This window comes from Poseidonibacter parvus (assembly GCF_001956695.1).
Taxonomy (GTDB): Bacteria; Campylobacterota; Campylobacteria; order Campylobacterales; family Arcobacteraceae; genus Poseidonibacter; species Poseidonibacter parvus.
Map to the genome: position 1 here is coordinate 2,768,229 of NZ_CP019070.1, position 98,201 is coordinate 2,866,429.

Here is a 98,201-nt window from a genome sequence, read left to right on the forward strand (position 1 = left end):
ATATCTTTTATTTGTGATAAGGACAGATAAACAAAAAGCATTTCATCTTCTTTCAGAGATGCTTTATTTAAAGAAAAACCTTCTTCAAATTTCAATCTTTTTAAACTATCTTCATCAATTGGGAAAAAATGAAGTCTTTGTTTTATATCTCTTTGAATTGTTTTTGCACTAACATTAAACTCTTCCATAAGCTCTTGTCTTGTTGGTAGTTCATTGTTTGATAACATTTGAAGAGTTTTAATAAGTCTTGTTAAAACTTTATCACTATTGGTAACTTTAGTACTTTTCTTTGGTAAATTCTCAAACATTTTTGTCCTAATTTTAATATGGACAGAATGTTGTCCATATATATTTTTATAATTTTATTATAAATTTTATTAAAGGAAAGAAGATGAAATATTTTTTAATTATGTGTTTATGCATAGCAACAAGTTATCTTTTATCAAGTACATTTATAGCTAAAGAAAAGAAGATTGAAATAAAAAAACAGATAATTGTAGATGAATGATTTTATGACATATGAAAATGCAAAGATATTAATGATTACTATTTTTTTAATATCTTTATTTATATTTACTTATATATTTTAATATAAGTGATTATGTTATTATATTATAATGATTAAAACTAATGGAGAAGTAAAAAATGGAATGTCCTTTTTGTAAAGAAGATATAAAAGATGGTGCAATAAAATGTAAACACTGTGGTAGTATGCTAGAAGAGATTAATAGTCAACCCGTAGTAAAAAATACTCAAAATAGTAATGAAGAGAAAATATTCTACGATGAAGGATATATAAAAGTTACAAATACAAGATTTATTAGTGGGGAGCAAACATTTTCATTAAATAATATAAGTTCTGTAACAGTTGGTAAAAGTGAGGGCGGTATTTCAGCTATGGGATGGATTATTGCATTAGTAGGTTTAATATTAGTTTTTGTTCTACCTGATTGGTGGAAACTTGCTGGAGTTTTCTTAATAATGGGAGGACTTGGTTCAAAAGAGGATTTACATACTGTTCGTATTACAACAAATGGTGGAGACCAAGATGCACTAATAAGTAAAGATAAGCCTTATATCTCTAAAATTGTAAACAGTCTTAACGACGCTATTGTTCATAGAGGTTAATATTAAATAAAGCCAAGATTCTAGAGTTTAATAAAACTACTGAATTTACAGATTAAAAGGATACAATTTATTAGTTGTATCCTTTTAGGTAACTATATAGTTATAAGATTTCTCTTAAAACCTCTTGATACATTCTTTCTTGTGCACTGTTTGCAATAAATCTTAAAGTTCTATTCATTTGTTGTAAAATCATCTGTGCCTTACTATCAGTTTCTTTAAGAGTTTGAATTACTTCCTTTGAATCTAACTTTGAAATAGTCATAACATTATTTTCAAAAAGTATTTTACTATTAGAAGGTTTTGCTTCTAATAGTAAATAATATGGGTTTTTAGAATCTTCTGTATATTTTACTGAAGCTTTAGATTGAGCATCAATATTATATACTTCTTTAGGCATACCATCATCAAAAAATTTACTTTTACTTGATTCCCCAGCTACCAAAGATGTTAATATCTTATTTTTAAAAGTTAAATCTATACTATTATCTCCTCTTTTTGCATTTGAAGAAACGATTAAGCCATCCTTAATCACTATTGATATTTTTTCTTTTTTATTACTCTTATTATAAGTACCATTTGCTTGCATTTTTCCATCTTGTTCATAAACAATTTGTTTACTAATATCGACTTTCAAAGAACCTTGTGTATAGACTTTGTCTTCACTATTACAGCCAACTAGAAATACCATTGTAAATGATAAAAGTAGTACTATCTTTTTTAAAGTTTTCATTTTCTTCCTCATCTTAATTTTGATTTAATGATTGTATACAATATCTAAGACAACATTATGTCCTTTATTTATTTTTTAAACTTATCTTTTCTGATAAAAAATCTAAGGCTTCATCAAAATAAGATTCTTCTTTAACTTTTTCTTTACTTTTTAAAGTAGCTTCATCATTTTTAATATTGACTTTTTTTTGACCTAAATAAAGAAAAGCATCATCAAGATATGCATCATTATTTGTTCCTTCTTTTCTTATTCCCATAAACCCATACTTAATGAATCTTGTCTCTTCAGGAACAGCTACAACATTTGCTCTTTTTGTCCACCAATGATTTGAATAAAAAGGTTGTGTTGATGTATGACTGATTTTAGACGGTTTATCATCATAAAAAACTAATACGCTATATCCATAATCCTTCTGTTTTTTCCAACCACTTTGAAAACCTCCAAATGAAGCAATAACATTTCCTTTGTCTATATTTTCTTGATATGCATTAACGTCTATTACTTGTGAGGTAATAGCTTTTTCCTTATTTGTAGAACTCATTAAGTAATATTTACCAGAATTAGCTCTAGGATCTGTAGATCGAACTACTCCTTCACTTTCCCAGTAAGCAATCTTATTATTCTTAATTATTTCAAAACCAGGATTTTTAAGCATGTTTTCTTTATCCCATGTATAATTAGAATAACCTTTTGTTGAACAACCTGTAAGTATTATTAAGCTTATAAAACTCCCAATTAAAATATAAATACTTTTCATTTCTTTTCCTTTATTAAATTATTTGTGTTATTTTTTCTGGGCGAATATTATGTTTAGAAGCATATTTATATGCTTCTTTTTCAGTATAAAAATAATAGTTACTAAACGCACTTGTACTGATTTTCCATTTTTTATTACTCTTTATTTTTATATCTAATTCATCATTTATTTGATTCTTTAAATTCTCTTCTTTAACTATATTTTCATAAACTTCATCTTTGACAAATAACTCTTTAATATTTAAAAGTAATGCAATTACAGCAAATGGATAAAAAACCATTCCTATTAGTGAATGAAACATAACTTTTATTAATTGTAAAGTTGAACTTTTCTTATCTTCATTAAAAACAGCTATTCGTATAGAATACTTCTCTTTGTTACTATCATATGGAGTATTATATAACATTGAAGCACCTAATGCTGCAAAAATATTATTTGCAATTATTATTACAATAATCATTGAAATAAATACCACCATTTGACCTGTTTCTTTCCCATAACTTGAAAGAACTATGGCATATATACCAAAAGCAATTACACACAATATTAATAAAATAAAACTATCTTTTACTGAATTTAGCATTGCTGTTTTCTTCATTCTTAATTCTCCTTTTTTTATAATTGTTATCTTACATTTACATTAGGACAAGCTAGTGTCCAATAAAAAAGTTAAGACCATCTTTCCAATACCTGTATCTCTGATGTTACTTCTCTTAATCTATTTGATAAGTGGGCACAAAAAGAGTACATAAGTTTTCTGCCTAAAATTGGATGTTCTTTACTTAGCAAATCTAAGTTATATCTACTTAAAATATAAACACTTACATCTTCATTTGCAAGTGCATCAACACTATGTAAGTTATCCTCAAAAAATGCCATTTCGCCTATTACAACACCAGTTGAAAAAGTAATTCTTCTTATTTTTGATAACTTATCTTTTACACCTTTAACAAAGCTCTGTTCAAGCATAATAGAGACCGTACCCTTACGTAGGAAAAATAATTCATCTGATTTCATTCCTTTTGTAAAAAGTTCATCTTTTTCTTTATACTCTTTACTTATCATATAAATTAGTAAAATATCTTGTTCTTCTTTACTTAAGTTTTTCGTAAAGTTTAAACTATCAATATTTAAAGTTTTTCCTTTTTCTTCTTCAACTTCTGTAAACTGCTCTAAAAGTTTATTCTCAACTTTTTCTAAAGTTAAATCTGTATTTTCAAACCAAGGTAAACCATCAACACCAATTAGCCCAACAGCACAAAGGGCTTGATAAGTATCATCACCTTTTCGTATATGAGAAAAAGAAAACTCTATGTTACTATTCTCTTTTGTACAAAGTTTAATCTTTTCAGCACCCGTAATATCAACTTCACTAACTTTCCTAAAATCTAAAATAATATAAGACGTGTCTTTGTTTATATCGCTTACTAGTGTTCTTAAAAAATCAGCTGTTCCAAAAAAGATTGCTCCTTCTAATTCAATAATCTTTACACATGAACCTTTATTTTTTAGAAAAGTCATTACTTTTTTAGTTCGTACTCTTCTTGAATGATGTTTATTTCCTAGAATAATATTATAATTTGTATTACTCATCATTTCATAAATAAAAAGTAAAGAGGCCATCGCAAAACCTGTAATAATTGCAATTGTTAAGTTTGCCATTTCTTCTGCAATCAACATTACAATCACAACAAGTACGGTTTGGAAAATATCTTTTAAACATTCATTCATATTTTTAGTTTTAGTTCGAAGACAAGTAATACTCATGTTGCTTGATAATTTTATCAAAGGTAAAATCATTACAATTCCAGTGTGAACTAACAAAGAAGATAAAACTATTTGTGGAATTAATGCAATATATTCATCAAGAAAGAAAACAAAAACTATTAAAAATAAAGCATGAAAAATTACTGAAATAAAAGTTCTACCACCAGAGTTATAATTACTAAGTCCTCTAGCTTCAGAACCAGCACTTGGCATTCCTGCAAAAAATGCTGAAATGATATTTCCAAATGCTTGACCTTTTAATTCAATTGAAGGATTAGTACTTCTTACTTTTTGTTTATCTTCTAATACACTAATACTAAGAAGCGATGATAAAGAACCCATCAAAGCTAAAACAAAAGCTGCAATTATAATTTCTAAAATATTTTCATTTACAATAGAAAAGTTTTGAGTAAAAGTATTAAAATACAATTCAAAAGAAGGTAGAGTTATATTTATTTTTCCAATTATAAAATCACTTGGGTTTTTATTTATAAATAAATAAAAAACTACTCCACCCAAAATTGGAGCTAGAAGAGGAACAATCATTCTAATTTTACTAGTAACAATATTTTTTTTAAAAAGAAGCAAAACAATAAAAATACAAATAGCAATAAAAAGTAAAGTAGTCTGATTTGTAATTATTGTTAAAGGATTTGTTATAAACTCTTGAAATAAATCATCTCCTTGATAATTAAAAATGATAGGAAATTGCTTAAAAATGATTATTAAACCAATAGTTGTACTAACACCCATTTTTACAGAAGATGGCAAAAATTTAATTAATTTACCAAGATTAAAATAAGCAAATATAAGCTGAAATACTCCCATTAATAAAACTGTTAAAATCATAAAAACAATTAATAATTCATTTAAATTATATATATTTTCATAGCTTTGTAGTCTTGTAAAAATTTCTAATAAAAAACTAGACAAAATCAAAGTAGTAGCAACTCTAGGACCACTTATTTGCAACTGATGATTTCCAATAAATGCAGAAATAAATGTTCCAATAATTGCTGTATAAATAGCTGCATTAATTCCATACATTTCTAAGTCGTGAAGACCTTTAAATAATAAAACTCCACAAGCTAAAGTTAAAGGCAATGCAACAAGTGAAGAGATTAGACCACCAAAGAAGTCATTTTTTAAATTCTTTGTATTCAATTCCATCTCTCTAAAACCTGAACTTCATATGTAATTTCTTTTAATCTTCTTGATAAATGTTTACAAAATTGCAACATTAATTCTTCAGCAACTAAAGGATGCTCTCTTCTAAGTTTCTCAAAATTACTTTTTGATAAAGAATAAGTACTAATATCTAAATCAGCAAGAGCTTCGACAGTATGAATCTCACTATCAAAAAATGCCATTTGACCAATAACAACACCTGCTGAATAAGTAACTCTTCTAGTTTTAGAAATTATAGATTTATTATAAAGTTCATCATCATGTTCATCCCAAATAGTTACACTTCCTTCTCTTAGAAAGAAAACTTCATTAGATAATTCACCTTCTTTATATAAGTATTCCCCTTGCTTAAAAGACTTAATGTCCAAGTATCTCATTAAAATCTTTTGTTCTGTAGAATTTAAATTTTTTGTAACATTTAACTCTTCTAAATCATAAACTTTTTTATCTAAATATATTGAGATATTAAAACTTTTTAATAATAAGTTCTCAACATTTTCAAGTGCAAAATCAGTATATTCAAACCATTTCAAACCATCTTTTCCAATTAATCCAACAGAACAGAAGGCTTGGTAAGTATCATCACCTTCTCTGATATGACTTAGACTAAAGTTTAGATTTTTATTTTCTTCAATACAAAGTTTTATTATTTCAGAACCAGTAATATCAATCTCATTAATTTTTTTAAAGTCTAAAATCACCCATTTTACTTTACCTTTTATAGAGGATATAGTATTTCTAAGGCTATCTGCCGTTCCGAAAAATATAGCTCCATCAAGTTCGATTATATTTATTAATTCACCATTGTTTTGAATACACTCTTTTGCTTGAAATGTTCTTTCTCTTTTTGAATGAAGCGCTCTTGCATCTATAATCGTATAATTTGAGTTTCTCATCATCTCATAAATGAAAAATAAAGAAGCAACAGCAAACCCAAAAACAATTGCAATTGTAATATCACTTAAAAATGCAGTTGTGAGCATTATAAAAATAATAGAAAAAGTATATACAATATCTTTTATACAATTCTTTGTATGATTCTTATTTAAGCAAATTCCACATAAGTTTTTTGCTAACTTAATACTCGGCAAGGACATAATAAGTCCAGTATAAACTAGTATTACAGATAGAATAATTTCTGGTATTAAAGGTAAATAATTGTTAAAAATAAAGATTACTAAAAATATTGTTAGCGCATTAATCAATACACTTACTTTAGTTCTAGCTCCTGCGTAATAGTTAACTAATGATCTAGCTTCAGTTCCTGCACTTGGCATTCCACCAAGAAAACCTGATAAAATATTTCCTAAAGCTTGCCCTTTTAATTCTATAGATGTATCATGACTTCTATTTTTTATCTTTCTCTCAAGTAAACTTACACTTAATAAAGAGCTCAATGAAGACATTAGTGCAATTGCAAAGGAAGTTAAAAGAAGTTCAGGTAGAAACTGAAATATATAATTATATGAAGATAAGAAACCTTCATAATTTTGTATTAAAGTGGGTACTTCCACATTAACATTTCCAAGTAGTAAATTTTCATTATTGTTAAAGAGAAAAAAGATAATCGTTGCTAAAATAGGTACAACAATAGGAAAAAGAAGAAAAGGATTAAATTTTAGTTTTTTTATCAACTCTTCTTTATTTGGTATAAAATCTCTTGAAAACATTAAAATCAAAATAAATAATGTAATGAAGATAAGAAGTAAAGTTTCACTTGTATTAGTACTATTTGAATTAAAAATAATAGGTAATTGTTTTACGATAATTATCATACCAATTGTAGTACTAATACCCATAGTAACTGAAAGTGGCAAAAACTTTATTAATTTCCCAGCTTTTAAATAAGCAAATATAAACTGTATTAGCCCAGTAATAATTACGCAAGTAAACATTAATACAATTAAAGTCATATTTACATCAATATTATCAAATTTGATTTCTTCATATACCTTGATTAAAAAATCTGATAATATTAATGTTGTAACAACAAGTGGACCTCCTATTTGCAAAGAATGATTACCAACAAATGCTGAAATAATAGCTCCAACAATTGCAGTATAAAATGCAGCATTTATTCCATATTGTTGTAAGCCATCTATTCCTTTAAATAAAAGTATTCCACACGCTAGTGCTAAAGGAAGTGCTACAAGAGCAGATATTACACCACCTACTAAATCGCCTTTTAGGTTTTGCATATTCTTTAATCTCTTTTTATTTTAATTAAAATATTATTCTTTTTATCTCTATGAACTATTTGTTTTTCATTTCTTTGAAATAATTCTTTTATAAAATCATCAGAATAAGAGCTACTTAAATTCTCTTTATTAAATGTTTTTAAATCTTGACATTCAAAAGTGCTTTTGCAAACTCTATCTTCATAGATTTTCATATCAAGTACAACAGTACCAGCAGAAAATATTTGAACTTGTGTATAGTCATCATAATTATAAATAAAACCTTTATCATAAAACTTCATTTGAGGTGTTTTTATTAGTATCGTGGCACTTGAACTTAGAGTTGGTTTTTTGCTAATACATGCTGTAAAAATAAATATTGTGATAATTGAAAGTATAAGATTTTGAATGTTTAATCCTTTTTATTTATGTACATGATATGGAATAATTTTTTCTACACATTTTTGAGAAAATTTAGAATAAATAGAAAAAAACTCATTTAAAGAGTAAACATCTTTGTCAAAATGTATATTAAAAGAAATATTATCTTTTGACTTCGCAGCAATTATCCAAAGAGCTTCTGTTACTTTTTTAAGATTATCCGGAACTACAACTTCTAATTCAAATTTATCTTTATTCTCTCGTGGAAATTCTATCTTTTTATTTTTAGTTATACTTACTTTTTGATTTAAATCTGGAAGTAGTTTATAAATTTTATCATCATATCCTAAAAAGAATATGGCAATATCTGAGTTTTCAGATGCTAGCGTTTGAATAGCCATTTTTTCATTATTATTATATATATTCTTATTTATAGTAGTTTTTAATACTAGATCTGTTTCCTTTTCTTTTATTAATACATCAGCTTTAATTTTTACATTATATTCAGGAATAGGTGCAGTATTTTTGTCTTTTTGATATTGAGTAAGAGGTAACCATTCTATCTTTTCATTTAAAATAATACCACTAGAATAACTCTTTATAAACTCAGCTGCTAAACTTCCATCTTTTACTAAAGTATTGGAACTTATACTAGTACCATTTGCTTGTTCAATTAGCAAAGACCTAGCTCTTCTTAATGCTAAATTCTTTGCTTCTTCTGCTGTTGAATTTAGAATAGCACTTGATGCTTCAACTTCAAGGTCATTTAACTGTTTTGCATCAAGGTATAAAATAATTGAAATTAAAATAATTAAATATTTCATTATATTCCTAAATTAAAATTTTAATCATTATATATACATTTAATTTAAAAATAACTATAATTTATTTCTTAGGAGAATAATAATGAAACATTTACTACTGCTTTTGATTACATTTAGTTTATATGCAAACAATACATGTAACAATTTACTTAAAAAACTTGATAATTATACAGATGAGGGGAAAAAAGTATTCAAAGTCTTAAAAGAATATAAAACCAAAGGATGTAATTTTGATTTTAATGGGGAACCCATTCTTTATGAAATTGCTCGCTTTCATCGTAATTTTCGTGATGATGTTTTTTTTGAAAAAGTTGTACATTTTATCGTAGAAAATGGTGCTGATATTAATAACCATGAGAAAGATGGTCACGAAACAATACTACATAGAATTAAATATATGGAGAATAAGAAAATTCGATATAGATTATTTAGATATCTAATTGAAAAAGGATTAGATATTGATAAAGTTAAAGAGGACCAAATCACATATGCAAGTATCTTAAGTGACTATTCTGAATATGTCTATCAAGAAGACTCAATACAAAGAGAAGAATATACACAAAATGGTTCTTACCTTGGAAGCTATAATACTGATGAATATTGGCATGATCTAGATATATTAGAATTGTTAATTAAAAATTCAAAGAATTTAGATATAAAGGCATATGCTTTAACAAAATTTCCTATATCTCCTAGTAATAATGATAAAAATTCTGTAAAGAGTAGCCAGAATATAGAGAGAATTCAAAATCTTTTTTTTAAAGAAGGATTCAATCCGAATCTAAAAGAAGAATCAGGTACAACTATATTTAGTAATTTATTCTATAAAGATATAAATAAAACTAAAGAAGGCTTTATAAAAAGGTTAATCAAGTATGGATTTGATATAAACACTCCAATATTTTACAATAAAGAAACACTCTTAACATTTATAATTAGAGAAAAGAAAAAAACATGGTTTAATTTTATAAAAAGTTTAAAAATAGATGTAAATACACAAAATAGATGGAAGCAAACAGCATTAATGCTTGCATCTAAATACAACAATGAAGAACTTTTTAATTATATATTAACACAGAGTCCAGATGTAAATATGAAAGATCATAATGGCGATTCATGTCTAATGTATGCCGTAAATAATAATAGATATTACATGACAAAAAAACTAATTGAATTAGGAGCAGATACCAAACCAATTAATAACAAAGGTTTTAATGCACTTGATATGGCTACTAATCATAACAATAAAAATATACAAAAATTAATAAAAAGTGGAGTATCTGGTAAACAAACAGGTATTGATAAACTTTTAGCTAAAAAAGCTACAACTCCTAACTATAATTCTTTTGCATTAATAATTGGAGTAAATAAATATTTAAATGAAACAGCAGTTGAATATGCAGATAATTCAGCTAAATCTTTCGCCCTTCTATCCCAAAATGTTCTTGGGATTCCTAAAGAAAACATTATTATGCTTACCAATGAAAGAGCTACAAGTGGACAGATTAAAAGTAACATTCAATTAATTAGTCAATTAGTTGAAGAGGGGAATAAATTATACTTCTTCTATGCAGGGCATGGTGTACCAGGAAAATCTGGTGAAACATACATCTTACCCTCAGATATGAAAGCTGATAATATAGAACTTGAAAGTCAACTTTCAATTAAAAATATTTATAAAACATTTGTTTCATCACCTGCGAAAGAAGTTTTAGTATTTATGGATAGTTGTTTTAGTGGAAAAGACGATTCTGGTAGTTTACTTTATAAAGGTGTTGCTCCTATTCTTAAAACAAAGAAGAATATTATTGATAAAAACAAACTATCAGTTTTTAGTGCTGGTTCATCTTCTGATTTTGCAAATCAATATGTTGATGAAGAGCAAAGATTGTTTAGTTATTACTTGATGAAAGGGATGTTAGAAGGTAAAAGTAACTCTAGTGAATTATCAAACTATATAAAAATAAATGTTAAAAGAAAGTCTCTTAGACTTGGACTAAGTTACAAACAAATACCTCAATATGAGGGAAAAGAAAATTTAATTATATATTAAGAACAAAGGAACAAAAAAGATTACCTATGAAAAAAATTAAAAATATTCTACTTATAATTCTAATTGCTTTATTTATGTCAAATTGTTCAGAACAAGCTATGACACTAGAACAAAAAAATGCATATTTAAAAAAACATGCTAAAAAATATAATGAAAATGAAGCAAAAAAACTTAATATAACTCTTGATGAACTAGAAATATATAGAGAAGAATCTAAGAAGCTAGGATTAACCCTCTATCAATATCAAGATAAGTTAAAGACAGAAGAAAGAGATAAATTACTTATGGAAACATTAAATAATATTAAATCTAATAACACAAAACAGTATACAAATATAAACCAAAATGATTTAATAAAAGAACAATATAATGCATCTATAAAATCTAAATATACATTTAAAAATAGATCTAAAAAAAGCTATGATTCTTTTGCTTTAGTTATTGGAATTAATGACTATAAACAAAATACTTCAGTTGAATTTGCAGATTTATCAGCCTTAGCATTTCAAGATTTAGCAACGCAAACTTTTGGTGTTCCTAAAGAAAATGTAATAACTTTACTAAATGATGAAGCGACATCAGGACAATTAAAATCAAAAATAGAGTTAATCAAAGAATTAGCAGATTCAAATGGTAATTTATATATCTATTTTGCAGGGCATGGTGTTCCTGGAAAAGATGGTAATACATATGTTTTACCAAATGATATGAGTGCAGATAGTATTCATTTAGAACCTAATTTACAATTAAATAAAATCTATTCAAAGTTATCTAAATCAAATGCTAAAAACGTATTTGTTTTTATGGATAGTTGTTTTAGTGGAAAAGATGATAAAGGTGAATTACTTTATAAAGGAGTTGCACCTATTCTAAAAAGAAATAAAGAAAACTCTATAAATCAGAAATTAACTATTATCACTGCTGGTGGAGCGAATGACTTTGCAAATGATTATAAAGATGAACAGCAAAGACTCTTCTCATACTACTTGATTAAAGAACTTGCTCAAGGTGAAATAGATTTAGAGAAGGTTTATGCAACTATAAAAAACAAGGTTAAAAGAACTTCTTTAATGAAGGGAATTGGATATAAACAAGTTCCTCAAATACATGGGAATAAACAAATATCTTTATATTAGAATAACGATGACTATGTACAATAAGAATTTAATAGATTAAGAGCTTAAAAGAAAAATCTATAAATATATAAACCTTTGTTTTAAAATATTTAACTATAATATCAATAAATTATAAAACAAAGGTCGTTTTTTGTTAGTTCATATTTGTTGTGCAGTCGATAGTCACTATTTTTTAGAAAGAGTTCAAGAAGAGTATCCAGATGAAACTCTAGTAGGTTTTTTTTATGACCCTAATATTCATCCTTATAGCGAGTATCGTTTAAGATACTTAGATGTAGAGTACTCATGCCAAAAGCTTGGTATTGAGCTTATTGAAGGTCCTTATAATCTAGAAGAGTGGCTTAAAAAAGTAAAAGGTATGGAGCATCTTCCTGAAAAAGGTGATAGATGTACAGTTTGTTATGATGATAGACTTGATAATACAGTTGCTAAAGCAAAAGAGTTAGGTCACGATAAATTTACTACAACTCTTCTAATCTCTCCTAAAAAATCTCAAGAAAAGCTTGATATTATAGGTCATAACTTAGAAAAACTTCATGGAATTGAGTTTATTTACAGAGATTATAAAGCTGGTAATGGTGCAGAAATTCAAGGTAAAAAGGTAAAAGAAAACTCTTTGTATAGACAAAACTATTGTGGTTGTTTATTTGGTTTATCAGCACAAAGAGAAGCACAAGATAAAATAATGGATGAAATGTTTAATCCAATTTCAAATCAAATATTACCTGAATCAATTGAAGAGCGATTAGAACTTTATAAAAAGAGAAATACTCTTGAAACAAGTGGTGAAAAGTACAAAATAGTTAAACATAGATTTTTAAACTATAGACTTTTAAGTGCCCGAGTTAAAGTAGCTAAACAAACTGTTCCATCGTATATTTTACCATACTCAATGATAAATAGAAACAAAACAAATGGAAGAATTGAGTATGAAAAAGATGGAATAAACTATTTAAATAGAGATGAATTAAAAATTATTTCTCTTGAAAAGTTTAATGCACTTGCAAATAGTAGCTATAAAAATGTAAAAGAATTAATGTACCTACCTCCATCATTTGATGAAGAATTACAAGTGCGTTCAAAGATTTTAAAAAGTGCTTTTAATCTAAGTTCCATCATAGTTTTAGATGAAATTATAGACGCAAAATATGAGATTGAACTAAATGCTGAAACTTACGATGACGTAAGAGAGGAAATCGTATGAAACTTTTAGTTTGTGCAATGGAGACATCTTCTAATATTCATTTAAAAGAGTTAAAAAAACATTTTAATGATGATATTGAAATGGTAGGTGTTTTTGATAAAGAACTTGGAAATCCTTTATATGATTTAACAGCACTTGCTATTATGGGAATAGTTGATGCATTAAAAAAACTAAGATTTTTCTTTAAACTTCGAGATGAATTAGTAGAACTAGCAAGTGATTGTGATAAAGTTTTATTAATGGATTCATCAGGCTTTAATTTACCTCTTGCAAAAAAACTAAAAGCAACTTATCCAAATAAAGAAATAATTTATTATATTCTACCTCAAGCTTGGGCTTGGAAGCAAGGAAGAGTTAAAAAACTAGAAGAATATTGTTCTAAACTTTGTTCAATTATTCCTTTTGAAAGTTCAATTTATAATGATAAAGAAAAAATTACTTATGTAGGTCATCCTTTGCTTGATGAAATTCATAACTTTAAAAAAGAACTAACAAAAAGTGGAAAAATTGCTTTCATGCCAGGAAGTAGAAAAACTGAAATAAAAAATCATATGCCAATTTTTAGAGAACTTGCTAAAAAAATTCCAAATAAAGAACATATCTTAATTATTCCCCAAAAATTTGACAAAGAATATATTACAAAAACTTATGGAGATATAAGTGATTTTACAATCTCAACTAAAGCGCATGAAACACTTCAAGAAGCTGAGTATGGTTTTATTTGTTCAGGAACAGCAACACTTGAAGCAGCTTTAATTGGAACTCCTTTCACACTTTCTTATATTGCAAAGAAAATTGACTATTTTATTGGTTCACGATTTGTTAAACTTTCTCATGTAGGATTAGCGAATATTTTCTTTGAAAAAATGGGAAAAGAAGAAATTCATAAAGAATTCTTACAAGAAAACGTAAGTGTAGAAAATCTTTTACATGACTATAATACTATGGATAAAAAATTATTTTTTGAAAACTCTCAAATATTGCGAGAATACTTACAAAATGGAAGTTCCAAAAATGTTGCAAGCATAATTCAAAACTAATTTTTTTTTAGATATAATATCTACCATTAATAAAAAATTTAGGATAATAAATGTTCGATATTACACAAATTCAAGAAATACTTCCTCACAGATATCCACTACTACTTGTGGATAGAATCACAGATATGGAATTAAAAAAATCAATCAAAGGTTTTAAAAATATTTCTATTTCAGAACCAGCATTTCAAGGTCACTTCCCAGGTCATCCAATTTACCCTGGTGTATTAATCTTAGAAGGTATGGCTCAAGCTGGTGGAATCTTAGCTTTAAAAAGCTCTGATTTAAGCGAAGAAGAAATGAAAAATAAAGTAATTTACTTCATGAGTATTGATAAAGCAAAATTTAGAAATCCTGTTAAACCAGGTGATAGATTAGATTACGAACTTGAAGTAATCAAAATGAAAAGTACTTTAATGATGTTAAGTGGAAAAGCCTATGTTGATGGTAAGCTAACTGCTGAAGCTGAATTTAAAGCAATGATAGTAGATAAATAAGACCTATCATGAATACTATTCATAAAACTGCAATAATTGAGCAAGGAGCAACTTTAGGTGATAATATCACTATTGGTGCTTATACAATTATTGGAAAAGATGTAAAAATTGGTGATGGAACGATTGTTGATTCTCATACAGTAATTGAAGGAAAAACAACAATTGGAGAAAATAATCATATTTTCTCACATGCAGCAATTGGAACAATACCTCAAGATTTAAAATTTAATGGTGAAGATGTAGAACTAATTATTGGAAATAACAATAAAATTAGAGAATTTACACTATTTAATCCAGGAACAATAGGTGGTGGATCAATTACTAAAATTGGTGACAACAACTTATTTATGGGTTACACTCATGTTGCACATGATGTAATTATTGGGAATAACTGTGTATTTGCAAATGGTGCAACGCTTGCAGGTCATGTTGAAGTTGATGACTTTGTAGTAGTTGGTGGATTAACACCAATTCATCAATTTTGTAAAATAGGAACACATGTAATGGTTGGAGGTGCTTCAGCAGTTGCTCAAGATATTCCTCCATATTGTTTAGTTGAAGGTAATAAAGCAGTATTAAGAGGTCTTAACTTAAATGGATTAAGAAGAAGATTTAAAGATAGATCTGATATTAATGCAATCAAAAGTGCTTACAAAGCACTATTTGAAGCAGGTAATCCTCTAGCAGATGTTGCAAAAGAACTACTTGAAACAAGTGAAAATGAACATGTAAAAGAATTAGCAAGTTTTGTAGTAAATACAAAACGTGGTATTCCTTACAATAGAAAATAAGAAATAGGCAGACAATGAGTAAAATTATATGTGACTTTTGTGGAACAACAGACTCTAAAGATAATCCAGTAATAGCAGGTGATAACGCTTGTATTTGTAAAGCTTGTGTAACAGCAGCAAATGATATTATGAGTGGAAGTGTTCCAGCACAAGAAAATATTGAAAAAAAAGATGAGCTTCCAAGTAAAGAAGCACTTTTAAGAACACCTGCACAATTAAAAGCAATTTTAGATGAGTATGTAATTGGTCAAGATACAGCTAAAAAAGTTTTATCAGTTGCAGTTTATAACCACTATAAAAGAATTTTTAGACATCATGAAATTGATGATGATACGGAGTTAAATAAATCGAATGTTTTATTAATTGGACCAACAGGTTCAGGTAAAACTTTATTAGCTCAAACAATTTCTAAATATCTTGATGTTCCTTTAGCAATTGCTGATGCAACTTCTTTAACAGAAGCAGGATACGTTGGTGATGATGTTGAAAATGTTGTAACAAGACTTGTTCAAGCAGCAGGTGGAGATATTGAAAAAGCTCAAAGAGGTATTATCTTTATTGATGAAGTTGATAAAGTAGCAAGAATGAGTGAAAATAGATCAATCACTAGAGATGTTTCAGGTGAAGGAGTACAGCAAGCCTTACTTAAAATAGTTGAAGGTGCAACAATTAATGTTCCTGCAAAAGGTGGAAGAAAACACCCAGGTCAAGAAGCATTACAAGTTGATACTACAAATATTTTATTTGTTTGTGGGGGAGCATTTGACGGTCTTGAAGATATAATCAAGAAAAAAGAAGGTGCAAATGTACTTGGTTTTAACCATGAAGCAAAAAGTAAGAAAAAAGATAAAGATATTGTTTCAAAAGTAGAAGCTGATGATTTAGTTAAATATGGTTTAATTCCAGAATTAATTGGTCGACTTCATATGATAGCAACTTTAAATGAAATTACAGAAGATGATATGGTTCATATTTTAACTGAACCTAAAAATGCATTAATCAAACAATATATTAAATTATTCGAAATGGATGATGTAACTTTAAAATTTGAAAAAGCAGCTTTAAAGGAACTTGCAAGACTTGCAATTGAAAGAAAAACAGGTGCAAGAGGATTACGTTCTATTTTAGAAGACATCATGCTTGATATTATGTTTGATCTTCCAAATTATAAAAATAAAACTATTACAATTACGAAAGATGTGGTTCTTAAAACAAAAGAACCAAAAGTTGCATAAAAAGGATGATATGTGTTTTTAGATAAATTAATTGGTCTATTTTCAAGTGATATGGCTATTGACTTAGGGACTGCAAATACAATTGTTTCAGTAAAAGGAAAAGGTATCATTATAAATGAACCTTCTGTTGTTGCTGTACAAAATGATAAATATGGTCGTGATAAAATTTTAGCAGTTGGACAAGAAGCTAAACAAATGATTGGAAAAACTCCTTTGAATATTCAAGCAGTTCGTCCTATGCAAGATGGTGTTATTGCTGATTTTGAAATGACTGAAAGAATGATTAGATATTTCATTGAAAAAGCACATTCAAGAAAATCATTTATTCGTCCAAGAATCATCATTTGTATCCCTTATGGAATTACTCAAGTTGAAAGAAAAGCAGTTGAAGAATCAGCTATGAGTGCAGGTGCAAGAGAAGTATTCTTAGTAGAAGAACCAATGGCAGCTGCAATTGGTGCAGGAATTCCTGTATCAGATCCTTCTGGTTATGTAGTTGTTGATATTGGTGGAGGTACAACTGAAATTGGTGTAACTTCACTTGGTGGGCTTGTATTATCAAAGTCTATTAAAGTTGCTGGTGATAAATTTGATAAGTCAATTATCGAACATGTAAGACAAAACTTTAATCTTTATATTGGGGAGAGAACAGCTGAAAATATCAAAATTGAAATTGGAACTGCTGTAAAACTTGATACTGAATTAAAAATTAAAGTAAAAGGTAGAGATAATTCTGGCTTACTTTCAACTGTTGAACTTGGAAGTGAAGGTGTTAGGTCTGCAATTAAAGAACCTCTTAAAGAAATTGTTTCTGCTGTTCGTTCAGTATTAGAAGAGATGCCACCTGATTTAGCAGGTGATGTTGTTGATAATGGAGTAATCCTTACAGGTGGTGGTGCTTTAATTAGAGGTATTGATGTATATCTTGCTGATATTATTAAACTTCCTGTAAAAGTTGCAGAAGATCCATTATTAGCAGTTGCTTATGGTACAAGCAATGTATTAGATGAGGATGCTTTACTTAAACTAATAACTAATGCGTAAATTCTTATTTATTATCCTTTTTCTTATAATTAGTTTGTTATATCTCTTTGAGATTGACAATCTAATTATTAAAAAATTCACATTTTTTAATGACCTTAAACTTTCTTATATAAATAAAGTAATAGGCATATCAACAACAGTTGAAAAATACTTTAATCAAGCAAGTACTATTGAAGAACTTCGAATTCAAAATAATGAATTAAAAGAGTATAAAATACTTTACACTGCAACACAAAAACAACTTGATACAATTAAAGAGTTTGTTATCACAATGGATGCAGATGAATCAAAACCAAATATTTCTTTGGCGAAAGTATTATCTTATATAAATTTTAATGATTTTACAAAAGTATGGCTTGATCAAAAAAAAGATGATAATTCTATTTTAGGATTAATAACAGAAGAGTATGCAGCAGGAATTGTAGTAAATCAAAATGGGAAATCAGTAGCACTTTTAAATGGTAATAAAGAGTGCTCTTATGCAGTTTTCATTGGAGAAGATAAGATTCCAGGAATTATCACTTCTTCAAGTGATGGTAAAAATCTACTTATTAAATATATTCCAATTTGGTCTGAAATTAAAATCGGTGATGAAGTTATAACTTCAGGCATGGATAATATATTTTTTGAAGGTTTAAAAGTAGGTAGAATTGTGGAAGAAAACACACTTCCTGATATGAGAACAGCTGTAATTAAACCTTATGCAAATGTATTAAAAAAGAAATACTTTTATACATACAAACACTATTCACATAATAAAAAAGATATAGAAAAACCTATAGAAAAAGATACAAAAGCTACTAATAAGTAGCCATTATCTTATCTACTTGATCCCAAGTCATCTTATCTTTTTTATCATCTTTTTTGAACATATTAAAAATATATCTTGCGAACATATCTGTTTCTAAATTTACTTTTGTTCCAACTTTATATCCTTTGAAAAGAGTATTTTCAATTGTATGAGGGATTACTGTAAGTCTAAAAGAATCTTCCATAACTTCATTAACAGTTAAAGAAACACCATCAATTGTAATTGAACCTTTTGGAATAATATATTTTGAATATTCACAAGGAAGGTCGATAAAAAAATCTGTAGAATTACCATTATTTTTAATAGCACTTATTGTTCCTAAGCAGTCAACATGACCTTGAACAATATGACCTTCAAATCTATCACCCATCATCATAGCAGGTTCAATATGAACTTTATTTTTGTAGTTTTCCATTGCCAAAATCTTTTGAGATTCAGGAGATAATTCAACTGTAAAAGTATCTTTTAAAATTTTTACAACTGTTAAACACGCTCCATTAATTGCAATTGAATCACCAATTTTAGGTGAGTATTTTGCTTTTAATGTTAGGTAATTATTATTAAAACTTTCAACTTTTGCCATCTCGCGAATAAGACCTGTAAACACTTAAAAAACCTTTTGATAAAATTAAGGTATAATATCGAAAATATGTTAAGAAGCTAATTTTATCACTTATCCAAAAGCTTTATTTGCTTTTTAATAAAACCTATATTTGAAAATTCAAACATAAATAAAATACTATAAAATATAAAAGAATACATGATTTAAGGAAGAAAATGAAATATGATGTAATTGTTGTTGGTGGTGGCCACGCAGGTATTGAAGCATCACTAGCAAGTGCTAGAATGGGAAAACAAACTCTATTAATTACTATGTTAGTTGAGCAAATTGGAGCAGCTTCATGTAATCCAGCTGTTGGTGGTCTTGCAAAAGGTCACTTAGTAAGAGAGCTTGATGCAATTGGTGGAGAAATGGGTCTTTGTACAGATGCAACTGGAATTCAATTTAGAATTTTAAATGCTTCAAAAGGTGCAGCAGTTCAAGGAAGCCGTGCTCAAATTGATATGGATAAATACAGAGAATATATGAGAAAAGTTTGTCATAATACTCCTAACTTAGAAATATATCAAGATGAAGTATCAAACTTACTTGTTAAAAATGAAAATGAAGTTTATGGGGTAAAAACAAAACTTGGTGAAGAGTTTGAAGCTAAAAAAGTAATCATCACAACTGGAACTTTTATGAAAGGTTTAATCCATATTGGCCAAAGCCAATACGAAGCTGGACGAGCTTGGGAATTACCCTCTTCAACTCTTTCAACACAATTAAAAGAACTAGGGTTAAATGTTGGACGACTTAAAACAGGAACACCTGCAAGAATTGATGGAAACTCTATAAATTTTGAAAATATGGATGCACATGGTGGAGATGTACAACCTGCACCATTTTCTTTTAGAACAAATAAAAGTGAGTTTAAACCAACACAATACCCTTGTTATATCACATATACAAATCTTGATACACACGGCACTATTACTTCAAACTTTGATAGAGCACCACTTTTTACAGGTCAAATTCAAGGAAGTGGTCCAAGATATTGTCCAAGTATTGAAGATAAAGTAAATAGATTCTCTGAACGTGATAGACATCAGTTATTTTTAGAACCACAAACTTCAATGTGTACAGAATACTATATAAATGGTTTAAGTACCTCACTTCCTATTGATGTTCAAAAAGAGATGATTCATTCTATCTCAGGACTTGAAAATGCAAAAATTATCAGATATGGATATGCAATTGAATATGATTATGTAGACCCAACTGAATTAAAACATACACTAGAAACAAAGAAAGTTAAAAACCTTTATAATGCAGGACAAATTAATGCAACAACAGGTTATGAAGAAGCTGCATCACAAGGTCTAATGGCAGGTATTAATGCATGTTTAGCAATTGATGGAAAAGAGCCATTTATCTTAAGACGAGATGAGGGATATATTGGAGTTTTAATTGATGATTTAGTTACAAAAGGTACTAATGAACCATATAGAATGTTTACTTCACGTGCTGAGTATAGACTTCTTTTAAGAGAAGAAAATGCAGACCTTAGACTTTCTAAATATGGTCATGACTTAGGTCTAATCGATGATGAAACATACGCAAAAGTTGAAAACAAAAGAAAAGTCTTAAATGATGCAGTTGAGTTTATGTCAAATGAATGGTTTACATCAAAAAAAGAAAACCTTGAATTACTTGAAGAAATTGGTGAAGATAAAATCAAAGATAGAGCACTTTTAATTGATATTGTAGGAAGAAACACAGTTAATAATGAAAAGTTTGATAAATTAGTTCCAAGTTTAGCAAATACAGACTCATATTTAAAAGAGCAAATTATTATTGAAGCTAAATATTATAGATATATTTTAAAGCAGCAAAAACAAATTGATAAAATGAAAAAGATGCTAAAACTAAAAATTCCTGAAAACTTTGATTTTAGAGGAGTTGCGGGACTTTCAAATGAAGCTGTAGAAAAACTAGAAAAATTTAAGCCACCTACACTATTTAATGCAAGCGAAATATCAGGTATTACGCCTGCTGCTATTGATATTATTCACTTAAATATAAACTTAAATAATAAAAAATAAAGGTACCACTTAGGTATCTTTATTAAAACTCAAACTTCTTTATTAAACAAAAATGATATAATAATTACTATTTAACTTTAAATTACCCTAGAAGGTTATTTTATGAATTATAAATTTAAAAAATTCTATTTATTACTACTTGTTATAGGAATTTTAAGCAGCCTAACTTTAGGTTATTTTTCATATAAAAACTTCTTAGAAAAAGAACAAATACAATTTGATTTTCACTCAAAAAATATTATTAAACAAATTGAAAATAGAATGGATACCTATAGAGAAATTCTTCATAGTGGTGAAGGTTTTTTTGAAGCTTCAAATGATGTTAATAGAAAAGAATGGAATATATTTGTAAATAAATTACAAATTCAAAAATATTTTCCAGGTATTCAAGGTTTAGGATATAGTGTTGTTTTAAAAGAAGATGAATTACAAACAAATATAAAAAATATTAGAGATGAAGGATTTCCTTATTACGATATTCATCCAAAAGGTAAAAGAGAGGTATACACTTCAATAATTTATATTGAGCCTTTTGACTCAAGAAATAAAAGAGCCTTTGGTTACGATATGTATTCTCAAGAACAACGACGAGAAGCTATGAATAGAACTATTGAAACAGGTTTACCTGCTCTATCTACAAAGGTTACACTAGTTCAAGAAAATGGAACTGATGTACAAACTGGATTTCTTCTATATACACCTCATTACAAAAATACTGATTTAAATACTAAAGAACAAAGATATAAAGCAATTAAAGGTTTTGTATATGCAGTATTTAGAACAAAAGATTTTTTAAATGCAGCAATTGGTAATTCATTAGAGATTATAAATATAAAAATGTATGATGGCAATATAAAAAATGCACAGACACTTTTTTATGACTCAAGTACGAAAGAAAATAAAGACAACACCTTTGTTAATACTATAACGATGAAACTTGATTGGAGTGGTAACATGAATTCATACTCGGAATTTAACAATTCTGAGATAAAATAAAATGAATAAAGGTTACAAATGAGAAAGAGTAAATACAGTAAAGAGTTCAAAGATTCCACAGTACAATTAATTTTAAATGATGGTGAAAGCGTTGTAAAAGTAGCAAAAGATTTAGGTTTAAATACAAAGACATTATATCATTGGGTTACTATATATAAAAAAGCTCATAATATACCAATACGAGATATAAATTCTTCTTCTAAAGAAAGTGATAATGAAGAACTAAAACGACTGAGACGTGAGAATAAAATACTAAAACAAGAAAGAGACATTTTAAAAAAGGCAGCAGCATACTTCGCAAAAGAAACTCTATAAGGTATGCTTGGATATTTGAGAATAAAAAGAGTTTTAGCATTAAGCTTATGTGTAAAGTTGTTAAAGTAGATTTATCTTCTTATTACCATTGGATAAAAACAGGGTCTGTTGTAAAAAAAGTAGATAAAAAACTTAATGAATTAATTGAGATTATTTTTCTTCAAGGTAGGAATAACTACGGTACTCGTAGGATTAGAGATAAACTAAAAGAATTATATGGATTAATTATTTCAAGAAGACGTATTTCAAATATCATGAAAGATTTAAATCTAAAAGTTAAAATGAAAAGAAGATATAAAAATACAACTGATTCTAATCATAATCTGCCAATTGCACCTAATATCTTAAATAGAGACTTTTATGCTTCAAGTCCAGATCAAAAATATGTAGGGGATATTACTTACATTCCAACAGGTGAAGGCTGGTTATATTTAGCAACGGTAATTGACCTATACTCAAGAAAAGTAGTTGGCTGGAGCATGGATGATACGATGAAAGTATCATTGGTAAATGATGCATTAAGTATGGCAATACTTCATAGGAATCCACCTTCTGGACTCATTTGGCACACAGATAGAGGCTCACAATATGCTTCTTATAGCCATAAAGATTTATTATTAAAAAACAATATTACACAAAGTATGAGTCGAAAAGGCAATTGCTGGGACAATTCTGTTGCTGAGAGTTTTTTTAAATCATTGAAACAAGAATTAGTTTATAACACATATTTTTATACAAAGAAACAAGCTAAAAAAGAGATATTTGAATATATTGAATTTTATTATAATAGAGTTAGAAGTCATAGTTATGTAGGAAATTTATCTCCTGTTAAATTTGAAGAAAAACAAAATGCGTTACAAAGTGAAATGGTGGCTTAGGGATAAGCAAAAAAGTGTATGAATTTTAGTTACCTCTCCATTGATATTATTGATTCAGGAATAGGAATTTCAAAAGATAAGCAAAACAAACTATTTAAAGGTTTTTCTCAAATTGATACTTCTAATACAAGAGAATATGGAGGAAGTGGATTAGGACTTGTTATTTCTCAAAACTTAGCTAAGTTAATGAAAGGGAATATCACGGTTAATAGTAATGAAGGAAAAGGAAGTACTTTTAGTTTTACAACTACTCTTTCACACATAAAAGAAGATGATAATTCATCATCTCAAAAGTTAAAAAAAGATGAAATTCCTAAAAAGCTTTTGGCAAAAGGAAAAGCTCTATTAGTTGAAGATAATGAAATAAATCAAATTGTTGCAAAACAAAATCTAGAAAACTTTGGATTAGAAGTCATTACTGCAATAAACGGAAAAATAGCAGTTCAAAAAGTACAAGAAGAAAATTTTGATATTATTTTCATGGATTTACAAATGCCAATTATGGATGGTTATGAAGCTAGCATGCAAATAAGAAAAATCTCTTCTACTGTTCCTATAGTAGCATTAAGTGCTGCTGTATTAGTAGAAGACTTAGCTAAGACTAAACAAGCGGGAATGAATGAGCATTTAAGTAAACCCATTGATGTAAAGAAATTGAAAGAAGTTATTATAAAATATTTAGAAACTTCATATGAAGAAAAAGGAATTAAAAAAGAAATGTCTAATTATCAGAATATTGAAGGGATAAATATTGAAGAGCTTATTACAAGATTAAATGATAATAAAGAACTTGCATATAAAATGTTAGTAAGCTTTGCAACAGAAAAGAAAGATATTGTTAATAAACTTAATAATCTGAGTATAGACTGTGATGAATTTAATTTTTTAATTCATAGTATAAAAGGTTTAAGTGGCAATTTATCTCTAAATGATGTTTACGAATATAGTAGCAAACTATATTCAAGTGATGATTTAGAAAACAAAAAAGTACTTTTAGATAAACTAAAAAGTAGTTTAACATTTATAATAAATGAAATAAATGAAAAAATAGTTAATAATTTTGATAAGCATAAAACCGTTGATTCTTTATCGGAAAATGAGATACTAAATGAACTTAAAAAGTTCAATTCTGAAATAGCAGAGGGAACATTTATTTCTAGTGAAAAAAGAAACTTCATAATAAGTCAACTTAATAAAATATCAAATGAAGAACTTGCAAAAGAATTAGAAAACTATTTATCTAATTTTGATTATAAAAATGCACAAATATTACTTAAAAAAGTTATTGGAGATTTATCTTGAAAAAAAAACATGTTCTTATAGTTGACGATGAACCTACTAATATAAATATTGTTGCTGAAATTCTACATCCATATTATGATATACGAGTTGCAACTAGTGGTAAAGATGCTTTAGAAATGATAACTAGTGAAAAACCTGATCTAATATTACTAGATATTAATATGCCTGAAATGAGTGGATATGAAGTTGCAAATGAATTAAAAAATTCCAAAAAGAATTCCAATATTCCTTTTATATTTCTAACTGCTAAAAATGATTCAAAAAGTATAGAAAAAGGTTTTAATAATGGCGCTGTTGATTATATATCAAAACCTTTCTCTAAAGAAGAACTACAAGCTAGAGTAGCAACTCATTTAAAAATATTTGAACTTAATAACTCTCTTGAAGAAACAGTAAATACCTTAGAAATAAAAATGCAAGAAATAGATCAAAGAAAAAAAGAGTTTGAAACTATTTTTGATAAATCTTTAAATGGAATTGCAATTACTAACTTAGATACTAAATTCATTACAGTAAACAACTCTTTTTGTGAAATATTAGGACTTGAAAAAGATGAATTAAAAGATAGTTATTTTTCTAGTCTTGAAGAAATTGATGAAAACATAGAGTCACAAAAAATAGTTAATTTAGTAATAAAAAATGGTTACATAGAAAATATCAATAGAAACTTTAAAATAAACAATAAAATAATTTCTATTAATATCTCTATTTCACTAATGCCAGATAGAAAAACACTTTTATATAATATTGCAGATATTACAAAATTAAAGCAAGCTCAAATTAAAATAGAACATTATATAGAAATAATGGATGAAAATATAATATATTCTACTACTGATTTAAAAGGAATAATTAAAGAAGCTTCTAATGCTTTTTGTGAAACTAGTGGTTATAAAAAAGAAGAACTTATCTCTTTTAGACATTCTATTGTAAGACATGAAGATACACCAAATGAAGTTTTTGATGATTTATGGAATACAATTGAAAAAGGCAATGTTTGGAAAGGTGAATTAAAAAATAAGAAAAAAGATGGAAGTGATTATTGGGTTGAAGCAACAATCTATCCCAATTATGACATTATAACTGGTAAAAAAACTGGATACACATCAATTAGACAAAATATTACAGATAAAAAGAGAATTGAAGAAATTTCAATTCATGATGAACTAACAAAACTATATAATAGACGTCATTTTAATAGTGTACTTTCAAATGAACTTAATAGGGCAAAAAGGGATAATAGAACTCTTTCTTTTATGATGATAGACGTTGATCATTTTAAACTTTATAATGACACTTATGGACATCAAGAAGGAGATAGAGTATTATTTGCAATTGCAAAAATATTACAATCTTTTTGTAAAAGAGCAGGAGATTTCGCTTTTAGATTAGGTGGTGAAGAGTTTGGAATTTTATTTTCAGAGCAAACAGAAGAAGAATCAGAACCATTTGCAAATTTAATAAGAGAGTCTATTCAAAACTTACAAATACCTCATATACAAAACCTTCCTTCAAAAGTAGTAACAATTTCTGCTGGATTATTAATGATATCACCAAAACAAACAATAACAGAAGATGATATTTATAAAAATGCAGACATTTTATTGTATAAAGCAAAAGAATCGGGTAGAAATAAAGTTTCTGTCTAATTAAGAAGAAAATAAAGGATTTATGTGAAAGTTTATTTATATGCAAAAAGTGGCCATGCAATAGGACTAGAAGCTACAAAAAGATGTGCTGCCATTGCAAATGAATTAAAAGAATTTGATCCTATTTTATGTACAAGTGATTTTAGAGCTGGTGCATTTGCAAAAGATTTATTAGGAATAAAAAAGTATGTAAATATTGATGTTCTAAGAAACCTATATAATATTATGGAAAAAAGAGATATTTTAATTTATGATACAGATGAAACAAATGAGTTCATGAAAAATGATATGAAACAGTTTTGTACACTTTTATATTCAGTAAATAGTGACTTATCAGATATAGTTATAGATGCATCTATTTATAACAAGAATGAAAATCCTTCTATTGAAAAGACTCTTTTTTTTGGAGATGATGACTATAATAATCTATTTTTAAATCTAGTAGAAGCATCTACAAAATATGATATCGAATTATTGATGGGACACTATTTCTTTTTAGGAAATGAAAAAATATTTAAAAATCATTTTTCTAAAATAATTGATGAAGAAGAGTATGTAGAAACTATTCAAAATAGTAAATATCTTTTAACAGCATCGTTACAAACTGCTTTAGAATCAATTGCCTGTGGAAATAAAGCAGTTTTATTTAAAAGAGAAGATAAAACTTATAATGAAAAATTAATCTCTAAAATAAATTTACCAATAATAGAAGAAAGTAACTTAGAAAAAATTATCGAAAATTTTGAAACTATTATAAAAAGCTATCCACAAATAGAAAATTTCAATAATACAAATTTAAAAAATATTCAATTAAATATTAAAGAAAAACTCGAAGAATACAACCGGCTTGTAGGACAATAATAAAAAACATATCAAACTATTATAAGTTATAATTATAATAGTTTATGCTTATTATAAGCTAGGTTTATATAAAATTACAAAAGAATTATAATAAAGGCTTTTTAATGAAAGAAAAAAATAAATTTTTAGACAAAATACCTTACAGAATAAAAAGATATTATGGATATGCATTAGCAACTATAATTTCACTTGCATTACCATTTATAACAATTGGTGGGAATCATATCTTTTTATTATCGTTTGACAAGAAACAATTACATTTATTAGGTACTGCATTTGATATGCAAGAATTATACTTAATGCCATTTTTACTAATGCTTCTATTCCTAGGAATATTTGCTGCAACTTCACTAGGTGGTCGTGCTTGGTGTGGATGGGCATGTCCACAGACTATTTTTAGAGTTATATACAGAGATTTAATTGAGTCTAAATTACTAGGCTTACGAAGAATTAAGAATAAACAAAAAGACCCAGATTATTCAAAACCTAAAAATGCTTCAAAAAGAGTTATTGCTATGTTAATTTGGTCGTTTTTATCATTATTAGCAGCTTCTAACTTTATGTGGTTTTTTATTCCACCAGAAGATTTCTTCGCTTATATACAAAACCCAACTGAGCATATGGTTTTAATTGGTTTTGTACTTGGAATCGCTGCATTTATTATATATGATGGAATTTTCTTGAAAGAAGATTTCTGTATTTATATCTGTCCTTACTCAAGAGTTCAATCTGTTTTATATGATGAAGATACATATCAAGCTATTTACTCAACTAAAAGAGGTGGAGATATTTATAATGATGATAAAGAAAAAATCATCTTTAAAGCAAAAGATTTACCTGTAGATACAAATGAATGTACAACATGTGAAGCATGTGTTACTGTTTGTCCTACACATATTGATATTAGAAAAGGGACACAACTTGAATGTATTAACTGTCTAGAATGTGTTGATGCATGTACTACTGTTATGGGAAAACTTGGTAAACCTTCACTTGTTCAATGGTCAAGTACAAATACAATAAAAAGAGATATTCCAACAAAAATCATCAGAAAACAAACTATTATGTATGCAGTTGCTTTATTAATTGTTATTGCTTTATTATTTGTAATGGGTGGTAAAAAAGAGTACATGTTATTAAATGTAAATAAAACTACTCAATTATATAAAGTAAAAGAAAATAATGTAGTTACTAATAACTTCTTATTATTATTCCAAAATACTGAATCTAAACCTTTAACATACAATCTTGAGGTTTTAGACCATGATGAAATTAAAATAAAAAGATTTAAACCTTTTACTTTAAGTCCAGGTAAAATGGCAAAAAAAGTTGTAATACTTGAAACAAATAAAGTTCTAGTTGAAAATTCAACAAAAGATACTCCTATTGCAGTAACTTTAAAAGCTTATGCACAAGAAGATCCAGAAAAAGTAGTGGTATTTAGAAAAGCTGTATTTATGTACCCTAGGTTTGACAAACTAAAATAACTTCATAAAAGACAAGTTTATATTTTATAAACTTGTCTATACTCTAAAAAAAACATAAGTTATTTAACTTATTTATCAACAAAAACTAGCTACAATCGCGAATATAATTATTAACAAAATTCATTGGAGTATTTTAAATGACTAAATTCATCTTCGTAACAGGTGGGGTTCTAAGTTCACTAGGAAAAGGAATCACCGCAGCATCAATTGCAACAATCTTAAAACAATCAGGATTTAAAGTATCTATGCTTAAAATCGACCCATACTTAAATGTAGATCCAGGAACTATGAGTCCATTAGAGCATGGAGAAGTTTTCGTAACAGCAGATGGTGCTGAAACTGATTTAGATTTAGGAAATTACGAAAGATTTATTGATACTACTTTAACTGCACAAAATAACTTTACTACAGGTCAAGTTTACCAAAGTGTAATTAAAAGAGAAAGAGAGGGAGGTTATCTAGGAAAAACTATTCAAGTAATCCCTCACGTAGTAGATGAAATTAAAGATAGAATTTATGCAGCTGCCGAAGGTTATGAATTTTTAATTGTTGAATTAGGTGGAACAGTTGGAGATATCGAAGGTTTACCTTTTATGGAATCTATTCGTGCAATAAGACATGAACTTCCAAAAACAAATACTATGAATATTCATGTTACATTAATTCCATACATAGCAGCAGCAGGTGAGCTTAAAACAAAACCAACACAACATTCTGTTCAAGAATTAAGAAGAATTGGTATTACTCCACATATGTTAGTTTGTAGAACAGAAAGAAGTCTTCCAAAGAATTTAAAAGCAAAATTAGCAATGTCTTGTGATATTGACAATAATGCAGTAATTGAAGCAGGTGATGCACAATCTATTTATCAAGTTCCATTACACTTTATTAAAGAAGGAATCATTAATCCTTTATCAGACCACTTCAACATTAAAATCAAACCAAATATGGAAAAATGGGATACTTTAGTTAAAAATATTTTAGTACCAAAAGATGAACTTACAATTGCTTTTGTTGGTAAATACTTAGAATTAAAAGAATCTTACAAATCATTAACAGAAGCACTAATTCATAGTGGTGCACACTTAAATACAAAAGTAAATATACACTGGTGTGATTCTGAAAAAATTGAAGTTCACGGAGCTTACGATATTATTGGAAATTCAGATGCAGTATTAGTTGCAGGTGGATTTGGAGAAAGAGGAGTTGAAGGTAAACTTCAAGCTATTCAATATGCAAGAGAAAATAAAATACCATATTTAGGTATTTGTTTAGGAATGCAATTAGCAGTAATTGAGTATGCTAGAAATGTACTTGAAATTGAAGATGCAAACTCTATTGAATTTGATGCAAATACAGCTAATCCTTTAATTTATTTAATTGATGAATTTATGGATCAAAGTGGACAAAAACAACTAAGAACACATAAATCACCAATGGGTGGAACTATGAGATTAGGTGAATATCCATTTGAGCCATTAAAAGGTACAAAACTTCAAAAAGCTTATGGAAATGAAGAAATCTATCATGAAAGACATAGACATAGATATGAAGCAAATCCAAAATATAAAGATGCACTTGAAGAAGCTGGAATGATTATTTCAGGACAATCAAATGGCTTAATTGAAGCAGTTGAGATTAAAGATCATCCATGGTTTGTAGGTGTTCAATTCCACCCTGAATTTACATCACATTTAGAAACTCCGAACCCAATTATTTTTGAGTTTGTAAAACAAGCTAATAAAAAAGCTTAATGTCAAAAGTCACTAAAAATAGACTTTTTGAACTCCTTTCTGCTAGACATTCGAATAACCCATATTCGCGTCTAGCAGATATTCCCCCACCTGATAATTTTAAAGATATAAAAAAAGCAACTTCTAGAATTAAGACTGCAATTTTAAATCAAGAAACAATTACTATTGTTGGAGATTACGATGTTGATGGCGTTGTTTCAACTACAATTATGGTTGACTTTTTTAAAAAGATTAATGTAAAAATAGACTATATAATCCCAAATAGATTTGAGCATGGGTATGGATTATCTCCTAAGATTGTTGATATGATTAACGATGGTCTTGTAATAACAGTTGATAATGGAATATCAGCCATGCCAGCTGCACTAAAGCTAAAAGAAAAAGGTATTGATTTAATAATAACTGATCATCATACAGTTGGAGAGCAAATACCTTATGCTTATGCAATTGTAAATCCAAAACAAGAAGATTGTACTTTTGAGTTTAAAGATATCTGTGGAGCTCAAGTTGCTTGGTATTTATGTGCATCAATTAAAAAAGAGCTAAACCTTGATGTAAAAATGACAGACTTTTTAGACCTTCTTTGTGTTGCTATTATTGCAGATATTATGCCAATGACAGCACTTAATCATACTCTTGTTAAACAAGGTCTTAAAAAAATTAAAACCTCTCCTAGAGAAGCATTTAAGAAATTAAATGAAGTTATGAGTAAGCAAGCTTTTGTATCAGATGATATTGGTTTTTTTATAGCTCCTAAGATAAATAGCGCTGGAAGAATGGAAGATGCAAGTATTGCCCTAGAGTTTCTTCTTTCAAAAACTTCATATCAAGCAAATGAATCTTTACAAATGTTAGAAGAGCTGAATAATTTTAGAAAAACACTACAAGAAGAAATCACAAAAAAAGCAGAAGCAAAAACAGATAAAAATGACAATGCCGTAATTGTTTGGGGAGAAGATTGGCATGAAGGTGTTATAGGAATTGTTGCTTCAAAATTATCAAACTCTTTTAAAAAACCTGCTTTTATTTTTTCATTGAATAATGCAATTGCAAAAGGAAGTGCAAGAGCAAATGCAAATATAAATCTTCATACAATAATAACAAAAGCATCACACTTACTTATAGGCTATGGTGGGCATAAAAATGCAGCTGGTCTTTCAATGAAAGAAGAAAACCTAGAAGAGTTTAAAGCTATTATAAACAAAGAACTAGAAGAACATAAAAATGATTTACATATAGAACCAACAACTTTAGGTGAACTTGATGTTTCCTCTGTAGATTTACAATTTATAGATATTATTGACCAATTTGAACCATACGGTTTAGAAAACCTAAAACCTATTTTTAAAATATCAAATGTCTCACTTGTAAAATGCACTTTATTAGGAAAAGATAAAAATCATATGAAGCTAATGCTAAATTGTGATGGAGTTATTTTTGAAGCATTAAAATTTAATGATTCTAATAGTGACTTACCAAGTAGTTTTGATTTAATAGTATCTGTTAGTAAAAATGAGTTTAGAGGAGAAGTTACTCCTCAATTTTTAATACAAGAAATTATTTTATAGTAGTTCTATAACACTACATGAGGACGGATAACAGGAGTTATATTATCTGTACCCTCAAGCTGTATAATCTCTTCATCAATACCTGTTCTTTCATATGATGAAGCTAATATATTTCCAGTTCTTATATCAATTAATTTAATAAATAAATTTAAACTTCTACTAGTAATTGAATAAGTTCCAACTACAGCATATCTTTCTTTATCTACTTTAGTAGAAACAATTTCACTTTGTTTTCTAGTTAATAAATTAAATCCAGTAGGACCTAGTTCAAACTCTTTACTAAATTCAACTTCTCTAACTATAATATTTAAAGATACTAGTCTATCTTTTAAAATATCAGCTAATAAAAAACCTAACTCTGATCTATTTTTTAACTTATCTAAATTAACAAAATCTGAAACTAATACAATATCATCAATCATAGTATGACTTTTGATTTTTTTAGCTGATTCATCAACTAATTGGGAAACTAAAGAATGAAAATCATTTGTTCCATTAATTAAATTTTTATGGGTACATGAACTTAAAAATAAAGCTAAAAAGCTAGATAAAAATACTAGCTTTACTACTTTACTAAATCTAAAAAGCATTTACTTATCGTTCTTTTATTATATTTATTGTTCTTGCTGGTTTACAATCTTTAAACAACATACAATCATTCATTCTTTTATGATTATAAGTAGCTCTTGAGCTTGAAATAATTTTTCCTGTAATATTATCAATTACTCTTGCATTTAACATTACTTTTCCATATTGTCTAGAATAAGTTCCAACAACTACATAAGTATTTGGTATTTTATTTTTAAGCTTATTAGTTTTTCTAGTAATGAAATATTCACCTTCATCGTTTACAGAAACTGCTAATTGACCTCTAAATTCAATAATATTAAAACCTCTAATTGATAATTCATCAATTAAACTTTCACTTACAACTCTACCAAATTCAGTAGTTTTTTTGAATTCATCAAGTCTTACAAATGAAGTTATAAGCACAGGTTTATGTGTATTCATTTTTTGATTTCTCATCATTTGAGTAGCTAAAGAGGAGATTGTACCTTCTAATGTATCTTGAGTAGTTACATATCTTTGTTTATCTTGTGCGATTTCAAGATGTTGTTTTGTAGTTTGAACTTTGTTATACTCTTTTAAAACTTCACCATCAACAGACGTACTTGTAATCTCATTTTTGTATGTACATCCAGATATAACAAATGCCATTAAAGTAGCTATTACACCTACTTTAGAAATACTTTTAAACATTAAAAACCCCTTTTACTAATTCTTTAAATTTTATTTAAACTTTGCTTATATACTCTTGAAAAGATTATTTTTTATTACTATTAAGTACTATTTTAATGCATATTTATTCACCTTTAATTATAATTAGAAAAACAAAAGGATTTTTATGCCAAAAGTTGTATTACCTATTTCAAATGGTTTTGAAGAAATTGAAGCAATAACAGTTATTGATGTGTGTAGAAGAGCAAATATTGAAGTTACAATTGCAGCACTTGAAAATATTCAAACAACAGGTGCATCAAATATAAAAATCGAAGCTAATTGTATGATTGAAGATATAAATTCAATTGATTATGACATGATTGTTTTACCAGGTGGACTTCCAAATGCTTTTACTTTAGCAGAAAATAAAAAAGTACAATCACTTTTAAAAGAGTTTAAAAATCAAAATAAAGATATTGGTGCAATTTGTGCAGCACCTTATGCCTTACATAAAGCAGAAGTTTTAAATAAAAACTATACTTGTTATCCAAGTTTTGAAGAAAAAATAAAAGAAGATGGTTACCATTTAGAAGATGCAGTTGTAATTGATGGAAAAGTAATTACATCAAGAGGTCCAGGAACTGCCATGAGTTTTGCACTTGAAATAGTAAATATTCTTTGTGGAAATGAAGTTTATGAAAATGTGAAAAAAGGCTTACTTTTTAAATAGTTCTTTTAGATTATTTCTATGTCATTCAAATGTAATCATAACTTAATATGCTTTTTGTATGAAATACAAAAGCATATTTATATCAGATATACATCTTGGGACAAAATTCTCAAAAGCAAAACAGCTATTAAACTTTTTAAAACATAATGAAAGTGAAAACTTAATCTTAGTAGGAGATATTATTGATGGATGGGCAATTAAAAGAAAATTTATATGGCCTCAAACACACTCAGATGTAATCCAAAAAATATTGAAGAAAGCTAGAAAAGGAACAAAAGTAACCTTTATAACGGGTAATCATGATGAGTTTATAAGACCTTTTGTTCCTTTAATTCTTGGCGATTCTTTAGAAATAACAAACGAACTTGATTATTTTGGAATTAATGGAAAAAAATATTATGTAACTCATGGTGATTTTTTTGATTCAATTACCATGACTAAAAAATGGTTAGCAATACTTGGTGATTATGGATATGATTTACTACTTCATTTAAATTCACTCTTAAATTTTTTAAGAAGAAAAATAGGTATTCAAAAATATTGGTCACTCTCAAAATACGTAAAAGATAGTGTTAAATCTTCTGTCTCTTTTATCAATGATTTTGAAACTGTACTTTCAAATCACGCAAAAAATAAAGGATATGATGGTATTATTTGTGGACATATTCACAAAGCAGAGATTAGAGATATTGATTCAATACAATATCTAAATTGTGGTGATTGGGTTGAATCTTGTACAGCAGTAGTAGAAACATATGATGGAGAATTTAAAATTATAAATTGGTTAGATAAATGAATTTAGCACTAGTATTAGGTGGTGGAGCTGCAAGAGGAGCTTTTCACTTAGGAGTTTTACATTATTGCGAGCAAAATAATATCGAAATTCATGCTTTCAGTGGCTCATCTATTGGAAGTATTATTTCATGTTCACATGCAAGTGGTGTAAGTGCTAAAGAGCAATTAAAGATATTTTCTTCAAATGATATAAGACAAGCTTTAAAATTTAACTATTTTAAAAATGGTCTTTTAAAAATTGATAATTCAAATAAAATCATTAAAGAACTCTTACCTATTTCTAAAATTGAAGATATTCCAAAACCAGTTTTTGTAAATGCTTATGATTTAAGAAAAAGAGAATTACACTATTTTAATAGTGGAGATACAATTACTTTATGTATGGCTTCAAGTGCAATTGTTCCATTATTTAAACCAGTTAAATACAAAGATATGTACTTAATTGATGGTGGATTATTTGATAATATTCCCATTAAACCTTTAGAAAACAAAAACTACGACATCTTTGCAATTGATTTATTTCCAAAAAAATATGCAAATCCATTACTTAGATTAAATCCAGTAAAAATTATAAAAAGAAAACTTTTTACACAACTTTATACAAACTATAAATACTCCCTTGAAAACACCAACTATTACCTTGGAAGCAGTCATATAAGAGATTTTGCCTTATATAGTTTTAAAGAAATTGAAGATTGTTTTAATCTTGGAGTTAAAGAAGCTAAAAAACATTTTTTAGATATACTCTCTTAATAAAATACAAATAAATATTAAAGATTATATTATGTCAACTACACCACAATTTACACATTTACATTTACATACAGAATACTCACTACTTGATGGGGCAAACAAAATAAAACCACTTGCAAAAAAAGTAAAAGAGATGGGAATGACTTCTGTTGCAATGACAGATCATGGAAATCTTTTTGGAGCAATTGATTTTTATAATGCCATGAAAAAAGAAGGTATTAAACCTATTATTGGAATGGAAGCATATATTCATAATAATGAAGAATTAGGCGATAAAACAACCAGACAAAGATTTCACTTATGTCTATATGCAAAAAACCAAGAAGGTTATAAAAACTTAATGTTTTTAAGCTCACAAGCTTATATGCATGGGTTTTATTACTATCCAAGAATTAATAAAAAACTTTTAGCAGAAAACTCAGGCGGACTTGTATGTTCTGCTGCTTGTTTACAAGGTGAAATTAACTGGAATTTAAATACTCAAAATGAAAGAAATGTAAAAAACGGTGCAAAAGGATATGAAGGTGCTAGAAAAGCAGCACTAGAATATAAAGAAATTTTTGGAGATGACTTTTATTTAGAAATCATGCGTCATGGAATTGGTGACCAACATTTTGTTGATGACCAGATTTTAAAACTTGGACGAGAACTTGATATTAAAGTAGTTGCAACTAATGATACACATTATTTAAACCAAAAAGATGCAGATGCACATGAAGCATTTATGTGTATTGCTATGAATAAACTTTATGATGATCCAAATAGATTAAGACATTCTGTACACGAATTTTATTTGAAAACACCAGAACAAATTGCAAAACTATATGCTGATATTCCTGAAGCAATAACAGCAACGCAAGAAATTGCTGATAAATGTAATTTAGAAATAAAACTAGGAGATCCAACTCCTCCAAACTTCAAGTTTACAAGACAAAAAGCGGAAGTAAATAATTTAACTCTTCCAGAACCAGAGCTTGAATATTCTCTTGAAAATGATAAAATTTTATTTATTGATGAGTGCTGGAGAGGACTCGATAAAAGACTTCAAATTGTAGATCCTTCAAAACATCAAGAATATAAAGACAGACTACAAGTAGAAATTGACATTATCAATGGAATGAAATTCCCAGGGTATATGCTTATTGTTTGGGATTTCGTAATCGTTGCAAAACAAATGAAAATTCCAGTAGGTCCAGGAAGGGGTTCAGCAGCAGGAAGCTTAGTGGCTTTTTCACTAGAGATTACCGATATTGACCCAATGCCTTATGGTTTACTTTTTGAGAGATTCTTAAATCCTGAAAGAATATCTATGCCAGATATTGATATGGATTTTTGTCAAGCAAGACGTGGTGAAATTATTGATTATGTAGTTGAACAATATGGACGAGCAAACGTTGCTCAAATTATTACCTTTGGTAAACTTCTTGCAAAAGGTGTAATTAGAGATGTCGCTCGTGTTTTAGACATGCCATATTCAAAAGCAGATGCAATGGCAAAACTAATTCCTGATGAATTAGGAATTGACCTTACAAATTCATGGGAAAAAGAACCAAAAATAAAAGAACTATGTGATGCTGATCCACAAGCAGGAAGAGTTTGGGAATATGCACTAGCCTTAGAAGGTCTTAATAGAAATGCAGGAACACACGCAGCTGGTGTTGTTATTTCAAATGAGCCTTTATGGAATAAAACTCCCTTATTTAAACCCTCAGGACTTGATACACTAGCAACTCAATATAATGGTAAATATGTTGAAGATGTTGATTTAATTAAATTCGATTTCCTTGGATTAAAAACTTTAACAGTAATTGAAGAAGCTTTACAACTTATTGAAAAAAGACACGGAAAAAGAATTGACTTCTTAACAGCAGATGTAAATGATAAAGGTGTTTATGACCTTATTCAAACAGGAAATACAATTGGGCTATTCCAAATAGAATCAGATGGTATGCAAGATTTATGTAAAAGATTAAAACCTGATAATTTTGAAGATATTATTGCCGTTCTAGCACTTTATCGTCCAGGTCCAATGGAGTCAGGAATGCTTGATGACTTTATTGATAGAAAACATGGTCGTGCTAAAATTGACTATTTCTATGATGAGTTTGATGCACCTTTAAGACCAATTCTAGAGCCAACTTATGGAGTTATTGTATATCAAGAGCAAGTTATGCAAATTGTACAAACTATTGGTGGATTCAGTCTTGGTGGTGCAGACCTTGTAAGACGAGCCATGGGTAAAAAGATTGTTGAAGAAATGGACAGATTAAAAGGTGAGTTTGCAGATGGTGGAGTTAAAAAAGGTTATGTAAGAAGTCACTGTGAAGAGTTATTCGACCTTATTGTAAAGTTTGCTGGATATGGATTTAATAAATCTCACTCAGCAGCGTATGCCCTTGTAACATTTTATACTTCTTATTTAAAAAACTATTATCCATCAGAATTTATGGCAGCACTTCTAACATTAGAAAAAGATAACACAGACAAAGTTGTAAAATATGTTGATGAAGTAAAAAGATTAGACTTAGAACTTTTCCCACCTGATATTAATAAATCAGATTTAGTATTTTCTGCAACTAAACTTGAGGGGAATGAAGTTGTAATGTTTGGAATGGGTGCTGTAAAAGGTGCTGGAGATGTTGCTATTAAGTCTATTATTGCTGCACGTGATGAAGGTGGAGATTTTACAGATTTAGCTGATTTTATTTCAAGAATTGACGGAAGTAAAGTAAATAAAAGAGTAATAGAATCTTTAACAAAAACAGGAGCTTTTGATAGCTTTGGTTATTCAAGAAGAGCCATGCTTGAGCAAATTGAGAAGATTTCTGAGTGTGTTGCAAACTCTATGAAAGCCAAGAAAATGGCGACAGGTTCACTCTTTGGAGATTCACAAGAGCTTACAAAAATTGATATTGTTTTAGATGAACTTGAAGAGTTTGAAGCAAAAGAGATACTAGAGTTTGAAAAAGCTTCATTAGGATTTTATGTATCAGGGCATCCACTTGATGAATATAGAGAACAATTAGATCAAATTAAATATACCCTTTCTTCTCAAATTGAAGATTTAGCAGATGGTTCACAAGCTTTGTTTGTAGGGAAGATTGAAAATATAGTTACAAAAATATCAAAAAAAGGTAATAAATTTGGAATTGCTTCTATTATAGATTTACACGGAAGTATTGAGCTTTTATTATTTGAAGATAGAATTAAAGAGCTTGAAGATGATTTTGATTTAGAAAAACCAATTGCATTTAAAGTAAAAATCTCAAAAGATGAAAACTTCACAAGAATGAACATCATGAAAATTGAAAGTTTAAAAGATGCAAAAAAAGAGAAAATTAAAACAAAACAAAAAGTAGAAGAAGAGCCACCTTTAACAATTGCTATTCCATTTACAAACAATGAAAATAGTATCTACCAACTCTTTGATTTAGTGGCAAATAATCAAGGGAAAAGAGACCTAAAAATATTAGTAAAATCAAAACTTGCAGATATTGAACTTGAAAGTGGTTTTAAGATAAATACTAATTTAGAAAAATTAATTCATAATATAGAAGGAGCTTTTGTAGTTTCATGATTAAACATATTTTATTATCAAATGACGATGGTTTTGATGCAATTGGGTTAGAAGCATTAATTCAAGCACTTAAACCAATTGCTAAAATAACAGTAGTAGCACCTGCAAAAAACAAATCAGCTTGCGGACACTCTTTAACACTTGATAGACCTTTAAGACTTGATAGAGTTGATGATGATTTTTATAAAGTTGATGATGGAAGTCCTACAGATTGTATTTTTATTTCATTAAACAATTTATTTAAAGATGGTTATAAACCTGATTTAGTAATAAGTGGTATTAATATTGGTGCAAATATGGGTGAAGATATAACTTATAGTGGAACAGCTGCAGCAGCTATGGAAGCAGTGCTTCAAGGAGTACCAGCAATAGCAATTTCACAAGTTTGCAAAGATAAGTGTAATGATATAAAAAATGGATGGGATTTTGCACTAGCAAAGCAAACAATTGCTACTTTAGCAAAGAAAATACTTGATGAAAGCTTTCCATTAGAGGAAAGAAAGTTTTTAAATGTTAATATCCCAGCAATAAAACCAGAACAGTGTAATGGAATTAAAATCACAAAAGCTGGATATAGAGAGTATGGGAATGATACTCATAGGCATCATAATCCAAGAGGTGAAGAGTTTTATTGGATTGGTCTACATCCATTAATTTGGAAAGAATCCAAAGATAAAAATTGTGATTTTGAAGCTATAAAAGCAAATTACGTATCAATAACACCTATTATGCTAGATTTAACATCATATAATGATATTGAAAAAACACAAAATTGGTTAAACAATTAAAAAGGAAATAAATGAATTTTACAGAAGCAATTGAGCTAAATATAGACAAACTAGTTGGTACATTAAAACATGAAGAAGAACTAGAAGAAGTTTTAAAGAAAAAATTCACAAAAAAAGAATTTAAAGTATTTGTAGCATTTAGTGAAGGTAAATCTATAGATGAAGTAAAAACAATAATTAACGATGATGATGAAAGAATTAATGAAATTTACAAAACAGCTTGTAAAAAATTAAATCAAGAAAAAATCAAAAAAGAGTTAGTGTTTTTTAAATAGAGTATAAAAATACTCTATTTCTCAAATCCTAGAAGAATCATACCTGCAAAGTTATTACCTTTGTAAAACTCAATTCTAAAAAGATTACCATCTTGATCAATTGAAAATCTTTTTGCAAGCTCTTTTCTTTTTATATTAATACCAACTTCTTTTTTACTCTTATTTACATATCCAATAACATTTACTCTTAAATCAGCAATTGGCTTGATGTTAAAACTATTTTTTGCATAAATAATATCACCAAATTTTATATTTTGTGAAACTCCATCAATAGTTATATTAATATCTCTTTCATCCTCAATAAATTTTATATAATCAGGATGAAGCTTAGCAAGTTTTCTATTTCCATAATGAATAATATACTCTTTTCCTTTTTTAACAATTGTCATAAGAGGATTTGACGGAGTAAAATCTAATGTTCCATCTTTATTAATAGGGAAATATTTTAAAAGTTTTCGAACCTTAGAAAGTGGTAGCTTAATTTTCTCATCATAAAAAGATATAAAAATATCATGGTCAATTACTTTTTTGATATCAACAGTTGAAATATCAAATTTTCTTTCAAATTCAATACCCATAATATTCATATACTCTTCAATAGCTAATAAATGATAGTAAACTCTTTCTTGTAAGTTTAACTCTTTACTAGCTTCATTTGCAAAAGCTGCTTTACCATTATTAATAGCAAAATATGTAAGAGTTTTTTCCATCTCTTTATCACCAAGTCTAGTTTTAGTATTTTTAACATGGTACTTATCTCTATCTCTAATAAGTTTAGTATTAATTGATTTTACTACTTGAGTTGAGATTTCTTCAAGATTTCCATATTTATCGATATCTAAATTAGATTGATCAACAATAGCACAGTTTCCCCATCTTCTAGGAGACATTTTACTATTTATGTACTTTTTTCTATAAAAACCACTTCCATCATGTAAATTCAAAATTAATTTTATTTCATCTGATTTTATATACTTTTTAATTCTCTCAACAGTATTATAATCAGGATCATCTTTTGATAAGGCTGCAAATTTTCTATTCATATCACCATAAGGGCCACGTGATCTTTTAATAATTGAATAAAAGTTTAAATTAGGAATTACCCAAACAGAACCTTTTTTAATATCATAATGCGTTGCAATTAAAGAAGCTGCCATAAAAGCACCTGGTTCATCACCTTGAATCCCACCAATTATTAACAATGTATTATCGTCTTGTTGACCTTTTTTTATAAAATCAAAATCGAAACTTTTTACATCTGCATTTAAATATTGCAAACATAAAAATATTAATGAGATTTTAAATAGTCGTAATATGCCAAGGTTCATACCTTACACCGTCCTTATTATTTATTGTATACCGAACATCAACATACTTTAATTTTTGTATTTCTTGAAATTCATGAGTATTTGCAAACTTTGAAGTAAAATTTGCATATCCAAAACCTTTTTTACCAACATCAAAATCACCTACTAAATGATATGTAAAAGCTGGAGGTGCAATAGATTTTGCAGCAACTGAGATATTTCCATCAACTCTATGTATTTTATCTAGAAAAAGTTTTGTTTGTTTTACAATACTTCGAATTCCTGAAGTTAATGTAAGAGAACTTCCTACATCCTTTTTCATTTCATTGTATGTATTTTCTGCTTTACCTTTAAATAAATAATGTCCAGTATAAGGAATTTTTTTTACTTGTTTTTTATCAATTACATCACTTATATTACTACTGATTCTATTTCCAAAAAAACCATGGGAACTAGGATTGTAATAAAAAATAAATTCTAAAAAATCTAATTCTTCTTTTGTAAAAGCTTCAATATTTGGAGCTCTTCTTGCAATACTTAGCATTGAATCAAAACTAATAATATTAAAATTTCCATATCCAACATAACTTTGAACAAGTTTTAATTTTTTTCTAATTGATTGAAAAGTTTTGTAGTCTTTTTTTTCAATAAATAAATCATTTCTTTTTATTTCACGACTACTAGCAAATAAGTCCATACTAGATATAGAAACAAGAGTAAATATAGTACTTTTTTTAATAAAATCTCTTCTAATATTTATCATTAATACTAAATAACCATCTTAATATCATCATGTTTACCTAAAATTTCAAAAAGTAATTTTCTATCATCTTCATTATGAACAAGTAATTCTAAATTATAACTCTCAAATTTACCTTTTTTGCTAGATTTAGATTTAACAATTTTATGTTCTCTTTTTTGAACTATTTCTTTAACCGTAGTATGAACACAAGTAGTTTGTAATACGACTAGTTTGTAACTCCAATTACATGGATAATCTAATTCTAATTTCTCTTTACTTAAATCAATCATATTTAATTCCTTTTAAAATCACCACTTTTACCACCAGATTTTGTTTCTAGTTGTACATTTGATATCACCATAGACTTGTCAATTGCTTTTACCATATCATATATAGTTAATAAACCAACAGATACACCTGTTAAAGCTTCCATTTCAACACCAGTTTGTCCATTTAACTTTGCTGTAACTTTAAGTTTAAATCCTGGAAGCTCAGGTAATTCTTCAACATCACAATTAATTCCACTTAATAACAAAGGATGGCACATAGGTATTAATTCACTTGTTTTTTTAACACCCATAATAGCTGCAATTACTGCTGTTTGAATCACAGGACCTTTTTTAGAAGTATTATCTACAATAGTATTGTATGCATCAATAGACATGCTTATTTGTCCAGTAGCAACTGCTATTCTATGTGTTTCATTTTTATTTGATACATCCACCATTTTTGGTCTATTATTATCATCTAAATGCGTTAAAGTCATGATATTTCCTTTATTTTGTTATATTTATTATATTCTAAATTTAGTTAAATAAGAATTAAGTAAAGTTTAAATATAATGCAACCCTAAAATTTAAAAAGAAAGTGGGTGATTTTAGTGCCAGGCATTAAAGTTAAAGATAGTGAATCATTTGACGAAGCATACAGAAGGTTTAAGAAGCAATGTGATAGAAATCTTATTGTAACTGAAACAAGAGCTAGAAGATTTTTTGAACCAATGACAGAGATCAGAAAAAAACAAAAAATTAACGCTAGAAAGAAAATGCTTAAGAGATTATACATGCTTAGACGATATGAGTCTAGACTGTAGATTTTACTTTTCTTCCAATAAAAAAGGTCAATCGAAAGATTGGCCTTTTTTTATGTCTATTTATTTTTGAAATTTGCTTTTCTTTTTTCAATAAAAGCTGACATACCTTCATCTTTATCTTCCAAATTAAATGTAGCATAAAAATATTTTCTTTCATTTTGTAAACCTGAACTAAGTGACATTTCATAAGCATTATCAATTGATTCTTTTATAAGCTTTACAACTGGTTGAGACATAGAAGCTATTTTAGTAGCTATATTTACAGCTTCATCAATTACAGTACCTTCTTTAAATACTTCTGAAACTAAACCAAAGTCTTTAGCTTCAAATGCTGATATCATATCTCCTGTTAGACACATCTGCATTGCTTTTGATTTTCCAACACTTCTAATTAATCTTTGAGTACCTCCAATTCCAGGCATTGTTCCCAATTTAACCTCAGGTTGACCAAATTTTGCAGTTTCATCACAAACTGTTATATCAGATAACAAGCTTAACTCACATCCTCCACCAAGTGCAACTCCAGATACTGCTGCAATTATTGGCTTCTTATGATTTTCTAAACCATTCCATTGCTTTGTTATAAACTCGCTATTATAAGCACTTGCAAAATCTAATTGAGATAATTCTTTTATGTCTGCACCTGCTGCGAAGACTTTATTTCCTCCAGTAATAACAACTGCTCCAATACTTTTGTCTTCATCAAAACTCTTAACAGCATTAGATACTTCACTAATCAATTCTGAGGATAAAGCATTATAAGAGTTTGGCCTATTTAATGTAATCAATCCAACACAATTATTTCTTACTTCAACTAATATATATTTATATGACATTTTATTACCTTTTAACTATTAATAAAGAAGTTTACCTTATCCTTATTTCAAAGACAAGAGCTTACTATAAATATATATACTAATAGAATAGATACTATGGATTAATTTAAAAGAATAAAAATTAAGAAAAAAAGAAAAAGATAAGAAATAAGATTTAAATAAAAGTAAAACGAAGGAAAAACCCGAAAAAAAAGGCTAAAAAAAAAGCTTTCAGCTAAAAGAACAAAGTTCAAATAGCTAAAAGCTTAGTAAATACTCAAGAGCTGGCAGCGGCCTACGTTTCCACAAGGGGACCCTGCAGTATTATCAGCGATGAAGAGCTTGACTTCCAGGTTCGAAATGGAGCTGGGTATTTCCTCTTCTCTATAACCACCAGCAAAACTGAGTAATCAATATACGATATACGTATACTCATTACTCAACTTAATCTGTGAGTAAAGATATTAATAATGTTAAAGTCAACACATTTTATTTTTTATTCATACATTGCGTACACTTAATAAGATAGTAAACCAAAGAATACTAAAAATAAGCCAAACGATCTATTAGTACTAGTCAGCTAAACGTCTTACAACGCTTACACATCTAGCCTATCAACCAGCTAGTCTTGCTGGGATCTTCAGGGAAAGTTAATCTTGGAGTTGGCTTCGTGCTTAGATGCTTTCAGCGCTTATCTCATCCGTACGTAGCTACCCAACGATGCTCTTGGCAGAACAATTGGTACACTAGTGGTACGTTCATCCCGGTCCTCTCGTACTAGGGACAAATCTCCTCAACTTTCCTACGCCCACGGAAGATAGGGACCGAACTGTCTCACGACGTTCTGAACCCAGCTCGCGTACCGCTTTAAATGGCGAACAGCCATACCCTTGGGACCTGCTTCAGCCCCAGGATGCGATGAGCCGACATCGAGGTGCCAAACCTCCCCGTCGATGTGAGCTCTTGGGGGAGATCAGCCTGTTATCCCCGGCGTACCTTTTATCCTTTGAGCGATGGCCCTTCCACACAGAACCACCGGATCACTATGACCGACTTTCGTCTCTGTTCGACTTGTATGTCTCACAGTCAAGCTAGTTTATGCCATTATACTCAACTGGCGATTTCCATCCGCCATGAACTAACCTTTGTAAGCCTCCGTTACTTTTTAGGAGGCGACCGCCCCAGTCAAACTACCCACCAGACATTGTCCTGAAAGAGGATAACTCTTCCCAGTTAGTAACTCAAATATTCAAGGGTGGTATCTCAAGGATGGCTCCACTAGAATTGGCATCCTAGTTTCATAGCCTCCCACCTATCCTGCACATGAATATCCAAGCTACAGTGTCAAGCTGTAGTAAAGGTGCACGGGGTCTTTCCGTCTTTCCGCGGGTAGGAGGAATTTTCACCTCCACTACAATTTCACTGGATCCCTGGTTGAGACAGCTCCCATCTCGTTACGCCATTCATGCAGGTCGGTATTTAACCGACAAGGAATTTCGCTACCTTAGGACCGTTATAGTTACGGCCGCCGTTTACTCGGGCTTCAATCAAATGCTTCGATAAATCTAACATCATCAGTTAACCTTCGAGCACCGGGCAGGCGTCACACCTTATACATCCTCTTACGAGTTAGCAAAGTGCTGTGTTTTTGGTAAACAGTCGGGAGGGACTCTTTGTTGCAACCTCTCTAGCTTTCGGAAGTAAATTCCTATACCAAAGTAGGCACACCTTATACCGAAGATACGGTGCTAGTTTGCAGAGTTCCTTAACCAGGGTTCTTCCACGCGCCTTAGAATACTCATCCCACCCACCTGTGTCGGTTTACGGTACGGGCAACAAACAATATGCTTAGTGGCTTTTCTTGGCACGACAGTATCATCGATTCTCCATCTCCTCCGAAGAGTGTCAGGAGCCTGTAAGATCTCGGTCTCATGTAATCCGGATTTGCCTAAATTACGACCTACGTCCTTCGACCCACTATTCCATCAGTGAGCTCGATTAACTCTATGCGTCCCCACATCACGCTTGTTTGTTGGTATTGAAATATTAATCAATTTGCCATCGTCTACCCCTTTCGGACTCGACTTAGGACCCGACTAACCCTACGATGACGAGCATCGCGTAGGAAACCTTGGGTTTTCGGCGTTGAGGATTCTCACCTCAATTATCGCTACTCATGCCTGCATGCTCACTTCTATCCGCTCCAACGCTCCTTACCGGTACATCTTCAACGCTGAATAGAACGCTCTCCTACCACTCAATATAAATATTGAATCTAAAGCTTCGGTGCATATCTTAGCCCCGTTATATTTTCCGCGCAGAATCACTAGACCAGTGAGCTGTTACGCTTTCTTTAAAGGATGGCTGCTTCTAAGCCAACCTCCTGGTTGTCACAGTAACTCCACATCGTTTTCCACTTAGATATGACTTTGGGACCTTAGCTGTTAGTCTGGGTTGTTCCCCTCTCGACATAGGATTTTATCACCCTACGCCTGACTCCTGCGATTACACATATAGTATTCATAGTTTGATAGGGTTTGGTACCGCGGTAAGCAGCCCTAGCCCATTCAGTGCTCTACCCCTATATGCTACTACGCAAGGCTATACCTAAATATATTTCGGAGAGAACCAGCTATCACGAAGTTTGATTGGCCTTTCACCCCTATCCACAAGTCATCCGAGCACTTTTCAACGCACACCGGTTCGGTCCTCCACTGGCTCTTACACCAGCTTCAACCTGCTCATGGATAGATCACTTCGTTTCGGGTCTGCAGCATCTGACTAAGTCGCCCTATTAAGACTCGCTTTCGCTACGGCTTCGCACTTGGCTTAACCTTGCCAGACACCACAACTCGCAGGCTCATTATGCAAAAGGCAGTCCGTCACCCTGATAAATCATAGGGCTCCGAATGATTGTAAGCTAATGGTTTCAGGTTCTATTTCACTCTCCTCGCTGGAGTACTTTTCACCTTTCCCTCACGGTACTTGTTCACTATCGATCTGTAAGTAGTATTTAGGATTAGAGGGTGGTCCCCCTAGATTCAGACAAAATATCACGTGTTCCGTCCTACTCAGGATACCAATAGAGCTATTGAACATTTCGATTACAGGAGTATCACCTTCTACGCTTAACCTTTCCAGGTTATTCATCTATATTCTCTAGTCTCACATCTTGGTCCTACAACCCCCTATGCAAGCATAGGGTTTGTCCTAATCCCATTTCGCTCGCCGCTACTTTGGGAATCTCTTTTGATTTCTCTTCCTCTGGTTACTGAGATGTTTCACTTCACCAGGTTTGCCCACTTTCGTGTAACTAATATCTCTATTAGCTGGGTTGTCCCATTCGGAGATCTACGGATCAAAACTTCTTGACAGTTCCCCGTAGCTTTTCGCAGTCTAGTACGTCCTTCATCGCCTCTTACAGTCTAGGCATCCACCATTAGCCCTTAATAGCTTATAATAAACAGAATTTAATCTGTCGCATTTGATAATTATTCTTTGGCTACTATCTTATTAAACATACATTTCTGTACATTACATAAAATAATAAATTGTGTTCTATCTAATCTCTTAGATAGTTTTTAAAATTGTTTATTAATCTTTACTAATAAATTAGTATTAATTAATGAAAAAATTAAAAGACTTTAACATTATATTTTTAAATATCTTGCTAGCTTAAAAAAACAAGTTTTTTCAAGGTAACGCGTTTTGGTAATTAAACCAAATATAAATACTTTATATTAAGTACTTATATTTAGTTTGAATAACTAAACTCTAATATGTAAGGTTTTTAATAATCTTTATAAACCGAACATAATACTCTTTATTGTTTTTCTTGATGAGACTTAAAACGAATTAAGTCTCTTTCTCTGAAAGGAGGTGATCCAACCGCAGGTTCTCCTACGGTTACCTTGTTACGACTTCACCCCAGTTACTGAATCCACTGTGGAGGGTAGCTACTTTAGCATTCCCGCTTCGAATGAGTTCAATTCCCATGGTGTGACGGGCGGTGAGTACAAGACCCGGGAACGTATTCACCGTAGCATTGCTGATCTACGATTACTAGCGATTCCAACTTCAAGCAGTCGAGTTGCAGACTGCTATCCGAACTGGGAGATATTTTTGAGATTTGCTCCACCTCACGGTATTGCTGCTCTTTGTATACCCCATTGTAGCACGTGTGTAGCCCTGGACGTAAGGGCCATGATGACTTGACGTCGTCCTCACCTTCCTCCTGGTTACCCAGGCAGTCTCATTAGAGTTCTCAGCCGAACTGTTAGCAACTAATGACGAGGGTTGCGCTCGTTGCGGGACTTAACCCAACATCTCACGACACGAGCTGACGACAGCCGTGCAGCACCTGTATGATAGTTCTAGCAAGCTAGCACTATTACATCTCTGTTATATTCTATCTATGTCAAGTCCAGGTAAGGTTCTTCGCGTATCGTCGAATTAAACCACATGCTCCACCGCTTGTGCGGGTCCCCGTCTATTCCTTTGAGTTTTAATCTTGCGACCGTACTCCCCAGGCGGCACACTTAATGTGTTAACTGCATTACTGCAAGGTCTAGCCTCACAACAACTAGTGTGCATCGTTTAGGGCGTGGACTACCAGGGTATCTAATCCTGTTTGCTCCCCACGCTTTCGAATCTCAGCGTCAATAATGTTCCAGTAGATCGCCTTCGCAATCGGTATTCCTTCTGATCTCTACGGATTTTACCCCTACACCAGAAATTCCATCTACCTCTCCCATATTCTAGATAGAAAGTTTCAAAAGCAGTTCAATAGTTGAGCTATTGGATTTCACTTCTGACTTTTCTATCCGCCTACATTCTCTTTACGCCCAGTGATTCCGAGTAACGCTTGCACCCTCCGTATTACCGCGGCTGCTGGCACGGAGTTAGCCGGTGCTTATTCATATAGTACCGTCATTATCTTCCTATATAAAAGGAGTTTACGCACCGAAATGTGTCATCCTCCACGCGGCGTTGCTGCATCAGACTTTCGTCCATTGTGCAATATTCCCCACTGCTGCCTCCCGTAGGAGTCTGGACCGTGTCTCAGTTCCAGTGTGACTGATCATCCTCTCAAACCAGTTAAGCGTCATTGTCTTGGTGAGCCATTACCTCACCAACTAACTGATACTGTACAGGCCGATCTTCAAGCTATAAATATTTCCCTTGCTCCCTTATGGGATAAAGGCATATAGGGTATTAGCAATCGTTTCCAATTGTTATCCCCTTCTTGAAGGCACGTTACCTATATATTACTCACCCGTGCGCCACTTAGCTGACAATTAAAGCAAGCTTTAATCCGTTCTCGTTCGACTTGCATGTGTTAAGCACGCCGCCAGCGTTCACTCTGAGCCAGGATCAAACTCTCCATAAAGAAGTGCGATACAAAGTTGACTTAATGTCAAGTTTTATAAACGCGTCTAGTTTGATACTGACAAATTTGTATTGTTATACAAAATTATCACTCAAATTTATAGACAAGAATTAATTCTTGTTATAATTTTTTTATTTTTTTTAAATCTATTTCTTTTAGATTATATATTAGAGTATTATATTCAGTTTATAAAGATTACTTTACAAACTTCATTACATTGTTAAAGATCATCCATCGTATCGGCTGTTCATCAAATGTTTTTGATGTCGTTCCTCTGTTTTTGGACGGGAATTATAGGGTATAATTTTCTTCTTGTCAAGGGGTTTTTCTTAGATGTGGCTTAAATTTTGGAATTCCTTTCAATAGTATTATTAATACTATATTTATATTGTAAAAAACAATTAAATATCATTTTTAATAAGTAAAAACCTTATCTTTATTAATTATTCATTTACTTTTATAATATAATATATCTAAAGTGGTAAACGATAACATACTTAATTAAAGATGTTATTAAGACTAACATAATAAAATTACGCACTTAAACTATAATATTAAAAGGATATACATATGTATAATAGAGATTATTTATCAAATAATTCTAATGAACATGCACAAGAGTCATCGCAATCACAATTGATGAGCTTCTTAAAAGCTACTTATCAATTATTTGCAGGTTCTTTATTAGCAGCTACTGCTGGTGCATATATTGGGTTAGAAATTGTTTCAATGTTAATGGGACCTGTTAAATGGGTTTTATTTGCTGTTGAATTAGCATTAATCTTCTTCGTAATACCAAGAACTAAACATATTCCAGGTGTTAACTTAGCTGTATTATTTGGATTCACATTTATTTCTGGATTAACAATTGCTCCATTATTAGCTTCAATCTTTGCAATGCCAGCTGGTGCTGCTATTGTTGGACAAGCTTTCTTAATGACTTCAGTTGCTTTTGCTGGAATTTCAATGTTTGCAATGACAACTAAAAGAGATTTCTCTTCAATGGGAAAAATGTTATTCATTGCTTTAATTATTATGATTGTTGCAGGTATTTCTAATATCTTTATTCAATCATCATTATTACAATTAGGAATTGCTAGTGCTGGTGCATTATTATTTTCTGCGTTCATTTTATATGATACACAACAAATAATCAAAGGGAATTATGATTCTCCAATTGATGCTGCACTATCTTTATACTTAGATTTCTTTAACTTGTTTATTTCATTATTACAAATTTTAGGAATTATGAATAGTAACGACGACTAAATAGTTAAACTAACTCCTTTGGGAGTTAGTTTACAGTTTAGTAAATGTCTTAATAAAAATCACTTCAAACTCTAAATAATTTAAACCATACTCTTTATATAGTTTCTTAGCATCTTTAAAATCTAAAGCATTTGACCCACCACTTACACCTGAATTTTTAATGTAATTAAATAAATCTTTTTTATTGTCAAACTCTAATTTATACATTATTGTTTCAAATTCACAATTAAAATATTGAGAAAATGCCTTTTTTATTTCATCTTCGCTTAAAATTGGAGATTTTGAATTTGTTATATTTTGAATTGTTTTAAATGTATTTGAAGTGAATAAAACTGCATTTATTTCTTTTGTGACATAAGACAAGTTTCTTATGATTTTCCCTAAATCTTTTGACCATTGTAATGCAGATGAAGAAAGAACTATATCATAGCTATCATTTTTGATTTCATTTAAAAATTCATCACTATCAAAATCATGGCATTTAACTTCAACCTTACTGTTTTTAGGATGTAGTTTACACATTTGGGCAGAAAAGTCTATTGCCTTGTAAAAATCTATTTCCCAATTAATATGATTGAAAACTTGCCCTGAACCACAGCCTAATTCTAATATCTTTTTAGGTTTACTTTTTAATTCACGTACAAGTGATTTTGCAATAATTTGTTGAATAATATTGTTATCATTATATTTATTTGCATGCTTTGAAAATTCATTTTTGATTGACAATTTTGCTCTTTATTATAGTAGATATTTTTTAGTAAGATTCATTTTAACTTTTTCTTAATAAGTTTTAGATAAAATATACCCCATTTTTCAAAAAGGAAATAAATTATGACATCTACACTTTTAGTAGTTCAATTTGTTTTAGCGATTTTATTAACTATAGTAGTATTACTTCAAAAAAGTTCAAGCATCGGTCTTGGAGCTTATAGTGGAAGTAACGAGTCTTTATTTGGTGCTAAAGGACCAGGTAATTTTTTAACTAAAGCAACAATGGCATTAGGTTTAATCTTTGTAATTAATACAGTGACTTTAGGTTACATGTACAATGAAAAAAGAAACGAAAGTGCAATTGATAATGTAAAAACAGAATCATTAATACCATCAGTTCCAGTTCCAGTAACTGAACAAGCTGCTCCTGCAGCTCCTTCATCAGCACCAGTACCAACAGTACCTGCTGCAGAATAATTTAAAGAAATAGTAAGAAATATTTATATTTCTTACACTCTTTACTTTTTCTTTTCTCACATCTTTTACTAATCTACATTAAAAACATAAAATTATAAATTTACAACTCTATTATAGAAAGATATCAAAGTTAAAAATGGTATAATGCCGCTTAAATTAAATAAAAAAGTTAAACCTTGCAAGGAGAATTAATGTTAGAAGAATTAAATGCTGAAACAAAAGATCATATGGAAAAGTCTATTGAGGCTTTAAAAAGAGATTATAAAACACTAAGAACAGGTAAAGTTACTACTTCTGTTTTAGATGGTGTAAAAGTTGATTATTATGGAACTCCTACAGATTTAAATCAAGTAGGTTCTGTTTTAGCAGCAGATGCTACAACTATTGTAGTAAACCCATGGGAAAAAAATCTTTTAGGTGATATTGAAAAAGCTATTCAAAATGCTAACATTGGTGTTAATCCAAATAATGATGGTGAAGTAATCAAATTATTCTTCCCACCTATGACAGTTGACCAAAGAAAAGAAAGTGCTAAGGGTGCAAAAGTTATGACTGATAATGCAAAAGTTGCAATTAGAAATATCAGAAAAACTGCAAATGACAAAATTAAAGCTCTTCACAAAGATAAAGAAATTACTGATGATGAGAGTAAAAAAGCACAAGATGAAATTCAAAAGATTACTGATGGGTTCGTAGCAAAAGCTGATGATACTTTAAAAGCAAAAGAACAAGAAATTTTAACGGTATAATTATGAACGTAGAACAAATTTATAAAGATGCAAATGCCTTATTAGAAGGACATTTTAAATTAAGCTCTGGTAATTACTCAAACTTTTATTTACAATCTGCAAAGGTTTTAGAAGATCCTAAAACTGCTAAATTATTAGCCGAAGCTTTAGCTGCGCAAATAAAAGAGTCTGGTATTAAAGTTGATGCTGTATGTTCACCTGCACTTGGTGGAATTATTTCAGGATTTGCATTAGCAACTGCTTTAGATGTAAGATTTATTTTTGCGGAAAGAGTTGATGGACAAATGACAGTAAGACGTGGTTTTGAAGTTAGTGAAGGTGAAAACTACATCATATGTGAAGATATTATCACAACTGGTGGATCTGCACTTGAAGCTGCTAAACAAGTTGAAGCTGCTGGTGGAAATATTGTTGCATATGCAGCACTTGCAAACAGAGGTTTTTGTTCAAGAGTTGGAAGTGATTTACAAGCTCAAGATAATTGTAAATTACCACTTGATAAACCATTATTTGCATTAGAAGACTTTACTTTCAAAATGTATACTCCTGATGAGTGTGATTTTAAAGATATTGCTTATAAACCAGGTTCAAGAGGTAACTAAACTTAATGGCTAGATGGAGAGATACAAAACAAAATAGAAAAACTCAAGAAAATGAGAATACTTCTATTAAGGAAGAAAAGACTCAAGTAGACTCTTCTTCTGTATCTTCGAGACTTCGAGCTTTTTTAACTGACACTTTTTTAATCACTACTCCTATTTTTTATGTAGTAATATATTTTATAATGGGTAGTGGTGAGGCTTTTTCAGAAGATAGAATCCAAGGATGGTCAATAATCCTTATAATTCATCTTTTAATAATTATATTTTTCTGGTTTGTAAAAAACCAAACTCCAGGACTTAAAGCCTATGCACTAAAAGTTGTAGATGCTACAAGTAAAGGTAAAATATCATTAATTCAATCACTTATAAGATATGTAGCTACATTATTTGCAGTAGTATCATTTTTCTTAATATTTTTACCTTTTATTAGAAAAGATAAAAAAACATTTCAGGATTTAATTTCAAACACTATTATTGTTCCTGAATAATGCTATTTTTTAATCTCTCTGCATTTTACTTTTTTTACTTTGCAGCTGTTGGTGTATATGTAATATTTATGCCAAAAGTACTTCATGATATAGGTTATAATGCTTTTGATATTGGTATTATTTTCGCTCTTGCACCTTTAATGAGATTTGCAACTCCTTTTTTATTTTTAAAACATGTTGAATTAAATTTAACTGTTTTTAAAAGTGCTTTATTTTTATCTATATTAACATCATCGTTATTTTATTTTACAATTGATAATTTTTATGCTTTTATGATAAATAATGCAATACTTGGAGTTTGTCTATCCTTGATACTTCCTTATTTAGAAGTTACAGCTATTAAAAATCTAGGAAGTAGCAAATACGGTAAATCAAGACTATTTGGCTCAATTGGATTCATGCTTATATCTTTAGTGCTTGCAAAATTTCTAAGTGAACCAAAAATCGCACTTGATTACTATTTAGCAATGAATATACTAACAGTAATTTTTGCACTTTTACTTGTAAAAAATGATGTAGCCCATGTAAAAAAAGAGGAAGATGAAAGTTTTTCATTTTTAAAGTATTGGCCATTTTGGTTAAGTCTTTTCTTTATGCAAATGAGTTTTGGAGGCTTTTATAACTTCTTTACTATTTATGAAACTGAACATGGTATAAGTTTAGAAATGACCTCATATCTTTGGTCTTTTGGAGTTATTTGTGAAATATTAATTCTTTATTTTCAAGGACCTTTATTAAAAAAGAACTTATTAACTATTATAAAAATATGTGTTGGTATTACTGTATTTAGATGGCTTTTATTATATGCCTATCCTGATTCATTAACTATTACTTTTTTATCTCAAAGCTTACATGCTTTTTCTTTTGGTTTATATCATAGTACTGTAATTATGTTTTTATATACACTTTATGATAATAAAAAACTAGCACAACAGTTTATGTATGGAGTAGCTTATGGATTAGGTGGCTTTGTAGGTGCTTTTGCTGCTGGTTGGTCTTATGGTGAGTATTTATTTGTGTATAGTGCTATATTTGCTTTAGTTTCTCTTATAACACTATTTTTTATTTAGCTCTCATAATCTCTAATTTTCTTTTCTAAGTCCTGAACAATATCAGATAAGTCTCTGATTCTTTTTCTCTGATCTTCATCTTTTAATTTTGAATTTAAAATAGTTTTCTTAAGCTCATCTAGTTTTGATTCTAAATCATTGTTTTTCTTAACTAGCATATCTTTATCTCGTCTTAAATCATGGATATTGCCAACTCTTCCTTCTGCTTCTTTCTTTTTATTTTCCATCTTTTTTAAGTAACTTTCATCCACATTATGCATTTGCAGTTCATAATGGTTTAATTGTCTTTCTTTACTTAAATTTTTTGATTCTAAATCTTTTATTGAAGATTGAAGACTTCCAATATAATTTTCTAATTCAAAGACTCTACAGTTGGATTTATCTAATTGTGTTTCTAGTTTACTATTTTCATTAGCTAATTGTAATTGTTTTTTTCTACTATCTTGTAAATTCTCAATTACTTTTTTCTTGAACTCTCTTTTTTCATTTTCATCATCTGTTGTTAAAAATCTAATGGCAATATATCCAATAATGTCTTTTCCTGCTTCATCATATTGAGGAAATATTGTTGCATTTACAAAATAAGGACTTCCATCTTTTGCTTTATTTTTTACTTTTCCCTGCCATTTTTGTCCAGCTTGTATTGTTTCCCACATTTCTTTAAATGCTGCTTTTGGCATATCAGGATGACGTATTATATTATGAGGTTTACCTAGTAACTCGGATTCCTTATATTGAGCAACTTCACAAAATATTTCATTTACATAAGTAATAATACCTTTTAGATCTGTTTTAGAGACAATTGCAACTTTATTTAAAGCATCAAGATATCTTGTCATTTCTATTTCTTGTGCTGCCATTTTCATATATGAAAATCTCTCATGATGTCTTTCTGCAATTTTTACAAGTAAATCTTTTATAGTAATAGATTTTGAAACATATTCAGTAACATCATACTCAATAGCTTCAAGTAATAATTCTGATTCTAGATACATCGTGTTAATCATAAAAGGTATTTTTTTATGAATTTTTCTTACTTCTTTTAAAAGTTCTATTCCATTAATTCCTGGAATATTTACAGTTGAAATTATAATATCAATTGAATCTTCATATTTTTTATAAAGAGAAAGCGCTTCAATTCCATTATTACATACGTAAACTTTTTTTATAACTGCTTTTAAATTATTAACTAATCTAATTCTTAATGATTCTTCTTCTTCAACATATAAAATTGTTATATTTTCTAAAATATTTGGCATCACATACCTTTATGAATATCTTTAAACTATATTATAAATAATCTCTTTTTTATTTTTACTCTCTTTTATTTCACTAATAACTAAATTATTTATTTTTAGTTTCATCAATTCTTCGATTGAATTTATATTATTTTTTGATATTGTATTTAATATTATACCTCTATATGCCTTAGCCCAATGACTTACTACTTTTCCATCTTTAATAAATTTCATTGTTGTATAAGGTTTACTCAACTTATAAAACTTTTCATAAAAACCTGCTCTTAAATCTAAAACATCTTCGTTTTCTAAATAAGCATCAATAGCAGAAGTAAAATGTTCTTTATAAAAAACTTCTACAGCTTGTCCATCAAGTTTTTCTCCTTGTTTTAGTTTATAATCAGGAAGGCCAGAATCACCTGCTAGAATAGGTCCAAAAAGGTTTGAGAAAATCATCACATTTTCATCAATATATTGTTGCTCATTTTTAGTAAGTTCTTCATATTTTAAATAATCATATGCTACGCCATCATATCTTTGAATAACTTTTTTTGTATTTCTTTCAAAAATATCATTAGAATAATAATCAACAACATCTTGTTTTTTTGTACCAAATAGTTTTATTATTTCATCATTACTAGCTTTATTTATAAATTCTTGATACTTTGTAATTATCTCTAGCCTAGCATCAAATAACTCTGGAAATACAAAACTATTTTTATTAAAACTCTCATCTATTCCATCTTTAAACTTTGCCTCACTAGGCGAAAACAATATTTTCATTTATATCCTTATTAAAAAAAAGTTCCATCTACATAAACCCATCTATTTTCTACTTTTAAAAATCTACTCTTTTCTTTAAAAGAAGCATCTTGTCCATTTTGTAATAATGTTGCTTTAAAAGATACAAATGATTCATCAAGACCATTTATCTCTTCTAAAATATCTAGTGATATAAACTTTGTATTATCACAGAATAATTCTATATCTTCTCTCCATGCTTTTAAATCATCTGTAAAATCACTATTTGATTTATGCGTAGTATTAATAATATATTCAGCTTTTTTTAATGCAAATGCACAAAACCTTGAACGCATTAATTCAACAGCAAGAGTTGGTAATACACCATCATGAAATGGCTTACAGCATTTTTTGTATTTTTTATCAGAGTTGCATAAACATTTAGAGTTTGTAGATATTTTCAAGTAGTGAACCTCTTATTTTTAAGAGATTTTAGCATATTTATGTAAAAAGTTTAGTAGGAAAATCCTACTAAGACTATTTACCTTTATATTCTTTTAAAAGTTTGATTTCAGTTTTTGTAAGTTTTTTACCAGCTTTTTCTTTCATTCTTGCTTTTTTTAATTTTGCAGCAGTTTTTTTAGAAATCTTTTCTTTTTTTGCTTTTGTTTTTTCTTTCACATCAGTTTTTTTAGCTTTTGCTTTTTTATTAATCTTTTCTTTTTTTGCTTTTAATTCATCTTTAGACATATTAGATTTTTTTGCTTTAGAGATTTTATCTTTTCTCTTATCTTCAATCTTCGCTATTTTCTTTTTTTCTGACATTTTTGCTTTTGAAACAGTTTTATTTCCAGTTATGTTTGAAATAACTCCTGGTCCAAAACCTTTTATATTTTGTAAATCAGAAGGACTTTTAATCTTATTTGATTTTCTATATTTAATAATTTGATCAGCTTTAACTGGCCCAATACCTTTAATACTCATTAACTCATCTTTAGATGCTGTTTGTAAATTTATGGCAGCTAACATAAATGAAACACCTAACATTAATAGTAAAACAATTTTTTTCATTTTTTCTCCTTGAAATAATTTAAATTATTATATCTAATTTAATTAAATATTCATAATATTAGAAATTAATTATGTATAAATTGTGAATTAAATTACTTTTTTATATTTTCCAATCCCTGCTTTTCTTTTTATTTCACGTTCAATTATATATTGTGAGTATTTATAATTCCCACCACGAATAATCATTTCTTGATTATCACAACTTGGACAATAAAAAAATACTCTATTATTGCAATAGTTTTCATCGTAGACTAATAGTTCATCGCATTTTGAACATTTAGAATGTAGGGTTTTAATATTTTCTTTATCCCATTCCCAATACCATGGATTTTGAGTATTTAATAAGTTATCTTTTGTATAATGAGTATAATCTTTTTTCGAAAAGAATATGTAGCAAATATAAAGTGTAAAAGATGTACATATTAGTAAAGTATAAAGTATAAATGAATCAGAAATTTTTAATCCTAAGGTAATTTTTGAAATTATACAATACACTTGTATACATACAATATTAAAGGAAGTTAATGTTAAACCAAATACCACTGCAATTAATCTCAAACTTTGCATCTATCGTACTGCTTGGAATATTATTATATAGATACTTTCAATACAAAAAAAATATGGATGTTATTGAAGGTCTTGTTAAATTAAAAGATTCTAATGAATTAAGCGAACAAGATAAAGAATTTATAGACACAAATGAAAATGAGTATAAACTACAAATTATAAAAGCAGAAGGACTTATAAAACTCTCAAAGCCTTTTTTTATTCTAATAGTTGGAGTTATTTTTATATTTTTCCCATTTCAAGATGCCGTGATACATTTAAATGTAGTTGTTGTAGCTTTTATTTTTATGCAAGTTGATAAAACACATAAAAACAATATATATAAGCTATTATTTGATTTAAAGAAAGAAGACTAAACTCTTTCTTTATTCATTTACTAAATATTTTAAACTTTCATGATCTAAGATTGTTATAAAACCCTTCTCATTTTGAATAATTCCATCTTTTTTTAATTTAGAAATTTTTCTTGAAAATGTTTCTGGCGTGATATTTAATATTTGAGCAATTTTTACTTGTTTTAAATTTATTAAAATAGATTCATTATCTAATAAAAATTTTGCAATCTTTTCACTACTGTTTGAACTAATGTTATATGATATAAAACTCTCTAGAGCTTTTATTTTTCTTGTTAATGATTTAATAAAAAAGATTGATATTTCAGGTTTTAATAAAAACTCTTCTTTAAACTTATCATAGTCAATTAAAAGCACTTCTGCATTTGTTTCAAAAGCACAATTTGCTGGAAACTTTACTTCTTCATAATTCGCAATTTCTGCAATAAATGAAGGTGCCATTAAATTATGAATTATTACTTCATTATCTTTATGGTCATGTGTGTATAGTTTAACAACACCTTTTATTAATAAATGTAAATATTTAGAACTATCACCTTTATAAAAAAGTATTTCATTTTTGTTATAACGTTTTTTTATAGATATCTCTTTTAATCTAACCAATTCATCTTTTTCTAAAAAACTGAAAAAATAAAAATCTTCTAATCCTGTTACTTCCATGTTTTCTTCTCTCTTTTTATTGACTAAAATCAATGTTTGCTAATGTATTTTATGGAAAAATATTAAATATAGGTTTAAATAAAGGATTTTTTTATGACAACTGAAAAATTTGAAATAGAAATCAATACATTAAAGAAGTTTTTTGAACTTTATTGTAAAGATAAACATGAAAATCTAGTAGATAAAGAAATTACTTTAGAATATAAAGATAAAAAATTTACTATGAATTTATGTCTTTGTCCTACTTGTCATGATGCAATTAGCTATTCGCATCAACGTTTAATCGAATGTCAGCATGATATAAAACCAAGATGCAGAACATGTCCAACTCCTTGTTATGAAAAACCTAGATGGAAAAATATCGCAAAAGTGATGAAATATGCAGCGATAAAACTAAGTCTTACAAAAGTAAAAAAACGAATTAAGAGTTTATTTTCCTAAACTGTTTAAATTTTACTTTTACCACCTAAGCTCATCTTTTCCTAATTTTTTTAAAATATCATTTGTCTTTGAAAAATGCTTACACCCAAAAAATCCTCTATAAGCTGATAATGGACTTGGATGAACACCTTTTAAAATATGATGTTTACTTGTATCTATAATTTTTTCTTTTTTTATAGCCGAACTACCCCATAATATGAAAATTATATCCTTGCAATTTAAAGATATAAACTTTATAAGATTATCAGTAAATATTTCCCAACCTAATTTATGATGTGACTTTGGTTTTGCTTGCTCAACTGTTAAAATAGCATTTATAAGCAATACCCCATCTTTTGCCCAGGAGTTTAAATCTCCATGTTCGCATACAGACTTTAACTTCAAATCATCTTCTATTTCTTTTAATATATTTCTCATTGAAGGTGGATTTTTAATATCACTTGGAGTTGAAAATGCCAAGCCTTGAGCTTGTCCAACTCCATGATAAGGATCTTGCCCTAGAATTACTACTTTTAAATTTGAAATGGGAGTTAGACTAAAAGCATTAAAGATTTTATCTTTAGACGGAAAAACAACACTTGTACTATATGCCTTTTCTATACTTTTCATTAAATCTTTATAATAATCTTTTTGCTCTTCTTGTTTAAAAAAGTCTTCCCACTTCATATTTATCCTCTTATAGTACGTTTGATTTAATAACCATTAATTTTTCATTACTCATCTCTTCCATTGAATGAAGAATTCCACCCATTCCAAGTCCTGAAGCTTTAGCACCACCAAATGGCATCCAATCAACTCTAAATGCAGTATGATCATTTACCATAACAGCAGTTCCATTTAATCTTTTTACAGCTAATAGAGCAGTATCTATATTTTTTGTAAACACTGCTGCTTGAAATGATACTTCAAGTGAATTTGCACGTGTAAATGCTTCTTCAATATCATCATAAGAGTATAAGCATACTACTGGTCCAAATACTTCTTTTGTAGAAACTAAAGCATCATCTGCTGGATTTAAAATTACAGTTGGTTCATATAAAGAATCAGATATTCTTTTTCCACCTGTTAAAATCTTTGCACCTTTTTCTACTGCTTCATCTACCCATTGCTCAACTCTATTTACTTCATCATTATTAATTAATGGACCTACTTCAGTTTTTGGATCCATTTGATCGCCAACTACTAAAGCTTGAGCTGCACTTGATAATTTATTAGCTACTTCATCTATTATATCTTTATGAACATAAACTCTTTGAACAGATACACAAACTTGACCTGCATGATAGAATCCACCTTTTGATAAAGAAGGAATTAACTCATCTAAACAAGCATCTTTTTCAACAATAACAGGTGCTACTCCACCATGCTCTAATGCAACTCTTGTTCCATTAGCTACTTTTGAATTTAAATACCAACCAACTTTAGCAGAACCAATAAACGTTAAGAAATTCACTTTCTTAGACGTTGCTAATAATTCTCCAGCTTCTCTTCCACAAACTACTACTTGTGCCCAACCTTTTGGTAATCCTGCTTCTTCTAATATCTCTATTAATTTTACAGCAGACATAGGCGTTTGAGTTGCTGGTTTAATAATAACAGAACAACCAACAGCAAGTGCTGGAATTACTTGATGAACTGCAAGATTAAAAGGATGATTAAAAGCAGAAACTGCTGCAACTACTCCAATTGGTTCTTTAAAAGTATATGCCATTCTATTAGCAGAACTTGCTGTATGTCCCATTGCAATTTCTTTACCTTCAAATGCACCTAAATGCTCAATTGCTAATTTAACACCATTTATTGCTCTTTGAATTTCCACTTTTGAATCTATATAAGGTTTCCCACCTTCACTTGCACAAAGATTTGTTAGTTCTTCAATTTGAGAGCTCATGATATTCATTACATTTTCTAGAATTTCTACTCTTTTATACTTTGGTAAGTGATTTTTTGTATCCAAAAAAGTATCTTGTGCTAAATCTATTGCTTGTGTTACTTCTTCTACTGAACTAAAGGGTACAGTTCCAACTACTTTACCGTCAAATGGTGATGTTACTTCAATTGTATTCATTTTTATTTCCTTATAATTTTATACTAAACATTGTTTTTTTGCTAAAAGATCATTTAAAATCGCATGATTTAATGAGTAATCAACTGCTAAATCTATTAAATGAACACCTTTAGAATTAACACATTTTTCTAATATTTCTTCAAAATCTTCACAAGATTCAGGTCTATAACCATTTGCTCCATAAGATTGCGCATATTTTACAAAATCTGGGTTTTCTAAGTCAAGTCCATAAGACTCAAATCCCATTCCTGTTTGTTTCCATTTTATCATTCCATATGCATTATCATTTAAAATTATGATTGTAAGATCAATTCCTAATCTTACTGCTGTTTCAATCTCTTGTGAATTCATCATAAATCCACCATCACCACAAACAGCAACAACTTTTTTATCTGGATTTACCATTTTAGCAGCCATTCCTGAAGGAAGCCCTGCTCCCATAGTTGCCAATGCATTATCTAATAATAAAGTATTAGGTTGTGCACATCTATAGTTTCTTGCAAACCATATTTTATATACTCCATTATCTAAAGTAACAATATCCTCATCATCTAAAATACTTCTAATACTTCTTACTGCTCTTTGAGGAAGAATAGGGAATCTTGTATCTGCAAAGTATTTATTTAAATGTGTTTTAATTTCAACAATCATTTTTTTGAAATATTCAAAATCCCAATGGTCTTGTGGTGAAATTGCTGTACTTAAACTTTCAATATTTGTTGCAATATCTCCTAAAACATCTAATTGTGGGAAATAAGTATCATCTACTTCTGAAGGTAAAAAATTAACATGAATTACTTTTGTAGCACCTTCATGGTTATCCATAAAAAATGGTGGTTTTTCAATAACATCATGTCCAACATTGATAATTAAATCAGCTCGTTCAATTGCACAATGAATAAAATCATCTTTTGATAATGCTGCTGTACTTAAACAAAGTTTATGGTTTTCATCAATAACACCTTTTCCCATTTGTGTAGAAAAGAAAGGTATTCCTGTTTCATTTACAAAGTTTGTAAGTGCATTTCCAATTCTTGTTCTATTAGCCCCTGCTCCTATTAATAATAGTGGCATTTTAGCTTTTTCAATCATCTTTACAGCTTCTAAAATTGAATCTTTTTCTGCTTTTGGATATTTGAAATTTTGAACAGGGTAAATATTTAGTTCAACTTCTTCAGCTGCAATGTCTTCAGGCAATTCAATATGAACAGCACCTGGTCGCTCTGTTGTTGCAATTTTAAATGCTTCTCTAACCATTGAAGGTATATTATCACCATTTACGACTTGTTTTGCATATTTTGTCATAGGTTTCATCATATTAACAATGTCAATAATTTGAAATCTACCTTGCTTTGATTTTTTAATAGGCTTTTGACCTGTTATCATCATCATAGGCATTCCACCTAATTGTGCATATGCTGCACTTGTTGCAAAATTTGTAGCCCCTGGGCCTAAAGTTGAAAGACAAACTCCAACTTTTCCTGTTAGTCTTCCATAAGTAGCTGCCATAAAACCAGCTGCTTGCTCATGTCTTGTTAAAATAAGTTTAATATTTGATTCTCTAAGTGCATCTAAGAAGTCTAGGTTTTCTTCACCTGGGATTCCAAAGATGTACTCAACATTTTCGTTTTCTAATGCTTTTATAAATAATTCTGATGCGTTCATTTAATACTCCTTTAAAAATTTAATGATAATCATACTCAATATCTCTTGAAAAGTTCTTAATTTTTTAATTTTTTTATAGATTATTGAATATTATATCTGTATTTAATAATTATTCATATAATTTTAATGATAATTCATATACTATTCGCGTATATAATCAAAAGGCTAAACATGAAAAAAATCGCTATGATACTTGTTCTTGTAATTGTATTACCACTTGTATATTTAATCATTACAAACTATAACAATGTACCAAAACTAGACGAAGACGTAAAAGAAAAATGGTCACAAGTTCAAAACCAATATAAAAGAAGAGCAGATTTAATTCCAAATCTTGTATCAACTGTAAAAGGTTATGCAGCTCATGAAAAAGATACTTTTATAGAAGTAACAGAAGCTAGAAGTAAAGTTTCTCAAATGAATATAAATGCTGATACTTTAAATAATCCAGCTGCAATGCAACAATTTACTCAAGCACAAGCAGGACTATCTGGTGCTTTATCAAAATTAATGCTAGTTGTTGAAAAATATCCTGACTTAAAAGCAAATGCTAACTTTATGGCTTTACAATCACAACTTGAAGGAACTGAAAATAGAATTACAGTTGCTAGAAAAGATTTTATAGCATCTGTTAAAAAATATAATATTGAATTAAGAACAATGCCAGGGAAACTTGTAGCTGCAATTGCTCACCCAAGTGCAAGTGTAAAAGAAACATTTAAAGCAACACAAGCAGAACAAGAAGCTCCAAAAGTTCAGTTTTAGTCATGTATATCAAGGAAGAGCATAAACAAGCCATTTCTAAATCAATTGAACTTTTAGAGTCTAAAAGTTCAGCTGAATTAGTTGCAGTTGTAGCAAAAAGAAGTGCAACTTATAAGTATGCATCTTCTGTAATAAGTATAATTATAGTTTGTCTACTCTCTTTACTTTGTTTATTCTTTGATATTTCTACACTACTTTTAATACAAACACAAATACTTACATTTTTAATATTACATTTTATCTTTAATAGATTTGAAAATATCATATTATTCCTACTTCCAAGTTTTTATAAAAAAAATATAGCAAGTAAATATGCAAATACACAATTTGAAAATCTTCGATTAAATAGAACAAAAACAAAACAAGCTTTAATGTTCTTTGTAAGTATTGATGAAAAATATGTTGAAATTATTACAGATGAAAAGATATCTGAAAAAATTTCTAATGATTATTGGCAAGTAATCGTAGATGAATTTATAAAAGATGTTAAGAATAATGAGTTATCAAAGGGTTACTTAAAAGCTATTGATTCATGTAGCACATATTTAATCAAAGAGTTTCCAATAAAAGACGATGATGAAAATGAACTTCCTAATGATGTAATAGAGTTGGTTTAAAATATGAAAAAGATATTACTAATAATTCTTATACTTTCAGGTTTTGTTTTTTCTTCTTTTGCAAATATTACTGATTCTTTTCCCAATCTTTCTGGAAGAGTTGTAGATAATGCAAAACTTTTAACAAAAGACCAAAGAGAGACTTTATCTTCTATTTTAAAAGCACATGAAGAAAAAACTTCTAATCAAATCGTAATTGTTAGTCTTAATTCTTTAGAAGGATATGATATTGCTGATTATTCTTATCAACTTGGAAGATATTGGGGAATTGGTCAAAAAGATAAAGACAATGGAGTATTACTCGTAATATCTCTAAATGATAGAAAACTTCGTATTGAAGTTGGCTATGGATTAGAGGGTGCGTTAACAGATAAAATTTCTCATGAAATTATTGAATATACTTTAAAATCAGCTTTTAAAAAACAGCAATATTACATAGGTATAAACAATGCAACAGAAAAAATTATTGAAGCTATTAATGGAGAGTATACAAATCATCCACAAGCCCAAATAAATGATAATACAAATGAGTTTATACCTTTAGTATTTTTTGCAATTATATTTTTATCAGTTTTTGGAAATTCATTTTCAAGAGCTTTGAGAAAACAGACTTTATATAAAGTTACAAAATCTTCAATACCTTCATCTTTTTTTGCTTTTTTTGTATATGCAATGGGTTCTGCATTTACAGCATATAGTTTAATTCTTGCACTTATTATTTTTATAGTTGTATTTGTATTTAATTTTATAAATACAAAAGATGTAGATTTTGATAAATTAAAAAGTATAAAAAGTAACTCTTCAAATAACTATACTTCAGGATATGGTGGTAGTTTTGGAAGAGGAGGTTTTAGTTCATCTTCTGGTGGTTTTGGTGGTGGCGGTGGCGGCTTTGGTGGTGGTGGTGCAAGTGGAGGCTGGTAGCCTTACTTGCAGTCATTTCTATTAAGTAAAATAAATAAAATATTTTCTTCTTCTTGATTATAGTAATCTATTCTAACTTTTCCATTTTTATTTAAAAATACTCTAATCAAATTTGATTTACACATATTTGTAACTTCACTTCTTTTCATATATTCATAGAAACTTTGTTTCGCATAGAGTTTTGCAACTAAATAAGGTTTAAAATCTTCGGCAACTTTTTTATTCTCAGGAATTAAATACTTTTTCATGCCATAAGTTTTACCTTCGAAAAAAGTCTCTTTAGCAACTGTAATTTCATCTAATCTTCTTGGTAATTGTTTACCAATCATTTGAGCTAATACTTCTGCCATTTGTTCTGTACTTAACTTATCAAAACCTTTTTCTAAATTATTAGCATTTAGAAAACTAAGTAATATAAATATATAAACTAAAATTTTCATCAATTGTTCCTTTATTAATCCTATTATAAAATGAATCTATTAAAATGTCAACAAAGGATTTTTATGTCACAAAAAGCAGTAATATTTGACCTTGATGGTACACTAATTGACTCATTAGAAGATTTAGCAAATTCAGTTAATCAAACACTAAAAGAGTTTGGTTTTAATACTCATGAAATAAATGCATATAAATATTTTATAGGTGATGGAGTAAAAGTTTTACTAAAAAGAGCTACAAATGAGAAAGAAAATGAGGAAACTATTGAAAAACTTCACAAAAGATTTAAAGTGATTTACAAAAAAGAAATAGATTCAAAAACAAAAGTATATGAAGGTATTCATCAACTTTTAGGTAAATTAGAAAATCAAGCTTATCCTAAAGCAATATTATCAAACAAACCACATAACTTTACGCTAGATTGCATGAACAAGTTTTTTAGTAATTACTCATTTGTAAATATTTCAGGACAAAAAGATAGTATTGCAAAAAAACCTGATGCAAGTGCTGCTTTATTAATTGCAAAAGACTTAGAAAAAGATGTTGAAAATATATACTTTGTAGGTGATACAAAAATTGATATGCAAACAGCTAAAAATGCAGGGATGATTGCTATTGGAGTTCTATGGGGATTTAGAGATGAAAAAGAGCTAAGAGATAATGGTGCAGATTTCATCGTATCAAATACAGATGAACTCTACGATATTTTAATCTCTTAGTATTTTAATCTATACTTCTAATTCAAAAAAAGTTTCATCAACTTTTTCATATTTAGCCACAGAACAAGTGATTTTTGAAGCATTATCATAATCACTAAATTCTGTTATAAATAGTTTTTTTAATTTCTCTACATCTGATGTTCTAAAAATAAAATATCCTAAGATATCATTGCTTCTTGAACCTGGTTTTTCAATACCAAAACTATCAAACTTCCAGTCTACACCTTTTGAAAAGAAAAATACTTCTTTTATTCTTTCTTTTAATTCTTTTCGTACATTATCATTAAATGATTTTAAATGAATATAAAATGCAACATTAACGTTGAATTCATCTTGAACTAGTTTTTCTATAATTGTTTTACTCATTTTTTTCCTTCTTTATTTATCTAAATTAAAAATATTACGATAATTCTCTTCTAATGGAGTTTTATCTTTATAATCAATAATATCTCCAATTTCAATATCAATTGTTAAATCTTTATCTCTTTTATTTATTGCTTCTTTTAAAATCTCATTTGCATTTGTTTTAATAAAAATAGGCAAAATAGCTAGTCTATTTTTTAAAGCAATAATTCTAGCACCCTCTTTAAAAGATGATATTGGTGTATTTTCTTTATTTCTAGTACCTTCAGGAAAGATATATATAGAGTCTCCATTTGAAGAGACCTCTTTTAATCTTTTAAAAAATGAAGACATGTTTTTAGATTCTCTATCTAAAAGAATAGAGCCAGCATTTCTTGTAAACATCCCAAAGAAAAAAGAGTTATATAACTCTTTTTTAGCAACCCAATAACCTCTAATTTTTGTATTAACTAAAGCACTTTCAATTATCAAAGGATCAATAATACTTTTATGATTTGAAATCAATAAATATTTACCATCTTGTGGTAATTTTTCTTTATTTATAACATTTACATTTATTCTTAATTTTGAAAATAAAGTACTTGAATACTCTTCCCTAAGAAGCATTTGCTTTTCTTTTGTTTTCGCATTTTTAAGAAGAAAACCAAACTTATTCGTTAAGTAAGTTGCGTAAATTGCCATTGTTATAAGTTTGAAATTCAAATATTGTCCTAATAATTTTTAAAGTGGCATTTTATCTAAATAATATATAGATATACTTATACTCTATTTTAAAAATAAAAGGTAAGTATATGAAAAATCTAAGTTTAGAATATATAGATATTTTTGATGATAATAAAACAAAAAATTTAACTTTTTCAAAACACTTGATTAATCAAAAGTTTAATGAAAATTCATTATTCGTAACTATTGTAAATGGAAAGTCAATGCAAGCTGTAATAAATCATAAAGCCCTTATAGTTTCAGATCTTTCAAATAAGACTTTAGAAGATAATGGAATATATTTACTATATTATGAAAATGAAATGTGGGTAAAACAATATGATTTAAAAAATAAAAACTTTATTTCAATAAATCCAGATTTTTCTCATTTAGTTTATAAAGAAAATGATATCAAGCTAGTTGCTAAGGTATTAATTACCTTTACAAACTTATAAAGAGTCTAAATGAATATTCAAGAAAGATTTTTACTAAAAGCAATTGAAGATAAAAACTATATTTCATTTATGTATAAAAACAAAAAATATACAAAAGTTAAAGCTCTTAAGTTAATAACAGAAGATAAACACATCCTAAAAACGCAAGAAGGTAATTTTGAATTTGATTTAATAACTAAAATTATAATTTTAAAAGAAAGGTTTTAAGTCTTTAAGAGTATAATCCGAAAAAATTAAAGGAAAAAAATGAAAAAAATTATATTAGCATCAGCACTTACAATTACTACAATCTTTGCATTTGATATTGCAAGTACGGCAAAAACTGTTGGTGGTGCAATGGGAATTACAGCAGAAAGTATTGGAACAAAGTTAGCAGCAATGGTAAAAGAAAAAGCTCCAGCTACTGCTGCTCAAGCAAAAACATATTGTACGCAAGCATCTACTTATAAGTCATTTGTAGGAATTGCAGATGATGGTATGATGGCAAAAGCTATTGATATTTGTGCTGAAAAATCAAGTGAAGGTTTAGAAGGTGCAGTTAATGATGCAAAAGACGCAGCAACAACAGAAGCTGCAAAAGCTGCAACTTCAAACTCATCTTTAATGGGTACTGCTACAAAATTATTAGGAAACTAATCACTTTTTGTCAAACTCTTTTTTAGAGTTTGACACATAAGACTATTCACTCTATTATAATTCAAAGTACAAGCATATCGTACAAAATATACTAATAATCTATTTACAAATGAAGATAATAATGATAATATCCTTTTTACAAAGCAAAAAAAGGTTTTATCATGAAAAATAATTTTTATTTTATTTTTATTTTCTTAGCAACACAATTTACACTAAATGCACAAGATTTAAGAATAAGTGTCGAACAATTATCAAAAAATATTACAGACTACAAAATTGTTGATGTGAGAAACTATGAAGATTTTTCAATTAGTCATATAAAAAACTCTCTAAACTTTCCTGTTTCAAAAAGTTATGAAAATAAAAGAGTCGATGGTAAAATTGTTAATCCAAATAAAATGCAAAAAATAGTGCGAGAACTAGGCTTAAATATTGAGGATAATATTGTTATATATGATGATGGTGTTTTTTATGATGCTTCAAGAATATTTTGGACTTTAGAAGTTTATGGATTTAAAAATGTAAAATTACTTAATGGTGGTTTTGATACATGGGAAAAGAAAAAACTTCCTATTTCTTCTGAAATACTTAAAGTTAAACCTAGTAAATATATAGCTTCAATTAATAACAATAGATTATCTACAAAATTTACAACTCAAATTGCGACAAAGAATCCAAACCAAACTGTTATTGATGCAAGAGATTATAACTCTTATATAGGTAAAAAATCAGTAGCAAAAAGATTTGGTCATATACTAAATGCCATTCATATACCAGCATATTCAAATTTAAAAAAAGAAAATAAATTATCAAAATTAAAAGAAACTACTACATTAAAAGAGTTATACAAAGATATTAACAAAGATAAGAAAATTATAATATACTGTAAAATAGGAAGAGTTGCTTCTACTAACTATTTTGCATTAAGAGAACTAGGATATAACGTTTCTAATTATGATGCTTCATGGAGAGAATGGGGTAATGATATAAATTTACCTATTACAAATAAATCAAAAGCATTAAACTAAATATGTGGACTAAATTTAGAATAAAAACACAATTAATTGTGTTTATGACTTTAATTGTAATTGTTGTGGAAGCTAGTACCTTATTTTTTATATTAAGCGTTCAAAAAAAAGAGAATCAACAAAACGCAATTACCCAAACTGACGCAATTACTCAATCTTTAAATAATGACCTTCTAAATTTTATATTAAACCCAAATGCTGATGTTTTATCTGATATAACATTTAGATTATCTGCATTTAAAGAAATAAGAGGAGTTATTCTTTATAATGAAAATAAAAAAGCAATTTTTCAATATGGAGATACGAAAGAATTAACAAAAAAACAATTATCTATTTTTGAAGAAGAGACAATATTTATAGATGAACACCTTTTTGTCAAAAAAGATATAACTGCTGATAATTATACTTTAGGTTTTGAATTGATTGATGTAGACTTATCATCTTTTAAACAAAAAGAAGAACAAATTACATATACAATACTTATAATATTTCCTTTTGCCCTACTTTTTGGATTTTTAATTAGTCTTTTTTTAAGTAAAAACTATACTAAACCTTTTATAGAACTATTAGATGCAATGAGAAAAAGTGACCCTACTAATAATAAGATTACTGCAGTCAGCACTAATGCAAATAATGAAATCAAAGAGCTATTTGATGGTTTTAATTTACAAATGAAACAAATAGAAAAGTCATCTAAAGAATTAAAATTTCAAGCTAATCATGACCAACTAACAAATATTTATAATCGTTTTTTTATGAAAGAGGAGCTTCTAAATGCTTTAAAAAATGATAATCCAAATATTAAAGGATACAACTACTTACTTATAAATCTAGATCAATTTAAATTAGTAAATGATTCAGCTGGATATCAAGCTGGGGATGAACTACTAAAAATGATAGTGACTCATTATCAAGCAATCCTACCAAAAGATACTCCTTTTGCTAGAATCGATGGAGATACTTTTTCGGTACTTTTAAAAGATTCAAATGAAAAGTTTGGAAAAAACTTTTTAGAAGAAAGTCTAAAAAGACTCCATGATTTTAGATTTTCATATAAAGATGAAACATTTAGTGTATCGGCTTGTATCTCACTTGTATTTTTTAAACCTTTTGAATTTACTCTAAAAGAGCTTTTAAAAGCAAGTACAACTTCTCTTTATACAGCTAAACAAAAAGGACGAGGTAAATCACAAATCTTTGACCCAAGTGATGAAATTGCAAAAAGAGTATCCATGGAAATTGATACTGCAAAACTTATAAAAGAAGCGTTAGTAGATGGTCCAGCTAGATTTGAACTTTTTGCACAAGATATAGTTCCACTACAATATGACACAGATAAGATAAGTTATGAAATACTTATACGTATGTGGGATAAAGACAATAACTTCATACCACCTGATAGTTTTCTGCCAACAGCTGAGAGATATCAACTTATGGCAGATATTGATATGCATGTTCTATGGACATATCTTGAGACTGTTACAAAAGATAAAAACCATATAGAAAAGCTACACTCTGCACATATAAACTTAGCAGGTTCAAGTCTAAACAACCCAGACTTTCAAGCAAAAGTAAAAGAAGCTATTGAACATTTTGATTTTCCTTGGGATAAACTAGAATTAGAGATTACGGAGAGTTCAGCAATTGGTAATTTTAATATGGCAAATGAGTTTATAATATGGCTTAAAAAACAAAATATTGGACTTGCGTTAGATGATTTTGGAACAGGTATGGCTTCTTTTGAATATCTTAAAAGTTTACCATTTGATGTAGTAAAAATTGATGGAAGTTTTGTAAAAGATATGCATACAGATCCTATAGATAAAGCAGTAATAAAATACATTCAAGAAATTGCACAACTTAAGGGACAAGAAACTGTTGCTGAATATGTTGAGACAAAAGAAGATGTTGAAGAACTAAAAGCTATAGGAGTAACTTATGGACAAGGTTACTTCTTAGGAAAACCACGAGCTTTAAGCTCATGGCTTAATTAGAATAGGAAATATATATGACAACAACAAACTTAATGAATACCGCACTAAAACTTGCAAAACTAGATGCTATGCCTTATGATACAAATATTATAGTTGAAGGTAAAGATATAAAAAAAGTACTTATTGGTATTGATATGGAGACACCTGAATTACTTTTAGCACAACAAATGGGATATGATTGTGTAGTATCTCATCATCCAAAAGCAGACTCTTGTATAGTTGATTTTTCAAAAGTAATGGATGTGCAAATAGATAGAATGGTAAAATCAGGTGTTCCTATAAATAAAGCTCAAAAAGCACTAAAAAAGAAACAACAAAGCGTTGATTTAGGAAGTCATGCTTCTAATTATGACCGAGTTAGTTCTGCTGCAAGACTTATGAAAATGCCTTATTTAAATATTCATATTCCAGCTGATTTTATAACTGAAGAAATTGTTCAAACAAGACTTGATAAAGCTTTTGAAACTAAAGCAAAAACAAAACTAAAAGATATTATTGAAGAGTTAAATTCATGGGAATATTATGTAGGTAAAACTGCACAACCTGTTATTAGAGTTGGAAGTCCTAGTGATTATGCAGGAAAAATAGAAGTTCTAATGGCAGGTGGAACAAACGGTGGCGTTGATGTTTATAAATCATATTTTGAAGCAGGAGTTGGAACTATAATAGCTATGCACGTTCCAGAAGATGTAAAAAAAGCAGTACAAGAACAAAATATAGGAAATATAATAATAGCTCCTCATATGCCAAGTGATAGTATAGGTTTACTTGAAATTGTAAAAGCTTGGAGAAAAGAAGGTGTTGAAGTTACTTGTATCAGTGGGATTGTTGAGTAATAATCTTAAGATATTTTAATTTACTCCTCATCTAAAAAATAGCGAATAGATGCAAAACCAGCAGCTTTAGTATGCTTTATTTTCTCTATTTGCTCCTTAGTAATAATTCCTCCAAGTGCAATAATTTTAACATCATATTTACAAACTATTTGTTCTAAATTCTTTATACCTTTTGGCTTACCTTTATTTGGTGTTTCAAAAATAGGTGAATATGTAATAAAGTCTACTTTTTCTTCAATTGCTTTTTTTATTTCTTCTTCATTATGACAAGAAATAATTACTTTTAAGCCTAATTTCTTTGCACTAGATATAAAGTTTTGTTGCTTTGATGTTAAATGTACTCCTGTAACTTTTAGTTTTGAAGCTAATAAGTAGTCTGTATTTAAAAAAATATTTTCAATACCTTCTTTTTTTGCTTTTTTTATAAAAGCTTTTGCTTCTTCTTCAAAATTAACTGCATTTTTGTTTCTATAACAAACAAAATTAGCATCTTTAAAGCTTTTATAATTATAAGAAGGCTCACTAATTAAATATCTAATCAAATTGATGCCAAAAAGGTGTTCCTACTACTGGAGTAGATGGAGTTGCAAATTCTCTTTCTTGCATAACACCAGCTTCATACCCTAAACGTCCTGCACTTATTGCATGTTTAAAAGCTTCTGCCATCTTAACAGGGTCGTGTGCTAGTGCTATTGCAGAGTTTAATAAAACTGCATCATAACCTAATTGCATTGCTTCAACTGCATCAGATGGCTTTCCAATACCTGCATCAATAATTAGTTGTAAATTTGGAAACTTCTTTCTTATAGCTTTTAAATTACTAGGATTCATCAATCCTTGACCTGAACCAATAGGAGAGCCCCAAGGCATTAAAATATTACATCCAACATCTGCTAGTTTTGTTGCAACTACTAAATCATCTGTTGTATAGGGAAATACTTCAAAACCTTCTTTTATTAAAACCTCAGCAGCTTTTACAGTTTCAAAAGGGTCTGGTTGCAGATTATATTGATCTCCAATTACTTCTAGTTTTATCCAGTTTGTACCAAAAACTTCACGTGCCATTTGTGCAGTAGTAATTGCTTCTTTTGCGCAGTGTGAACCTGCCGTATTTGGTAAAATTTCTAAGTTCATTTCTTTAATAATATTCCAAAAACTTTCACCTGCTTTATCACCTGCATTTTGTCGACGAAGCGATACAGTAACTATTTGTGCTTGGGAGATTTTAATAGACTCTTCCATATTTGAAGGTGAGGGATAAAGTGCTGAACCTATTAATAATCTACTATCAAGTTTTTTACCACCTATTTCCCACATATCAACCTCCAACCATTGGCGCTAGAATTTCTATTTTATCAGCATCGTTTATTTTTGTTTCGTTATAGTTTTTTAAAGCTACAAATGTACCATTTAAAGCAACTGCAAAAGATTTGTCTTTATATTCTAAAACTTCTATCATTTCACTTACATTTATATCTTCTTTTACTTTTTGCTTTTCACCATTTACTATAATTTCTATCATTTATATATTCCTTCCTTTAATGCCTTTTCCACAATTGCAGGGGCTAATAAATATCCATGTCTATAAAGACCATTGATTCTTGTAAGTTTATGACTATTTTCTATTCTAGGTAAATTATCTTTAAATGCAGGACGACAATTAGTTTCTGTATTAACAACACGTGCTTCTCCAAAACTTGGATGAACTGTAAAAACAGCTGATAAAAGCTCTAAAGAAGAACGTACTGAAATAGGACTAGTATCTTCACTTTCAATTTCTGTTGCACCTACTATATAACGTATTGAACCCTTAGATTGTGTGATTTTACAATCACTACAATATTCTAAATCAATTCCTTCACAGCCTTTTTGCCTTGGTACTATATAGATTTTATATCTTGGGTGAAGTAATCTTGTTGGTCTTGTGATATTAATATCATTTGATTCTAACCATAAAACCTCACCTCTTACTCCTCTTAAATCTTTAAAATGTTCTTTAGCTCCTAAACCTCTTGAATCAAAAACCCAATCAAACTCTTCTTTTTTATTCTCAATATAGACACTACCTTCTTCAATTTTATCAACTTCAGTAAAATCTTTCCATATTACATTAGGATGATTTTGCAAATAGTTAGTAGAAAATGAGATAAAACGTTGTGAATCTACTTGACCTTCATTTTTAATATAAAAGGATTTATTATAGTTATTTAATTCAGGCTCAAGCTCTTTTAACTCTTCTTTATTTATAAAATCAATCTCTTTGGCTTCTTTTACTTTATTTTTAAGAGTAGCTATAAAATGTTCAAGTTCATTTAAATCTTGTGGATGTGAGGTTATAATTGTTCCTGCTAATTGAAAACCATCATATACTCCTACTTTTTTTAGTAAGTCTGGCCATAAAGCAATAGAACGAACTCCTAAATCAAAAATTATTGATTCAGCAGTTTCAAGTTCAGCAAAAGGTGCTAACATTCCAGCTGCTGTAAAACCAGCTGCTTTAACACCATCTTTACCATGTTTATCAAATAAAGTTAAGTTATGACCATCTTTTAATAGATTAAGTGCTAAAACTCTACCTACTAAACCTGTACCTACTATTGCTATATTCATATTTTCATTTTTTAATTTATTATTCTTTCGCTTCAACATAAACTTCACTTCCACTTTCTTTAAAGACTTGAGACATTTTATTCATACCTTCTTTTTTGGCATCTTCAACGCTTAATTCTTTATCATCAGCATAATCTCTAACTTCTTGTGAAATTTTCATAGAACAAAACTTTGGTCCACACATAGAACAAAAATGTGCTACTTTTGCAGATTCAGCAGGTAGTTCTACATCATGATATTCTCGTGCACGTTCTGGATCAAGTCCAATATTAAACTGGTCAACCCATCTAAACTCGAATCGTGCTAATGACATTGCATCATCACGTGCTCTTGCACCTGGATGTCCTTTTGCAATATCTGCGGCGTGGGCTGCTATTTTATAAGTAATTAATCCTTCTTTTACGTCATCACGATTTGGAAGTCCTAAGTGCTCTTTTGGTGTTACATAACATAACATTGCACAACCATACCAACCAATCATAGCAGCTCCAATACCTGATGTAATGTGGTCATAACCTGGAGCAATATCAGTTGTTAGTGGGCCTAAAGTATAAAAAGGTGCTTCATCACACCATTCAAGTTGTTTTTCCATATTTTCTTTAATCATGTGCATTGGTACATGACCAGGTCCCTCTATAAGTGTTTGAACATCATGTTTCCAAGCAATTTTTGTTAATCTTCCTAACTCTTTAAGTTCTGCAAACTGTGCTTCATCATTAGCATCAGCAGTAGAACCTGGACGTAAACCATCACCTAGTGAAAATGTAACATCATAAGTTTTCATAATTTCACAAATATCTTCAAAGTGTGTATTTAAAAAGTTTTCTTCATGATGAGCAATCATCCATTTTGCCATAATAGCACCACCACGACTTACTATTCCTGTAACTCGTTTTGCAGTCATTGGTACATGATGTAATAATAATCCTGCGTGAATTGTAAAGTAATCTACACCTTGTTCTGCTTGCTCAATTAATGTATCTCTAAATACTTCCCATGTAAGGTCTTCTGCAACACCATTTACTTTTTCAAGAGCTTGATAAATTGGTACCGTTCCAATAGGCACAGGAGAGTTTCGTAAAATCCAATCTCTAGTAGTATGAATATTTTTACCAGTAGATAAATCCATAACCGTATCGCCACCCCATCTAGTTGACCATACCATTTTCTCTACTTCTTCTGCAATAGATGAAGAGGTAGCTGAGTTACCAATATTTGCATTTACTTTTACTAAAAAGTTTCTTCCTATAATCATAGGTTCAACTTCGGGGTGGTTAATATTACAAGGAATTACAGCTCGTCCACGTGCTACTTCATCTCTTACGAATTCGGCTGTAATTTCATTTGGTAAATTTGCACCAAAATTATTACCTTTTAATCTTTCTTCTCTTTCAGGGTCACTTAAATAATTTTCACTCATTGCTCTGTCTTGATTTTCTCTAATTGCAATAAATTCCATTTCTGGTGTAATAATACCTTGACGTGCATAATGTAATTGAGAAACATTTTGCCCTTTTTTAGCACGTAATGGTGTTCGTACAAGTCCTAGTGAACCAGCTGTTGCTTTTTCTAATTGTTCATCTGATTTATAACCATTATCCTTAGGTGCAACAATACGACCTTCGTATTCTTCAACTTCTCTCTTTGTTATCCAATCTTTTCTAATTGGAGAAATTCCTTTTGTTACATCAATATCAACTGTTGTATCTGTATATACACCTGATGTATCATAAACACGAAGTTTGTGTTCATTTGCTAGAAGAATCTCTCTCATTGGAACTTTAATTTCAGGATGTATTGTCCCTGAAAGATAAACTTTTGTTGAAGCGGGTAATGGCTCTGTAGTAATTATATCGTTTGAGTTTTCTATAGTGTTAGTTTTAATAGTCATTTGTTTTCCTTTATTTTTTTAAATAAAGAGAAAATGTATAAAAAATGGTACGACAGCGAGAGCTATCATGATAATTTGTACTTTTCTCTTCCTTACGCTGGCATTATCCAGTTCAAGTTCAGCGGGATAAGTATAAAACTATCTCAGCCTTGCGGCACCCCGAGAGTGTTGACGCAATGATTGTATATTAAATAGGATAAATTTAATCTTAATTTTAATACAATAATTTTAATGATTAAAAGTGAGGACAAAGAATGAAAGAAAAGTTAAATGCACTCGGTGGACCTCTAGAACCTTGTAGTGTAAATCCATTAACAGGATTTTATCGTGACGGCTGTTGTTTTTCAGGAAAAGAAAATGATGGTATTCATGCTGTTTGTATTTATGCAACCGAAGAGTTTTTAGAGTATTCTAAAAAAGCAGGTAATGATTTATCAACTCCTATTCCAGAGTATAATTTTCCAGGTGTAAAACCAGGTGAGAGCTGGTGTTTAGGTGGATATAGTTTTGTAAAAGCTCATATGGAAGGGAAAGCTCCTAAAATATTTATTCACTCTACTCATGAACGTATTTTAGAGCTTATTGATTTAGAGACTTTGAAGTCTTATGCAGTAGATTTATAAAAGGAATGAAAATGAACAATAAAAAAAGATTACATATGCATATAACAGTGGATAACTTAGAAGAAAGTATACATTTTTATAATACACAGTTTGATGCAAAACCTACAAAAATAAAAAAAGATTATGCACAATGGTTACTAGAAGATATGGCAGTAAACTTTGCAATCTCTACAAAAGGTGAGCAAAAAGGTCTTAATCACTTAGGAGTTCAGTACGAAAGCGATGAAGCACTAGCTACTGCTCAAAAAAGTTTTGAAGATGCTGGAATAAAAGGTAAAGAAGAAGCTGGAGCAATCTGCTGTTATAAAGAATCAAATAAATACTGGGTAAATGACCCAAGTGGACTAATCTGGGAAAACTACCACTCAATGTCTGATGTAGAAGTTTATGGAGACAATGAACATAGCGAGTGCTGTACTCCAACTTTTAATGATGATAAAAAGAAAGCAGCTTTTTCTATTGCTAATCCTAACAACGGTTGTTGTTAGGATAAAGTCGAAATTTGACAAAAAAATATAAATATCTTATAATACTTTTAAAAGTACTATTAAGGATACTATAATGGTAATAAATGCAAATGAAATAAAAACAAAAGGTGTTTCAATATTTTCAACACTTCTTGATAAATTTGATGAACTTATTATAAATGTTAGAGGAAAAAATAAATTTGTTGTTATTGATATTGAAAGATACAAAGAACTAAGAGCAAATGAACTTGATTTAGCATACTTAAAAACTATGCAAGATATAGAAAAAGGTAATTATAAAACTCAAAGTGCAAAAGAGCATATTGAAGAATTAAAAAATGAGTTATAAACTACTAATAAGTGATGAGTACAAAAAGAAACTAAAGAAGTTTTTCAAGAAACATCCTGATATGTTAGATAGATATGCAAAATGTATATTTATACTAGAACAAGATCCTTACCATCCAAGTCTAAGACTTCATAAACTAAAAGGTAAACTATCTGATTTTCATTCTATTTCAATAAATATGGAATATAGAGTTATTATAGATTTTATTATTAGAGATGATGAGATAATTCCAGTGGATATTCGGACACATGATGATGTTTACTAACTCATTTGTTCATTTAAAATTTTAATTAGAACTTCTTCTTTTATATTTGGCGTTTCGGTTTTAGAGTATATTTTTAATAAATATAGATTTTCATCTTTATCTATGTAATAATAGATAATTCTAAAAACACCACTCTTTCCAACTTTTGAAGATGAGTTCTCTAATCTAATTTTATATAAATCTGACGTAAGTTCAATACCAGCTTTTGGGTTTTCATTTAAAACTTCATTTAGTGTTTTTAAATCACTAGGAAGCTTTTTATTCTTTTTATATAATTTTTTAACATCTTTTTTAAAAGATTCTAAACTAATTATTTTCAAGTTCATTTATCAAATCTTCTAAAGTATCTTCTTTTTTATTATTAGAAATACTTGTCTTTAACTCTTTTACCGAAGTTTCAAATTCATTATAAAAAATATTTTCTTTTTGAATCTCAACGTAAGACTTGATAGCTTCAATGATAACTTCACTTCTATTAACAGAATAAGTTTTTGTAAACTCATCTATCTCATCAAGTAAATACTTAGGAACTCTTAATCCTACTTGTTGTTTTTCTAAAGATGATAAAGTATTCATATCTATCCTTTTGTTTTACTATATTATATATAATAGTTTTACAATTGTCAAATATATTATAATTTAGTACTGTGTCCTGAAATTTTAATTTCATAAAGTGGCAGTTCATGACCTGACCCCTACTTCTTTATCGTACCAACAACTTTGAATGAATTATCATCTTCTTTTTTTACTACAACTATTTCTCCTGAACTTGGATAATAACCTGTAAGAGTAGTGATATTAACTTGATGAGTAACTAAAAGCAAAGGTTTATTTATCTTTTTGTTTTTCAACCACAAGTTCAAATATCCTACAGTTTCTTTTTCATTTACATGATTTTCAAAAAAAGAATTTAAGCCTTTATTTATTGTAACATTACCTAGATTGATATTTTTTGCTGTATCTTGACATCTAAACCATTGACTTGTATATACTTCAGCTTTATTTATACCATTTTTTCTAAACATATCTCCAATACTTTTAGCTTGAGAAATACCTTTTTTTGATAAATTTCTTTGTGTGCTTTTAACATCTATTTTAAAGTTTGAGGGATCACCAAAACCAGGAGCTAAAGCATGACGGATTATGGCAAAATGATTATCACTTTTTAAAGCTTTCCATAAATTCTTTTTGTCACTATTCTCATTTGCATTTGCAAATAAAACAGAAAAAATTAAAATTAAACATATATTTTTAAACATCATTATTCCTTTAAGTTATGTACTTTAGGAAATATTTTAGCACTTATATTTTTATTTAGTATACTTTTCCTGTAATTCTAAAGTTTTCAAACTCTAGTTTATAATATTTATCTGAAATACGATAATCAAATACTCTTAGTCAAATTAAATTGTTTACAATTCAGAATTTACAAATTTTTGTTTAAAAGTGGCAAGTCATGACCTGACCCCTACTTCTTATTTCTAATCTGGTAACTATCTCCTGAATTTTATTTTATTTAACATTCTTCTTGCTCTTTATTGATTCTTCATAATTCCATATCTATTTCTTGTTTCTTTTCCTCTAAGTTCTCTTTTGAGAATGAAAATATAAATAAAATGAACAATATAAGAATTAGTGTAGTAATTGTATTTTTTATCCATCCATCAAAAGCAAAAGCTACATTTATATATGTAAAAAATATTGGTATTAAATTTATTGTAGTTTTACTAAAAATTATTTTAATTATTCTTACAATGAAATTAAGGGCAAGTTGCTTATATTTATTCTTATTTTTTAATATATCATTTAGTAAGCTACCATTCTTTGTATTTCCATAACTTTCATAAAAAAGTGCAGAGATATATCTAATAAGGAAATAAAGAAGTAAAATTCCTAATAGATCATTAAAATCATTAATAAAACCTATTTTATCTTTTAATGTAAATGTGATATCTAGAATCTTAAATTCATTTACTTTTGTCTCTGTTATATATAAAAGAAATACTACAACATTAGTTAACATTAAATTTCTTCTTTGGGAATTTAATCCATTGATATCTTCCAATTTTATATTTCCTTATCATTCAATTTTATTTTTGCCATAATTAGTGCTTTCCTAACGCCTTCCCAACCAAATACCCACTCGCCCACGCAAACTGCAGATTAAACCCACCCCTATTTCCAACGATATCTAAAACCTCTCCTGCAAAGTACAAGTTTTTACACTTCTTACTTTCATAAGTTTTATTATCTACCTCATCAGTACGAACTCCACCACCACTAGCTTCTGCATGTCCAAAGCCTTGTGTATCTGTGATTTTTAGTTTCCATTGGTTTAATTGATATGAAATTGCTTTGATTTGTTTTGCGTTTACTTGCCCTGCTTTTGCTTCACTATCTACTTTACATATTTCTAGTAAAACTGGTGCTATTTTATTTGATATCATTCCGGTTAGGATATCTAAGGCTTTTTGATTTGGTGTTGTTTTAAACAAGCTTTGAATTTGGTCGCTTAAGTCATTTCTATTGATTTTTGGGAAGAAATTAACTGCTATTTTTACATCTTGATAAAGACTTAGATTATATGCAGCTACTTGAGAGATATCTAATATTGCAAAACCTGAAACACCATATTTTGTAAATAGCACATCTCCAAATATTTCTTGTTCAAGCTGTCCGTTTATATATAGTGATACATTACACTCTTTTTTAACTCCTTGCATACGAGAGTGATAATTTACATCTGTATGAAGTCCTACAAGTGAGGGATATGTTGGGTTGAAGCTGTGTTCAAATTTTGAAGCAAAGTCTAAACCTGATTCATTTGCATTAAGTTGTGGTGCTGCTCCTAGACCATTTGAGATTAAAACTTTATCATAATCTTTATATTCTTGTGTCTGTGTTTTTATATTAAATTTGTTTTCAATTTTTTCAATATCTGAAATTAAAGATTCTAAATAAATATTAACACCTAAAGAATCAAGTGCTAAGTCTAAAAGCTTTGTAACAGATTTGGCTTCATTTGATAAAGGATATACTTTATTTGTCTCTTTTATATCAAGAAGTAATCCTATACTTTTACAAAACTTTTCAAAATCTTTAAATGTAAACTCTTTTAAAGCATAAGAAGTAAAATCAGGATTCTCTCCCAAATAGTTTTTGTGCGTTACTTGACTATTTGAGATATTACATCTTCCATTTCCACTTGCAAGTATTTTTTTTCCAATACCTTTATTTGCATCAAATAAATCAATTTGTATGTTTTTGTTTAATCTTTTAGCTGTTATTGCTGCTATTATTCCAGCAGCACCAGCTCCAATTATTGCTATTTTCAATTTATGCCTTAGTAAAATACTGCAAGCCATATAGTTGGCTGCGTTTGATTTGTGTATTTTACCCTATGTTTTGTAAAAGCTTTTATATTTACGTAATCACCTTCATTTAAAATAAGCTCACTATTTTCATATTCTAAAACTGCATTACCTTTTAATATTAAGACAAACTCGTTTTCTTCTTGTTCGTACCAAAAGTTTACTGGTGAGCTTTGTCCATTTGAGACAATTTTTTCTATTTTGATATTATCACTTTTAAGTAATTCAAAAAACTGCTCTTGTTTTTTATCTATTATAATATTTTCAAATACGTTTTTTTTCATATTTTTTAACCTTTTATTCTTTTGAAGTATAACCTTTTTATACAAAAAAGTTAATTATTAATCTATACTATTTTAATCAACTATTAATATTTTAAACTTTTTTTCACAAATTTTAAAATTCTTTGTTTTTTAATCATGATTAATATAAAAAGTTTATATATTATCAAAAAGTACCATATATTAGAGCTTATATAGACTTTATAAAATAATAAAATTCTTCTTTTATTTAAATAATTTAATAAATACAAGTATTTTAATAGGCTTTATTTAATTAAATATGATTAAATCACTTGACATTAAAATAAAAAAATTCTATAATTTCACCATAAATAAAAAACAAAAAAGGAATTACACAATGCAAAACGAAACAATTGCAGTTCACGGGAGCTATAATAAAAAAGAAGGTTATGGTTCAATGGCTGTACCAATTACTCAAACTACTGCATATGCCTTTAGAGATTCAGAACATGCAGCAAATTTATTTGCTTTAAAAGAATTAGGACCAATTTACACAAGATTAAATAATCCTACAACAGATGTATTAGAGCAAAGATTTGCACAACTTGAAGGTGGAGCTGCTGCTTTATGTGTATCAAGTGGACAATCTGCAATTTTCTATGCAATTGCAAATGTTGCAAGTGCTGGAGATAATATTTTAATTTCAGACAAATTATATGGTGGAGCTGTTACTTTGTTAACTCATACTATAAAAAGATTTGGTATTGAAGCAAAAATATTTAGAAGTGAAGATGCAAGCGATTTAGAAGAGCAAATCGATGAAGATACAAAAGCAATTTTCTTTGAATCATTATCAAACCCACAAATCGCAATTGCTGATGTAGAAAAGATTGTTGAAGTTGGACAAAGAAATGGTGTATTAACAATTTGTGATAATACAGTTGCAAGTGCTGCACTGTTTAATCCAATTAAATGGGGAGTTGATGTTGTAGTTCATTCAACTTCAAAATATACAAATGGTCAAGGTACAGCAATTGGTGGAATTATTGTTGAAAGAGATGGCTTGAGCGAATTCTTTAAAGCAAATGAAAATAGATATTCAGATTTTACAACTCCTGATGCTTCTTATCATGGTTTAGTTTATACAGATGTTCCTCTTCCAAACTTTTGTTTAAGAGCTAGATTATCGTTATTAAGAGATATTGGAGCAGTTCAATCACCTCATAATTCATGGTTACTAATTCAAACATTAGAAACACTTGCTTTAAGAGTTGATAAACATTCTGATAATGCTTTAGAAATTGCAGAGTTTTTAGAAGCACATCCAAAAGTAAAAGCAGTGAATTATCCAGGTTTAAAATCTGATAAATATTATGATAAAGCTCAAAAATACTTCAAAGGTGGAAAAGCTTCAGGATTAATTTCATTTGATGTTGAAAGTTTTGAAGAAGCAAGAAGAGTAATTGATAGTGCTAAGTTATTTTCAGTTGTTGTAAATATTGGAGATAGTAAATCACTAATTGTTCATCCAGCATCTACAACTCATTCACAAATGAGCCCTGAAGAACTTGAGAAAGCAGGAGTTAATCCTGTAACAATCAGACTTTCTATTGGTTTAGAAAATACAGAAGATTTAAAAGCTGATTTAGAGCAAGCGTTAAATTAAGGTTTAATGATATGCCATTAATTTCAACAAAAGGTGTATATGGTTTAACAGCCATGTACGAACTTGGTAAACATGATAGACAATCTCCTATGCAAATTAAAGAGATTTCATCAAATGCCAATATTCCTCAAAATTACTTAGAACAACTTTTAAGTAAATTAAGACGAGCACAACTTGTAAAAAGTATAAGAGGTGCAAAGGGAGGATATATTCTTGCGCGAGAACCTGAAGAAATCAAGGTTGTTGACATTTTAATTGCACTTGAGGGTGATATTAAAATAGTTGATGTAAAAGCGAAGAATCCGATTTTGAACATTTTCTTTGATGAATCAAAGGAACAAATGAAAAAGATTTTTGATTTGAATCTATCTAATTTAGATGATTATCAAGACAAATACAACGAATTTTTACATTACAGTATATAAAGGAATTTAAAATGAAATATGCAGCAAATATAACAGAATTAATAGGTAACACACCTCTTGTAAAATTACAAAGAGCAAGTGAAGAAAGTCAAGCAACAGTTTTAGGAAAGTGTGAGTTTATGAACCCATCACATTCTGTAAAAGATAGAATTGGAACAAATATGATTAATACTGCTTTAGAGCAAGGTTTAATCAATAAAGAAACAACAGTAATTGAACCAACATCTGGAAATACAGGTATTGCATTAGCAAGCGTTTGTGCAGCTTTAGGAATTAAATTAATTCTTACTATGCCTTCATCTATGAGTATTGAAAGAAGAAGATTATTAAAAGCATTAGGTGCTGATTTAGTATTAACAGAGCCTGAAAAAGGAATGAAAGGTGCTATTGATAAAGCAGTTGAATTAAGTGAAAAAACAGAAAATTCATTTATTCCTCAACAATTTGGAAACTTAGCAAACCCAGAAATTCATAGAAAAACAACTGCACAAGAAATTCTTGCAGATACAGATGGAAAAATTGATATTTTCATTGCAGCAATTGGTACAGGTGGAACAATTACAGGTGTTGGTGAAATTTTAAAGCAAAATAATCCTAATGTTCAAATTATTGCAGTTGAACCTGAAGCATCACCTGTATTAAGTGGTGGAAAACCAGGTCCTCATAAAATTCAAGGTATTGGTGCTGGATTTGTTCCTGATGTTTTAAATACTGAAGTTTATGATGAAGTTATTCAAGTATCAAATGAAGACGCAATAGCTAGTTCTAGAAGTATTGCAAAAGAAGAAGGACTATTAATTGGTATTTCTGCTGGTGCAAACGCACATATTGCAAAACAAGTAGCTGCAAGACCTGAAAATAAAGGTAAAACAATTGTAACTATTTTATGTGATACAGGTGAAAGATATTTAAGTTCAGGATTATATGATTATGACGAAGAGTAAAACTCTTCGTTCTCATATAATAAATAATATATGAGGAAAAAATAGATGCAAGAAAAAGCTTACAGATCAGTTGTTAAGACAATATCATGGCGAACAATTGGAACACTAGATACAATAATCATCTCATATTTTATTACTGGTAACTTAGCAATGGCAGCCTCAATTGGTTCAATTGAATTATTTACGAAAATGGCTTTATACTATTTTCACGAACGTGCATGGAATAAAATTGATTTAGGTAGAGTAAAACCAACAGCAAATGATTATCAAATATAAGGTAAAGAATGAGTAAAGAATTAGCGGAACAATTAAATGAAGAATTAAAAAATAAATCTACACAAGAAATAGTAGGGTATTTTTTAGAACATTATAAATATAGCAGTGCTTTAAGTTCAAGTTTAGCAGCAGAAGACCAAGTCTTGACAGATATCATTTTAAAAAAATATAAAGACGCTAAAATTTTCACTTTAGATACAGGTAGACTTCATCCAGAAACTTATGATGTAATGGATGCGACGAACCTAAAATATAACATTAAAATGGATGTCTATTTTCCAAATGAAACAGATGTTCAAGAACTTTATAAAACACAAGGTGTAAATGGTCAATATGAAAGTATTGAAAAAAGAAAAACATGCTGTGGTATAAGAAAAGTTGAACCTCTTAAACGTGCTTTAAAAGATCTTGATATTTGGTTTACTGGAGTTAGAGCAGCTCAAAGTGTAACAAGAACAGATATGAAACTTGTTGAGTATGATGAGGCTTTTGGATTAATTAAAGTAAATGCAATAATACATTGGAGTGAAGAAGATGTGTGGAATTATATAAAAGAAAATAAAGTTCCATACAATAAACTTCATGACAAAGGATTCCCAAGTATCGGATGTGCTCCATGTACAAGAGCTGTAAAAGAAGGTGAAGATATTAGAGCTGGACGATGGTGGTGGGAAAACCCAGAACACAAAGAGTGTGGACTACACAAAAAATAAACCTTATTTAAATAAGATATAAAAAGATGATTTCAAACTTTTAATTTGAGTGATTCGTAAATTAATGGAGAAGAATAAAGATGGAAATAAGTCAAGAACGATTAACGCATTTAAAACAGCTAGAAGCTGAATCAATGCATATAATGAAAGAGGTAGTAGCAGAGTTTTCAAACCCTGGTATGCTTTATAGTGTAGGGAAAGATTCTTCTGTAATGTTACACATTTTACAAAAAGCTTTCTACCCAGCACCGCCACCATTACCTTTAATGCATGTAGATACTAAATGGAAATTTAAAGAGATGATTGAATTTAGAGATAGACGTGCTAAAGAAGTAGGAATGGAACTTATTACATATTCAAATCCTAAAGGAATTGAAATGGGTATCTCTCCTTTTGAACATGGTTCTTCTGTTCATACAGATATTATGAAAACAGAAGGATTAAAAAATGCTTTAAATATACAGAAGTTTGATGCTGTATTTGGAGGAGCAAGAAGAGATGAAGAAAAGTCTCGTGCAAAAGAGAGAATCTATTCATTTAGAGATAAAAACCATAGATGGGATCCAAAAAACCAAAGACCAGAACTTTGGAATGTTTACAACGGACGTCATACTAAAGGTGAATCAATTAGAGTATTCCCAATTTCAAACTGGACAGAATTAGATATTTGGCAATATATTTATTTAGAGAATATTGATATTCCTGATTTATATTTCTCTAAAGAGAGAGAAGTAGTTGAATATATGGGTACAAAAATCATGGTAGATGATGACAGAATGCCTGAAGAATTACGAAAAACTGCTAAAAAAGAAATGGTTAGATTTAGAACTCTTGGATGTTATCCTTTAACAGGTGCAGTTGAGAGTGAAGCTACAACATTACCTGAGATTATTCAAGAAATGCTTGTATGTACAACAAGTGAAAGACAAGGTAGACTAATTGACTCTGATAGTGATGCGTCAATGGAGAAAAAGAAACAAGAAGGGTATTTTTAAGATGGCACATCAATCAGATTTAATTAGTGAGAATATAGAACAATATTTAAAAGAGCATGAGAATAAAGAGATTTGTAGGTTTATTACTTGTGGTAGTGTAGATGATGGTAAAAGTACTTTAATAGGACGTCTTCTTTATGATTCAAAAATGATTTTTGAAGACCAATTAGCAGCTATTGAAAAAGATTCTAAAAAATCAGGTACTACTGGTGATAAAATAGATTTAGCACTTTTAGTTGATGGCTTAGCAAGTGAACGTGAACAAGGTATTACTATTGATGTTGCTTATAGATTCTTCTCAACTGAAAGAAGAAAGTTTATTATTGCAGATACTCCAGGTCATGAACAATATACTAGAAATATGGCAACTGGTGCTAGTACTGCTGATATTGCAATTATTTTAATAGATGCAAGACAAGGTATTTTAACTCAAACGAAAAGACACTCTTATATTGCTTCATTATTAGGTATTAAAAACCTTGTTGTTGCTATTAATAAAATGGATTTAGTTGATTTCTCTGAAGAAGTATTTGAAAGTATTAAAAAAGATTATAAAGAAATTATTCCAAATCTTCCTCATAATGAAGATTTAAATATTGAATATATTCCTATTTCTGCTTTAGATGGAGATAATATCTTAACTAACTCAGAAAAATCACCTTGGTATAAAGATAAGCCTTTAATGGAATTACTTGATACTATTTCAATTCATGAAAAAGAGAATAACTCGTTTAGATTACCAGTTCAATATGTAGTACGTCCTCACTTAAACTTTAGAGGATTCTCTGGAACAATTGCAAGTGGAAGTGTTAGTGTTGGTGATGAGATTACTGTATTACCATCAGGAAAAACATCTAAAGTAAAATCAATAGTATCAAATGAAATTAAAGATTTAAGACCAATTGGTAAAGATGAAACAGTAGAAACAATTCCTAAAGCATTTGCTCCAATGGCTACAACTATTACACTTGAAGATGAAATTGATATTAGTAGAGGTGATATGATTGTTAAATCAACAGATATTCCAGAAGTATCAAATCATTTATCAGCAATGGTAGTATGGATGGATGAAGCACCTTTAGAGTTAAACCAAAATTATATAATTAAAAGAGCAACATCAGTATTAAATGGTGCTTTTAATTCAATTGAGTTTAAAAAGAATATTAATACATTTGAAGAAATAGATGCCAAAAAACTAGAGTTAAATGATATTGCACAAGTTACAGTATCACTAGATAGAGAAATAGCAGTAGATCCATATCATGAAAACAGATATACAGGAAGTTTTATAATTATTGATAAATATACTAACTCAACTGTAGGTGCTGGTATGATTGTAAGCTCATGTGAAGGTGCTGCAAAACTTGAAGATGAAAAAGTTTACACTCAAGCAGAGATTGAGTTAAATGCATTTATTAGAAAAAATTATCCTCAGTGGGATTGTAAGGCAATATAATGTCAAATAATTTAGCTTTAAATATAGAACATATCAAAAAAGAAAAGGATGGATTAGATGTCTTAAGTGACATCTATATCTATGCTGTTCTAGGTGAAAAAGTTTCGCAAAAAGATTTAATTAGATTTCAATGGTATGGAATTTATCAACAAACAGATGATTCAAACTATTTTAGAATTGTAATTCCTCTTCCTTTAGGAGAATTGAATGTTGAACAATTAAAAACTTTAGCATCAATTTCAAAAGAGTATGCAAGAAATTCATTAGATATAAATCATGGCCAAAAAATAGAATTTAAATGGTTAAAAATGCATGACTTACCTCATATTTTTAATCTTTTACATAATGTAAATCTAAATACAATTTTTGAAGCTGGACATACTGTAAGAAATATTATTACATGTCCTATAAATACTGTTGATTGTAAGCAATTAATTGATGTAAGTTCAATTGCAGCAAAAATCAATCAATCATTTATTGGAAATAAAAAATTCTCTAACCTACCTAATAAATTCCAAATGGCAATAAGTGGATGTAAAGAAGGATGTAATTTAAAAGAAATTCCTGATGTAAATTTTGATGCCTATTCATATAAAAGTAATAAAGTTTTATTTTCTGTAAAAATTATAGGTGAACATATAGGCTATATTACACCTTCTCAGGTTATTCAGACATCAAAAGCTATTGCAAATATTTATAAAGAATATGGGAATAGAACAGATATTAATAAAAGTAGTTTTTCATCACTAGTAAATTCATGGGGTCTTAGAGAATTTAATAATATTTTAAATTCATCTATAAATTTTAATCTAAAAGATATCATTTTAGAAGAGGATAATGTAGCTACAAAAGGCGAACACTTTGGTATAAATAAAAGTATTGTCGAAGGTGAAAGTTATGTAGGATTCAAAATTAAATCTTTAGCTCTAAGTTCAAATGATTTTTCTAGCCTTGCTAAAATTCTTGAAAAGCATGATGCATCAAAAATAAAATTAACAAACCAAGGTAATATTATTATATTAGATGCACCAACAAATAATGCTAATGACTTAGCAAACGATTTAAAAAAAGTAAATTTTAATCCTTTTATTTAATATTGAGTGAAATAATGAACAACAAAGTTTTCAAACCATTTTTAAATACAAATACAAATACTCTTGATTTTATACGATACAACACTATTGGAAAAAATAAAAAAGAGTATTTCGACTATACGGCAACGGGATTAGCTTTTAGACAAATAGAAAATAGAATACATGATGTTCTTGAAACTTATGCAAATACTCACTCAAAAGAGTCATCAAATGCAGATACTACGAGTAATTATTATGAAATGGCAAGAATAAATTTAGCAAAAAGTTTAGAACTTTCTGAAGATTTTGCAATACTTCCAAATGGCTGTGGAACAACTGCTGCTATTAAACATTTTCAAGAACTTATGGGATTATATATTCCACCTGCAACTAAAAAAAGATACGCTATTAACGTTGATAAGTCTAAATTACCTTTAGTAATAGTTGGACCTTATGAGCACCATTCAAATGAAGTTTCATTCAGAGAAGCTCTTTGCGAAATTCAAAGAATAGATTTATGTGAATGTGGATTAATAGATTTAGAACATTTAAAACAAGTTTTAGAAAAGAATAAAAATAGAGAAATAATAGCTTCATTTTGTATTGCCTCAAATGTAACTGGAATTATTACAAAATATGAAGAAATTTCAAAACTTTTAAGATCATATAATGCAGTAGTTTGCTTTGATGCAGCAGCTTCTTCTCCATATATAAATGTACCTTCACATCTTTATGATGCAATGTTTATGTCTCCTCATAAGCTTCTTGGAGGTCCTGGTTCTTGTGGACTTTTAGTAATAAGAAAATCTTTAATTGATACTAGCTTAGCTCCGTCATTTGCAGGTGGAGGAACAGTAAAATATGTAAATAAACAAAAACAAGTTTATCAAGATGATGTACAAATAAGAGAAGATGCAGGAACACCTGGAATTTTACAACTAATACGAGCTAGTTTAGCATATCAATTAAGAAATGAAATAGGTTTCGATTTTATAAAAGAAAGAAAAGAAAAACTAAAAAAAATATTTTTAGATGGTCTTTTAGAAATTCCAACATGTGAAATTTATGGAAATAAAAAAGAAGATAATATAGGAATCATCTCTTTTAATATTCAAAATCATGACCCTTATGAACTATGCTCAAAACTTTCTTCTACAAAGGGTTTTCAAACAAGAGCAGGATGTTCATGTGCCGGACCTTATGGACATGACTTATTAGGAATTAATGACTTAGAAAATGAAGAAAACCCAGGATGGATTAGAATTTCAATACATTATTCACAAAGTGAAGAAGAAATCAAAGAGTTATTAAAATCTATTAAACAAATTGTTAACTAATCTTAACTTTTTGTTTAAAATTCATTAATCATTGTAGTATATAATTTCTTTATGAATTTCATAACATTTATATCAGTATTTGTTTAAATTTTTTAAATTTCAAACATACTTTATAAAACAAAATTGATTGATAAACTTGATTTCAGAACAAGAAGTAAACTGTTATCTTAGCATTGTTTATATACAAATTTTTTTAGTGTCCTCCTAACTACACTAGCTAGATACAACCCAGCTGTCCCAAACTGGGTATACTTTCTCCTTTCCCTTCCAAAAGAGATAATTTTTTATACATATTAACAATTTTTTAAATTATCTCTTTTTATTAGTTTGTTACAAAAGCAAAGCTTGTAACAATAGTTATAAATTCAATTGCAATTACTATTATATAATCTTTAATATTTTCCATTTTTTCTCCTTTTTATAGGAGAAAAAACTCTCCTATTATTTTTTTATTTTTATTAATTTTTGCCTAATCCTAAATATCTTCATATCGGACATATAAACCCTTTTGTCTAAAAATTTTGTAAAAAAAAAGGGATGTGCTAAAAAGCACATCCCTTTTAAAAATAGATAAATCTAATTTCTAATCAGCGAATTTCACTTTTTTAGCAGTTCTTTTTCTAACATTTGGATCTAAATCTCTTTTTCTAACTCTAACATTAATTGGAGTTACTTCAACAAGCTCATCTTCTTCAATCCACTCTAGTGCATTTTCTAAAGACATAACTCTTGGTGGAATAAGCTTAATAGCTTCATCTGCACCAGAAGATCTAACGTTTGATTGTTGCTTAGCTTTGATTGGATTTACATCTAAATCGTTTGCTTTTGCATGTTGACCAATAACCATTCCGTTATAAATCTTATCTTGAGGTTTGATATACATAATTCCTCTATCTTGTAAGTTGAAGATTGAATAACCAACAGCTTCACCATTTTCCATAGAAACTAATGCTCCATATTTTCTAGATTCAACAGTACCTGAATGAGGTCTGAATTCTAAGAATGAGTGGTTCATAACACCCTCACCTTTAGTTTCAGTTAAAAACTCAGTTCTAATACCGATTAAACCACGTGCTGGAATTTCAAACTCTAATCTTGTATAACCTGAACCCATTGGTACCATGTTAGTCATGTTAGCTTTTCTTTTTCCTAGTTTTTCAATAATTGCACCTGAGAACTCATCTGGTGTATCAATTACTAAATGCTCAAATGGCTCCATTTTAACACCATCAATTTCTTTAACGATTACTTCAGGTCTTCCAATTGAGAATTCGAAACCTTCTCTTCTCATGTTTTCAGCAAGGATACAAATTTGTAATTCCCCTCTTCCGTTAACTTTAAATTTACCTTCACCAATTTGCTCATAATTCATAGCAATATTAGTATTCATTTCAGCAGTAAGTCTTTCATCAATTTTATTTGAAGTTACAAACTTACCTTCAGTTCCAGCTAATGGAGAATCATTTACTGCAAAAGTAACAGATAATGTAGGCTCTTCAATATGCATAGGATCTAATGGCATTGGATTTGCAGGGTCACAAAGTGAATCTCCAACATCAATAGTTTCAAAACCAGCAACAGCAACAATGTCACCTGTACCAGCAGTTTTAATATCAAATCTATCAACACCTTTGAAACCAATAAGTTTAGTAACTCTACCTTTGATTTTTTCACCATCAGCTTTAACTAAAGTTACAGTTTCACCCATAGAAATCGTACCATTAAAGATTCTAGCAATACCAATTTTACCAATGAAGTTGTCATAATCAAGTGTAAATACTTGTAACTGAAGACCATTTTCATCGTTACCTTTTGGTTTTGGAACTTCTTCTAAAATTGTTGTAAATAATGGAATTAGATTATCACTTGGATCTTCTAAGTTAAGTTTTGCATATCCATCTCTAGCAGCTGCATAAACAACTGGGAATTCTAATTGCTCTTCTGTAGCACCCATTTGATCAAACAGGTCAAATACTTCATCAACAACTCTATCTGCATCAGCACCTGGCTTATCAATTTTGTTAATAACAACAATTGGTCTATGACCTAATTGTAAAGCTTTCTTAACAACGAATTTTGTTTGAGGCATAGTACCTTCTTGAGCATCTACTAATAAAAGTACACAGTCAACCATTTTAAGTACACGTTCAACTTCTCCACCAAAGTCAGCATGGCCTGGTGTGTCAATAATGTTAATTCTAACACCTTCGTAATCAACAGCAGTATTTTTAGAAAGAATTGTAATTCCTCTTTCTTTTTCAATATCATTACTATCCATAACTCTGTCTTCTACTTCTTGGTGTGCAGTAAAAGTACCTGATTGTTTTAATAATTCATCTACTAATGTAGTTTTACCGTGGTCAACGTGTGCGATAACCGCAATATTTCTAATATCTCTCATTGGATCTCTTTATTATAAGGTTTAGAAAAAAATTCATTGTAAAAAAAACTTTTTCTATTAATTTCGCGGATTATACTAAAAGTTTGCTTAATTTAAGCTAGATTTCTAACTTTTGTTACAATTTGTTTACAAACAAGCAAATATATCTTATATAATAATTAAAGTTTTAAGTATTTATTAGGTTAAAACCTAATAATATTCCGAATGAATTACCAAAATATTATTAATGAAATAGAAGATGAAATACAAGTATATTTCAAAGAAGGCAAGGTAGCTGATTACATTCCAGCACTTGCACATATTAATCCAAACCAATTTGCAATGAGTATAAAACTACTTGATGGAACAAGCTTTAATGTAGGAAATACTCAAAATAAGTTTTCAATTCAGAGTATTTCTAAGGTATTTACTTTTACATTAGCCTTACAATTATATGGTAGAAGTTTATATAAAAGAGTAGGACATGAACCCTCGGGTGACCCTTTTAACTCACTTATTCAGCTTGAATATGAAAACGGAATTCCTAGAAATCCATTCATAAATGCAGGTGCAATTGTAACAACTGATACATTATTATCTAAGTATCAAGATAAAAGTTTTGATTATATATTAGATTTTATAAGAACAAGTGCAAATGATTTTACAATCAATTATGATAAAGAAGTTTACAGTTCAGAACTAGAACATGGTTTTTTAAATATGGCTTTAATAAATATGATGAAAAGCTATAAAAATATAAACAACGATTTAGAAAAAGTAATTCAAACATATTTTAAACAATGTTCGATTGAAATGAATACTGAACAATTAGCAAATTCAATGCTTTTTTTAGCAAATCATGGAGTAAATCCAATTACAAATAAAGTTTTGATAAATGAAGCAAAAGCAAAAAGAATAAATTCATTAATGCTTACATGTGGACATTATGATGCATCAGGAGATTTTGCTTACAAAGTTGGATTACCTGGGAAAAGTGGTGTTGGTGGTGGTATTGTTGCAATAGTTCCTGGAAAAATGTCAATTTGTGTTTATTCTCCAAAATTAAATAAACAAGGTAATTCACTAATAGGAACAAAAGCCCTAGAGTTATTTACAACAAAAACTGGACTATCAATTTTTTAACAAAATTGATAAATTTTTAGTATAATTAACAAAAAATATTAAATAAGGTAAATAATGACTGCACTTGAAATAGCTGATTTTATAGGAATAATCTGTTTTGCCTTAAGTGGATTTTTAATTGCTGTTCATTATAAACTTGATATTTTAGGTGTTTTTATCTCTGCTTTTTTAACAGCACTTGGTGGTGGAATGACAAGAGATGTACTAGCTTCTAAAACTCCCTATGTTTTTACAGATACAATGCCTGTAATACTTGTAATTGCTACAGTGATAATTGCACTAATTTTTAAACTTCATAAAAGTGACGACCTTGAAAGCAAAACAGCATTCATAATTTCAGACGCAGTTGGTTTAGTTTCTTTTGCAATTACAGGAGCTTTAGTAGCCATTGAAAATGAGTTTAATTTTTTAGGTGTTTTAATTCTTGCCTTTATTACAGCAGTTGGTGGTGGAACTATTAGAGATATTTTAATAAATAGAGTTCCATCTATTCTAGTTTCAGAATTTTATGCAACTGTTGCAATTATAGTTGGGCTTATAACTTATGCTTTACATATATTTAATTTACAAAGTCTTCCTGCTTTAATTGCTGTATTTGTATTTGGTGTTGCACTTCGATTATTAGCATATTATCAGCAATGGCATCTTCCAACTTTATCTAAATAAAAAAATTAATTCTTTACTTTAACTTTTCATTAACTTTTCATGGGTAGACTTTCATAATTTTTAAAAAATTAGGAGAAACAATGAAAAAATTATTATTTTCAACATTATTATTAGTCGCAACTTTTGCAAATGCTTTAAACATTGGTGATTCAACACCAACATTTGAAATAAAAGATCAATTTGAAAAAATGCACAAAATTTCTGCAGATGCTAAAACTATTTTAGTTGCAGAAAGTAGAGGAACTAGTGTTATTATAAGAGAGTACCTTTTAACTAAAGATACTGACTTTTTAGCAAAAAACAAAGCTCACTATATAGCAGATATTTCAGGAATGCCAAGTTTAATTTCAAAATTTATTGCATTACCAAAAATGAAAAAATATCCATTTTCAATTCTTTTAGTAGATGAAGAGCAAAGTAAATCATTCAATACAAAAGATGACAAAATAACTGTTTATACAGTAACAGATGGAAAAGTTTCTAATGTTAAGTATATTGAAACAACAGAAGAATTAAAAGCTATTTTTGAATAGTCTAAATTAAATTATTAACCTAAACTTAGGTTAATAATTTTTTAAAAGCCTCTACAATAGCAATATTTTCTAAATCTTTAATTCTATCTTCTAAAGAATCTACTGTTTCATCTTTTCTTATTTCAAGCTCTTTTTTCAATATAATTTTACCATCATCATATTTTTCATTTACAAAATGAATTGTAACACCTGATTTAAGCTCAGAGTTCTTTATAATAGCTTCATGAACAAATCTTCCATACATTCCTTTTCCTCCATATTTAGAAGGTAAAAGTGCAGGATGAGTATTTACTATTTTTTCTTCAAATTCTGATATTAAATTTGTTCCAATCATTTTCATATAACCCGAACAGAAAATATAATCACACTTAAATTCTTTAAATAAGTTTGCGATTTTTTCATCAATATTCTCATTAGGAAATTTTTTATCATTAATTATAAAATTAGGTATATTTAAATCATCAGCTGATTTTAAAACATTAGCATTGCTATTATTAGAAACCACAACAATTACTTGAGCATCTAAAATCTTTTCTTCAATAGCTTTTTGTATTGTTAAAAAACCACTTCCATTGTAAGAAGCTAAAATACCTATTCTTTTCATTTTATATCCTGTCTTTAAAATTGGGGCGAAATTATAACAAATATAAAATATTTATTATATAAGTCAATTTATATTTACCTAATTCTTTGAGAATGAGTAAGAGCAATTGCAATTGCATCTGTAATATCTAAAGGTTTAATCTCTTTTTTTATTCCAAGTAATTTTTTTACCATAAACGCAACCTGCTCTTTGTCGGCTTTTCCATTACCTGTTACTGCTTGTTTAACTTGTAAAGGAGTATATTCTGCAAAATTTCCAAATCTTTGTAATACTTTTAAAGAAATCGCTCCTCTAAATTGTGCTAATTTAATTACAGTTTTTGGATTAAATGCATAAAACATATCTTCTATTGAAACTTCACTAATTTCATGTTTATCAAAAATAAGGTCAAAACCTTCTGTCATTTCTACAATTTGCTCTTGTAAAATTTTAGTTTTTATTTTTATTAAACCTGCCTCTATTAGCTTTGTTTTACCGTTAATTTTTTCAATTACAGCATAGCCACAGTTTCTAGTTCCTGGGTCAATTCCAAGTATTTTCACGTATTAACTCTTTTTGTTAAATTTTTTATTCACATTAGTTCAAGCCCGTATAATGGTATTATTTACATAAATTTTCACTTAATGTAAATAAACTATTCACGGGTTATTCACTATGTGTACAACATTTGTTCACTCAAGATTCATTAAATTTATGTAAATTTTACAATGAAGATAAAAACTGTCTTTTTTACTTTTATAAAATTACTTTTTTACTACTTTTATAAAATTTATAAAAATTTAGATATAATAGTAATTATTTATAAATTAAAGAGTTAATACTAT

104 protein-coding genes, 3 rRNA genes and 1 riboswitch (1 of these 108 only partly in view) are annotated in these 98,201 nt (G+C 28.8%); of the genes, 61 read left to right on the top strand and 46 right to left on the bottom strand.

Going from position 1 to position 98,201, the window contains the following annotated elements:
• Positions 1 to 308, bottom strand: partial view of a helix-turn-helix transcriptional regulator gene (locus LPB137_RS13460; protein ID WP_076088941.1) — the 5' end (the start) only. It extends 643 nt beyond the left edge of the window; the window shows 308 of its 951 coding nt (coding positions 1-308); the start codon lies at positions 306 to 308; the stop codon falls past the left edge of the window.
• A 337-nt stretch (positions 309 to 645) separates the two neighbouring features.
• Between LPB137_RS13460 and LPB137_RS13465 the strand changes: the two genes are divergently transcribed.
• Positions 646 to 1,128: a DUF6232 family protein gene (locus tag LPB137_RS13465; protein WP_076088943.1), complete on the top strand. Its 483-nt coding sequence runs from the start codon at positions 646 to 648 to the stop codon at positions 1,126 to 1,128.
• A 100-nt stretch (positions 1,129 to 1,228) separates the two neighbouring features.
• Here LPB137_RS13465 and LPB137_RS13470 read toward each other — a convergent pair whose 3' ends face one another.
• The 7 genes from LPB137_RS13470 to LPB137_RS13500 all read right to left on the bottom strand — a co-directional run bounded on the left by LPB137_RS13470 (position 1,229) and on the right by LPB137_RS13500 (position 8,952).
• The gene (locus LPB137_RS13470; RefSeq protein WP_076088945.1) at positions 1,229 to 1,858 is read right to left on the bottom strand and encodes a hypothetical protein; all 630 of its coding nucleotides are present in this window, start codon (positions 1,856 to 1,858) and stop codon (positions 1,229 to 1,231) included.
• Positions 1,859 to 1,922: 64 nt separating this feature from the next.
• Positions 1,923 to 2,615, bottom strand: coding sequence for a hypothetical protein (locus LPB137_RS13475; protein ID WP_076088947.1), 693 nt, complete (start codon positions 2,613 to 2,615; stop codon positions 1,923 to 1,925).
• 13 nt (positions 2,616 to 2,628) lie between these two features.
• On the bottom strand, positions 2,629 to 3,213 hold the full coding sequence (locus LPB137_RS13480) for a hypothetical protein (RefSeq protein ID WP_076088949.1): 585 nt from the start codon (positions 3,211 to 3,213) through the stop codon (positions 2,629 to 2,631).
• Between the two features lie 71 nt (positions 3,214 to 3,284).
• Positions 3,285 to 5,552, bottom strand: coding sequence for a SulP family inorganic anion transporter (locus LPB137_RS13485; RefSeq protein ID WP_076088951.1), 2,268 nt, complete (start codon positions 5,550 to 5,552; stop codon positions 3,285 to 3,287).
• Positions 5,543 to 7,768: a SulP family inorganic anion transporter gene (locus LPB137_RS13490; RefSeq protein WP_076088953.1), complete on the bottom strand. Its 2,226-nt coding sequence runs from the start codon at positions 7,766 to 7,768 to the stop codon at positions 5,543 to 5,545. Before LPB137_RS13490 ends, LPB137_RS13485 begins: the two co-directional genes overlap by 10 nt.
• Before the next feature lie 5 nt (positions 7,769 to 7,773).
• Positions 7,774 to 8,049 (bottom strand): hypothetical protein, encoded by a 276-nt coding sequence (locus LPB137_RS13495; RefSeq protein ID WP_076088955.1) that lies wholly within the window; start codon positions 8,047 to 8,049, stop codon positions 7,774 to 7,776.
• 120 nt (positions 8,050 to 8,169) lie between these two features.
• On the bottom strand, positions 8,170 to 8,952 hold the full coding sequence (locus LPB137_RS13500) for a hypothetical protein (protein ID WP_076088957.1): 783 nt from the start codon (positions 8,950 to 8,952) through the stop codon (positions 8,170 to 8,172).
• 82 nt (positions 8,953 to 9,034) lie between these two features.
• On the opposite strand from LPB137_RS13500, the gene LPB137_RS13505 reads away from it, so the two are divergent.
• From LPB137_RS13505 to mreC, 9 genes are all read left to right on the top strand, one after another.
• Positions 9,035 to 11,005 carry an ankyrin repeat domain-containing protein gene (locus LPB137_RS13505; RefSeq protein WP_076088959.1) on the top strand — a complete coding sequence of 657 codons (1,971 nt, stop codon included), beginning with the start codon at positions 9,035 to 9,037 and terminating at the stop codon, positions 11,003 to 11,005.
• 26 nt (positions 11,006 to 11,031) lie between these two features.
• Complete coding sequence (locus LPB137_RS13510; RefSeq protein WP_076088961.1) at positions 11,032 to 12,141, top strand: caspase family protein; 1,110 nt, start codon at positions 11,032 to 11,034, stop codon at positions 12,139 to 12,141.
• 130 nt (positions 12,142 to 12,271) lie between these two features.
• Positions 12,272 to 13,345 (top strand): epoxyqueuosine reductase QueH, encoded by a 1,074-nt coding sequence (locus tag LPB137_RS13515; protein ID WP_076088963.1) that lies wholly within the window; start codon positions 12,272 to 12,274, stop codon positions 13,343 to 13,345.
• Positions 13,342 to 14,385 carry a lipid-A-disaccharide synthase gene (gene lpxB / locus LPB137_RS13520; protein WP_076088965.1) on the top strand — a complete coding sequence of 348 codons (1,044 nt, stop codon included), beginning with the start codon at positions 13,342 to 13,344 and terminating at the stop codon, positions 14,383 to 14,385. The genes LPB137_RS13515 and lpxB overlap by 4 nt, the downstream gene beginning before the upstream one ends.
• Positions 14,386 to 14,435: 50 nt before the next feature.
• Positions 14,436 to 14,879, top strand: a complete 444-nt coding sequence (gene fabZ, locus LPB137_RS13525; RefSeq protein WP_076088967.1) for a 3-hydroxyacyl-ACP dehydratase FabZ — start codon at positions 14,436 to 14,438, stop codon at positions 14,877 to 14,879.
• An 8-nt stretch (positions 14,880 to 14,887) separates the two neighbouring features.
• Complete coding sequence (gene lpxA / locus LPB137_RS13530; protein WP_076088969.1) at positions 14,888 to 15,670, top strand: acyl-ACP--UDP-N-acetylglucosamine O-acyltransferase; 783 nt, start codon at positions 14,888 to 14,890, stop codon at positions 15,668 to 15,670.
• Between the two features lie 14 nt (positions 15,671 to 15,684).
• Positions 15,685 to 16,905 carry an ATP-dependent Clp protease ATP-binding subunit ClpX gene (gene clpX, locus LPB137_RS13535; RefSeq protein WP_076088971.1) on the top strand — a complete coding sequence of 407 codons (1,221 nt, stop codon included), beginning with the start codon at positions 15,685 to 15,687 and terminating at the stop codon, positions 16,903 to 16,905.
• Between the two features lie 12 nt (positions 16,906 to 16,917).
• On the top strand, positions 16,918 to 17,949 hold the full coding sequence (locus LPB137_RS13540) for a rod shape-determining protein (protein ID WP_076088973.1): 1,032 nt from the start codon (positions 16,918 to 16,920) through the stop codon (positions 17,947 to 17,949).
• A gap of 34 nt (positions 17,950 to 17,983) precedes the next feature.
• Positions 17,984 to 18,760 carry a rod shape-determining protein MreC gene (gene mreC, locus LPB137_RS13545; RefSeq protein ID WP_237671623.1) on the top strand — a complete coding sequence of 259 codons (777 nt, stop codon included), beginning with the start codon at positions 17,984 to 17,986 and terminating at the stop codon, positions 18,758 to 18,760.
• Here the strand turns inward: mreC and ribE are convergent.
• Positions 18,750 to 19,367, bottom strand: a complete 618-nt coding sequence (gene ribE, locus LPB137_RS13550) for a riboflavin synthase (protein WP_076088977.1) — start codon at positions 19,365 to 19,367, stop codon at positions 18,750 to 18,752. The genes mreC and ribE overlap by 11 nt on opposite strands.
• A 170-nt stretch (positions 19,368 to 19,537) precedes the next feature.
• Here ribE and mnmG point away from each other — a divergent pair, with 170 nt between their 5' ends.
• From mnmG to recJ, 10 genes are all read left to right on the top strand, one after another.
• A complete protein-coding gene (gene mnmG / locus LPB137_RS13555) occupies positions 19,538 to 21,406 on the top strand; it encodes a tRNA uridine-5-carboxymethylaminomethyl(34) synthesis enzyme MnmG (protein WP_076088979.1) in 1,869 nt (622 codons plus the stop codon).
• Positions 21,407 to 21,508: 102 nt separating this feature from the next.
• On the top strand, positions 21,509 to 22,402 hold the full coding sequence (locus tag LPB137_RS13560) for a CHASE domain-containing protein (RefSeq protein WP_076088981.1): 894 nt from the start codon (positions 21,509 to 21,511) through the stop codon (positions 22,400 to 22,402).
• 18 nt (positions 22,403 to 22,420) lie between these two features.
• On the top strand, positions 22,421 to 22,717 hold the full coding sequence (locus tag LPB137_RS13565) for a transposase (RefSeq protein WP_076083151.1): 297 nt from the start codon (positions 22,421 to 22,423) through the stop codon (positions 22,715 to 22,717).
• The gene (locus LPB137_RS13570) at positions 22,714 to 23,595 is read left to right on the top strand and encodes an IS3 family transposase (protein WP_237671630.1); all 882 of its coding nucleotides are present in this window, start codon (positions 22,714 to 22,716) and stop codon (positions 23,593 to 23,595) included. Before LPB137_RS13565 ends, LPB137_RS13570 begins: the two co-directional genes overlap by 4 nt.
• Positions 23,596 to 23,613: 18 nt before the next feature.
• Entirely contained in the window at positions 23,614 to 24,897 is a 1,284-nt protein-coding gene (locus LPB137_RS13575; RefSeq protein WP_076088983.1) for a response regulator, read from the top strand.
• Positions 24,894 to 26,546 carry a GGDEF domain-containing response regulator gene (locus tag LPB137_RS13580; RefSeq protein WP_076088985.1) on the top strand — a complete coding sequence of 551 codons (1,653 nt, stop codon included), beginning with the start codon at positions 24,894 to 24,896 and terminating at the stop codon, positions 26,544 to 26,546. Before LPB137_RS13575 ends, LPB137_RS13580 begins: the two co-directional genes overlap by 4 nt.
• A gap of 24 nt (positions 26,547 to 26,570) precedes the next feature.
• Positions 26,571 to 27,407, top strand: a complete 837-nt coding sequence (locus tag LPB137_RS13585; RefSeq protein ID WP_076088987.1) for a hypothetical protein — start codon at positions 26,571 to 26,573, stop codon at positions 27,405 to 27,407.
• Positions 27,408 to 27,511: 104 nt separating this feature from the next.
• Positions 27,512 to 28,894 carry a cytochrome c oxidase accessory protein CcoG gene (gene ccoG / locus LPB137_RS13590; protein ID WP_076088989.1) on the top strand — a complete coding sequence of 461 codons (1,383 nt, stop codon included), beginning with the start codon at positions 27,512 to 27,514 and terminating at the stop codon, positions 28,892 to 28,894.
• A 137-nt stretch (positions 28,895 to 29,031) separates the two neighbouring features.
• Positions 29,032 to 30,648 carry a CTP synthase gene (locus LPB137_RS13595; protein WP_076088991.1) on the top strand — a complete coding sequence of 539 codons (1,617 nt, stop codon included), beginning with the start codon at positions 29,032 to 29,034 and terminating at the stop codon, positions 30,646 to 30,648.
• Positions 30,648 to 32,216, top strand: coding sequence for a single-stranded-DNA-specific exonuclease RecJ (gene recJ / locus LPB137_RS13600; protein ID WP_076088993.1), 1,569 nt, complete (start codon positions 30,648 to 30,650; stop codon positions 32,214 to 32,216). Before LPB137_RS13595 ends, recJ begins: the two co-directional genes overlap by 1 nt.
• A gap of 5 nt (positions 32,217 to 32,221) precedes the next feature.
• On the opposite strand, the gene LPB137_RS13605 is transcribed toward recJ, so the two are convergent.
• Positions 32,222 to 32,806, bottom strand: a complete 585-nt coding sequence (locus LPB137_RS13605) for a FlgO family outer membrane protein (RefSeq protein ID WP_076088995.1) — start codon at positions 32,804 to 32,806, stop codon at positions 32,222 to 32,224.
• A gap of 4 nt (positions 32,807 to 32,810) precedes the next feature.
• Positions 32,811 to 33,476 carry a FlgO family outer membrane protein gene (locus LPB137_RS13610; RefSeq protein ID WP_076088997.1) on the bottom strand — a complete coding sequence of 222 codons (666 nt, stop codon included), beginning with the start codon at positions 33,474 to 33,476 and terminating at the stop codon, positions 32,811 to 32,813.
• Between the two features lie 145 nt (positions 33,477 to 33,621).
• Here LPB137_RS13610 and LPB137_RS13615 point away from each other — a divergent pair, with 145 nt between their 5' ends.
• From LPB137_RS13615 to LPB137_RS13640, 6 genes are read left to right on the top strand one after another with little or no spacing between them, the layout of a single operon-like run.
• Positions 33,622 to 34,167 (top strand): DJ-1 family glyoxalase III, encoded by a 546-nt coding sequence (locus LPB137_RS13615; protein WP_076088999.1) that lies wholly within the window; start codon positions 33,622 to 33,624, stop codon positions 34,165 to 34,167.
• Between the two features lie 58 nt (positions 34,168 to 34,225).
• Positions 34,226 to 34,963: a UDP-2,3-diacylglucosamine diphosphatase gene (locus tag LPB137_RS13620; protein WP_076089001.1), complete on the top strand. Its 738-nt coding sequence runs from the start codon at positions 34,226 to 34,228 to the stop codon at positions 34,961 to 34,963.
• Entirely contained in the window at positions 34,960 to 35,715 is a 756-nt protein-coding gene (locus tag LPB137_RS13625; protein WP_076089003.1) for a patatin-like phospholipase family protein, read from the top strand. The genes LPB137_RS13620 and LPB137_RS13625 overlap by 4 nt, the downstream gene beginning before the upstream one ends.
• Positions 35,716 to 35,746: 31 nt before the next feature.
• On the top strand, positions 35,747 to 39,292 hold the full coding sequence (gene dnaE / locus LPB137_RS13630) for a DNA polymerase III subunit alpha (protein ID WP_076089005.1): 3,546 nt from the start codon (positions 35,747 to 35,749) through the stop codon (positions 39,290 to 39,292).
• Positions 39,292 to 40,080: a 5'/3'-nucleotidase SurE gene (surE, locus tag LPB137_RS13635; protein ID WP_076089385.1), complete on the top strand. Its 789-nt coding sequence runs from the start codon at positions 39,292 to 39,294 to the stop codon at positions 40,078 to 40,080. The genes dnaE and surE overlap by 1 nt, the downstream gene beginning before the upstream one ends.
• 11 nt (positions 40,081 to 40,091) lie before the next feature.
• Positions 40,092 to 40,355 carry a hypothetical protein gene (locus LPB137_RS13640; protein WP_076089007.1) on the top strand — a complete coding sequence of 88 codons (264 nt, stop codon included), beginning with the start codon at positions 40,092 to 40,094 and terminating at the stop codon, positions 40,353 to 40,355.
• Between the two features lie 14 nt (positions 40,356 to 40,369).
• On the opposite strand, the gene LPB137_RS13645 is transcribed toward LPB137_RS13640, so the two are convergent.
• The 4 genes from LPB137_RS13645 to moaC are packed head-to-tail and all read right to left on the bottom strand — an operon-like array spanning position 40,370 to position 43,170.
• Complete coding sequence (locus LPB137_RS13645) at positions 40,370 to 41,683, bottom strand: M99 family carboxypeptidase catalytic domain-containing protein (protein ID WP_076089008.1); 1,314 nt, start codon at positions 41,681 to 41,683, stop codon at positions 40,370 to 40,372.
• A complete protein-coding gene (locus LPB137_RS13650; protein ID WP_076089010.1) occupies positions 41,655 to 42,425 on the bottom strand; it encodes a D-alanyl-D-alanine carboxypeptidase family protein in 771 nt (256 codons plus the stop codon). The genes LPB137_RS13645 and LPB137_RS13650 overlap by 29 nt, the downstream gene beginning before the upstream one ends.
• 5 nt (positions 42,426 to 42,430) lie before the next feature.
• Positions 42,431 to 42,694, bottom strand: coding sequence for an HP0495 family protein (locus LPB137_RS13655; protein WP_076089012.1), 264 nt, complete (start codon positions 42,692 to 42,694; stop codon positions 42,431 to 42,433).
• Positions 42,695 to 42,696: 2 nt separating this feature from the next.
• Positions 42,697 to 43,170 (bottom strand): cyclic pyranopterin monophosphate synthase MoaC, encoded by a 474-nt coding sequence (gene moaC, locus LPB137_RS13660; protein WP_076089014.1) that lies wholly within the window; start codon positions 43,168 to 43,170, stop codon positions 42,697 to 42,699.
• Positions 43,171 to 43,284: 114 nt separating this feature from the next.
• Here moaC and rpsU point away from each other — a divergent pair, with 114 nt between their 5' ends.
• Complete coding sequence (rpsU, locus tag LPB137_RS13665) at positions 43,285 to 43,497, top strand: 30S ribosomal protein S21 (protein ID WP_071628030.1); 213 nt, start codon at positions 43,285 to 43,287, stop codon at positions 43,495 to 43,497.
• Between the two features lie 56 nt (positions 43,498 to 43,553).
• Here rpsU and LPB137_RS13670 read toward each other — a convergent pair whose 3' ends face one another.
• The 4 genes from LPB137_RS13670 to LPB137_RS13685 form a co-directional block, all read right to left on the bottom strand.
• Positions 43,554 to 44,333, bottom strand: coding sequence for an enoyl-CoA hydratase-related protein (locus LPB137_RS13670; RefSeq protein ID WP_076089016.1), 780 nt, complete (start codon positions 44,331 to 44,333; stop codon positions 43,554 to 43,556).
• A 261-nt stretch (positions 44,334 to 44,594) separates the two neighbouring features.
• Positions 44,595 to 44,710: ribosomal RNA gene (gene rrf, locus LPB137_RS13675) — 5S ribosomal RNA — on the bottom strand.
• Positions 44,711 to 44,857: 147 nt separating this feature from the next.
• A 23S ribosomal RNA gene (locus tag LPB137_RS13680) occupies positions 44,858 to 47,772 on the bottom strand.
• 412 nt (positions 47,773 to 48,184) lie between these two features.
• Positions 48,185 to 49,701: ribosomal RNA gene (locus LPB137_RS13685) — 16S ribosomal RNA — on the bottom strand.
• Together the 16S, 23S and 5S rRNA genes form the textbook arrangement of a ribosomal RNA operon.
• A 570-nt stretch (positions 49,702 to 50,271) precedes the next feature.
• On the opposite strand from LPB137_RS13685, the gene LPB137_RS13690 reads away from it, so the two are divergent.
• The gene (locus LPB137_RS13690; RefSeq protein ID WP_076089018.1) at positions 50,272 to 50,970 is read left to right on the top strand and encodes a Bax inhibitor-1/YccA family protein; all 699 of its coding nucleotides are present in this window, start codon (positions 50,272 to 50,274) and stop codon (positions 50,968 to 50,970) included.
• A 30-nt stretch (positions 50,971 to 51,000) separates the two neighbouring features.
• Here LPB137_RS13690 and LPB137_RS13695 read toward each other — a convergent pair whose 3' ends face one another.
• Positions 51,001 to 51,696 (bottom strand): methyltransferase domain-containing protein, encoded by a 696-nt coding sequence (locus LPB137_RS13695; RefSeq protein ID WP_076089020.1) that lies wholly within the window; start codon positions 51,694 to 51,696, stop codon positions 51,001 to 51,003.
• A gap of 105 nt (positions 51,697 to 51,801) precedes the next feature.
• Between LPB137_RS13695 and secG the strand changes: the two genes are divergently transcribed.
• The 5 genes from secG to LPB137_RS13720 all read left to right on the top strand — a co-directional run bounded on the left by secG (position 51,802) and on the right by LPB137_RS13720 (position 55,067).
• On the top strand, positions 51,802 to 52,158 hold the full coding sequence (gene secG / locus LPB137_RS13700) for a preprotein translocase subunit SecG (RefSeq protein ID WP_076089022.1): 357 nt from the start codon (positions 51,802 to 51,804) through the stop codon (positions 52,156 to 52,158).
• Between the two features lie 191 nt (positions 52,159 to 52,349).
• Positions 52,350 to 52,907, top strand: coding sequence for a ribosome recycling factor (gene frr, locus LPB137_RS13705; RefSeq protein ID WP_076089024.1), 558 nt, complete (start codon positions 52,350 to 52,352; stop codon positions 52,905 to 52,907).
• Positions 52,908 to 52,909: 2 nt separating this feature from the next.
• Positions 52,910 to 53,509, top strand: coding sequence for an orotate phosphoribosyltransferase (gene pyrE, locus LPB137_RS13710; protein ID WP_076089026.1), 600 nt, complete (start codon positions 52,910 to 52,912; stop codon positions 53,507 to 53,509).
• 5 nt (positions 53,510 to 53,514) lie between these two features.
• Positions 53,515 to 53,997 carry an RDD family protein gene (locus tag LPB137_RS13715; RefSeq protein WP_076089028.1) on the top strand — a complete coding sequence of 161 codons (483 nt, stop codon included), beginning with the start codon at positions 53,515 to 53,517 and terminating at the stop codon, positions 53,995 to 53,997.
• A complete protein-coding gene (locus tag LPB137_RS13720; RefSeq protein WP_076089030.1) occupies positions 53,997 to 55,067 on the top strand; it encodes an MFS transporter in 1,071 nt (356 codons plus the stop codon). Before LPB137_RS13715 ends, LPB137_RS13720 begins: the two co-directional genes overlap by 1 nt.
• Here LPB137_RS13720 and LPB137_RS13725 read toward each other — a convergent pair.
• From LPB137_RS13725 to LPB137_RS13745, 5 genes are all read right to left on the bottom strand, one after another.
• A complete protein-coding gene (locus tag LPB137_RS13725; protein WP_076089032.1) occupies positions 55,064 to 56,326 on the bottom strand; it encodes a response regulator in 1,263 nt (420 codons plus the stop codon). The genes LPB137_RS13720 and LPB137_RS13725 overlap by 4 nt on opposite strands.
• A gap of 21 nt (positions 56,327 to 56,347) precedes the next feature.
• Positions 56,348 to 57,088 (bottom strand): YaaA family protein, encoded by a 741-nt coding sequence (locus LPB137_RS13730; protein ID WP_076089034.1) that lies wholly within the window; start codon positions 57,086 to 57,088, stop codon positions 56,348 to 56,350.
• Between the two features lie 11 nt (positions 57,089 to 57,099).
• The gene (locus LPB137_RS13735; protein ID WP_076089036.1) at positions 57,100 to 57,510 is read right to left on the bottom strand and encodes a YchJ family protein; all 411 of its coding nucleotides are present in this window, start codon (positions 57,508 to 57,510) and stop codon (positions 57,100 to 57,102) included.
• Between the two features lie 73 nt (positions 57,511 to 57,583).
• The gene (locus LPB137_RS14600; protein WP_076089038.1) at positions 57,584 to 58,117 is read right to left on the bottom strand and encodes a ComEA family DNA-binding protein; all 534 of its coding nucleotides are present in this window, start codon (positions 58,115 to 58,117) and stop codon (positions 57,584 to 57,586) included.
• Positions 58,118 to 58,204: 87 nt separating this feature from the next.
• On the bottom strand, positions 58,205 to 58,612 hold the full coding sequence (locus tag LPB137_RS13745; RefSeq protein WP_076089040.1) for a hypothetical protein: 408 nt from the start codon (positions 58,610 to 58,612) through the stop codon (positions 58,205 to 58,207).
• 29 nt (positions 58,613 to 58,641) lie between these two features.
• On the opposite strand from LPB137_RS13745, the gene LPB137_RS13750 reads away from it, so the two are divergent.
• Entirely contained in the window at positions 58,642 to 59,040 is a 399-nt protein-coding gene (locus LPB137_RS13750; protein ID WP_076089042.1) for a hypothetical protein, read from the top strand.
• A 9-nt stretch (positions 59,041 to 59,049) separates the two neighbouring features.
• Here the strand turns inward: LPB137_RS13750 and LPB137_RS13755 are convergent, their stop codons facing one another.
• A complete protein-coding gene (locus tag LPB137_RS13755; RefSeq protein ID WP_076089044.1) occupies positions 59,050 to 59,697 on the bottom strand; it encodes a Crp/Fnr family transcriptional regulator in 648 nt (215 codons plus the stop codon).
• Between the two features lie 93 nt (positions 59,698 to 59,790).
• On the opposite strand from LPB137_RS13755, the gene LPB137_RS13760 reads away from it, so the two are divergent.
• Entirely contained in the window at positions 59,791 to 60,138 is a 348-nt protein-coding gene (locus LPB137_RS13760) for a nitrous oxide-stimulated promoter family protein (RefSeq protein ID WP_076089046.1), read from the top strand.
• Between the two features lie 18 nt (positions 60,139 to 60,156).
• Here LPB137_RS13760 and ung read toward each other — a convergent pair whose 3' ends face one another.
• From ung to LPB137_RS13775, 3 genes are read right to left on the bottom strand one after another with little or no spacing between them, the layout of a single operon-like run.
• Positions 60,157 to 60,804 (bottom strand): uracil-DNA glycosylase, encoded by a 648-nt coding sequence (ung, locus tag LPB137_RS13765; protein WP_076089048.1) that lies wholly within the window; start codon positions 60,802 to 60,804, stop codon positions 60,157 to 60,159.
• Between the two features lie 10 nt (positions 60,805 to 60,814).
• Complete coding sequence (locus LPB137_RS13770) at positions 60,815 to 62,206, bottom strand: aldehyde dehydrogenase family protein (RefSeq protein ID WP_076089050.1); 1,392 nt, start codon at positions 62,204 to 62,206, stop codon at positions 60,815 to 60,817.
• A gap of 18 nt (positions 62,207 to 62,224) precedes the next feature.
• Complete coding sequence (locus tag LPB137_RS13775; protein ID WP_076089052.1) at positions 62,225 to 63,871, bottom strand: acetolactate synthase large subunit; 1,647 nt, start codon at positions 63,869 to 63,871, stop codon at positions 62,225 to 62,227.
• 171 nt (positions 63,872 to 64,042) lie between these two features.
• Here LPB137_RS13775 and LPB137_RS13780 point away from each other — a divergent pair, with 171 nt between their 5' ends.
• The 3 genes from LPB137_RS13780 to LPB137_RS13790 are packed head-to-tail and all read left to right on the top strand — an operon-like array spanning position 64,043 to position 66,177.
• Positions 64,043 to 64,636 carry a LemA family protein gene (locus tag LPB137_RS13780; protein ID WP_076089054.1) on the top strand — a complete coding sequence of 198 codons (594 nt, stop codon included), beginning with the start codon at positions 64,043 to 64,045 and terminating at the stop codon, positions 64,634 to 64,636.
• 2 nt (positions 64,637 to 64,638) lie between these two features.
• Positions 64,639 to 65,253 (top strand): TPM domain-containing protein, encoded by a 615-nt coding sequence (locus tag LPB137_RS13785; protein ID WP_076089056.1) that lies wholly within the window; start codon positions 64,639 to 64,641, stop codon positions 65,251 to 65,253.
• Between the two features lie 3 nt (positions 65,254 to 65,256).
• Positions 65,257 to 66,177 (top strand): TPM domain-containing protein, encoded by a 921-nt coding sequence (locus LPB137_RS13790; RefSeq protein ID WP_076089058.1) that lies wholly within the window; start codon positions 65,257 to 65,259, stop codon positions 66,175 to 66,177.
• Between the two features lie 2 nt (positions 66,178 to 66,179).
• Here the strand turns inward: LPB137_RS13790 and LPB137_RS13795 are convergent, their stop codons facing one another.
• Positions 66,180 to 66,617, bottom strand: a complete 438-nt coding sequence (locus LPB137_RS13795) for a hypothetical protein (protein ID WP_076089060.1) — start codon at positions 66,615 to 66,617, stop codon at positions 66,180 to 66,182.
• Positions 66,618 to 66,680: 63 nt separating this feature from the next.
• Here LPB137_RS13795 and LPB137_RS13800 point away from each other — a divergent pair, with 63 nt between their 5' ends.
• Entirely contained in the window at positions 66,681 to 67,334 is a 654-nt protein-coding gene (locus LPB137_RS13800) for an HAD family hydrolase (RefSeq protein WP_076089062.1), read from the top strand.
• A 9-nt stretch (positions 67,335 to 67,343) separates the two neighbouring features.
• Here LPB137_RS13800 and LPB137_RS14265 read toward each other — a convergent pair whose 3' ends face one another.
• Complete coding sequence (locus tag LPB137_RS14265; protein ID WP_076089064.1) at positions 67,344 to 67,700, bottom strand: hypothetical protein; 357 nt, start codon at positions 67,698 to 67,700, stop codon at positions 67,344 to 67,346.
• A 12-nt stretch (positions 67,701 to 67,712) separates the two neighbouring features.
• A complete protein-coding gene (locus LPB137_RS14270) occupies positions 67,713 to 68,399 on the bottom strand; it encodes a lysophospholipid acyltransferase family protein (RefSeq protein WP_076089066.1) in 687 nt (228 codons plus the stop codon).
• An 89-nt stretch (positions 68,400 to 68,488) separates the two neighbouring features.
• Between LPB137_RS14270 and LPB137_RS13815 the strand changes: the two genes are divergently transcribed.
• The 6 genes from LPB137_RS13815 (at position 68,489) to LPB137_RS13840 (ending at position 73,348) form a co-directional block, all read left to right on the top strand.
• Positions 68,489 to 68,854 (top strand): S24 family peptidase, encoded by a 366-nt coding sequence (locus LPB137_RS13815; RefSeq protein WP_076089068.1) that lies wholly within the window; start codon positions 68,489 to 68,491, stop codon positions 68,852 to 68,854.
• Between the two features lie 9 nt (positions 68,855 to 68,863).
• Positions 68,864 to 69,061: a hypothetical protein gene (locus LPB137_RS13820; RefSeq protein WP_076089070.1), complete on the top strand. Its 198-nt coding sequence runs from the start codon at positions 68,864 to 68,866 to the stop codon at positions 69,059 to 69,061.
• Positions 69,062 to 69,100: 39 nt separating this feature from the next.
• Positions 69,101 to 69,490, top strand: a complete 390-nt coding sequence (locus tag LPB137_RS13825; RefSeq protein ID WP_076089072.1) for a hypothetical protein — start codon at positions 69,101 to 69,103, stop codon at positions 69,488 to 69,490.
• Positions 69,491 to 69,651: 161 nt separating this feature from the next.
• Positions 69,652 to 70,518 (top strand): sulfurtransferase, encoded by an 867-nt coding sequence (locus LPB137_RS13830; RefSeq protein WP_076089074.1) that lies wholly within the window; start codon positions 69,652 to 69,654, stop codon positions 70,516 to 70,518.
• A gap of 2 nt (positions 70,519 to 70,520) precedes the next feature.
• The gene (locus LPB137_RS13835) at positions 70,521 to 72,512 is read left to right on the top strand and encodes an EAL domain-containing protein (RefSeq protein WP_076089076.1); all 1,992 of its coding nucleotides are present in this window, start codon (positions 70,521 to 70,523) and stop codon (positions 72,510 to 72,512) included.
• A 14-nt stretch (positions 72,513 to 72,526) separates the two neighbouring features.
• On the top strand, positions 72,527 to 73,348 hold the full coding sequence (locus LPB137_RS13840; RefSeq protein WP_076089078.1) for a hypothetical protein: 822 nt from the start codon (positions 72,527 to 72,529) through the stop codon (positions 73,346 to 73,348).
• A gap of 20 nt (positions 73,349 to 73,368) precedes the next feature.
• Here the strand turns inward: LPB137_RS13840 and LPB137_RS13845 are convergent, their stop codons facing one another.
• The 5 genes from LPB137_RS13845 to thiC are packed head-to-tail and all read right to left on the bottom strand — an operon-like array spanning position 73,369 to position 77,849.
• Positions 73,369 to 73,890 carry a thiamine phosphate synthase gene (locus tag LPB137_RS13845; protein WP_076089080.1) on the bottom strand — a complete coding sequence of 174 codons (522 nt, stop codon included), beginning with the start codon at positions 73,888 to 73,890 and terminating at the stop codon, positions 73,369 to 73,371.
• Positions 73,883 to 74,665, bottom strand: a complete 783-nt coding sequence (locus LPB137_RS13850; RefSeq protein ID WP_076089082.1) for a thiazole synthase — start codon at positions 74,663 to 74,665, stop codon at positions 73,883 to 73,885. Before LPB137_RS13850 ends, LPB137_RS13845 begins: the two co-directional genes overlap by 8 nt.
• A gap of 1 nt (position 74,666) precedes the next feature.
• Positions 74,667 to 74,870: a sulfur carrier protein ThiS gene (gene thiS / locus LPB137_RS13855; RefSeq protein ID WP_083657284.1), complete on the bottom strand. Its 204-nt coding sequence runs from the start codon at positions 74,868 to 74,870 to the stop codon at positions 74,667 to 74,669.
• Positions 74,867 to 75,958, bottom strand: coding sequence for an FAD-dependent oxidoreductase (locus LPB137_RS13860; protein ID WP_076089389.1), 1,092 nt, complete (start codon positions 75,956 to 75,958; stop codon positions 74,867 to 74,869). Before LPB137_RS13860 ends, thiS begins: the two co-directional genes overlap by 4 nt.
• A 19-nt stretch (positions 75,959 to 75,977) precedes the next feature.
• Positions 75,978 to 77,849 (bottom strand): phosphomethylpyrimidine synthase ThiC, encoded by a 1,872-nt coding sequence (thiC, locus tag LPB137_RS13865; RefSeq protein WP_076089084.1) that lies wholly within the window; start codon positions 77,847 to 77,849, stop codon positions 75,978 to 75,980.
• A gap of 72 nt (positions 77,850 to 77,921) precedes the next feature.
• Positions 77,922 to 78,021, bottom strand: a riboswitch (TPP riboswitch).
• An 82-nt stretch (positions 78,022 to 78,103) separates the two neighbouring features.
• Between thiC and LPB137_RS13870 the strand changes: the two genes are divergently transcribed.
• The 4 genes from LPB137_RS13870 (at position 78,104) to LPB137_RS13885 (ending at position 79,553) form a co-directional block, all read left to right on the top strand.
• Positions 78,104 to 78,472, top strand: a complete 369-nt coding sequence (locus tag LPB137_RS13870) for a DUF2237 family protein (protein WP_076089086.1) — start codon at positions 78,104 to 78,106, stop codon at positions 78,470 to 78,472.
• Positions 78,473 to 78,483: 11 nt separating this feature from the next.
• The gene (locus tag LPB137_RS13875) at positions 78,484 to 78,960 is read left to right on the top strand and encodes an ArsI/CadI family heavy metal resistance metalloenzyme (protein WP_076089088.1); all 477 of its coding nucleotides are present in this window, start codon (positions 78,484 to 78,486) and stop codon (positions 78,958 to 78,960) included.
• A 73-nt stretch (positions 78,961 to 79,033) separates the two neighbouring features.
• A complete protein-coding gene (locus LPB137_RS13880) occupies positions 79,034 to 79,288 on the top strand; it encodes a type II toxin-antitoxin system prevent-host-death family antitoxin (protein ID WP_076089090.1) in 255 nt (84 codons plus the stop codon).
• The gene (locus LPB137_RS13885) at positions 79,278 to 79,553 is read left to right on the top strand and encodes a type II toxin-antitoxin system RelE/ParE family toxin (RefSeq protein ID WP_076089092.1); all 276 of its coding nucleotides are present in this window, start codon (positions 79,278 to 79,280) and stop codon (positions 79,551 to 79,553) included. Before LPB137_RS13880 ends, LPB137_RS13885 begins: the two co-directional genes overlap by 11 nt.
• Here the strand turns inward: LPB137_RS13885 and LPB137_RS13890 are convergent.
• The 6 genes from LPB137_RS13890 to LPB137_RS13915 form a co-directional block, all read right to left on the bottom strand.
• The gene (locus tag LPB137_RS13890; RefSeq protein WP_076089094.1) at positions 79,550 to 79,879 is read right to left on the bottom strand and encodes a hypothetical protein; all 330 of its coding nucleotides are present in this window, start codon (positions 79,877 to 79,879) and stop codon (positions 79,550 to 79,552) included. The two genes, LPB137_RS13885 and LPB137_RS13890, sit on opposite strands and share 4 nt — an antisense overlap.
• Positions 79,860 to 80,129, bottom strand: coding sequence for a ribbon-helix-helix domain-containing protein (locus LPB137_RS13895; protein WP_076089096.1), 270 nt, complete (start codon positions 80,127 to 80,129; stop codon positions 79,860 to 79,862). The genes LPB137_RS13890 and LPB137_RS13895 overlap by 20 nt, the downstream gene beginning before the upstream one ends.
• Positions 80,130 to 80,248: 119 nt before the next feature.
• On the bottom strand, positions 80,249 to 80,812 hold the full coding sequence (locus LPB137_RS13900) for a histidine phosphatase family protein (RefSeq protein ID WP_076089098.1): 564 nt from the start codon (positions 80,810 to 80,812) through the stop codon (positions 80,249 to 80,251).
• 287 nt (positions 80,813 to 81,099) lie between these two features.
• Positions 81,100 to 81,618 (bottom strand): hypothetical protein, encoded by a 519-nt coding sequence (locus LPB137_RS13905; protein ID WP_076089100.1) that lies wholly within the window; start codon positions 81,616 to 81,618, stop codon positions 81,100 to 81,102.
• Between the two features lie 40 nt (positions 81,619 to 81,658).
• A complete protein-coding gene (locus LPB137_RS13910) occupies positions 81,659 to 82,888 on the bottom strand; it encodes a BaiN/RdsA family NAD(P)/FAD-dependent oxidoreductase (RefSeq protein WP_083657286.1) in 1,230 nt (409 codons plus the stop codon).
• An 8-nt stretch (positions 82,889 to 82,896) separates the two neighbouring features.
• Positions 82,897 to 83,208: a cupin domain-containing protein gene (locus LPB137_RS13915; RefSeq protein WP_076089104.1), complete on the bottom strand. Its 312-nt coding sequence runs from the start codon at positions 83,206 to 83,208 to the stop codon at positions 82,897 to 82,899.
• Between the two features lie 355 nt (positions 83,209 to 83,563).
• Between LPB137_RS13915 and LPB137_RS13920 the strand changes: the two genes are divergently transcribed.
• From LPB137_RS13920 to LPB137_RS13960, 9 genes are all read left to right on the top strand, one after another.
• Complete coding sequence (locus LPB137_RS13920; RefSeq protein WP_076089106.1) at positions 83,564 to 84,832, top strand: O-acetylhomoserine aminocarboxypropyltransferase/cysteine synthase family protein; 1,269 nt, start codon at positions 83,564 to 83,566, stop codon at positions 84,830 to 84,832.
• Positions 84,833 to 84,843: 11 nt separating this feature from the next.
• Positions 84,844 to 85,257 (top strand): RrF2 family transcriptional regulator, encoded by a 414-nt coding sequence (locus tag LPB137_RS13925; RefSeq protein WP_076089108.1) that lies wholly within the window; start codon positions 84,844 to 84,846, stop codon positions 85,255 to 85,257.
• Between the two features lie 11 nt (positions 85,258 to 85,268).
• Entirely contained in the window at positions 85,269 to 86,201 is a 933-nt protein-coding gene (gene cysK, locus LPB137_RS13930) for a cysteine synthase A (RefSeq protein ID WP_076089110.1), read from the top strand.
• Positions 86,202 to 86,246: 45 nt separating this feature from the next.
• The gene (locus LPB137_RS13935; RefSeq protein WP_076089112.1) at positions 86,247 to 86,477 is read left to right on the top strand and encodes a DUF2061 domain-containing protein; all 231 of its coding nucleotides are present in this window, start codon (positions 86,247 to 86,249) and stop codon (positions 86,475 to 86,477) included.
• 8 nt (positions 86,478 to 86,485) lie between these two features.
• Positions 86,486 to 87,190 (top strand): phosphoadenylyl-sulfate reductase, encoded by a 705-nt coding sequence (locus LPB137_RS13940; protein ID WP_076089114.1) that lies wholly within the window; start codon positions 86,486 to 86,488, stop codon positions 87,188 to 87,190.
• A gap of 80 nt (positions 87,191 to 87,270) precedes the next feature.
• The gene (cysD, locus tag LPB137_RS13945; protein WP_076089116.1) at positions 87,271 to 88,185 is read left to right on the top strand and encodes a sulfate adenylyltransferase subunit CysD; all 915 of its coding nucleotides are present in this window, start codon (positions 87,271 to 87,273) and stop codon (positions 88,183 to 88,185) included.
• A 1-nt stretch (position 88,186) separates the two neighbouring features.
• Positions 88,187 to 89,641, top strand: a complete 1,455-nt coding sequence (gene cysN / locus LPB137_RS13950; protein WP_076089118.1) for a sulfate adenylyltransferase subunit CysN — start codon at positions 88,187 to 88,189, stop codon at positions 89,639 to 89,641.
• Complete coding sequence (locus LPB137_RS13955) at positions 89,641 to 90,735, top strand: sulfite reductase (protein ID WP_076089120.1); 1,095 nt, start codon at positions 89,641 to 89,643, stop codon at positions 90,733 to 90,735. The genes cysN and LPB137_RS13955 overlap by 1 nt, the downstream gene beginning before the upstream one ends.
• 14 nt (positions 90,736 to 90,749) lie before the next feature.
• Positions 90,750 to 92,051 carry an aminotransferase class V-fold PLP-dependent enzyme gene (locus LPB137_RS13960; protein WP_076089122.1) on the top strand — a complete coding sequence of 434 codons (1,302 nt, stop codon included), beginning with the start codon at positions 90,750 to 90,752 and terminating at the stop codon, positions 92,049 to 92,051.
• A 583-nt stretch (positions 92,052 to 92,634) separates the two neighbouring features.
• Here the strand turns inward: LPB137_RS13960 and typA are convergent.
• Positions 92,635 to 94,452 (bottom strand): translational GTPase TypA, encoded by a 1,818-nt coding sequence (gene typA, locus LPB137_RS13965; protein ID WP_076089124.1) that lies wholly within the window; start codon positions 94,450 to 94,452, stop codon positions 92,635 to 92,637.
• Positions 94,453 to 94,656: 204 nt separating this feature from the next.
• On the opposite strand from typA, the gene LPB137_RS13970 reads away from it, so the two are divergent.
• The 3 genes from LPB137_RS13970 to LPB137_RS13980 all read left to right on the top strand — a co-directional run bounded on the left by LPB137_RS13970 (position 94,657) and on the right by LPB137_RS13980 (position 96,773).
• A complete protein-coding gene (locus LPB137_RS13970) occupies positions 94,657 to 95,574 on the top strand; it encodes a glutaminase (RefSeq protein ID WP_076089126.1) in 918 nt (305 codons plus the stop codon).
• 54 nt (positions 95,575 to 95,628) lie between these two features.
• The gene (locus tag LPB137_RS13975; protein ID WP_076089128.1) at positions 95,629 to 96,240 is read left to right on the top strand and encodes a trimeric intracellular cation channel family protein; all 612 of its coding nucleotides are present in this window, start codon (positions 95,629 to 95,631) and stop codon (positions 96,238 to 96,240) included.
• Between the two features lie 80 nt (positions 96,241 to 96,320).
• Positions 96,321 to 96,773: a hypothetical protein gene (locus LPB137_RS13980; RefSeq protein ID WP_076089130.1), complete on the top strand. Its 453-nt coding sequence runs from the start codon at positions 96,321 to 96,323 to the stop codon at positions 96,771 to 96,773.
• A gap of 25 nt (positions 96,774 to 96,798) precedes the next feature.
• On the opposite strand, the gene purN is transcribed toward LPB137_RS13980, so the two are convergent.
• Together purN and ruvC are read right to left on the bottom strand one after the other, a co-directional pair.
• Complete coding sequence (gene purN / locus LPB137_RS13985; protein WP_076089132.1) at positions 96,799 to 97,377, bottom strand: phosphoribosylglycinamide formyltransferase; 579 nt, start codon at positions 97,375 to 97,377, stop codon at positions 96,799 to 96,801.
• Positions 97,378 to 97,451: 74 nt separating this feature from the next.
• Positions 97,452 to 97,919, bottom strand: a complete 468-nt coding sequence (gene ruvC, locus LPB137_RS13990; protein WP_076089134.1) for a crossover junction endodeoxyribonuclease RuvC — start codon at positions 97,917 to 97,919, stop codon at positions 97,452 to 97,454.
• Positions 97,920 to 98,201: the final 282 nt, after the last annotated feature.

Bases quoted from the DNA above. Each gene is read 5' to 3' on its own strand.
- LPB137_RS13465 (WP_076088943.1), top strand. From the start codon at position 646: ATGGAATGTCCTTTTTGTAAAGAAGATATAAAAGATGGTGCAATAAAA.
- LPB137_RS13470 (WP_076088945.1), bottom strand. From the start codon at position 1,858: ATGAAAACTTTAAAAAAGATAGTACTACTTTTATCATTTACAATGGTA.
- LPB137_RS13475 (WP_076088947.1), bottom strand. From the start codon at position 2,615: ATGAAAAGTATTTATATTTTAATTGGGAGTTTTATAAGCTTAATAATA.
- LPB137_RS13480 (WP_076088949.1), bottom strand. From the start codon at position 3,213: ATGAAGAAAACAGCAATGCTAAATTCAGTAAAAGATAGTTTTATTTTA.
- LPB137_RS13485 (WP_076088951.1), bottom strand. From the start codon at position 5,552: ATGGAATTGAATACAAAGAATTTAAAAAATGACTTCTTTGGTGGTCTA.
- LPB137_RS13490 (WP_076088953.1), bottom strand. From the start codon at position 7,768: ATGCAAAACCTAAAAGGCGATTTAGTAGGTGGTGTAATATCTGCTCTT.
- LPB137_RS13495 (WP_076088955.1), bottom strand. From the start codon at position 8,049: ATGAAGTTTTATGATAAAGGTTTTATTTATAATTATGATGACTATACA.
- LPB137_RS13500 (WP_076088957.1), bottom strand. From the start codon at position 8,952: ATGAAATATTTAATTATTTTAATTTCAATTATTTTATACCTTGATGCA.
- LPB137_RS13505 (WP_076088959.1), top strand. From the start codon at position 9,035: ATGAAACATTTACTACTGCTTTTGATTACATTTAGTTTATATGCAAAC.
- LPB137_RS13510 (WP_076088961.1), top strand. From the start codon at position 11,032: ATGAAAAAAATTAAAAATATTCTACTTATAATTCTAATTGCTTTATTT.
- lpxB (WP_076088965.1), top strand. From the start codon at position 13,342: ATGAAACTTTTAGTTTGTGCAATGGAGACATCTTCTAATATTCATTTA.
- fabZ (WP_076088967.1), top strand. From the start codon at position 14,436: ATGTTCGATATTACACAAATTCAAGAAATACTTCCTCACAGATATCCA.
- lpxA (WP_076088969.1), top strand. From the start codon at position 14,888: ATGAATACTATTCATAAAACTGCAATAATTGAGCAAGGAGCAACTTTA.
- clpX (WP_076088971.1), top strand. From the start codon at position 15,685: ATGAGTAAAATTATATGTGACTTTTGTGGAACAACAGACTCTAAAGAT.
- mnmG (WP_076088979.1), top strand. From the start codon at position 19,538: ATGAAATATGATGTAATTGTTGTTGGTGGTGGCCACGCAGGTATTGAA.
- LPB137_RS13560 (WP_076088981.1), top strand. From the start codon at position 21,509: ATGAATTATAAATTTAAAAAATTCTATTTATTACTACTTGTTATAGGA.
- LPB137_RS13565 (WP_076083151.1), top strand. From the start codon at position 22,421: ATGAGAAAGAGTAAATACAGTAAAGAGTTCAAAGATTCCACAGTACAA.
- LPB137_RS13575 (WP_076088983.1), top strand. From the start codon at position 23,614: ATGAATTTTAGTTACCTCTCCATTGATATTATTGATTCAGGAATAGGA.
- ccoG (WP_076088989.1), top strand. From the start codon at position 27,512: ATGAAAGAAAAAAATAAATTTTTAGACAAAATACCTTACAGAATAAAA.
- LPB137_RS13595 (WP_076088991.1), top strand. From the start codon at position 29,032: ATGACTAAATTCATCTTCGTAACAGGTGGGGTTCTAAGTTCACTAGGA.
- recJ (WP_076088993.1), top strand. From the start codon at position 30,648: ATGTCAAAAGTCACTAAAAATAGACTTTTTGAACTCCTTTCTGCTAGA.
- LPB137_RS13605 (WP_076088995.1), bottom strand. From the start codon at position 32,806: ATGCTTTTTAGATTTAGTAAAGTAGTAAAGCTAGTATTTTTATCTAGC.
- LPB137_RS13610 (WP_076088997.1), bottom strand. From the start codon at position 33,476: ATGTTTAAAAGTATTTCTAAAGTAGGTGTAATAGCTACTTTAATGGCA.
- LPB137_RS13615 (WP_076088999.1), top strand. From the start codon at position 33,622: ATGCCAAAAGTTGTATTACCTATTTCAAATGGTTTTGAAGAAATTGAA.
- LPB137_RS13620 (WP_076089001.1), top strand. From the start codon at position 34,226: ATGAAATACAAAAGCATATTTATATCAGATATACATCTTGGGACAAAA.
- LPB137_RS13625 (WP_076089003.1), top strand. From the start codon at position 34,960: ATGAATTTAGCACTAGTATTAGGTGGTGGAGCTGCAAGAGGAGCTTTT.
- dnaE (WP_076089005.1), top strand. From the start codon at position 35,747: ATGTCAACTACACCACAATTTACACATTTACATTTACATACAGAATAC.
- LPB137_RS13640 (WP_076089007.1), top strand. From the start codon at position 40,092: ATGAATTTTACAGAAGCAATTGAGCTAAATATAGACAAACTAGTTGGT.
- LPB137_RS13645 (WP_076089008.1), bottom strand. From the start codon at position 41,683: ATGAACCTTGGCATATTACGACTATTTAAAATCTCATTAATATTTTTA.
- LPB137_RS13650 (WP_076089010.1), bottom strand. From the start codon at position 42,425: ATGATAAATATTAGAAGAGATTTTATTAAAAAAAGTACTATATTTACT.
- LPB137_RS13655 (WP_076089012.1), bottom strand. From the start codon at position 42,694: ATGATTGATTTAAGTAAAGAGAAATTAGAATTAGATTATCCATGTAAT.
- moaC (WP_076089014.1), bottom strand. From the start codon at position 43,170: ATGACTTTAACGCATTTAGATGATAATAATAGACCAAAAATGGTGGAT.
- LPB137_RS13670 (WP_076089016.1), bottom strand. From the start codon at position 44,333: ATGTCATATAAATATATATTAGTTGAAGTAAGAAATAATTGTGTTGGA.
- LPB137_RS13690 (WP_076089018.1), top strand. From the start codon at position 50,272: ATGTATAATAGAGATTATTTATCAAATAATTCTAATGAACATGCACAA.
- secG (WP_076089022.1), top strand. From the start codon at position 51,802: ATGACATCTACACTTTTAGTAGTTCAATTTGTTTTAGCGATTTTATTA.
- frr (WP_076089024.1), top strand. From the start codon at position 52,350: ATGTTAGAAGAATTAAATGCTGAAACAAAAGATCATATGGAAAAGTCT.
- pyrE (WP_076089026.1), top strand. From the start codon at position 52,910: ATGAACGTAGAACAAATTTATAAAGATGCAAATGCCTTATTAGAAGGA.
- LPB137_RS13715 (WP_076089028.1), top strand. From the start codon at position 53,515: ATGGCTAGATGGAGAGATACAAAACAAAATAGAAAAACTCAAGAAAAT.
- LPB137_RS13720 (WP_076089030.1), top strand. From the start codon at position 53,997: ATGCTATTTTTTAATCTCTCTGCATTTTACTTTTTTTACTTTGCAGCT.
- LPB137_RS13725 (WP_076089032.1), bottom strand. From the start codon at position 56,326: ATGCCAAATATTTTAGAAAATATAACAATTTTATATGTTGAAGAAGAA.
- LPB137_RS13730 (WP_076089034.1), bottom strand. From the start codon at position 57,088: ATGAAAATATTGTTTTCGCCTAGTGAGGCAAAGTTTAAAGATGGAATA.
- LPB137_RS14600 (WP_076089038.1), bottom strand. From the start codon at position 58,117: ATGAAAAAAATTGTTTTACTATTAATGTTAGGTGTTTCATTTATGTTA.
- LPB137_RS13750 (WP_076089042.1), top strand. From the start codon at position 58,642: ATGTTAAACCAAATACCACTGCAATTAATCTCAAACTTTGCATCTATC.
- LPB137_RS13755 (WP_076089044.1), bottom strand. From the start codon at position 59,697: ATGGAAGTAACAGGATTAGAAGATTTTTATTTTTTCAGTTTTTTAGAA.
- LPB137_RS13760 (WP_076089046.1), top strand. From the start codon at position 59,791: ATGACAACTGAAAAATTTGAAATAGAAATCAATACATTAAAGAAGTTT.
- ung (WP_076089048.1), bottom strand. From the start codon at position 60,804: ATGAAGTGGGAAGACTTTTTTAAACAAGAAGAGCAAAAAGATTATTAT.
- LPB137_RS13770 (WP_076089050.1), bottom strand. From the start codon at position 62,206: ATGAATACAATTGAAGTAACATCACCATTTGACGGTAAAGTAGTTGGA.
- LPB137_RS13775 (WP_076089052.1), bottom strand. From the start codon at position 63,871: ATGAACGCATCAGAATTATTTATAAAAGCATTAGAAAACGAAAATGTT.
- LPB137_RS13780 (WP_076089054.1), top strand. From the start codon at position 64,043: ATGAAAAAAATCGCTATGATACTTGTTCTTGTAATTGTATTACCACTT.
- LPB137_RS13785 (WP_076089056.1), top strand. From the start codon at position 64,639: ATGTATATCAAGGAAGAGCATAAACAAGCCATTTCTAAATCAATTGAA.
- LPB137_RS13790 (WP_076089058.1), top strand. From the start codon at position 65,257: ATGAAAAAGATATTACTAATAATTCTTATACTTTCAGGTTTTGTTTTT.
- LPB137_RS13795 (WP_076089060.1), bottom strand. From the start codon at position 66,617: ATGAAAATTTTAGTTTATATATTTATATTACTTAGTTTTCTAAATGCT.
- LPB137_RS13800 (WP_076089062.1), top strand. From the start codon at position 66,681: ATGTCACAAAAAGCAGTAATATTTGACCTTGATGGTACACTAATTGAC.
- LPB137_RS14265 (WP_076089064.1), bottom strand. From the start codon at position 67,700: ATGAGTAAAACAATTATAGAAAAACTAGTTCAAGATGAATTCAACGTT.
- LPB137_RS13815 (WP_076089068.1), top strand. From the start codon at position 68,489: ATGAAAAATCTAAGTTTAGAATATATAGATATTTTTGATGATAATAAA.
- LPB137_RS13820 (WP_076089070.1), top strand. From the start codon at position 68,864: ATGAATATTCAAGAAAGATTTTTACTAAAAGCAATTGAAGATAAAAAC.
- LPB137_RS13825 (WP_076089072.1), top strand. From the start codon at position 69,101: ATGAAAAAAATTATATTAGCATCAGCACTTACAATTACTACAATCTTT.
- LPB137_RS13830 (WP_076089074.1), top strand. From the start codon at position 69,652: ATGAAAAATAATTTTTATTTTATTTTTATTTTCTTAGCAACACAATTT.
- LPB137_RS13835 (WP_076089076.1), top strand. From the start codon at position 70,521: ATGTGGACTAAATTTAGAATAAAAACACAATTAATTGTGTTTATGACT.
- LPB137_RS13840 (WP_076089078.1), top strand. From the start codon at position 72,527: ATGACAACAACAAACTTAATGAATACCGCACTAAAACTTGCAAAACTA.
- LPB137_RS13850 (WP_076089082.1), bottom strand. From the start codon at position 74,665: ATGTGGGAAATAGGTGGTAAAAAACTTGATAGTAGATTATTAATAGGT.
- thiS (WP_083657284.1), bottom strand. From the start codon at position 74,870: ATGATAGAAATTATAGTAAATGGTGAAAAGCAAAAAGTAAAAGAAGAT.
- LPB137_RS13860 (WP_076089389.1), bottom strand. From the start codon at position 75,958: ATGAATATAGCAATAGTAGGTACAGGTTTAGTAGGTAGAGTTTTAGCA.
- thiC (WP_076089084.1), bottom strand. From the start codon at position 77,849: ATGACTATTAAAACTAACACTATAGAAAACTCAAACGATATAATTACT.
- LPB137_RS13870 (WP_076089086.1), top strand. From the start codon at position 78,104: ATGAAAGAAAAGTTAAATGCACTCGGTGGACCTCTAGAACCTTGTAGT.
- LPB137_RS13875 (WP_076089088.1), top strand. From the start codon at position 78,484: ATGAACAATAAAAAAAGATTACATATGCATATAACAGTGGATAACTTA.
- LPB137_RS13880 (WP_076089090.1), top strand. From the start codon at position 79,034: ATGGTAATAAATGCAAATGAAATAAAAACAAAAGGTGTTTCAATATTT.
- LPB137_RS13885 (WP_076089092.1), top strand. From the start codon at position 79,278: ATGAGTTATAAACTACTAATAAGTGATGAGTACAAAAAGAAACTAAAG.
- LPB137_RS13890 (WP_076089094.1), bottom strand. From the start codon at position 79,879: ATGAACTTGAAAATAATTAGTTTAGAATCTTTTAAAAAAGATGTTAAA.
- LPB137_RS13895 (WP_076089096.1), bottom strand. From the start codon at position 80,129: ATGAATACTTTATCATCTTTAGAAAAACAACAAGTAGGATTAAGAGTT.
- LPB137_RS13900 (WP_076089098.1), bottom strand. From the start codon at position 80,812: ATGTTTAAAAATATATGTTTAATTTTAATTTTTTCTGTTTTATTTGCA.
- LPB137_RS13915 (WP_076089104.1), bottom strand. From the start codon at position 83,208: ATGAAAAAAAACGTATTTGAAAATATTATAATAGATAAAAAACAAGAG.
- LPB137_RS13920 (WP_076089106.1), top strand. From the start codon at position 83,564: ATGCAAAACGAAACAATTGCAGTTCACGGGAGCTATAATAAAAAAGAA.
- LPB137_RS13925 (WP_076089108.1), top strand. From the start codon at position 84,844: ATGCCATTAATTTCAACAAAAGGTGTATATGGTTTAACAGCCATGTAC.
- cysK (WP_076089110.1), top strand. From the start codon at position 85,269: ATGAAATATGCAGCAAATATAACAGAATTAATAGGTAACACACCTCTT.
- LPB137_RS13935 (WP_076089112.1), top strand. From the start codon at position 86,247: ATGCAAGAAAAAGCTTACAGATCAGTTGTTAAGACAATATCATGGCGA.
- LPB137_RS13940 (WP_076089114.1), top strand. From the start codon at position 86,486: ATGAGTAAAGAATTAGCGGAACAATTAAATGAAGAATTAAAAAATAAA.
- cysD (WP_076089116.1), top strand. From the start codon at position 87,271: ATGGAAATAAGTCAAGAACGATTAACGCATTTAAAACAGCTAGAAGCT.
- cysN (WP_076089118.1), top strand. From the start codon at position 88,187: ATGGCACATCAATCAGATTTAATTAGTGAGAATATAGAACAATATTTA.
- LPB137_RS13955 (WP_076089120.1), top strand. From the start codon at position 89,641: ATGTCAAATAATTTAGCTTTAAATATAGAACATATCAAAAAAGAAAAG.
- LPB137_RS13960 (WP_076089122.1), top strand. From the start codon at position 90,750: ATGAACAACAAAGTTTTCAAACCATTTTTAAATACAAATACAAATACT.
- typA (WP_076089124.1), bottom strand. From the start codon at position 94,452: ATGAGAGATATTAGAAATATTGCGGTTATCGCACACGTTGACCACGGT.
- LPB137_RS13970 (WP_076089126.1), top strand. From the start codon at position 94,657: ATGAATTACCAAAATATTATTAATGAAATAGAAGATGAAATACAAGTA.
- LPB137_RS13975 (WP_076089128.1), top strand. From the start codon at position 95,629: ATGACTGCACTTGAAATAGCTGATTTTATAGGAATAATCTGTTTTGCC.
- LPB137_RS13980 (WP_076089130.1), top strand. From the start codon at position 96,321: ATGAAAAAATTATTATTTTCAACATTATTATTAGTCGCAACTTTTGCA.
- purN (WP_076089132.1), bottom strand. From the start codon at position 97,377: ATGAAAAGAATAGGTATTTTAGCTTCTTACAATGGAAGTGGTTTTTTA.